General features: G+C 63.4%; 104 protein-coding genes, 1 tRNA gene and 1 pseudogene (1 of these 106 running past the window's edge). 61 read left to right on the forward strand and 45 right to left on the reverse strand.

Annotation, left to right across the window (positions count from 1 at the left end; translation table 11 throughout):
- Both ACQKPS_RS05500 and ACQKPS_RS05505 read right to left on the reverse strand, forming a co-directional pair.
- On the reverse strand, nucleotides 1–186 hold the beginning of the coding sequence (locus ACQKPS_RS05500; protein WP_254482275.1) for a monovalent cation:proton antiporter-2 (CPA2) family protein. It extends 1602 nt beyond the left edge of the window; 186 of the gene's 1788 nt are visible here — the first part of the coding sequence; its start codon is at nucleotides 184–186; its stop codon lies beyond the left edge, outside the window.
- Nucleotides 187–310: 124 nt separating this feature from the next.
- Complete coding sequence (locus tag ACQKPS_RS05505; protein WP_254482274.1) at nucleotides 311–1285, reverse strand: GlxA family transcriptional regulator; 975 nt, start codon at nucleotides 1283–1285, stop codon at nucleotides 311–313.
- A gap of 180 nt (nucleotides 1286–1465) precedes the next feature.
- Here ACQKPS_RS05505 and ACQKPS_RS05510 point away from each other — a divergent pair, with 180 nt between their 5' ends.
- Nucleotides 1466–1828, forward strand: coding sequence for a helix-turn-helix domain-containing protein (locus ACQKPS_RS05510; RefSeq protein WP_254482273.1), 363 nt, complete (start codon nucleotides 1466–1468; stop codon nucleotides 1826–1828).
- An 84-nt stretch (nucleotides 1829–1912) separates the two neighbouring features.
- Entirely contained in the window at nucleotides 1913–2539 is a 627-nt protein-coding gene (ycaC, locus tag ACQKPS_RS05515) for an isochorismate family cysteine hydrolase YcaC (RefSeq protein ID WP_254482272.1), read from the forward strand.
- A gap of 57 nt (nucleotides 2540–2596) precedes the next feature.
- Here ycaC and ACQKPS_RS05520 read toward each other — a convergent pair whose 3' ends face one another.
- A complete protein-coding gene (locus ACQKPS_RS05520; protein WP_427603088.1) occupies nucleotides 2597–7642 on the reverse strand; it encodes a trifunctional serine/threonine-protein kinase/ATP-binding protein/sensor histidine kinase in 5046 nt (1681 codons plus the stop codon).
- A gap of 239 nt (nucleotides 7643–7881) precedes the next feature.
- On the opposite strand from ACQKPS_RS05520, the gene ACQKPS_RS05525 reads away from it, so the two are divergent.
- From ACQKPS_RS05525 to ACQKPS_RS05535, 3 genes are all read left to right on the forward strand, one after another.
- The gene (locus tag ACQKPS_RS05525; protein WP_254482270.1) at nucleotides 7882–8862 is read left to right on the forward strand and encodes a response regulator; all 981 of its coding nucleotides are present in this window, start codon (nucleotides 7882–7884) and stop codon (nucleotides 8860–8862) included.
- Complete coding sequence (locus ACQKPS_RS05530) at nucleotides 8859–9224, forward strand: response regulator transcription factor (protein WP_254482269.1); 366 nt, start codon at nucleotides 8859–8861, stop codon at nucleotides 9222–9224. The genes ACQKPS_RS05525 and ACQKPS_RS05530 overlap by 4 nt, the downstream gene beginning before the upstream one ends.
- Before the next feature lie 73 nt (nucleotides 9225–9297).
- Nucleotides 9298–9726 (forward strand): DoxX family protein, encoded by a 429-nt coding sequence (locus ACQKPS_RS05535; protein WP_254482268.1) that lies wholly within the window; start codon nucleotides 9298–9300, stop codon nucleotides 9724–9726.
- A 29-nt stretch (nucleotides 9727–9755) separates the two neighbouring features.
- Here ACQKPS_RS05535 and ACQKPS_RS05540 read toward each other — a convergent pair whose 3' ends face one another.
- The gene (locus tag ACQKPS_RS05540) at nucleotides 9756–11246 is read right to left on the reverse strand and encodes a YifB family Mg chelatase-like AAA ATPase (protein WP_254482267.1); all 1491 of its coding nucleotides are present in this window, start codon (nucleotides 11244–11246) and stop codon (nucleotides 9756–9758) included.
- Between the two features lie 214 nt (nucleotides 11247–11460).
- Between ACQKPS_RS05540 and ACQKPS_RS05545 the strand changes: the two genes are divergently transcribed.
- Nucleotides 11461–13473, forward strand: coding sequence for a DUF4034 domain-containing protein (locus ACQKPS_RS05545; RefSeq protein ID WP_427603090.1), 2013 nt, complete (start codon nucleotides 11461–11463; stop codon nucleotides 13471–13473).
- 42 nt (nucleotides 13474–13515) lie between these two features.
- On the opposite strand, the gene ACQKPS_RS05550 is transcribed toward ACQKPS_RS05545, so the two are convergent.
- A complete protein-coding gene (locus tag ACQKPS_RS05550; RefSeq protein ID WP_060479960.1) occupies nucleotides 13516–13779 on the reverse strand; it encodes an accessory factor UbiK family protein in 264 nt (87 codons plus the stop codon).
- A 375-nt stretch (nucleotides 13780–14154) separates the two neighbouring features.
- On the opposite strand from ACQKPS_RS05550, the gene glnK reads away from it, so the two are divergent.
- The 3 genes from glnK to sutA all read left to right on the forward strand — a co-directional run bounded on the left by glnK (nucleotide 14155) and on the right by sutA (nucleotide 16632).
- Nucleotides 14155–14493, forward strand: coding sequence for a P-II family nitrogen regulator (gene glnK, locus ACQKPS_RS05555; protein WP_002555808.1), 339 nt, complete (start codon nucleotides 14155–14157; stop codon nucleotides 14491–14493).
- Between the two features lie 46 nt (nucleotides 14494–14539).
- Nucleotides 14540–15874 carry an ammonium transporter gene (locus ACQKPS_RS05560; protein ID WP_254482265.1) on the forward strand — a complete coding sequence of 445 codons (1335 nt, stop codon included), beginning with the start codon at nucleotides 14540–14542 and terminating at the stop codon, nucleotides 15872–15874.
- A 428-nt stretch (nucleotides 15875–16302) separates the two neighbouring features.
- The gene (gene sutA, locus ACQKPS_RS05565; RefSeq protein WP_254482264.1) at nucleotides 16303–16632 is read left to right on the forward strand and encodes a transcriptional regulator SutA; all 330 of its coding nucleotides are present in this window, start codon (nucleotides 16303–16305) and stop codon (nucleotides 16630–16632) included.
- 54 nt (nucleotides 16633–16686) lie between these two features.
- Here the strand turns inward: sutA and ACQKPS_RS05570 are convergent, their stop codons facing one another.
- From ACQKPS_RS05570 to lptM, 6 genes are read right to left on the reverse strand one after another with little or no spacing between them, the layout of a single operon-like run.
- Nucleotides 16687–17382, reverse strand: coding sequence for an HAD family hydrolase (locus ACQKPS_RS05570; protein WP_254482263.1), 696 nt, complete (start codon nucleotides 17380–17382; stop codon nucleotides 16687–16689).
- Nucleotides 17379–18278, reverse strand: coding sequence for a tyrosine recombinase XerC (xerC, locus tag ACQKPS_RS05575; RefSeq protein ID WP_099813893.1), 900 nt, complete (start codon nucleotides 18276–18278; stop codon nucleotides 17379–17381). Before xerC ends, ACQKPS_RS05570 begins: the two co-directional genes overlap by 4 nt.
- Nucleotides 18278–18982: a DUF484 family protein gene (locus tag ACQKPS_RS05580; protein ID WP_283723573.1), complete on the reverse strand. Its 705-nt coding sequence runs from the start codon at nucleotides 18980–18982 to the stop codon at nucleotides 18278–18280. The genes xerC and ACQKPS_RS05580 overlap by 1 nt, the downstream gene beginning before the upstream one ends.
- Before the next feature lie 13 nt (nucleotides 18983–18995).
- A complete protein-coding gene (gene dapF, locus ACQKPS_RS05585) occupies nucleotides 18996–19826 on the reverse strand; it encodes a diaminopimelate epimerase (RefSeq protein WP_254482261.1) in 831 nt (276 codons plus the stop codon).
- A 4-nt stretch (nucleotides 19827–19830) separates the two neighbouring features.
- Nucleotides 19831–21078, reverse strand: coding sequence for a diaminopimelate decarboxylase (gene lysA / locus ACQKPS_RS05590; protein WP_152959088.1), 1248 nt, complete (start codon nucleotides 21076–21078; stop codon nucleotides 19831–19833).
- A 9-nt stretch (nucleotides 21079–21087) separates the two neighbouring features.
- The gene (gene lptM / locus ACQKPS_RS05595) at nucleotides 21088–21291 is read right to left on the reverse strand and encodes an LPS translocon maturation chaperone LptM (RefSeq protein WP_054886459.1); all 204 of its coding nucleotides are present in this window, start codon (nucleotides 21289–21291) and stop codon (nucleotides 21088–21090) included.
- Between the two features lie 216 nt (nucleotides 21292–21507).
- Here lptM and cyaY point away from each other — a divergent pair, with 216 nt between their 5' ends.
- The 3 genes from cyaY (at nucleotide 21508) to rnk (ending at nucleotide 22597) form a co-directional block, all read left to right on the forward strand.
- On the forward strand, nucleotides 21508–21840 hold the full coding sequence (cyaY, locus tag ACQKPS_RS05600; protein WP_054886458.1) for an iron donor protein CyaY: 333 nt from the start codon (nucleotides 21508–21510) through the stop codon (nucleotides 21838–21840).
- 1 nt (nucleotide 21841) lies between these two features.
- Nucleotides 21842–22054, forward strand: coding sequence for a DUF1289 domain-containing protein (locus tag ACQKPS_RS05605; protein ID WP_054886457.1), 213 nt, complete (start codon nucleotides 21842–21844; stop codon nucleotides 22052–22054).
- Nucleotides 22055–22186: 132 nt separating this feature from the next.
- Entirely contained in the window at nucleotides 22187–22597 is a 411-nt protein-coding gene (gene rnk, locus ACQKPS_RS05610) for a nucleoside diphosphate kinase regulator (RefSeq protein WP_176509185.1), read from the forward strand.
- Nucleotides 22598–22621: 24 nt separating this feature from the next.
- Here the strand turns inward: rnk and ACQKPS_RS05615 are convergent, their stop codons facing one another.
- From ACQKPS_RS05615 to ACQKPS_RS05625, 3 genes are all read right to left on the reverse strand, one after another.
- A complete protein-coding gene (locus ACQKPS_RS05615) occupies nucleotides 22622–25486 on the reverse strand; it encodes a class I adenylate cyclase (protein ID WP_427603096.1) in 2865 nt (954 codons plus the stop codon).
- Between the two features lie 214 nt (nucleotides 25487–25700).
- Nucleotides 25701–25946 (reverse strand): TIGR02647 family protein, encoded by a 246-nt coding sequence (locus ACQKPS_RS05620; RefSeq protein ID WP_283723576.1) that lies wholly within the window; start codon nucleotides 25944–25946, stop codon nucleotides 25701–25703.
- Nucleotides 25947–26015: 69 nt separating this feature from the next.
- Complete coding sequence (locus tag ACQKPS_RS05625; RefSeq protein ID WP_099813889.1) at nucleotides 26016–26315, reverse strand: hypothetical protein; 300 nt, start codon at nucleotides 26313–26315, stop codon at nucleotides 26016–26018.
- 147 nt (nucleotides 26316–26462) lie between these two features.
- On the opposite strand from ACQKPS_RS05625, the gene ACQKPS_RS05630 reads away from it, so the two are divergent.
- The gene (locus tag ACQKPS_RS05630; protein WP_427603098.1) at nucleotides 26463–27125 is read left to right on the forward strand and encodes a glutathione S-transferase; all 663 of its coding nucleotides are present in this window, start codon (nucleotides 26463–26465) and stop codon (nucleotides 27123–27125) included.
- A gap of 33 nt (nucleotides 27126–27158) precedes the next feature.
- On the opposite strand, the gene argH is transcribed toward ACQKPS_RS05630, so the two are convergent.
- Entirely contained in the window at nucleotides 27159–28553 is a 1395-nt protein-coding gene (gene argH, locus ACQKPS_RS05635) for an argininosuccinate lyase (RefSeq protein ID WP_254482257.1), read from the reverse strand.
- Between the two features lie 309 nt (nucleotides 28554–28862).
- On the opposite strand from argH, the gene ACQKPS_RS05640 reads away from it, so the two are divergent.
- The 7 genes from ACQKPS_RS05640 to rsd all read left to right on the forward strand — a co-directional run bounded on the left by ACQKPS_RS05640 (nucleotide 28863) and on the right by rsd (nucleotide 35300).
- Nucleotides 28863–29606: a LytR/AlgR family response regulator transcription factor gene (locus ACQKPS_RS05640; RefSeq protein WP_152959095.1), complete on the forward strand. Its 744-nt coding sequence runs from the start codon at nucleotides 28863–28865 to the stop codon at nucleotides 29604–29606.
- A gap of 177 nt (nucleotides 29607–29783) precedes the next feature.
- The gene (gene hemC / locus ACQKPS_RS05645; RefSeq protein WP_427603101.1) at nucleotides 29784–30725 is read left to right on the forward strand and encodes a hydroxymethylbilane synthase; all 942 of its coding nucleotides are present in this window, start codon (nucleotides 29784–29786) and stop codon (nucleotides 30723–30725) included.
- The gene (locus tag ACQKPS_RS05650) at nucleotides 30722–31504 is read left to right on the forward strand and encodes a uroporphyrinogen-III synthase (RefSeq protein WP_427603103.1); all 783 of its coding nucleotides are present in this window, start codon (nucleotides 30722–30724) and stop codon (nucleotides 31502–31504) included. Before hemC ends, ACQKPS_RS05650 begins: the two co-directional genes overlap by 4 nt.
- Before the next feature lie 31 nt (nucleotides 31505–31535).
- On the forward strand, nucleotides 31536–32636 hold the full coding sequence (locus ACQKPS_RS05655) for a uroporphyrinogen-III C-methyltransferase (RefSeq protein ID WP_313200931.1): 1101 nt from the start codon (nucleotides 31536–31538) through the stop codon (nucleotides 32634–32636).
- Nucleotides 32633–33871 carry a heme biosynthesis HemY N-terminal domain-containing protein gene (locus ACQKPS_RS05660; RefSeq protein ID WP_254482253.1) on the forward strand — a complete coding sequence of 413 codons (1239 nt, stop codon included), beginning with the start codon at nucleotides 32633–32635 and terminating at the stop codon, nucleotides 33869–33871. The genes ACQKPS_RS05655 and ACQKPS_RS05660 overlap by 4 nt, the downstream gene beginning before the upstream one ends.
- A gap of 220 nt (nucleotides 33872–34091) precedes the next feature.
- Nucleotides 34092–34598, forward strand: coding sequence for a disulfide bond formation protein B (locus ACQKPS_RS05665; RefSeq protein ID WP_313200930.1), 507 nt, complete (start codon nucleotides 34092–34094; stop codon nucleotides 34596–34598).
- A gap of 231 nt (nucleotides 34599–34829) precedes the next feature.
- Nucleotides 34830–35300 carry a sigma D regulator gene (rsd, locus tag ACQKPS_RS05670; protein ID WP_427603106.1) on the forward strand — a complete coding sequence of 157 codons (471 nt, stop codon included), beginning with the start codon at nucleotides 34830–34832 and terminating at the stop codon, nucleotides 35298–35300.
- Nucleotides 35301–35309: 9 nt separating this feature from the next.
- On the opposite strand, the gene ACQKPS_RS05675 is transcribed toward rsd, so the two are convergent.
- Complete coding sequence (locus ACQKPS_RS05675) at nucleotides 35310–35975, reverse strand: FKBP-type peptidyl-prolyl cis-trans isomerase (RefSeq protein ID WP_254482250.1); 666 nt, start codon at nucleotides 35973–35975, stop codon at nucleotides 35310–35312.
- Nucleotides 35976–36199: 224 nt separating this feature from the next.
- Between ACQKPS_RS05675 and ACQKPS_RS05680 the strand changes: the two genes are divergently transcribed.
- Entirely contained in the window at nucleotides 36200–37273 is a 1074-nt protein-coding gene (locus ACQKPS_RS05680) for an AlgP family protein (RefSeq protein WP_427603108.1), read from the forward strand.
- Here the strand turns inward: ACQKPS_RS05680 and ACQKPS_RS05685 are convergent.
- Nucleotides 37249–37731, reverse strand: a complete 483-nt coding sequence (locus ACQKPS_RS05685) for a TIGR02444 family protein (protein WP_254482248.1) — start codon at nucleotides 37729–37731, stop codon at nucleotides 37249–37251. The two genes, ACQKPS_RS05680 and ACQKPS_RS05685, sit on opposite strands and share 25 nt — an antisense overlap.
- 50 nt (nucleotides 37732–37781) lie before the next feature.
- Between ACQKPS_RS05685 and ACQKPS_RS05690 the strand changes: the two genes are divergently transcribed.
- From ACQKPS_RS05690 to ACQKPS_RS05710, 5 genes are all read left to right on the forward strand, one after another.
- Nucleotides 37782–39692, forward strand: coding sequence for an ATP-binding cassette domain-containing protein (locus ACQKPS_RS05690; protein ID WP_283723582.1), 1911 nt, complete (start codon nucleotides 37782–37784; stop codon nucleotides 39690–39692).
- Between the two features lie 151 nt (nucleotides 39693–39843).
- Nucleotides 39844–40476: a LysE family transporter gene (locus ACQKPS_RS05695; RefSeq protein ID WP_427603111.1), complete on the forward strand. Its 633-nt coding sequence runs from the start codon at nucleotides 39844–39846 to the stop codon at nucleotides 40474–40476.
- A gap of 252 nt (nucleotides 40477–40728) precedes the next feature.
- Nucleotides 40729–41187 carry an aminoacyl-tRNA deacylase gene (locus ACQKPS_RS05700; RefSeq protein ID WP_027916942.1) on the forward strand — a complete coding sequence of 153 codons (459 nt, stop codon included), beginning with the start codon at nucleotides 40729–40731 and terminating at the stop codon, nucleotides 41185–41187.
- 56 nt (nucleotides 41188–41243) lie between these two features.
- Nucleotides 41244–41486 carry a DUF2789 domain-containing protein gene (locus ACQKPS_RS05705; RefSeq protein WP_054886437.1) on the forward strand — a complete coding sequence of 81 codons (243 nt, stop codon included), beginning with the start codon at nucleotides 41244–41246 and terminating at the stop codon, nucleotides 41484–41486.
- A gap of 68 nt (nucleotides 41487–41554) precedes the next feature.
- Nucleotides 41555–42193 (forward strand): NADH:ubiquinone oxidoreductase subunit N, encoded by a 639-nt coding sequence (locus tag ACQKPS_RS05710; RefSeq protein ID WP_254482245.1) that lies wholly within the window; start codon nucleotides 41555–41557, stop codon nucleotides 42191–42193.
- 6 nt (nucleotides 42194–42199) lie between these two features.
- Here ACQKPS_RS05710 and ACQKPS_RS05715 read toward each other — a convergent pair whose 3' ends face one another.
- From ACQKPS_RS05715 to ACQKPS_RS05725, 3 genes are all read right to left on the reverse strand, one after another.
- Complete coding sequence (locus ACQKPS_RS05715) at nucleotides 42200–42637, reverse strand: CBS domain-containing protein (protein WP_254482244.1); 438 nt, start codon at nucleotides 42635–42637, stop codon at nucleotides 42200–42202.
- A gap of 204 nt (nucleotides 42638–42841) precedes the next feature.
- A complete protein-coding gene (locus ACQKPS_RS05720) occupies nucleotides 42842–44569 on the reverse strand; it encodes a dipeptidase (RefSeq protein ID WP_427603114.1) in 1728 nt (575 codons plus the stop codon).
- A gap of 156 nt (nucleotides 44570–44725) precedes the next feature.
- Nucleotides 44726–44802 (reverse strand) — tRNA-Arg (locus tag ACQKPS_RS05725).
- 244 nt (nucleotides 44803–45046) lie between these two features.
- Here ACQKPS_RS05725 and ACQKPS_RS05730 point away from each other — a divergent pair.
- From ACQKPS_RS05730 to ACQKPS_RS05765, 8 genes are all read left to right on the forward strand, one after another.
- Nucleotides 45047–45796 (forward strand): GntR family transcriptional regulator, encoded by a 750-nt coding sequence (locus ACQKPS_RS05730; RefSeq protein WP_176509164.1) that lies wholly within the window; start codon nucleotides 45047–45049, stop codon nucleotides 45794–45796.
- Entirely contained in the window at nucleotides 45793–47517 is a 1725-nt protein-coding gene (locus ACQKPS_RS05735; RefSeq protein ID WP_254482242.1) for a fumarate reductase/succinate dehydrogenase flavoprotein subunit, read from the forward strand. Before ACQKPS_RS05730 ends, ACQKPS_RS05735 begins: the two co-directional genes overlap by 4 nt.
- Before the next feature lie 38 nt (nucleotides 47518–47555).
- A complete protein-coding gene (locus tag ACQKPS_RS05740; protein WP_008096634.1) occupies nucleotides 47556–47801 on the forward strand; it encodes a 4Fe-4S dicluster domain-containing protein in 246 nt (81 codons plus the stop codon).
- A gap of 121 nt (nucleotides 47802–47922) precedes the next feature.
- Complete coding sequence (locus ACQKPS_RS05745; RefSeq protein WP_427603117.1) at nucleotides 47923–49329, forward strand: ABC transporter substrate-binding protein; 1407 nt, start codon at nucleotides 47923–47925, stop codon at nucleotides 49327–49329.
- Between the two features lie 15 nt (nucleotides 49330–49344).
- Nucleotides 49345–50127, forward strand: coding sequence for an ABC transporter permease (locus ACQKPS_RS05750; RefSeq protein ID WP_254482240.1), 783 nt, complete (start codon nucleotides 49345–49347; stop codon nucleotides 50125–50127).
- Nucleotides 50127–50978, forward strand: coding sequence for an ABC transporter ATP-binding protein (locus ACQKPS_RS05755; RefSeq protein ID WP_283723587.1), 852 nt, complete (start codon nucleotides 50127–50129; stop codon nucleotides 50976–50978). The genes ACQKPS_RS05750 and ACQKPS_RS05755 overlap by 1 nt, the downstream gene beginning before the upstream one ends.
- Nucleotides 50975–51940, forward strand: a complete 966-nt coding sequence (locus ACQKPS_RS05760) for a HEAT repeat domain-containing protein (protein WP_427603120.1) — start codon at nucleotides 50975–50977, stop codon at nucleotides 51938–51940. Before ACQKPS_RS05755 ends, ACQKPS_RS05760 begins: the two co-directional genes overlap by 4 nt.
- On the forward strand, nucleotides 51940–52215 hold the full coding sequence (locus ACQKPS_RS05765) for a DUF971 domain-containing protein (protein WP_427603122.1): 276 nt from the start codon (nucleotides 51940–51942) through the stop codon (nucleotides 52213–52215). The genes ACQKPS_RS05760 and ACQKPS_RS05765 overlap by 1 nt, the downstream gene beginning before the upstream one ends.
- A gap of 47 nt (nucleotides 52216–52262) precedes the next feature.
- On the opposite strand, the gene ACQKPS_RS05770 is transcribed toward ACQKPS_RS05765, so the two are convergent.
- Together ACQKPS_RS05770 and ACQKPS_RS05775 are read right to left on the reverse strand one after the other, a co-directional pair.
- The gene (locus tag ACQKPS_RS05770; protein ID WP_254482236.1) at nucleotides 52263–53126 is read right to left on the reverse strand and encodes an ABC transporter ATP-binding protein; all 864 of its coding nucleotides are present in this window, start codon (nucleotides 53124–53126) and stop codon (nucleotides 52263–52265) included.
- Complete coding sequence (locus tag ACQKPS_RS05775) at nucleotides 53123–54718, reverse strand: ABC transporter permease (RefSeq protein ID WP_283723590.1); 1596 nt, start codon at nucleotides 54716–54718, stop codon at nucleotides 53123–53125. Before ACQKPS_RS05775 ends, ACQKPS_RS05770 begins: the two co-directional genes overlap by 4 nt.
- Nucleotides 54719–55015: 297 nt before the next feature.
- Between ACQKPS_RS05775 and ACQKPS_RS05780 the strand changes: the two genes are divergently transcribed.
- Nucleotides 55016–56053 (forward strand): ABC transporter substrate-binding protein, encoded by a 1038-nt coding sequence (locus ACQKPS_RS05780; RefSeq protein ID WP_254482234.1) that lies wholly within the window; start codon nucleotides 55016–55018, stop codon nucleotides 56051–56053.
- A 37-nt stretch (nucleotides 56054–56090) separates the two neighbouring features.
- Entirely contained in the window at nucleotides 56091–56996 is a 906-nt protein-coding gene (locus ACQKPS_RS05785) for a TauD/TfdA dioxygenase family protein (RefSeq protein ID WP_186601423.1), read from the forward strand.
- A gap of 133 nt (nucleotides 56997–57129) precedes the next feature.
- On the opposite strand, the gene ACQKPS_RS05790 is transcribed toward ACQKPS_RS05785, so the two are convergent.
- Nucleotides 57130–58044 carry a LysR family transcriptional regulator gene (locus ACQKPS_RS05790; protein ID WP_254482232.1) on the reverse strand — a complete coding sequence of 305 codons (915 nt, stop codon included), beginning with the start codon at nucleotides 58042–58044 and terminating at the stop codon, nucleotides 57130–57132.
- Nucleotides 58045–58237: 193 nt separating this feature from the next.
- Between ACQKPS_RS05790 and ACQKPS_RS05795 the strand changes: the two genes are divergently transcribed.
- The 9 genes and pseudogenes from ACQKPS_RS05795 (at nucleotide 58238) to ACQKPS_RS05835 (ending at nucleotide 69913) form a co-directional block, all read left to right on the forward strand.
- Nucleotides 58238–60574, forward strand: a complete 2337-nt coding sequence (locus tag ACQKPS_RS05795; RefSeq protein ID WP_427603126.1) for a TonB-dependent receptor — start codon at nucleotides 58238–58240, stop codon at nucleotides 60572–60574.
- An 18-nt stretch (nucleotides 60575–60592) separates the two neighbouring features.
- The gene (locus ACQKPS_RS05800) at nucleotides 60593–62269 is read left to right on the forward strand and encodes an aryl-sulfate sulfotransferase (protein ID WP_427603127.1); all 1677 of its coding nucleotides are present in this window, start codon (nucleotides 60593–60595) and stop codon (nucleotides 62267–62269) included.
- Nucleotides 62270–62546: 277 nt separating this feature from the next.
- Nucleotides 62547–63989 (forward strand): NADP-dependent succinate-semialdehyde dehydrogenase, encoded by a 1443-nt coding sequence (gene gabD / locus ACQKPS_RS05805; protein WP_054887247.1) that lies wholly within the window; start codon nucleotides 62547–62549, stop codon nucleotides 63987–63989.
- Between the two features lie 180 nt (nucleotides 63990–64169).
- Nucleotides 64170–65447: a 4-aminobutyrate--2-oxoglutarate transaminase gene (gene gabT, locus ACQKPS_RS05810; protein ID WP_110637883.1), complete on the forward strand. Its 1278-nt coding sequence runs from the start codon at nucleotides 64170–64172 to the stop codon at nucleotides 65445–65447.
- Nucleotides 65448–65585: 138 nt separating this feature from the next.
- Nucleotides 65586–66845 carry a response regulator gene (locus tag ACQKPS_RS05815; protein WP_254482229.1) on the forward strand — a complete coding sequence of 420 codons (1260 nt, stop codon included), beginning with the start codon at nucleotides 65586–65588 and terminating at the stop codon, nucleotides 66843–66845.
- Between the two features lie 193 nt (nucleotides 66846–67038).
- A pseudogene (locus ACQKPS_RS05820) lies at nucleotides 67039–68892 on the forward strand (DNA/RNA non-specific endonuclease); the annotation flags it as partial.
- A complete protein-coding gene (locus ACQKPS_RS05825; protein ID WP_254482214.1) occupies nucleotides 68889–69221 on the forward strand; it encodes an antitoxin YezG family protein in 333 nt (110 codons plus the stop codon). The pseudogene ACQKPS_RS05820 and the gene ACQKPS_RS05825, both read left to right, overlap by 4 nt.
- Before the next feature lie 79 nt (nucleotides 69222–69300).
- Nucleotides 69301–69774 carry a GAD-like domain-containing protein gene (locus tag ACQKPS_RS05830; RefSeq protein WP_254482212.1) on the forward strand — a complete coding sequence of 158 codons (474 nt, stop codon included), beginning with the start codon at nucleotides 69301–69303 and terminating at the stop codon, nucleotides 69772–69774.
- Between the two features lie 28 nt (nucleotides 69775–69802).
- A complete protein-coding gene (locus tag ACQKPS_RS05835; RefSeq protein ID WP_254482210.1) occupies nucleotides 69803–69913 on the forward strand; it encodes a T6SS immunity protein Tdi1 domain-containing protein in 111 nt (36 codons plus the stop codon).
- Nucleotides 69914–70035: 122 nt separating this feature from the next.
- Here the strand turns inward: ACQKPS_RS05835 and ACQKPS_RS05840 are convergent, their stop codons facing one another.
- Both ACQKPS_RS05840 and desA read right to left on the reverse strand, forming a co-directional pair.
- Entirely contained in the window at nucleotides 70036–71022 is a 987-nt protein-coding gene (locus ACQKPS_RS05840) for a GGDEF domain-containing protein (RefSeq protein ID WP_254485634.1), read from the reverse strand.
- Between the two features lie 141 nt (nucleotides 71023–71163).
- Nucleotides 71164–72348 (reverse strand): delta-9 fatty acid desaturase DesA, encoded by a 1185-nt coding sequence (gene desA, locus ACQKPS_RS05845; protein WP_254482198.1) that lies wholly within the window; start codon nucleotides 72346–72348, stop codon nucleotides 71164–71166.
- Nucleotides 72349–72496: 148 nt separating this feature from the next.
- Here desA and dibA point away from each other — a divergent pair, with 148 nt between their 5' ends.
- Entirely contained in the window at nucleotides 72497–74392 is a 1896-nt protein-coding gene (gene dibA / locus ACQKPS_RS05850; RefSeq protein ID WP_254482196.1) for a phosphodiesterase DibA, read from the forward strand.
- A 31-nt stretch (nucleotides 74393–74423) separates the two neighbouring features.
- Here the strand turns inward: dibA and ACQKPS_RS05855 are convergent, their stop codons facing one another.
- The 9 genes from ACQKPS_RS05855 to tcyJ all read right to left on the reverse strand — a co-directional run bounded on the left by ACQKPS_RS05855 (nucleotide 74424) and on the right by tcyJ (nucleotide 83290).
- On the reverse strand, nucleotides 74424–75068 hold the full coding sequence (locus ACQKPS_RS05855) for a methionine ABC transporter permease (protein ID WP_079230410.1): 645 nt from the start codon (nucleotides 75066–75068) through the stop codon (nucleotides 74424–74426).
- Entirely contained in the window at nucleotides 75058–76167 is a 1110-nt protein-coding gene (locus ACQKPS_RS05860; protein ID WP_254482188.1) for a methionine ABC transporter ATP-binding protein, read from the reverse strand. The genes ACQKPS_RS05855 and ACQKPS_RS05860 overlap by 11 nt, the downstream gene beginning before the upstream one ends.
- Before the next feature lies 1 nt (nucleotide 76168).
- Nucleotides 76169–76969, reverse strand: coding sequence for a MetQ/NlpA family ABC transporter substrate-binding protein (locus tag ACQKPS_RS05865; RefSeq protein ID WP_254482186.1), 801 nt, complete (start codon nucleotides 76967–76969; stop codon nucleotides 76169–76171).
- A complete protein-coding gene (locus ACQKPS_RS05870; protein WP_254482149.1) occupies nucleotides 76962–78353 on the reverse strand; it encodes an LLM class flavin-dependent oxidoreductase in 1392 nt (463 codons plus the stop codon). The genes ACQKPS_RS05865 and ACQKPS_RS05870 overlap by 8 nt, the downstream gene beginning before the upstream one ends.
- Nucleotides 78353–79534, reverse strand: coding sequence for an SfnB family sulfur acquisition oxidoreductase (locus ACQKPS_RS05875; protein ID WP_254482147.1), 1182 nt, complete (start codon nucleotides 79532–79534; stop codon nucleotides 78353–78355). Before ACQKPS_RS05875 ends, ACQKPS_RS05870 begins: the two co-directional genes overlap by 1 nt.
- Nucleotides 79535–79583: 49 nt before the next feature.
- Nucleotides 79584–80825, reverse strand: a complete 1242-nt coding sequence (locus ACQKPS_RS05880; protein ID WP_254482145.1) for an SfnB family sulfur acquisition oxidoreductase — start codon at nucleotides 80823–80825, stop codon at nucleotides 79584–79586.
- Nucleotides 80826–81070: 245 nt separating this feature from the next.
- The gene (gene tcyN, locus ACQKPS_RS05885; RefSeq protein ID WP_254482143.1) at nucleotides 81071–81829 is read right to left on the reverse strand and encodes an L-cystine ABC transporter ATP-binding protein TcyN; all 759 of its coding nucleotides are present in this window, start codon (nucleotides 81827–81829) and stop codon (nucleotides 81071–81073) included.
- A gap of 1 nt (nucleotide 81830) precedes the next feature.
- Complete coding sequence (gene tcyL, locus ACQKPS_RS05890; protein ID WP_060507574.1) at nucleotides 81831–82499, reverse strand: cystine ABC transporter permease; 669 nt, start codon at nucleotides 82497–82499, stop codon at nucleotides 81831–81833.
- Entirely contained in the window at nucleotides 82496–83290 is a 795-nt protein-coding gene (gene tcyJ / locus ACQKPS_RS05895) for a cystine ABC transporter substrate-binding protein (RefSeq protein WP_427603134.1), read from the reverse strand. The genes tcyL and tcyJ overlap by 4 nt, the downstream gene beginning before the upstream one ends.
- Nucleotides 83291–83564: 274 nt before the next feature.
- Between tcyJ and epsC the strand changes: the two genes are divergently transcribed.
- Nucleotides 83565–84497 carry a serine O-acetyltransferase EpsC gene (gene epsC / locus ACQKPS_RS05900; RefSeq protein ID WP_427603136.1) on the forward strand — a complete coding sequence of 311 codons (933 nt, stop codon included), beginning with the start codon at nucleotides 83565–83567 and terminating at the stop codon, nucleotides 84495–84497.
- Nucleotides 84498–84823: 326 nt separating this feature from the next.
- Nucleotides 84824–86785: a choline transporter BetT gene (betT, locus tag ACQKPS_RS05905; RefSeq protein ID WP_178075555.1), complete on the forward strand. Its 1962-nt coding sequence runs from the start codon at nucleotides 84824–84826 to the stop codon at nucleotides 86783–86785.
- Nucleotides 86786–86841: 56 nt separating this feature from the next.
- Here betT and tauD read toward each other — a convergent pair whose 3' ends face one another.
- The 4 genes from tauD to tauA are packed head-to-tail and all read right to left on the reverse strand — an operon-like array spanning nucleotide 86842 to nucleotide 90334.
- Complete coding sequence (gene tauD, locus ACQKPS_RS05910; protein WP_254482126.1) at nucleotides 86842–87675, reverse strand: taurine dioxygenase; 834 nt, start codon at nucleotides 87673–87675, stop codon at nucleotides 86842–86844.
- Between the two features lie 49 nt (nucleotides 87676–87724).
- Entirely contained in the window at nucleotides 87725–88564 is an 840-nt protein-coding gene (tauC, locus tag ACQKPS_RS05915) for a taurine ABC transporter permease TauC (RefSeq protein WP_427603138.1), read from the reverse strand.
- On the reverse strand, nucleotides 88561–89349 hold the full coding sequence (gene tauB / locus ACQKPS_RS05920; RefSeq protein ID WP_427603140.1) for a taurine ABC transporter ATP-binding subunit: 789 nt from the start codon (nucleotides 89347–89349) through the stop codon (nucleotides 88561–88563). The genes tauC and tauB overlap by 4 nt, the downstream gene beginning before the upstream one ends.
- A 13-nt stretch (nucleotides 89350–89362) precedes the next feature.
- Nucleotides 89363–90334 (reverse strand): taurine ABC transporter substrate-binding protein, encoded by a 972-nt coding sequence (gene tauA, locus ACQKPS_RS05925; RefSeq protein ID WP_427603142.1) that lies wholly within the window; start codon nucleotides 90332–90334, stop codon nucleotides 89363–89365.
- A gap of 500 nt (nucleotides 90335–90834) precedes the next feature.
- Here tauA and ACQKPS_RS05930 point away from each other — a divergent pair, with 500 nt between their 5' ends.
- The 7 genes from ACQKPS_RS05930 (at nucleotide 90835) to ACQKPS_RS05960 (ending at nucleotide 97283) form a co-directional block, all read left to right on the forward strand.
- On the forward strand, nucleotides 90835–92166 hold the full coding sequence (locus ACQKPS_RS05930) for an OprD family outer membrane porin (protein ID WP_254482090.1): 1332 nt from the start codon (nucleotides 90835–90837) through the stop codon (nucleotides 92164–92166).
- Nucleotides 92167–92329: 163 nt separating this feature from the next.
- Nucleotides 92330–92968: a peroxiredoxin gene (locus ACQKPS_RS05935; RefSeq protein ID WP_054885922.1), complete on the forward strand. Its 639-nt coding sequence runs from the start codon at nucleotides 92330–92332 to the stop codon at nucleotides 92966–92968.
- Nucleotides 92969–93252: 284 nt separating this feature from the next.
- Entirely contained in the window at nucleotides 93253–94218 is a 966-nt protein-coding gene (locus tag ACQKPS_RS05940; protein ID WP_254482081.1) for a sulfonate ABC transporter substrate-binding protein, read from the forward strand.
- Between the two features lie 60 nt (nucleotides 94219–94278).
- Nucleotides 94279–95427: an FMNH2-dependent alkanesulfonate monooxygenase gene (gene ssuD / locus ACQKPS_RS05945; protein ID WP_054885920.1), complete on the forward strand. Its 1149-nt coding sequence runs from the start codon at nucleotides 94279–94281 to the stop codon at nucleotides 95425–95427.
- Between the two features lie 10 nt (nucleotides 95428–95437).
- Complete coding sequence (gene ssuC, locus ACQKPS_RS05950; RefSeq protein WP_254482079.1) at nucleotides 95438–96235, forward strand: aliphatic sulfonate ABC transporter permease SsuC; 798 nt, start codon at nucleotides 95438–95440, stop codon at nucleotides 96233–96235.
- On the forward strand, nucleotides 96232–97044 hold the full coding sequence (ssuB, locus tag ACQKPS_RS05955; RefSeq protein WP_176509126.1) for an aliphatic sulfonates ABC transporter ATP-binding protein: 813 nt from the start codon (nucleotides 96232–96234) through the stop codon (nucleotides 97042–97044). Before ssuC ends, ssuB begins: the two co-directional genes overlap by 4 nt.
- Nucleotides 97045–97067: 23 nt before the next feature.
- Complete coding sequence (locus ACQKPS_RS05960; RefSeq protein ID WP_027595183.1) at nucleotides 97068–97283, forward strand: TOBE domain-containing protein; 216 nt, start codon at nucleotides 97068–97070, stop codon at nucleotides 97281–97283.
- A gap of 40 nt (nucleotides 97284–97323) precedes the next feature.
- Here ACQKPS_RS05960 and ACQKPS_RS05965 read toward each other — a convergent pair whose 3' ends face one another.
- The 4 genes from ACQKPS_RS05965 to ACQKPS_RS05980 form a co-directional block, all read right to left on the reverse strand.
- On the reverse strand, nucleotides 97324–97956 hold the full coding sequence (locus ACQKPS_RS05965) for a TetR/AcrR family transcriptional regulator (protein WP_254482075.1): 633 nt from the start codon (nucleotides 97954–97956) through the stop codon (nucleotides 97324–97326).
- Nucleotides 97956–99533 (reverse strand): glutamate--cysteine ligase, encoded by a 1578-nt coding sequence (gene gshA / locus ACQKPS_RS05970; RefSeq protein WP_254482067.1) that lies wholly within the window; start codon nucleotides 99531–99533, stop codon nucleotides 97956–97958. The genes ACQKPS_RS05965 and gshA overlap by 1 nt, the downstream gene beginning before the upstream one ends.
- 154 nt (nucleotides 99534–99687) lie before the next feature.
- Nucleotides 99688–100071 carry a PaaI family thioesterase gene (locus ACQKPS_RS05975; protein ID WP_176509123.1) on the reverse strand — a complete coding sequence of 128 codons (384 nt, stop codon included), beginning with the start codon at nucleotides 100069–100071 and terminating at the stop codon, nucleotides 99688–99690.
- The gene (locus tag ACQKPS_RS05980) at nucleotides 100071–102395 is read right to left on the reverse strand and encodes a Tex family protein (protein ID WP_427603147.1); all 2325 of its coding nucleotides are present in this window, start codon (nucleotides 102393–102395) and stop codon (nucleotides 100071–100073) included. The genes ACQKPS_RS05975 and ACQKPS_RS05980 overlap by 1 nt, the downstream gene beginning before the upstream one ends.
- 218 nt (nucleotides 102396–102613) lie before the next feature.
- Here ACQKPS_RS05980 and ompR point away from each other — a divergent pair, with 218 nt between their 5' ends.
- Together ompR and ACQKPS_RS05990 are read left to right on the forward strand one after the other, a co-directional pair.
- Nucleotides 102614–103354 carry a two-component system response regulator OmpR gene (gene ompR, locus ACQKPS_RS05985; protein ID WP_085273867.1) on the forward strand — a complete coding sequence of 247 codons (741 nt, stop codon included), beginning with the start codon at nucleotides 102614–102616 and terminating at the stop codon, nucleotides 103352–103354.
- 13 nt (nucleotides 103355–103367) lie between these two features.
- Nucleotides 103368–104681, forward strand: coding sequence for an ATP-binding protein (locus tag ACQKPS_RS05990; RefSeq protein WP_313200900.1), 1314 nt, complete (start codon nucleotides 103368–103370; stop codon nucleotides 104679–104681).
- Between the two features lie 65 nt (nucleotides 104682–104746).
- On the opposite strand, the gene rimK is transcribed toward ACQKPS_RS05990, so the two are convergent.
- Complete coding sequence (gene rimK / locus ACQKPS_RS05995) at nucleotides 104747–105652, reverse strand: 30S ribosomal protein S6--L-glutamate ligase (protein ID WP_015268602.1); 906 nt, start codon at nucleotides 105650–105652, stop codon at nucleotides 104747–104749.
- The gene (locus ACQKPS_RS06000; protein ID WP_054885911.1) at nucleotides 105649–106131 is read right to left on the reverse strand and encodes an ATP-dependent zinc protease family protein; all 483 of its coding nucleotides are present in this window, start codon (nucleotides 106129–106131) and stop codon (nucleotides 105649–105651) included. Before ACQKPS_RS06000 ends, rimK begins: the two co-directional genes overlap by 4 nt.
- Nucleotides 106132–106240: 109 nt before the next feature.
- On the opposite strand from ACQKPS_RS06000, the gene ACQKPS_RS06005 reads away from it, so the two are divergent.
- On the forward strand, nucleotides 106241–106642 hold the full coding sequence (locus tag ACQKPS_RS06005; protein ID WP_254482063.1) for an RNA-binding S4 domain-containing protein: 402 nt from the start codon (nucleotides 106241–106243) through the stop codon (nucleotides 106640–106642).
- A 27-nt stretch (nucleotides 106643–106669) separates the two neighbouring features.
- Here the strand turns inward: ACQKPS_RS06005 and ACQKPS_RS06010 are convergent, their stop codons facing one another.
- Nucleotides 106670–107464, reverse strand: a complete 795-nt coding sequence (locus tag ACQKPS_RS06010; RefSeq protein ID WP_427603151.1) for a phosphatase PAP2 family protein — start codon at nucleotides 107462–107464, stop codon at nucleotides 106670–106672.
- Nucleotides 107465–107584: 120 nt separating this feature from the next.
- Between ACQKPS_RS06010 and hslO the strand changes: the two genes are divergently transcribed.
- The 3 genes from hslO to ACQKPS_RS06025 all read left to right on the forward strand — a co-directional run bounded on the left by hslO (nucleotide 107585) and on the right by ACQKPS_RS06025 (nucleotide 110849).
- On the forward strand, nucleotides 107585–108484 hold the full coding sequence (gene hslO, locus ACQKPS_RS06015; RefSeq protein WP_254482059.1) for an Hsp33 family molecular chaperone HslO: 900 nt from the start codon (nucleotides 107585–107587) through the stop codon (nucleotides 108482–108484).
- 179 nt (nucleotides 108485–108663) lie between these two features.
- Nucleotides 108664–110205, forward strand: a complete 1542-nt coding sequence (locus ACQKPS_RS06020) for a phosphoenolpyruvate carboxykinase (RefSeq protein ID WP_054885907.1) — start codon at nucleotides 108664–108666, stop codon at nucleotides 110203–110205.
- Between the two features lie 203 nt (nucleotides 110206–110408).
- Nucleotides 110409–110849: an acyl-CoA thioesterase gene (locus ACQKPS_RS06025; RefSeq protein ID WP_254482041.1), complete on the forward strand. Its 441-nt coding sequence runs from the start codon at nucleotides 110409–110411 to the stop codon at nucleotides 110847–110849.
- Nucleotides 110850–110895 lie beyond the last annotated feature (46 nt).

Raw genomic sequence — 110895 nt, forward strand, 5'->3', positions numbered from 1 at the left:
TTCGGAAATGTGCGCGACGCTTTCGGTGTCGCGGATCAGGCCCAGGGCCTGTGGGCCGATGGCCACGCCGGCGAGCAGGTAACCGATCACGGCCCCCAGCTGCAGGCGCTTGGCCAGTGGGACGGCGACGACTGCGGCGAGCAAAAAGATCACCGCGGTTTGCAGAAGGCTGCCTTCGTGTGGCATTGGCTCGTACTCCATGAGCTGCCGGGGCAGCGTTTGAACAGGTTGACGGACGATTCTGGAGGTTGGTCAGGCCGAAGACAATCTGCTGCCAGGAGGAAACATTGTCCCGTATGGATTGACAGTTTCAGCTCCCGCCAAACTGAGCCCGATACTGCGCCGGCGTCATGCCGATCCGCTCGCAGAACACCTTGCGCATATGCCGGTCGCTGCCAAACCCGCATCGGGTCGCCACCACCTTCAACGGCAGATCGCCGCATTCGAGCAACTTGCGCGCCTGGTCGATCCGCGCGTTCTGCAAGTACTGCAGCGGCGTGATCCCGACCTCACGCTGAAAAGTCCGGGCAAAGTTGCGCCCGCTCATGGCCACCAGGTCCGCCATCTTCTGCACCGTGAATGGCTGATCGATGTGATCGACGATGTAAGCCTGGACCCGGGCAATCGGCGAGCCATCCCGGGGTACCGCCGCCAGCAGCGGCCCGTAAGGCGTTTGCCCGCCTTGGCGGTGACGCGCCACCAGCAGCACCTTGGCGACTTCGAGAGCCAGCGCCTTGCCGTGATCCTCGGCGACGATGGCCAGCGCCAGGTCGATACCCGCCGTGATGCCGCCGGAGGTGATCAGGTCGCGGTCCATCACGTAGATGTGCTCGGTTTCGACCCTGGCGTCGGGAAATGCCTGGGCCAGGCGCTCCACGTAATTCCAGTGGGTAGTACAGCGATAGCCGTCGAGCAACCCGGCACGCCCGAGCACGAACGCTCCGGTGCAGATCGCACCGAAGCGCCGCGCCCTGGCAACGGCGGCAGGCAGCCAGCGCTCGATCGCCGGCAACGCGACGTGGTAAGCCCCCGGCCCACCCGGTACCAGCAGCAGGTCGATACTGACTGGCAATTGCTCCAGGCGCAGGTCGGCCATTACCTTCAGGCCGCAAGACCCGCGGATGGTCCCCTGGCCTTCAGCCACGGTCACCAACCGATAATGGTGGTCTTCAGGCAGGAACCGGTTGGCAATGGCAAAGGCATCCATCGGCCCGGTCACATCCAGCATCAGCACATCATCGAACAGCACCATGGCCACGGTGCGTTGGGTGTGGTTTTCCTGCATACCTCTTTCGCCTTGAATGCTGACCGCTTGTGGCGGCATGAAGCTGAGTAAGAAACGCATCTTAAGGTATCGGCCAAAAGGCCAGGGCCAGCAGCGCACAATTAACAACAATTCAGGTTTGGCTCAGGACTTTGTCATGCCCCGGCGGCGAGACTTTCTTCATTGAACAGGAGAGTCGCCATGCACCCTGGGACGCCCCAAGCGCTTCTGCACACTCCCGGCGCGCTGACACCCGCGCGGTTGCGTCAGGCCAAGGAATTGATGTTGCACAGTTCGCTGTCGATCAGCGAGATCGCCGCCGTATGCAACCTCACCCGCAGCCATTTCTCCCGGGCCTTCAAGGTCAACACCGGCCTCTCGCCCCAGGCCTGGCGCCTGCTGGCGCGCATGGAAAAGGCCAAGCGCCTGCTTGTCACCGAGGCGCCGATCACCCACGTGAGCCTGGAGTGCGGCTTCTGCGACCAGGCCCATTTCACCCGTGCCTTCAGCCGCCTGGTCGGCCAGCCGCCCAAGGCCTGGCGCCAGGCACAGGCATTTTCTTAAGCCGGCTCTATTCGCCGGTATAAGCCCTTGGGACAAGCCCCCAGGCAAGTCCCGCTCCGTTTTCCCAACCCAAGGAGTCACCCGATGAGCCAACCTGATTACAAGCGCCTGAACAAGGACGATGCCGTGGTGCTGCTGGTCGACCACCAGACTGGCCTGATCTCGCTGGTGCAGGACTTCTCGCCCAACGAGTTCAAGAACAACGTCCTGGCCCTGGGCGACCTGGCCAAGTTCTTCGGCCTGCCGACCATTCTCACCACCAGCTTCGAGCAAGGCCCCAACGGCCCGCTGGTGCCGGAGTTGAAAGAGATGTTCCCAGACGCGCCGTACATCGCTCGCCCAGGCCAGATCAACGCCTGGGACAACCAGGACTTCGTCAAGGCGATCAAGGCCACTGGCCGCAAGCAGCTGATCATCGCGGGTGTGGTGACCGACGTGTGCGTGGCGTTCCCGACCTTGTCGGCGCTGGCTGAAGGCTTCGAAGTGTTCGTGGTGACCGATGCTTCGGGCACCTTCAACGAGACCGTGCAGCAGGCGGCGTGGGTGCGCATGACCCAGGCAGGCGCACAGATGATGAACTGGTTCTCGGTGGCCTGTGAGCTGCACCGCGACTGGCGCAACGACATCGAAGGGCTGGGCAACCTGCTGTCGCAGCGGATCCCCAACTACCGCAACCTGATGAACAGCTATGCGGCGTTGAGCGCTCGTTGATGCAAACCTGTTCCGGCCCTGTGGGAGCGGGTTCACCCGCGAAGAGGCCGGAACAGGCTAAACGTTATTCACCGGCAAGGTGAAACGAATCCGGCACCCGCCGAACTCAGACACCAACGCCTGCAACTGCCCGCCATGGGCCTGCACCACCGAACTGCAGATCGCCAAGCCCATCCCCAGCCCTGCTTGCTTGGTGGTATGGAATGCATCAAACACCCGCGCCCGCTCATCTGCGGCAATGCCGGGCCCGTTGTCATCCACGCAGATCTCTATCCCGTCCCCGGTAACGACAGACGCAATCCGCAGCACACCATCACTGCGATAGCCCGCCAGCGCCTCCAGCGCGTTGGTGATCAGGTTGAACACCAGCTGCTGCAATTGCACCGGGTCGGCCATCACGCTCACCCCAGCCTGCAATTGTGTCTGCACGTCGACCGTGTGCTTGGCAGCGTCGGCCGAGGTCAGGCGCAGCACCTCGCGAATCAGCTCGTCGATCTTGACCGCCTTGAGCTGCATCGGCGCCTGCTTGGCCAGCGAGCGCAGTGCACGGACGATGTTGGCGGCGCGCTCGCTGTCGTTGCGAATATCTTCCAGGCCAGCCATCGCCTCTTCCAGGTTGGGTTCTGGGCGCTTGAGCCAACGCAGGCTGGCCGCGGCGTTGGAGGCTATCCCCAGCAGCGGTTGGCTGATCTCGTGGGCAATGGACGCCGAAAGTTCGTTCATCACCTGCAGGTGAGCGCTGCGCGCAAGTTCGGCGCGTGATCGGCGCAGTTCTTCTTCCATTTGCGCACGCACCTGGTTGTCCTCGGCCAGGCGGGTGTACAGCTTGGCGGTCTGCAGCGACACCGCCGCCTGCGCGGCGAGGATCTCCAGCATGGCCAGGCGCTGGCTGCCGAACAGGTTGGGCACCAGGCGGTTTTCCAGGTACACCAGGCCGATCAGGACCCCCCGGATCACCAGCGGCAGGCACAACACCGAGCGGGCATTGCGCGCGTGCAGCTCTTGGCGGAACGCCTCGGGGCAATCGCTCTGGGCGTCGTTGAGTACCAGCGGTTTCTTGGTGCGCATGGTGGCGTTGATGATCGACCGTGGCGCCTGGGTCATGAACTTCTGGCAATTGTCCATGTTCACGTGCAAACCGGCATCGTCGATATAGGCGAGGGCGGCCATCTGGAACTCAGCGCCACTGACGATCAGCAGTGCACCGTGATCGGCGCCGGAATGCTGGGTGAGGTGCCCCATCAGCGTTTCGATCAGGCCCTCGAGCAGCACTTCTTCGGACAACGCCCGCGCCGCCTCGATGCCGGCCTCCAGGTCCAGCCTGGCTTGCTGGGTGGCGCGGTAGGTTTGCTGAACGGGCTGGGTGCGCAGGAACGGGTGGAGGGCCTCCAGCTGGTGCACCTTGCCGGTCGCACCCCACATATGGAAGCAATCGCGGGCGATGCGCAGGTGCAGGTTGGCGCCGGAGATCAAGCCGCTGGGGATGCAGACCTCGGCCAGCTGTTCATGGGCCAGTGCCTGCTCGTGGATGAAACCGGCAGCGCTCGCGGCGATCTGCGCCTGGTCGAAGCAGCGAATGGCCGCCAGGCCGTCGCCTTCGAGCTTGGCGATCACCCCTTCGATCAGCAGCAGCTTGTTGCGAAAGGTCACCGGGTTGAAGCAGGCCCAGCGGCTGAAGCGCTCACGCAGGGATTGCAGGACGGCCAGCTTGTCGGCAAGGCTGCCGGGGGCCTCCGGGCTGCCCAAGGCCAGGCCGCGGAACAGGTGATAGTCTGCCAGGTTGATGTGTGCAGGTGCCGCCCAGGCGTTGTCGCCTGCTGCGCTCAGGCTACGCATGGCTTGCGCGATATCACCCAGGTAGAAGGCTGACATACCGTTGAACAGGTGCTGGAAGAACAGCGTGGTGGGTGAATTGACGTGCAGGGGCGAGGCCGTGCCGGGCATTGCGCTCAGGCTGGCGACGAACCCTTGTTGGGCGTGCAGGATCTGTTCGATATCGCGGTAGCCGAAACTGCGCACAGTGGCCAGGCCCTGCAGCACTTCTTCGGCGACCTCTGGCAGGTAGCGGCCCATGAACAGTGAGTCGGAAACCAGGTGGTTGCAGGCATAGCAGGTCATCGCCTGGTCGCCGCTCAAGCGGGTCGAATCGATGGCCTCCAGCGCCGTGCGACGGGCGAACTCCATGGGAGAGGTCCAGGCGCTGACCTGATCCAGGGCCAGCAGTGCGCTGGTGAGATCAGTTTCGAAACCGTGTCGCTCGATCAGCTTGAGCGCTGCCAGGCAGCAGGCGTGGCCGTCGTGGTAGTTGCCGAAGCGATCGGCGATCATCACCCCGTACCAGGCCAGGCCGTAGGTGCTGCCCGGGGCGACACCGTGCAACAACGACAGCTCCATGAGCTTGGCCAGATGCAGGAAGCGGATATCGTCCTGCACAAAAAACGACGACGACAAGGTAGCCAGCAGGCCGATGGCAACTGCCACTTCTTCCGAGTCGGTGCGCGGTAGCGACGCCAGGCAATGACGCCCTTTCTGTTCGATCAGGGCCTCTACCTGCGCATGGCTGGCCTCCACCTGCTGTGGGGCGACACCGCGAGCCAGGCTGATGCCCAAAAGCTCGAGGCCGGCGACGGCGGTGGTGATGGCGGCCTGGTAGTCGCCGCGCAAGGTGTGCAGGCGCGCCTGCAGCTTGCATACCCGCGCCCGGTCCAGCGGCGAGCGTGCCCGCTGAAGGCACTCCAAGAGTCGCTCCTTGGCAGCGGCCATGCGCGACAGTTGCAAGTCGCACTCCGCCGCCATGCAGGCGACAGCAAAGGCATGGGTGGCGCGGCTTTGCGGCGATGCACCGTGGAGCAACAGTTGCTCGCACACCTGCAGATGAGCTGCCGATTGTTCACAAGCACCGCTGTCGCGCGAGCGCAGTGCCGCTTCACGCAAAAGCTGCAGGAACACATCGCGTTCATCCGCTGCAAACCCGCGCGGGCTGGCGCGTTGCAGCTGACTGGCGATCTCGAAGACCACCTCCTGCAAGTCGTTGTGCCAAATCTGGAGCATGGCTTGGGCAATGCGTGCATGCAGTTGAGCGCGATCACACGCGGGCGTGAGTTGATAGGCGGCCTCCATCACCCGGTCATGGGCGAAGCTCAGGCCTTTCTGGCCCGGCAGCAGGAAGCCCGCGTCAATCAAGGCTTTCAACGGTTTATCCGGTGGTGCAAGCAGCAGGTGCAGCAGGCGCTCATCGCAGCGGCTGCCTGCCGCGCTGGCGACCCGCAGCACATCGCGCTGGGGAGCCGGCAGGCGTGCCAGGCGGTGGATCATCAGCTCGGCGACGTTGTCGGCGTAACGTTGCCGGGCTACGGCTTGCAGGCACCACGACCAGCGCATGGCCTGGGTGTCGAAAGTGAACAGCCGGTCCTCAATCATGGCCCTGAGGATCTGATTGATGAAGAACGGGTTGCCGGCGGTCTTGTCGTGCACCCGTTCGGCAACCTGCAACGCCTCGTCGGGGCTGACGTGGTAGCGTTCGCTGATCAGTTCGGTGACTGCACCGACGTCCAGTGGGCGCAGGTTCAATGTGGTGGTGCGCAGCGTTGCGGGGATTGCCAGCGGCGCGCCAGCAGTGGGCGTATCGATGCGTCGGGTGAAGATCAGCAGCAGGTTGTCCGGCGCCTGGGCGAGCAACTGCGCCAGTAACTGCCGTGTGCCATTATCAGCCCATTGCAGGCCATCGAAACACAGCACCAGCGGGTGTCCGGGGTAGCTGAACACTTGCAGGAACTCAACGATTGCCCGCTGTTCTTTCTGCAAAGCCAGGCGCGTGGGCTTTTCCGGCAACTCGGGCAGTGGGCCCACGATCAGTTGCAGGTCGGGAGCCAGTTTGCCGAGCAATCGACTGTGGCCTTCGATGCGCTGCAGGATCTCGCGGCGCAGGGTGTCGAGGTCCTGGCTGTTCTTCGCCAGCAGCTGGGTGGTCAGCGAACCGAGGATCTCTACCCAGGGCGCATAGGGCACGGCCAGGTCCGGGCTGTTGCACTTGCCGACAGCCCAGTAGCCTTCGGCATGCGCTTTGAGCGTGGCCTCGACCAGGCTGGATTTGCCCAGACCAGCAGCGCCGTTGATGAACAGCACCTGGGGCTTGCTGTCGCGACGCTGAGTATCGAGCATCAGGGCGATCAGCTTCTGTTCGGCAGTGCGGCCATACAAGCGCTCGCGACTGGGCGAAACCGGGTCGGCGCAGCCGGGCTCGAAGGGGGCGATGGTTTTGCTTGCGGTCCACTGCCGTTGGCAATGGGCCAGGTCAACGGCCAGGGCCCGGGCGCTCTGGTAGCGGGCGTCGGGTTCCTTTGCCAAGGCCTTGGCCAGGATCCGGCTCAGTGGCAGCGGCACCCGGCTGTCGACCTCACAGGCCGGGCGTGGCTGAACGCCAGCGTGCAGCTGGCGCCAGTGCTGGGTATCCCGCCCGGCCAACGGCAGCTCGCCCAGCAGCAGCTGGTAGAGAATCGCGCCCAGGGCGTAGATGTCGCTGCGTCGGTCGCTGCTGCTGCCATGGGGGCAGATCTGCTCCGGCGCCAGGTAGGCCCAGTTGCCGAGCGCGTTGCCCTGTTCGCTGATCAGCTCTGGTTTGTCGGCACGAAAACAGCCCAGCCGCACCCGTTGGTTCGCCTGCAGGCAGACATGTTCGGGCTGCAACGCACCATGCAGCACATTGCGCTCGTGGGCTTGAGCCAGGGCGTTGGCGGCATTTACCGCGATATCGAAGAACAGAGGCAGCTCAACCGGGCCTTCGTGGATCAGGTCGGCGATGGAGCGGCCGGTCGGGTACACCAGCAACGGGCCTTCGGCGCAGCGGACGAACGCTGAGGGGATGACCGCCCACTGCGGGTCCAGCTGCAAGCGGTAGTCGCGCTCCAGGCGCTGGCAGGCTGCGGGGACCTCGAGCGGGGCGCGCACGGCGATCCAGGCCTGGCGAGTGACGGGGTCGTGCAAGCGGAAATAGCTGAGTTCACCGTCCTGGCCCAGCTGCGTGATGGCGCAGCGATTCAGCCAGCCGTCGTCGATCGACTGGTCGAAATCGATCGGCCTGTTGGCGAGGCGTTCATCAAGCATAAAGCACCCCCTGCTAGCGACATCCTGGCGCACGAGTATACGCAGCCGCCCGCTCAAGAATGGGCGCTGCGGGCGGCTTGGCAGGAACGGGCACGCTGTTGTCCGTTATCAATACCTGGGGGCTGGAGGGCGCTTGTATAGTGAAGAGGCCACCTATCCCTCGGGATAATTGTCTGAATGCGTGTGCTCACCTAGGCTGCCCGAGGCTGCGCAAACGCCCATGCCCGCGAGAGGAAACCATGATCCGAATAGGCAACGCCCAGGTGTCGCTCGAGCGACGAGAAGCCTTTCTCGATGGCAAGCCGATCCTGTTGGGCGGGCGGGCATTCGAGGTGCTGGCCACGCTGATCAAGGCCAAGGGCCGGGTGGTTGGCAAGGATGAGCTGTTCAGCCAGGTGTGGGCCGGCACGGTGGTCGAAGACAACAACCTGCAGGTGCAGGTTTCGCTGTTGCGCAAGGCCTTCGGTGACCGCGGGCTGATTCAGACCGTGCCGCGGCGGGGTTACCGCCTGGCTGCGCAGGTCAGCTTCGAGGTTCCTTGCCTGGCGCTGGGCCAGTCACCGTTGTGCGCTGTGGCCGATGCCGCCGAACCGCTCGACGACGCTGCGCGCGTGCCAGTGCTGGTGGTGGATGACGACCCTTCGGTACGCAAGGCACTCGGTCGCCTGCTGGGTTCGCGGGATATTCCGCACCGGTTGTTCGCCAGCGCCGAAGCGTTGTTCGACGCTCGCCTGGAAAGCCCCTGCGCCTGCCTGCTGCTGGATATGCATCTGGCCGAAACCACCGGCCTTGAGGTTCAGGCTACGTTGCGCCGGTTGGCGCTCCCTTGGCCGATCGTGTTCATGACCGGCTTCGGCACCATTCCCATGACGGTCCAGGCCATGCGCGCCGGGGCCGTCGAGTTCCTGACCAAGCCCTTCGACGAAGACCAGTTGCTGGTGCTGCTGGATTCGGTACGCGCACGCGCCGTGATCGAGGGGCGCAAATGGCAGCATGCGCGGCAGGTCGAGGAAAAGTACCAGCACCTGACCCAGCGCGAGCGCCAGGTGTTCTCGCTGGTGGTCGGCGGTTTGTCGCACAAGCAGATCGCCAGGGAAATCGGCACCAGTGAAGTGACCACCAAGGTGCACAAGAAAAACATCATGAACAAGATGCAATCCCGCTCGCTACTGGAGCTGGTAGCCATGCACAGCGTCATCGAAGCCCGGCCCGGCGCATGAGCAGGGCGGTGTGCATCGTCGATGATGATGCGTCGGTGCGCAAAAGCCTGGGTAACCTGCTGCGCTCAGCAGGGTTCGAGTGCCTGGCGTTTGCGACGGGGGAGGTGTTCCTGGCCTCGAACCTGGCGCACGAGGCAGGCTGCTTGCTGCTCGACCTGAAAATGCCGGGGATTAACGGGCTGGACGTGCAGCGGGAGCTGGTGCGGCGGGGTTCGCTTTTGCCAGTCATCTGCATGTCGGCGCATTGGGACGAGCGAGCGCTGCAGGCGGCACTTCATAATGGCGCACGGGGATGTCTGGGCAAGCCGTTTTCCGAAGAGGTATTGCTCAAGGCGGTCGAAGAGGCGTTGGCAGGTGAATGAGCACACCTGAACAATCAATCGTTGGGCAAGCGGGCGATGCTCGTTGGCTGGATCGAACCGCGAGACCTTTGCCATGCCACGCCTCAAGCCCTTCCTCGAGCCGCAATCGGCGGCCTTGACTGCCAGCGGCCTGCTGTTCATGCGGGTGATGGCTGCCGTGCTGCTGTTTTCCATCCACGGGTTGCCCAAGCTACTGGACTGGAGCGGGGAATTGCAGCGCATCGAAGATCCGTTCGGCCTGGGGGCGCCGCTGACCCTGGGCCTTGCGGTGTTTGCCGAGGTGGTGTGCCCGGTGTTGCTGGTGCTGGGCGTGGTGGCACGGCTGGCTTGCCTGCCGGTGCTGGCAGTGTTGCTGGTGGCGCTGGTGGTGGTGCATCCGGAGTGGTCGCTGGAGCAAGGGCAGTTTGCCTGGTTGCTGGTGGCGCTTTATGGCGGTTTGGCGTTGACCGGGCCTGGGTTGTATTCGGTGTCCGGATTGATCGGTCGAAACAGGTTGTCCTGATCTTGACGCGGCCAAGCAGCCCGAAAGCACTAACTGCTCCCCGGCCGGTACTGCAAGGCCTCGGCCAGATGCCCCCGGCGGATCGCCTGGCTACCTTCCAGATCCGCCAATGTACGTGCAACCTTCAACAGCCGGTGCGCCGCCCGTAAAGAAAGCGTCAGCCGCTCGCAGGCGCTTTCCAGCCAAGCCTGGTCTGCCGCTGCCAGCTGACAATGGCTGCGCAACCCGTCCAGGTCCAGAAACGCATTGGCGCAGCCTTGACGTCGCTGCTGCACTTCGCGGGCCTCGGCCACCTTGGCGGCCACGTCGGCACTGGTTTCCCCGCTTGGCTGGTGGCTGAGCGTGGTGGTCTCGCGGGCCACGGTCAGGTGCAAGTCGATGCGGTCCAGCAATGGCCCTGACAGCTTGTTGCGATACCGTGCGATCTGCTCGGTGCTGCAGCGGCAGCGCCCGGTAGGGTCACCCAGGTAGCCGCAAGGGCAAGGGTTCATGGCCGCCACCAGTTGGAAGCGCGCCGGGAAGCGCACCTTGTCGCGCGCCCGGGCAATCACGATCTCGCCCGATTCCAGCGGCTCGCGCAGCACTTCCAGTACGCGTCTTTCGAACTCCGGCAGCTCGTCGAGAAACAGCACGCCATGGTGCGCCAAGGTGATTTCGCCTGGCTGCGGCCGACTGCTCCCACCTACCAGCGCTGGGCCTGAGGCAGAATGGTGCGGGTGGCGAAACGGCCGCTGCGGCCAGCTGTTCAGCGGCGTGTGGCCACTGACCGAGCGGATCGCCGCGACCTCCAGCGCCTCATTTTCATCCAGAGGCGGCAGCAGGCCGGGGAGGCGGCTGGCGAGCAGGGTCTTGCCCGTGCCGGGTGGCCCGGTGAACAGCAAGTTATGGGCCCCGGCTGCGGCTAACAGCAGTGCCCGCTTGGCCGCGACCTGGCCCTGGACCTCACTGAGGTCCGGATAAGGCTGTTGCTCAAGGATCAGGCCATTGGCGGCAAACGGGGCGAGTGGCACCTGCCCGTTGAGGTGCGCCACCAACTCGAGCAGGTGCCCTACCGCATACACCACAAGCCCGCCGGCCAGGCTGGCTTCCTCGGCATTTTCCCGGGGCACCACCAGCGCCCGGCCGGCCTCGCGCGCCGCCAGTGCTGCTGGCAACACGCCCTGCACCGGGCGTAGCTTGCCCGACAGGGCCAGCTCGCCCAGGCATTCCAGTTCGGCCAGCGCTGGTAACGGCACCTGGCCATCGGCGGCGAGGATACCCAGGGCGATAGCCAGGTCATAACGCCCGCCATCCTTGGGCAGGTCGGCCGGGGCGAGGTTCTGGGTGATGCGCCGCTGCGGGTAATTCAGCCCGGAATTGACGATCGCGCTGCGCACACGGTCCTTGCTCTCCTTGACCGTGGTTTCGGGCAGGCCGACCAGGGTGAGATTGGGCAGGCCGTTGGCCAGGTGCGTTTCGACGCTGACCGCCGGGGCCTGCACGCCGACCTGGGCGCGGCTATGGACGATGGCGAGGGACATGGACGCTCCGTTGTCGCTGGATATAAAGCCGCTTCCTGCGGGTTGTCACAGCCTAGTGAGTATCTGCAAGGTGAGCGCAAGAGAAATGCGACTTAACGTTGCACGACTGGATCCAATACTTTGCGAAGATCCCGGCTATGGCTTAGTGTTCAAGAGCGACTGTTGTTGCCAGTGGATGGCAACGCGACCCTTAAATGGACTTAAGGTACTGCCCGTGCAAACCCTCAATCGCATCCGCCAGCAGCTCCGAGAACGGGTGCAGGCCAATGAATACGCTGAGCTTAACCGCCTTTTCGATGCGCTCGAGACGCAATGGCTGCAGGCGCCACCCGGTGAGTGCCCGGTCTACCTCGAAGCTGTGCAAGGCCACCTGCTGGATTGGGACACACAGGGCGGCAAGGCCCTGACGCAAACCCTCAATGCGTGGATCGACGCCTGCCCCAAGGCTTATCACCCGCATGTGGTGATGGGTTTTCACTGCTTCAGCCGTGCCTGCCAGATCCGTGGGCCGGTTGGCTGCCATGACGTGTCGGAAGAACGCTGGCTGGCTACTGAACAGGCCTGCGAAAAGGCTGCGGCGCACTTTCTGCGTGCCATGGCGCTTAGCGCACAACCTGTGGCGGCAGTGATCGGCATGCTGCACATCAGTTCGCGCTTGCGCGAGCCAGGCTGGCTGGTCGAACTGTTCGATGGCCAGGTAGCGCGTTATCGGCCTAGCGCGCATGCCGATGTGGAGGTGCAGGAGGCCGCTGCGCCACTGTTGGTCAAATTCGGCCTGACGCCTTTGCAGGCGCTGCCGCAGGTATTGCCTGCCAGCTTGAGCGCGCGCTTGCATGAGCGGGGCGAGAGCGCCCGGGATTACTGGCTGCGCCATGCGCTGGCTTGGTTCAGCGGCTGCTTCGAGGCGGTTGAGGCCTATGCGACTTACCTGACCCCACGTTGGGGAGGCAGCGATGAGGCGGTCGATGCACTGGCCAGCGGGCCGCTGTGCCACGGCTGGCCTGAGGCACAGCGCAATGCGATTCGTTGGTTGGCGCTGGAAGAGACATTCTGGCTGCCGCACGCCAGGCAACTGCCGCAGATCGCGATTTGGCAAACTACCTTTGCCCAATGGGCACAGCGTGAACTCCGGCCCAAGGAGCGTGCCACGCTGCTGGCCCGGCGTGGGGCACTGAGGCGCTATTCGATGCGTGACTACGCCGGGGCGATGCGCGACTTTGTCGATAGCGTCGCGCTCTGCCCTGACCATGGTTTCGTCGCGACCATTGGCGAGCCTTTCCATAGCCTGGTGTGCCTGGTGCTGTTCCACGAGGCGCAGGACGATTCGCAGGTGCTGCGCACCGTCATCGAGCGGCTGTGCGATGACCGCCGACAGGCAGCGGCCTGTGCGCTGCGGGCGGCAGGGCACCAGTTTGGACTGTGGGGCTTTGGGCAATCTGCCGAGCAGGCTCGCACGTGGTTGCGCATGGCGGTCAGGCGCCAGTGCGGGAGCGAGGGGCAGGGCTTCGATGTGCTCGAAGTGCCGCGCCTGCTCTGGGCTGCCAGCCTGCATGAGGCCGCGTATTTCCTCTATGAAACCTTTGCGGAGCTTAAACTGCCGAATGCTGCCATCGCGCTGTACGATCTGCACCGTGGCGGGCTGGACAACACGCCCGCGCATTACCTCAGTGGCAAGGCTGCGGAGCACTGGCTGCTGTGCGCAGCGGAGTCTGGTCACCTCCAGGCCAGGTTCGACCTGGCTTGCCAACGCATGAACGCCATTAAAGGGCTGGAGGACCGCAAATCAATGCTGGCGGTCAAGCGGCTGCTGCTAGACGCACTGGGCGATCCGGAAATCCACGCCAAGGCGCAGTTGCAGCTGGGCATCCTGCTCCGCCAGTACGGTGATGCGCGGGAGCGTGTCGAGGCGGTTGGTTATCTGCACGGGCTGGCGGAGTACCCTGATCCGGGGATTGCCGCACGCGCTTGCGCAGAGCTTGGGCTGGCCTGGATGCAGGGCTGCGGCACGCGCAAGCAGAGCCGCTTCGCCGCAATCGAATGGGTCGATCGTGCCGTTGCGCTGCAGTCGAGCGATCCGCTCATCGAAGAAATACAGGCCGAGATCCGTAATTCGCACAGTCGGGTGAAGACGCTGTTCACCGTGTGCGGGGCGGCGTTGTTCCGTGGAGCGCTGCATGCCAGCGAGCTACCGCCCAAGGCCGCCGGGCAGCACAGGGCTTCGGCCTGATCCGAAGCTGGGGCTGTAACGCAGCCCCAGGGCTTTGGCTTGTTACTCTTGCGCAGCCGGCGCCAGCCGGGCTTCCAGCTCAGCCACTTGTTTCTCCAGGGCTTCGAGCCGGGCGCGGGTGCGCGCCAGCACGACCATCTGGCTGTCGAATTCTTCGCGGCTGACCAGGTCCAGCTTGCTGAAGGCGCCTTGCATCAACACTTTGAACTGGCTTTCCAGTTCAGCGCGGGGCTGGGCGGTATCGCTGCTGAACAGGCGCGAGGCCTGGTCGCTCAGGGCGTCGAGAAGGGCTTTGGGCGCGAGCATGTTCGGCTGTCCACTGAAACTGAGAAATGGCCCGCAGTGTAGCACGGGCAGATCTGCATCTTGGACTGCAGGCCGCTGCACACTTTTTGAGCAGTTTGCCGGGCCTGCCTGCACCGATGTTGTGCATGATTGCCATGCTGGCGACTGGCCAATCCCGACTGACTTACATAACTCGCTGTTTTCCGCCGCTTTAACGGAACTGGCAAGGTTTCTGCAAAGACCTGAACGAGCCATGCACTGATGCAGTTCTTTGTGACCAGGCAGTGCGCACGCGGAGCCGGATGCCGACGACGCGTTACAAAGCCAACCGCTGCGCTTAGACTTGAGACGGGTTTGTTTTCCTGGGGCAAGTCCACCAAATCGGGAGAGAGTTTCATGAAGCTAGTCACAGCCATCATCAAGCCGTTCAAGCTGGACGACGTGCGCGAGTCGCTGTCGGAAATCGGCGTGCAGGGCATTACCGTCACCGAAGTCAAAGGTTTCGGCCGGCAGAAGGGCCACACCGAGCTGTATCGCGGCGCGGAGTACGTGGTCGACTTCCTGCCCAAAGTGAAGATCGACGTCGCCATCGACGACAAGGACCTTGATCGAGTGATCGAAGCCATCACCAAGGCGGCCAACACCGGCAAGATCGGTGACGGCAAGATCTTCGTGGTGAATCTGGAGCAGGCGATCCGCATCCGTACCGGCGAAACCGATACCGACGCGATCTAAGCGCCGAAAAAGCCTCACCAAACCCAACGCCCCAGGAGAAAACAACATGACTCTGCGTAAGATCGCAGGGCTAGGAGCCCTATTGTCCCTCGTAATGCCCGGGCTTGCCCTGGCAGAGGAAGCAGCTGCCCCAGCGCTGAACTCCGGCGACACCGCCTGGATGCTCACCTCGACAGCGCTGGTGCTGTTCATGACCATTCCAGGTCTGGCCCTTTTCTACGGCGGCATGGTGCGTTCCAAGAACGTGCTGTCGGTGATGATGCAGTGCTTTGCCATCACTGGCCTGATCAGCATTCTCTGGGTCATTTATGGCTACAGCATGGCCTTCGATACCACTGGTATGGAAAAGGGCGTGCTCAACTTCAATTCTTTCGTCGGCGGCTTCTCCAAGGCGTTCCTGAGCGGCGTCACGCCGGCCAACCTGACTTCGGCCACTGCACTTTTCCCTGAGGCAGTGTTCATCACGTTCCAGATGACCTTCGCCATCATTACTCCGGCACTGATCGTCGGTGCCTTTGCCGAGCGCATGAAGTTCTCGGCGATGCTGGTGTTCATGGGTATCTGGTTCACCCTGGTCTACGCCCCGATCGCGCACATGGTCTGGAGTGGTGACGGCGCGCTGCTGTGGGACTGGGGCGTGCTCGACTTCGCTGGCGGCACCGTGGTGCACATCAACGCCGGTATCGCTGGCCTGGTCTGCTGCCTGGTCATGGGCAAGCGCAAGGGCTACCCGACCACCCCGATGGCTCCGCACAACCTGGGCTACACCTTGATGGGCGCGGCCATGCTGTGGATCGGCTGGTTTGGCTTCAACGCCGGTTCCGCCGCCGCCGCCAACGGCACTGCGGGCATGGCCATGCTGGTGACGCAGATCGCCACCGCCGCTGCTGCGCTGGGCTGGATGTTCGCCGAGTGGGTGTTCCACGGCAAACCCAGTGCCCTGGGCATCGCCTCGGGTGTGGTCGCCGGCCTGGTCGCCATCACGCCGGCCGCTGGGACCGTGGGCCCTATGGGCGCACTGGTGATTGGCCTGGTCTCCGGTGTGATCTGCTACTTCTGCGCCACCACCCTCAAGCGCAAGCTGGGTTACGACGACTCCCTGGACGCCTTCGGCGTGCATGGCATCGGCGGCATCATCGGTGCCATCCTGACCGGCGTGTTCGCGGCACCGGCCCTGGGCGGCTTCGGTGCAGTCACCGATATCGGTGCCCAGGTCTGGGTTCAGGCCAAGGGCGTAATCTTCACCGTGGTCTATACCGCCATCGTCACCTACGTGATCCTTAAGGTGCTGGATGTGGTGATGGGTCTGCGGGTCAACGAAGAAGAAGAGTCGGTCGGCCTCGACCTGGCTCAGCACAACGAACGCGGCTACAACCTGTAACCGCGACGCTGGTAAAACTTGCCCGGTTCGCCGGGCATTTTTTTGCCTGTTTTTTGCCATTTCGCGCAGTGCAAACGGTTTATCACTCACGTTCGCGACGTAGGCCAAAAACTTACAAGTCTTCGGGCATTTATGGTGCTTTGCTTTTTCCACGAGCGCGCTAGAATGCGCGCCAAAGAGTGTTGGGCGAGTAGTCCCCACGCTTCTCCAGCCTTTGCTAGGCTTGCCAATAGCGTGTGGCCAGCAGGGTTCAAGGATTTGTCAGGTCTTGCCAGGAGTAGGGCCTGCTGGGTGCCGCCTCCCATCAGGAGCGCCGACCCAAGGGCAGTGGCCTAACCCACGGCCAGTTGAATTTTCACTGGTGGCTGCCGGTCTACGGCTGCACCGGTCTATAACTAACCTGCTTTTCGCAAGTCATGAGGTAGAACATGAGCGACGACGATCTGGAAAATGATGACCTCGAAGTAGGCGACGAAGACGAGGCTGATGAAGGCCTCGAAGCGGCGGCTGACGATGGCGTGGAAGATGCTGGCGATGACGACAGCAGCCCGGCACCGACTTCCAAGGGCAAATCCAAGGCCGCTGTCTCGGTAGACGAGATGCCGAGCATGGAAGCCAAGCAGAAGGAGCGTGATGCCCTGGCCAAAGCGATGGAAGAGTTCCTTTCGCGCGGTGGCAAGGTGCAGGAAGTCGAGGCCAACGTGGTCGCCGACCCGCCCAAGAAGCCGGACAACAAGTACGGCAGCCGCCCTATCTGAGTGGCTGAATGCAAAAGAGCCCGCCGTCGCTGCGGGCTTTTTTGTGCCTGTTTGTCAGCGCCAGCGCGCCAGGACGTCAGGCAGTTGGGACAGCCGCTGAATCTCCGCATCCGGCGCCCTGTCACCCGCCCAGGCCTTGCCCTGCGGATTGAACCACACCGCGCGCAAACCGGCGCGCTGGGCGCCGGCGATGTCGTCGCCTGGGTGATCGCCTATATGCACCGCTGCACTGGCCTCGGATTCGCCACGCTTGAGGGCCTCCAAGAACGGTGCCGGGTCCGGCTTGCCGATGCCCAGATCCTCCGCGCACAGGGCAAAGCGGAAGTAATCCGCCAGCCCCAGTCGGCGTATGTCGGCGTTGCCGTTGGTGACCACGCCCAAGGTGTAGTGACGGCGCAGGACTTCCAGTACCGGCTGTACCTCGGGGAACACTTCGACCTGGTGGCGGGCATGGAGGAAAACTTCAAAGCCCTCGTTGGCCAGTTCCTGCGCCTGCTTCTCGCTGTAGCCGACGTCCTCCAGGGCGTGGAACAACACCCGTCGGCGCAGGGCGCTGATGCGGTGCTTGAGGCCCGGCTCGGCTTGCACCAGGCGTTCGCGAATGGCGAACAAGTGCTCCACCGGCACGCCGCCGAGGACTGGTGCGTTGGCTTCGAGCCAGTCGCGCAGCACGACCTCGGCGCTGGCAATCACGGGCGCGGTGTCCCACAGCGTGTCGTCGAGGTCGAAGGTGATCAGCTTGATGCTCATGAGTCTGTGCCTTTGCTGCGTTTGGCCCGAGGGTGGGCGCTGTCGTACACCGCGGCCAGGTGCTGGAAGTCCAGGTGGGTGTAGATCTGCGTGGTGCTGATGTCGGCGTGGCCGAGCATTTCCTGCACCGCACGCAGGTCCTGGGACGATTCCAGCACGTGGCTGGCGAAGGAGTGGCGAAGCATGTGCGGGTGCAGGTGCTGGCCTAGCTCGCGCTCGCCGGCAGCCTTGACCCGCAGTTGGATGGCGCGTGGGCTCATGCGATTGCCCTGGCGGGTGATGAACACGGCGCTGTCACGCGGCGCGCCGATGCCACGCAGCTTGAACCAGGCCTGCAACGCCTCGCGTGCCTTGCGCCCAACCGGTAGTACGCGGGTCTTGCTGCCCTTGCCGAGTACCTGCACCAGGCCGGCAGCCAGGTCGAGCTGTTCGAGGTCAAGGTTGTTCAGTTCGGACAGGCGCAGGCCGGAGGAATAGAACAATTCGAGGATGGCCTGGTCACGGCGGGCGATAAAGTCGTCATCGACGCCGCCATCGAGCAGCTGCAGGGCTCGGTCGGTGTCCAGCACCTTGGGCAGCCGGCGTTCGCCCTTGGGCGCACTCAGGCCGTTGGCCGGGTCGTGCTGGCACAGGCCTTCGCGATTGAGGTAGCGGTAGAGGCCGCGCACCGCCGACAGCAATCGTGCCAGGCTGCGCGAGGACTGGCCGTGATGGTGCAAGCGGGCGATAAGCTGGCGCAGCTGCTGAATCTGCAGGGCGCCCCAACCGGCGATGCCCTGGCTGTTGCAATATTCGATGACCTTGTCGAGGTCGCGGCGATAAGCCAGCAGGGTGTGTTCCGACACCTGGCGCTCGTTGCGCAGGTGTGCGCAATAAGCCTCCAGCTGGCGTTCCATCAGCGCACCGGACGCAGGGTATGGGTCACGCGCGGCACCACGCGGCCCAGTACTTCGGCGATGTAGCCAAGGAACAAGGTGCCGACGCTGCTCTTGTAGTGCTGCGGGTCGCGGCTGCCGATCGCCAGCACGCCATGCAACCCTTGATATTCGAGGGCGGCAACAGCACTGGAGCCGACTTCCTGCTGCTGCTCCTTGCCGAACAGGAAGGCCAGCTCGTGCTCGCGCAGGTTGCCGCTGACCGTCTTGCCACCGCCGAGCAGACCACCGATGGCCTGCTGGGCTTCGGCATTGCTGACCCAACGGCCAACGGGCGCCGCGTTGTCGCCAAACAGGATCAGGCTGACGAAAGGCACCTGGAATTCCTGGCGCAGGCTGTCTTCGACGGCCATTACCACTTCTTCCAGGCTGCCGGCGTCGAGCAGGTCGAGGATCAGCCGACGGGTCTTGTCGAACAGCCGGTCGTTGTCCCGGGCCACGTCCATCAGTTGCGACAGGCGATGGCGCATCTCGATGTTGCGGTCGCGCAGCAGCTTGAGCTGGCGTTCCACCAGCGACACGCTGTCACCGCGCTGGTGGGGGATGCGTTGTTCGATCAACAACTCGTCGTGCTCGGCGAAGAATGTAGGGTGGGCGCGCAGGTAGGCGACCACCGCGTCGGCATCGAGCTCATCGGACTGCTGGGGTACTGGCTGATCGGTCATGGCGGTTACTCGCTTAGAGACGAACCTGTCCTTCGAAGACGCGCACGGCTGGGCCTGTCATCAACACGGGCTTGCCAGGGCCGGCCCATTCGATGTTCAGACGGCCACCTGGCAGGTCGAGGGACACCGGAGAGTCCATCCAGCCCTGGCTGATGGCGGCCACGGCTGCGGCGCAGGCGCCGGTGCCACAGGCCTGGGTCTCGCCGGCACCACGCTCCCAGACCCGCAGGTTGGCGCGATGGCGGTCGATGACCTGGAGGAAGCCGGCATTCACCCGCTGCGGGAAGCGCGGGTGGTTTTCGATTTTCGGGCCCAGCTCATGGACCGGCGCGGTGTGCACGTCATCGACGCGCAGCACGGCATGCGGGTTGCCCATGGACACGGCGGCAATCGAATACAGCTGGCCGTCTACTTCCAGCGGGTAGTTCACTGCCTGTTCATCGGCAATGAACGGGATGTCTGCCGGGACGAAGCGCGGCGGGCCCATGTCGACACACACCTGGCCGTCGTTCTGCACGTCCAGCTCGATGATGCCGCCCTTGGTTTCCACGCGGATGCGCTTCTTCGCGGTCAAACGCTTGTCCAGCACGAAGCGGGCGAAGCAGCGCGCGCCGTTGCCGCACTGCTCGACCTCGGAGCCGTCGGCGTTGAAGATCCGGTAGCGGAAGTCCACTTCCGGGTTGCTCGGCGCCTCGACGATCAGCAGCTGGTCGAAGCCGATGCCGGTGTGACGGTCACCCCATTGCTTGGCGTGCTTGGGCTGGATGTGCGCGTGCTGGCTGACCAGGTCGAGGACCATGAAGTCGTTGCCCAGCCCATGCATCTTGGTAAAGCGCAGCAGCATGGGCTCACTCCGGCAGCAGGCTTTCGCCAGCGTACAGTTCGGCGATGGTCTCGCGGCGGCGGACTTCGAAAGCCTGGTCGCCGTCGACCAGGATTTCCGCACAACGGCCACGGGTGTTGTAGTTCGAGCTCATGACGAAACCATAGGCGCCCGCCGACTGTACGGCCAGCAGGTCACCTTCGGCCAAGTTCAGCACGCGGTCCTTGGCGAGGAAGTCGCCGGTTTCGCAGATCGGGCCGACCAGGTCATAGGCACGGCCTTCGCCGGCACGCGGGGTGACCGCGCTGACGCCCATCCAGGCCTGGTACAGGGCCGGGCGGATCAGGTCGTTCATCGCCGCGTCGATGATGGCGAAGTCCTTGTGTTCGGTATGCTTGAGGTATTCCACGCGGGTCAGCAGGGCACCGGCGTTGGCCACGATGTAGCGGCCTGGCTCGAACACCAGGGCCAGGTCACGGGTGCCCACGCGTTCACGGATGGCCTTGATGTAGTCGGCCACCAGCGGCGGCTCTTCGTCGCGATAGCGCACGCCAACGCCGCCGCCCAGGTCCAGGTGGCGCAGGTGGATGCCACATTCGGCCAGGCGGTCGACCAGGGCCAGCAGGCGGTCGAGGGCATCGAGGAACGGGTCGACGGTGGTCAGCTGCGAGCCGATGTGGCAGTCGACACCCACCACGTCCAGGTTGGGCAGCTGCGCGGCACGCACGTAGATGGCTTCGGCGTCGGCGATGGCGATGCCGAACTTGTTTTCCTTGAGGCCGGTGGAAATGTACGGGTGAGTGCCGGCATCGACGTCCGGGTTCACGCGCAGCGAGATCGGGGCAACCTTGCCCATCTCGGCGGCTACCACTTGCAGGCGTTCGAGTTCGTCGGTGGACTCGACGTTGAAGCAGTGCACGCCGACTTCCAGGGCGCGGCGCATGTCTTCGCGGGTCTTGCCGACGCCGGAGAACACCACGCGATCGGCGCGCCCGCCAGCGGCCAGCACGCGCTCGAGTTCACCGCCGGAAACGATGTCGAAACCCGCCCCCAGGCGCGCCAGGACGTTCAGCACGCCAAGGTTGGAGTTGGCCTTGACGGCGAAGCAGACCAGGTGATCGGTGCCTTGCAGGGCATCGGTGTAGCTGCGGTACTGGGCTTCGATGTGGGCGCGCGAGTACACGTAGGTCGGGGTGCCGAAGCGTTCGGCGATGGCCGACAGGGCCACGCCCTCCGCGAACAGTTCACCGTCGCGGTAGTTGAAAGCGTTCATCTGAATTCCTTACTGCTCTGGCGTCTGCTCGGGCTGGATTGGCTGCTCTTCCTGCGGCTGGACCGCTGGAGCATGCTGGTGCTGGTGCGACTTTTTCGGGCCTTTGCCGTCCTTGCCGTCTTCTGGCAGGTACAGAGGGCCCTTCTGACCGCAGGCCGAAACGAGGCAGGCAACCGCGACCAGCGCCGCGAGCGAGGAAATCAGGCGCTTCATGGGTGAAATCCTTTGAAATATGCAGTATTGCGCCCGAGTATACCGAGCGACCGGCGGATTGCCTATGCAAGAGCCGGTCCGTCGGGCGGGCTATGCTTAGGGACCTTCGCCGCCGGTAAGGGGCCGGTGCCGAGCACGGCTAAACCTTTGCATTCATGGCCCGGCGCCCGTATCTTGCCGGCTTGCCCGTAAAGCAGCCAATTCGAGGTTCCTGCAATGAGTTTGAGCGAAGCGCGTTTCCATGATCTGGTCGACGCGACCCAACAGGCCCTGGAAGACCTGTTCGACGAGAGCGGCCTGGACCTGGACATGGAAAATTCTGGCGGCGTGCTGACCGTCAAGTTCGAAGGCGGCGCCCAGCTGATCTTCAGTCGCCAGGAGCCGCTGCGCCAGCTGTGGCTGGCCGACCGTTCCGGCGGCTTCCACTTCGACTACGACGAAGAAAGCGGCAAGTGGGTGTGCGAGAAGAGCGAAGAGCTGCTGAACGAAATGCTCGAGCGTATCGTCTGGGAGCGGGCCGGCGAGAAGCTGGACTTCGACGAGATCTGACATGACCAGCCAGGCGCGGCCACCCAAGCCGCTGTACAGCAACGTCAGCCCGGCAGTGCCGTCGCCCTGCATCAGCGTCTGCCGGCTGGATGAGCAGCGGGTGTGCACCGGCTGCCACCGTCATGTCGAGCACATTCGCGAATGGCGCTCGGCTGACGACGAGCGGCGCCGGCAGATCTGCCGCGAAGCCGAGGCCCTGCGCGCACGGGCTTGAGTATTTGCCCGGCTGTGGTAGTGTCGGGTTTTGCGTCGGTGACGCCAAAGCATTCACAAACCCCGCCCTTGGGCGGGGTTTTGCTTTATCTGCCCGCAGCAAACCGCCTGTTCAAAGGAGTCTGACTGGATCATGAGCACCAAGCCTTCCCTCATCCTCACCCGATTGGACGTACAACGTCTCGAGCGCCTGATCGACAGCCTCGACGAAAATACGCCGGGTGTGCTCGCCTTGCAGGAGGAGCTGGACCGTGCCGCTCAGGTGGTCGGCCATGAGGAAGTGCCCGCCGGCGTGGTGACCATGAACTCGCGGGTGCATTGCCGTGAGCAAGCCAGTGGCAAGGACTATCATCTGACCCTGGTGTACCCGAAAGATGCCGGTGGAGAAGGCACGGTTTCTATTCTCGCGCCGATTGGTTGTGCGCTGCTGGGCTTGTCGGTGGGCGAGCAGATCGACTGGCCGGCGCCGGGGGGCAAGACCCTGAAACTGAAGTTGCTGGAAGTCGAATACCAGCCTGAAGCGGCTGGCGATTTCGACCTCTGAGATCCTTGGGGTCGCTTTGCGACCCTAAGGCTCCAGAGTAGCCTGCAACTTCGCCAATCCGTCATTCAGCGCCTGCTCCAGCTCACGCTTGTAGCGTAGGTACAGGCAGGTCGACCCCTGCTCATCCTCGAGCAGCTCGGACAGGTCCAGGTCGGTGATGTAGCAGCGGTAGTGCCCGGCACTACGCCGCTGGCCAAGGATCTGCCGGGCGACCACTTCATAAAGTTGGTCACCATGCTCCAGCTCGGAAAACTCCTGCTGGTCGCAATACAGCGTTACATGCCGTTCATCCCCCGCACCGGCCTGCAGAATGGCCTGAACCTCGTAATAAGGGTGGTCAACGCCGGCGCTGGGCGCCGGACGTGGCTCGATGCTGCGCGCCTTGCCTGGGCCAGAGGGCAACAGCTGGGCATAGTAGATAGCCAGTGATGCCTGTTGCAGAGGGTCGAGCGGGAGGCGGGCATCGTGGCGCACCACCACCGAACGCAGGAAACGCTGTAACGGCAGCAGCAGGTGGCTTTCGTCAAACAATGGCAGGCGCTGTTGCCACAGGGCGTTGTACTCGTCCAGCACGTACAGGTCGGCCCAGCCATCGAGCAGGCGGTAGAACACCTGAATGCAATTGCGCCGACCCTGTTCCAGTAGCAGCGGCAGGTCGCAGTCCTGCAGCGCATTGCCATCCAGGTGCAACGGGCTGTAGCGGCTGCGCACTTCGCCCAGGTGATCGAGCACGGCATCATGCCCCGCCAGGGTCGCCAAGCTGACTTGGCCGGGCACCAGCTCAAGCACGTGGGTGTACTGCGCCACTTGCAGCAGGTAGCGGTGATTCAGGCCCTGGTCGAGCAACAATTGCACCGTGTCGAAGATCTCCTCGACCCGCTGAGCGATGGCCTGGGCGCGGTTGTGGCAGAAACAGCGCACCCGCACCTGCGGGCGGTGGCTGCGCTGGCCAAGGCTGTTGAGGAAGTCTCGCAGGCAGCGCAGTAGCGCGTGATCACCGTCGTAGCGCTGTACCAGCACTTCGTTCCAGCTGTTGAGCGTGACCTGGTCGAGGGTCAGCACCAGGTTCTCGCGCACACCGGCATAGCTCAGCGAGTCGGTGCGCTCGGTGGTCATCAGGATGTTCAGGTCGCGGTGATGGCGCAGCGGATCGACGCCGACGTTGACCAGCAGCAGGATCTCGTCCGCCACGCTTGGCTGCAGCAGGCGTTCTTCGCTGACGCTGGCCAGCGGCAGCGCAATACGCTGCTGCAGGCTGCCCAGCAGGTTGAACAGCTCGAATTCGCTGAGGTCGCTGTCGCCGGGGTGCAGCGCCAGGCGTGTGCTGTTGTCGATGACGCCATTGCGGTGGGCCCAGGTCAGCAGCTCGAGCAATTCACGGCAGCGCTTGATCGGGCTGAAATGCTCCCATTCGTATACGCCCAGATTGCCGTTGTACAGGCCCCAGTGATGACTGCCAGGCTCCTTGCGGTTCGGTGACTGGACCAGCGTCAAGGTATCTTCGGCAATGTCCGGGGCAATGCCCGGGTTGATCACTTCGATCTTGCCGGCGCGGCGCTCGAAGGCGGCGTACAGGCGCCGGCCCAGGATATTCAGGTCACGCTGGTCGGCGCGGCTGGTGGCACCCTGGTTTTGCGCGAACTGGCCGAGAAAACGATAGCTATGGTTGAGCTCCGCCACCAGCTCACGGCGTTCGAGGGCGACCTGGCGCACCTTCCATTGGCTGCGGCTGTCGAGCATGACCAGCTGGCGCTCGTCCCAGCCCCACTCATCGGTAAGGCGCTGCAACAGTTGGCGCTGCCAGCCGTTGTTACGGCTGCGGTCCAGGCCACTCAGCTTCTTGTTGACCTTGAGGTAAAGGCTGCGCCTGACCAGCTCGAGCCGAGCGGTTTCACCGCGTTGCTGCAGATAGCGCTCGATGCGCCGGTACACCATCACATAGGGGTCGAGTTCGTCGAGGTTCAGATGATTGGCGAACACCGCCTGCTTGTAGTCCAGGCACAGGCAGCGCACGGTGGGGTGCTCGCTGGCATAAACTTCGGTCAGCAGCAGCTTGAGCAGTGACTTGTAGGGTGAATCGATGCCCTTGAACAACTGCCAAAGCCCGGCGCCGAGGTACTCGCCCGGCGGAATATGGGCGAGGTTGCCGAGGTCCAGGGCGTCCTGATTGCGGATGAAGCGCTTGGACAGCAGGGTCTCGGTATAGGCCTGATAGTTGTGCTCTTCATAGACCGGCACCAGCCACCACAGCGGCGTGCGCCCGGCCAGCCAGATGGCCGTGCGATAGAACTCGTCGAGCAGCAGGAAATGTTGCGTGGTGCCGCAGTCGTCGGAGCTCAGCTGGCTGTCGCGCTGGCCCTGGGAGAAGTTTTGCGGGTCGATCAGGAAGAAGTGCGCCTCGGCACCCTGGCTGGCCGCCCAGGCCTCCAGCTGCTGGCACTTGCGGCGCAGCTCCTCGCGCTCGGCCTCGCTCAGGCCAGGGGCATGGCAAACCCACAGGTCCATGTCGCTCTGCTCGGCCTGGGCCAGCGTACCGAGACTGCCCATCAGGAACAGGCCGTGGATCGGGCGTGGCGGGTTGCCATGACGGGTTTTGTAGGCGAACGAGCGAGCCAGGCGCTGGGCATCGGCAACCTGCTCGGCATCTGGCTCGAACCCCGCTACCCCGGCCGGTGTGGCGCCGGATACGTAACCGGGCAGCAGCGGGTGGTTGACGTGGAACAGCAGCGGCAGCAGCGTCAGAACCAGCTGCTGGCGGCTCGACAGGCCCTCCATTGCGCGTTCGAGCCGGCACTGGTTGATGTGCAGAAAGCGCGCACGCAATGTCGCCAGCACCTTGCGGTCGATGCCTTCGTCCAGGTCAGGGCGGATTTCGTGGGGGTGGTTCATTGCACACTCAGGGCGGGCCAGGAAAGCTGTGGCGAGTTTAGCCTGAGTGGAGCAGTCGGATAAGCGGAATATGGATTTTTGGCGCCATTTTTCTATCGCATCTCGGCGCAGTCTGTGTAGGAGCGAGTTCACTCGCGAACAAGGGCGCAGCCCTTGCCATGCACCGCGGTGCTTGCTTCGCGGGTAAACCCGCTCCCACAGGGCCGGTGCAGGTTCAGGCGGGCTGTGGGGCTTTGAGGACATTCAGCAACAGTTGCACGCTCTCCACCGCATCATGCCCCAGGCTGGTCAGGTAACCGCCATCGGGTTGATCGGTCAGTTGCTTGGCATGCAGGCGCTTGGCCGCAGCGACCAGGGCGGGGGAGGCATTGGCGTGAATCTTGATGCCTTCCTGGTTGCTGTCCAGGTTGAACAGGGCGAGCACTTCCAGTTCGGCGATCAGTTCGGGGGTAAAGGACATGGCGACTCCTGACTTCCAGACAAGGATGGCGGCACCGCCAGCGGTGCCTGATCCAAGAGTGTAGTCGGGTTATTCGTCGTCGCTTTGACCCATCTCCGGTGGCAGCTCGGGCAGGGCACGCAGGGCGGTCTCATACCACTCGCCGTTGAATGCGCGGTCTTCCTGGAGCATGTTGTCGATTTCAAAGGCCAGAACGTGGGCCATGAGGTTGAGGATGTCTTCGCGCTCATAGCCGACCAGGGTCAGCTTGTTGAAAGTGGCCTTGGCCGCTGGCGGCTCGCCGCTTTCGATCTGGTTCTCGATGGCTTCGGTCAGCGTCGCTTCGGCGAAGGCTTCGTCGTCATTGTCGATTTCGTCGTGTTCGCTCATGGCGCTACTCCTGGGGTGGGATGCACAGTTTGCCACGCCTGCGTTGGCAATGCCTGGTCATCGACAGGGCGCATGACGCTGGTCAGGCTTGCGCGGACGGTTTATAAGAGCCGGGCCATCCCCACACGGCCTGGAGGCTGTAACCCGATGCTCAAGCTTTACGGATTCTCGGTCAGCAACTACTACAACATGGTCAAGCTGGCCCTGCTGGAGAAAGGCCTGCCTTTCGAGGAAGTCACCTTCTATGGCGGGCAGGCGCCGCATGCGCTGGCAGTCAGCCCGCGGGGCAAGGTGCCGGTGCTGGAAACCGAACACGGCCTGCTCAGCGAAACCAGCGTAATCCTCGACTATATCGAGCAGACCCAAGGTGGCAAGGCGCTGCTGCCCAGCGACCCGTTCGGCCAGGCCAAGGTGCGCGAACTGGTGAAGGAAATCGAACTGTACATCGAGTTGCCGGCGCGTACCTGCTACGCCGAGTCGTTCTTCGGCATGCCGGTGGAGCCGCTGATCAAGGAGCGCGCGCGTGCCGACTTGCTGGCGGGGTTTGCCACGCTCAAGCGCAATGGCCGTTTCGCGCCTTATGTGGCCGGTGAGCAGCTGACCCTGGCCGACCTGATGTTCTTCTTCTCGGTGGACCTGGCGTGCGCGGTGGGCAAGAAAGTGCTGGGCATCGACTTCCTGGCGGACTTCCCGCAGGCGAAGGCGTTGCTGCAACTGCTGGGCGAGAACCCGCACATGGCGCGGATCGTGGCGGACAAGGAGGCCTCGATGCCGGCCTTCATGGAGATGATTCGCAGCGGCAAGCGCTGAAGGCTGGGGCTGCAGGGCAGCCCCATACTCTATTTAACGCGAAGCCAGCAGGGCCTTGCCGCGAGCCACGGCAGCACGCACCTGGGCTGGCGCGGTGCCGCCGATGTGGTTGCGGGCATTTACCGACCCTTCGAGGGTCAGCACGGCAAATACGTCCTGCTCGATCTGGTCGCTGAACTGGCGCAGTTCGTCCAGGCTCATCTCGGCCAGGTCCTTGCCGGTGTCGACGCCATACTTCACAGCGTGGCCGACGATCTCGTGGCAATCACGGAACGGCAGGCCGCGGCGGACCAGATAGTCGGCCAAGTCGGTCGCGGTGGAGAAGCCGCGCAGAGCCGCTTCGCGCATGATGGCGTGCTTGGGCTTGATCGCCGGGATCATGTCGGCGAAGGCGCGCAGCGAGTCGCGCAGGGTGTCGGCAGCGTCGAACAGCGGCTCTTTGTCCTCCTGGTTGTCCTTGTTGTAGGCCAGCGGCTGGCCTTTCATCAGGGTCAGCAGGCCGGTCAGGGCGCCGAATACACGGCCACTCTTGCCGCGCACCAGCTCCGGTACGTCCGGGTTCTTCTTCTGCGGCATGATCGAGCTGCCGGTGCAGAAGCGATCAGGCAGGTCGATGAACTGGAACTGGGCGCTGGTCCACAGCACCAGCTCTTCGGAGAAGCGCGACAGGTGCATCATCGCAACGCTGGCGGCGGCACAGAATTCGATGGCGAAGTCACGGTCCGAGACGCCGTCCAGCGAGTTGCCGGCCACGGCTTCGAAACCCAGCAGCTTGCAGGTCAGCTCACGGTCGATAGGGTAGGTGGTGCCGGCCAGTGCGGCACTGCCCAGCGGCATGCGGTTGGCGCGCTTGCGGCAGTCGACCAGGCGTTCGTAGTCGCGGCTGAGCATTTCGAACCAGGCCAGCAGGTGGTGACCGAAGGTGACCGGCTGGGCAGTCTGCAGGTGGGTGAAGCCAGGCATGATGGTTTCGGCTTCACGCTCGGCCTGCTCCAGCAGTCCCTGCTGCAGGCGGGTGATCTCGGCGAGGATCAGGTCGATCTCGTCACGCAGCCACAGGCGGATGTCGGTGGCCACCTGGTCGTTGCGGCTACGACCGGTATGCAGCTTCTTGCCGGTGATGCCGATACGGTCGGTCAGGCGTGCTTCGATGTTCATGTGCACGTCTTCGAGGTCGACACGCCAGTCGAAGTTGCCTGCCTCGATTTCGCCCTGGATGGTTTTCAGGCCATCGATGATGGTGTCGCGCTCGGCATCGCTGAGAACGCCGACCTGTGCCAGCATGGTGGCGTGGGCGATCGAACCCATGATGTCGTGGCGGTACAGGCGCTTGTCGAAGTCGACCGAGGCGGTGAAACGGGCGACGAAGGCGTCGACGGGCTCACTGAAGCGGCCGCCCCAGGACTGATTGGTCTTGTCGGTGCTCATGGATTCACTCTATGCAGGCGTGAACGAAAAAGTGGCGCCGATAATAGCAGGGTTGGGCCCGACACCGCAGGACATCGGTCGACAGAAACCGGTGGCAAATATCGGTAAAGGTGGGCGATGACGATATTCACCGATTGAACGGCAGTGTTCCACGGACCGTCTACAGTTGGACAGAGGACTGGCAGCTATTCTGCTGGCTCAGTGAATCTTTGGCCTTCGTATCGGTCTAGAGCGTGACCGCAGCGTCGCTCGACCTGCTCTTGTCTACGCTATACCTGTGCGAGACTCACTCAGGAATCCAGAGCAATTATGAATGTCCTGATCGTTGATGACGAACCCCAAGCCCGTGAACGCCTCACACGGCTATTCGCTGAACTGGAGGGTTACACCGTGCTGGAGCCCAGCGCCACCAACGGCGAGGAGGCCCTGACACTGATCGAAAGCCTCAAGCCGGATGTGGTCTTGCTGGACATCGGCATGCCAGGCCTGGATGGCTTGCAGGTCGCTGCGCGCCTGTGTGAACGCGAGGCGCCACCGTCCGTGGTGTTCTGTACCGGTGACGATGAATACGGTGCCGAGGCGTTCAAGGACAGCACCCTCAGCCATGTGACCAAGCCAATCCAGCCTCAGGCCCTGCGCGATGCCTTGCGCAAGGCCGAGAAGCCCAACCGTGCCCAGCTGGCGGCGTTGACCCGGCCGGGCAGCGAAGGCGGAGGCCCGCGCAGCCATATCAGTGCGCGTACGCGCAAAGGTATCGAGCTGATTCCATTGCCCCAGGTGATCTATTTCATCGCTGACCACAAGTACGTGACCTTGCGCCACGAAGCCGGTGAGGTGCTGCTCGACGAGCCGCTCAAGGCGTTGGAGGATGAATTCGGCGAGCGCTTCGTGCGTATCCACCGCAATGCGCTGGTCGCCCGCGAACGCATCGAACGCCTGCAACGCACGCCATTGGGGCATTTCCAGCTGTTCCTCAAGGGCCTTGACGGGGACGCCCTGACTGTCAGCCGCCGGCATGTGGCGGGCGTGCGCAAGATGATGCAGACACTCTAGGGCTGAGCCTGCACGGCAACGGCTGCGCCCTTGTTCGCGGCCAAAGCCGGTCCACAGGTATGGCGCCGCCTGTAGCAGCGGCTTTGGCCGCGAACGGCGCTGACGCTGACCCACATCTGCTAGCGATGCCGGTGATGCTGTTATCATCAGCGGCATTTCTCTGGATCGGGGCGTTTCATGTCCACTCGCGAAATCCGCATTGCCACCCGTAAAAGTGCCTTGGCCTTGTGGCAGGCCGAATACGTCAAAGCCCGCCTTGAGCAGGCGCACCCCGGTCTGCGGGTGACCTTGGTGCCCATGGTCAGCCGCGGTGACAAGTTGCTTGATGCACCGCTGGCGAAAATCGGCGGCAAGGGGCTGTTCGTCAAAGAACTGGAAACAGCGCTGCTGGACAACGAAGCCGACATCGCCGTGCATTCGATGAAGGATGTGCCCATGGACTTCCCTGATGGCCTGGGCCTGTTCTGCATCTGCGAGCGTGAAGACCCGCGTGATGCATTCGTCTCCATTACCTTCGCCAGCCTCGACGCCCTGCCGGCCGGCAGCATCGTCGGCACCTCCAGCCTGCGCCGCCAGGCCCAGCTGCTGGCCCGTCGGCCAGACCTGAAAATCCACTTCCTGCGCGGCAACGTCAACACGCGCCTGGCCAAGCTCGACGCCGGCGAATACGACGCCATCATCCTCGCGGCAGCAGGCCTGATCCGCCTGGGCTTCGAGGACCGTATCACCGATACCATCAGCGTCGACGACAGCCTGCCAGCCGGTGGCCAGGGCGCGGTAGGCATCGAGTGCCGCAGCGCCGACACCGAGATCCATGCCCTGCTGGCGCCACTGCACCATGCCGATACCGCCGACCGCGTGGTCGCCGAGCGTGCCTTGAACAAGCGCCTCAACGGTGGCTGTCAGGTGCCGATCGCCTGCTATGCGGTGCTCGAAGGCGATCAGTTGTGGCTGCGCGGCCTGGTGGGCCAGCCAAGTGGCGGTACCCTGCTGGTGGCGGATGCCCGTGCGCCGCGAGCGGCTGCCGAGGCCTTGGGCGTGCAAGTCGCCGAGGCCCTGCTGGGCCAGGGTGCCGAAGCCATTCTCAAGGAAGTTTACGGCGAGGCCGGGCATCCGTGAGCCCCTGGCGCCTGCTGCTGACCCGCCCTGAAGAGGACTGCGCGGCGCTGGCGCAGAGCCTGGCTGATGCCGGTGTGGCCAGCAGCTGCCTGCCGTTGCTGGCCATCGAGCCCGTCGCTCTGGCTGACGAGCAGCGTCGGCAGCTGGCCGGGCTGGCGCAGTACCAGGCGTTCATCGTGGTCAGCAAGCCGGCGGCCCGGCTGCTGCTTGGGCAACTGCAGGACGCTGGACTGCAAGCACCCCCCGCAGGCTGGTTTACCGTGGGTGAAGCGACGGCAGCAGTGTTGCAGTGCGCAGGCCTTCAAGTGACATTCCCCAAGCAAGGCGACGACAGCGAGGCCTTGCTCGCACTCCCGGGCCTGCGCCAGGCTATTGCGGCGCCCGAGGCGCGCGTGCTGATCGTTCGTGGTGTCGGAGGTCGCGAACTGCTGGCCGAGCGTCTTGCAGAGCAAGGTGCTAGTGTCGAATATCTGGAACTGTATCGTCGCTGCCTGCCGGCGTACCCGGCGGGCACGCTGATGCGCCGCATAGAAGCGGAACGCCTCAATGGCCTGGTGGTCAGCAGTGGGCAGGGTCTTGAACATTTGCAGCAGATGGCTGGCGCCGACTGGCCGCAGGTAGCCAGGCTGCCCTTGTTCGTGCCCAGCCCGCGGGTCGCTGAGCAGGCCCGGGCCGCCGGGGCCCAACAGGTTGTGGATTGCCGTGGCGCGAGTGCCACGGCCTTGCTGGCAGCCGTGCAGCGCAGTGCTGTACCTGCCTCTCAAGGCGCTTCGCACTAGCGCGAGGTGCCCCCATGCAAAGGATGGATACGTGAGCGAAACTGTCTTGCCCAACAATGATCAGCCGTCGGCGCAAGCGTCGGCGCAACCCGTCACCGACAAGCCTGTAAAGCGCTCTGGCAGTGGTCTGGCCGTGCTGGCGCTGTTGCTGGGTGCGGCCGGGGTCGCAGTCGGGGGTTGGGGTGTCTGGCAGGTGCGGCAGCTGCAGGGCAGTGAGGTGAGTCAGGGTCAGCACCTTGAAGCCCTCAACCAGCGCGCCGCGGCACTGCAGCAGCGTGAGCAGCAGATCAGTGCACAACTGGCCAGCCTGCCGGCCGCCAGTGAGCTGGAAGACCGTCGCCGCCTGGTGGCGCAATTGCAAGGCGACCAGCAGCGTCTGAGCCAGCGTCTGGAAACCGTACTCGGCGAAAGCCGCAAGGAGTGGCGCCTGGCCGAGGCCGAGCACCTGCTGCGCCTGGCTACCCTGCGCTTGTCGGCGCTGCAGGACATCACCAGCGCCAAGGCCCTGGTCGAAGGGGCCGACGAAATCCTCCGTGAACAGAGCGACCCTGGCGCTTTTGCCGCCCGCGAGCAATTGGCGCGCAGCCTGGCCACGCTCAACAGTACCCAGCAGCCGGACCGCACCGGTCTGTTCCTCAAACTCGCCGCCCAGCGCGAGCTGGTGCAGCAGCTCAGCGCCCAGTCTCCTGAATTTGCCAGCAACGCCGATGCGCTCGGTGCGCTGACGGCCGACGGTGATGGGGCCAGCCGCCTGTCGCAGTGGTGGGCAGAAATCTCCAAGTACTTCCAGATCGACTTCAACGCCGACGACAATGTGCGGCCGTTGCTGGCTGGCCAGCAGCTGAACCAGTTGCGCCTGGCCCTGAGCCTGACCATCGAGCAGGCGCAGTGGGCTGCGCTCAATGGCGAGGCCAAGGTCTATAACCAGGCACTGGATGATGCTCGTAGCGTACTGCTGGCCAACTTCAATGCCGACAACCCGCAAAGCAAGGCGATGCTCGACAGCCTCAACGCCTTGGCTGAGCAGCCCGTCTCGGTAGTGACCCCGGACCTGAGCGAAAGCCTGGCGGCGGTGCAGGCGTACATTCAACGCCGCCATCTGCCAGCCGAGGCTGAAGGGGGCAAGCCATGAAGCGGGTCTACTTGCTGGCCGTACTGGCGATCGTGGTCGCCGCAGCGCTGGGCATCGCGGTGGCCAAGCACAGTGGTTACGTGCTGATCGCCTACGGCGGTTTCCGTTACCAGTCCGGATTGTGGGCGGCGCTCGCGGCATTGGCTGCGGTGGTCGTCTTGCTGTTGCTGCTGCGTTATCTGGTCAGCCTGGTATTGACTTCCACTGGCGTGGTCAATCCATGGTCGCGGCGTAACCGCAGCCGGCGCGTGCGGATCGCCATCGAACAGGGCCAACTGGACTTGGCCGAGGGCCGCTGGGCCAGTGCCCAGCGCCATCTGCATCGTGCTGCCGAGGCAGAGCGCCAGCCGTTGCTGTATTACCTCGGTGCCGCCCGCGCCGCCAACGAACTGGGGCGCAAGGAGGACAGCGACAACCTGCTGGAGCGTGCGCTGGAGCGCCAGCCCCAGGCTGAGCTGGCGATTGCCCTGACCCATGCGCAACTGCAGATGGACCGCGGCGAGCGAGATGCTGCGCTGGAGACCCTGCTCGCCATGCAGGAGCGTCACCCGCATAACACCCAGGTCCTGCGCCTGTTGCAACGCCTGCATCTGGAGCGGGGCGACTGGTCGGCGCTGATCCGCCTGCTGCCGGACCTGCGCAAGAGCAAGGTGTTGCCGGCCGATGAGCTGGCCGCGCTGGAGAAACGCGCCTGGGGCCAAAACCTTGGCCTGGCGAGCACCCGAGGTGAGGATCCGCAGAGCGCCCGTCAGGCCCTTGAGCGCGCCTGGCAGCAGTTGACTGCGGCCCAGCGCCAAGAGCCGCAACTGGTATTGGCCTATGCCGAACAGCTACGCCAGGTGGGTGCCCAGGGCGAAGCCGAGCAGGTGCTGCGCACCGCACTCAAGCGCGAGTACGAAAGCCATCTGGCGCGCCTGTATGGCCTGGTACGGGGTGATGACCCGGCGCGTCAGCTACAGGCCGCCGAAGGCTGGCTGAAGGCCCACCCGGACGATCCGAGCCTGCTGCTCACCCTGGGCCGCCTGAGCCTGCAGAACCGCCTGTGGGGCAAGGCGCGCGACTATCTCGAAAGCAGCCTGCGGATGGAGCGTAATCCGGAAGCCTGCGCCGAGCTTGCGCGCCTGCTCGCCAGCCTGGGCGAAACCGAACGCAGCAATCAGCTGTTCGAGGAAGGCCTTGGCCTGCTTGATGAGCGCCTTCTGGCCTTGCCGTTGCCAGAAGCTGTACGCGCCTGAGCCCTCCATGAGCCCGCGCAACGGCGCGGGCTCATGGGTCGGGTGACCTGTTCTGCGTTACAAGTTGGATCTGCAACTTCTTCTTAGGAATTTTCCTACAGCTTGTATGGACTCTTCCCTTCCAATACAGCGACTTGTCACTCCAGTAGTGCCTTGAAACAAGCCCGGCCTTTCCTCTACCGTTCCAAGCCACTTCAACTTTCCCGGGACCTTTCTTCCCATGCCGATGGCCAGTCTGCGCACGCTTTTCATTCCGGCATGCCTTGCTTCGCTGGCAGTGCTGGGCGCTTCGTTTTATCTCGAAAGTGTCCTTGGGCTGGTGCCTTGCCCGCTGTGCTTCAGCCAGCGGCTGTTGTTGGGGGTCTATGCGCTGGTCTGTCTTAGCGCGGCGCTGCATGCACCCGGTATTACCGGGGTTCGGCTTTATGCACGAACGGCAATGCTGAGCGCGGCCAGCGGCGCGTTGCTCGCGGCGCGGCATGTGTGGTTGCAGGGGGCAGGTGATGCAAGCCACCTGTGCCCGTTGCCGCTCGGGCGCATGTTCGAGCTGTCCTGGCGAGACGCTGTGCGGCAACTGCTGCTCGGCGGTCCCGATTGCCGCTCGCTGACCTGGAGCTTCCTCGACCTGACCCTGCCGGAATGGAGCCTGCTGGCGTTTCTGCTGCTGGCGGCGCTGCCCTTGAGCTGCCTGCTGGCGTATCGTTTCCGCTCACTTGGCAATCCTTGACCTGGCGCATGCCGGTGGCCAATAGCGGACCAATGGTGGCGTATCGGGGTATTAAACACTTGTATGAACTTTGTCCGCTGCGTACCTTGATGCCAAGCACGCGCGGGAATAATCTCCCAGCACGCATACCTAAAACACAACTGCTCGATGCCGTCCTGCTGATGTCACCTTTGTGCTGCACGGTCGTGGTGCGAGGTGCAGCGGCATCTACCCAGAAGGGAAGAGATCGCCATGCTCGATAGTTGTCAGAACGCCCAGGAACGCTGGGGCGGGGTTCACAAGCTGATCGACCGTTGGCTCGCGGAGCGAGAGGAGCTGGTCCAGGCGTTCCGTACCTTGCGGGTCGCCAAGCCGGCGTTTGCCGACAAAGAAAAGAACCGCGACTTCTGCGCGGTGCTGGTCGACTATGTGTCAGCCTGGCACTTCGAAGTGAGTGAGCAGCTGGTCACCGAGGCCAAGGCGTTCGGGGATGAGAAGGCGCTGAAACTGGCCGAAGAGATCAACCCGCGAATCAACGACATTACCCAGATCGCACTGGCCTTCAACGATCATTGCGAGAAGGGTGAGTGCAAGGACACGGCGCGCTTCGCCGAGAAGCTCGGCAAGTTGGGCAGCCTGTTGCACGAACGCTTCGAGCTGGAAGACTGCCTGATCGAAGTGCTGCATAACGCGCACAAGGAAGAGGGTGCGGTCGAAGCCTGAAAGTCGGCGTCAGTCGCCGACCGCCAGCAACTCGATTTCGAATACCAGCGGGGTGTAGGGCGCGATCAGGTCACCTGCGCCCTCGGCACCGTAAGCCCGTGCCGAGGGGATCACCAGGCGCCAGGTCGAACCGGCTTTCATGTGTGGCAGGGCCACCTGCCAGCCGTCGATCACCGAGTCCAGGCTGAACCACTGCGGCTGCTGGTTCTGGTCGAACACCGAACCATCCGGCAGCCTGCCGACATAGCGCACCTGCACCTTGCCGCCGGCTGAGGGTTGCGCACCATTACCCGCTTTCAGTTCACTGTACAGCACGCCTTCGGGTAGTTCGTGCACACCGGCACGAGCCCGTTCGTTGGCCATGAAGCGTGTTTCCACGGCCTGGAGTTTGGTCACCTCGGCTTGTTCGGCGGCGGCACCGGCCTGTTCCTCATGCTGCTGGAGGATGGTCTCCATCCGTGCCTTGTCGAGTTTCAAAGGCTGGCCCTGATAGGACTGGCGCAGGCCTTCTACCAGCGCATCCAGTTGCAGGCCGGGCATTTCCTGACGCAGGCGCTCCCCCAGGCTGGCGCCGAGGCTGTAGGCCAGATCATGATCGGTGACAGGGGCGGTATCGTTGGCGGCGAGGGCGAATGGCGCCATCAGGCACAGGCCAAAAGCAAGATAACGCGGCATGGGTAACTCCAGCTCGATGAGCAAGGAAGTATGCCAGCGTTGTTGCCTCAACATGTGTAAATATCAGCAACGTTTTGTTAAGCAACTACACTTGCACGGAGCTGCAAGATAACAACTTTGCCCAGGCATGCAACGCGGCACCCTCAATACTGTCAACATGCCCTAGCGGCGGTAGCAGCAGAAGCATAGTATGAGCCGCAATCTCGTCAGCCAGGAGGTAAACCATGTCGGCTAAAAAGAAGCCAGTAAGTACGCCGTTACACCTGCTCCAGCAACTTTCGGGCAGCCTGCTCGAACACTTGGAAGAGGCCTGCTCGCAAGCGCTGGCTGATGCGGAGAAATTGCTGGCCAAGTTGGAAAAGCAGCGCGGCAAAGCTCAGGAAAAACTGCATAACGGTCGCCTGAAGTTGCAGGATGCGGCGAAGGCAGGCAAAGCCAAGGCGCAGAACAAGGCGCAAAAGGTGATTGGCGAACTTGAAGAACTGCTCGATTCGCTCAAGGAACGCCAGACCCAGACCCGTACTTACATTCAACACCTCAAGCGTGACGCCCAGGAAAGTCTGAAACTGGCTCAAGGTGTCGGCAAGGTACGCGAGGCTGCAAGCAAGGCACTCGACCAGCGTGCAGTAGCTGCCAAGACTGCGAAACCGGCTGCTGCCAAAGCACCGGCCCGCAGCACCGCCAAGCCAGCGGTCGCCAAGTCCCCGACCAAACCAGCCGCTGCCAAGGCTCCAGCCCGTGCTGCTGCCAAGGCAGCCGCCGCCAAGGCACCTGCACGCGCTGCCAATGCCAAGCCGGTTGCCAGCAAGGCCCCAGCCAAAACCGCTGCCGCCAAACCGGCTGCCAAAGCTGCTGCTGCCAAAACTCCAGCCAAGCCAGCGGCCGCCAAGCCTGCAGCAGCCAAAGCGCCGGCCAGAACCGCGTCCGCCAAGCCAGCCGCCAAACCCGTCGCTGCAAAGTCCACTGCTGCCAAGCCAGCCGCTAAAGCTGCTGCCGCCAAGGCTCCAGCCAAGCCTGCGGCAGCCAAACCTGCAGCAGCCAAAGCGGCCACCAAGCCAGCAGCACCCAAAGCGGCCGCCAAACCCGCAGCCGCCGCCAAACCAGCGGCAGCCAAAGCACCGGCCAAGCCCGCAGCCAAACCTGCAGCGAAGGCCCCGGCAAAACCCGTTGCAGCCAAACCTGCAGAAGCCAAACCGGCTGCACCCGCTGCCAGTGCGCCAGCGACCAACTCGGCCGCTCCCGCTCCCGCCTCGGCATCCACCAACACTCCAGCTCAGGCGCCGTCTTCGGCTTCCTGAAGCGCTGCCGCCACGACGCGCAAGCTAACCAGCGCGTCGTGGCCGCGTGCCTGGGCCGGTGCCAGCCGGTCAAGCCAATCGTCCATGGGCTCTAGCGAGCCTGTGGGCCATTGTTGCGCACAGGCTTGCAGCCTTTGCAGCAACTGTTTCTCCGCTTCCAGCTCCAGCCCCTTCAGCTGCTCACGCAACGCCGCCAGGTGCGCATCGTGCTGTGCAGGCGAACGCCATTGCTGGCGCAGGCGACGTAACGGCGCTACCACATCGTGTTGCCATGGCCCGGCAATCGCACGCAGGGCCTGAGCGCGTTCTTCGCTGCAGGGCACTGCACGCGCCTGCAACCAGGTTGCACACAGCAGCAGGCAGACGTCGCCCCCCATCGCCTGAACATTCAGGCAAGCCGTTTCGACTCCCGGGCGGGCATACAGCGCCAAGGCGTGACTCCACAGGTCGGTGTACATGATTCCACTCACGCTGCGGGCCGAGGAAGCTGGTAGACTCCGCGACCACTATGATCAGACTATCCAACCTCACTTTACAGCGTGGTCCGCAGCGCTTGCTAGAAGGCGCCGAGATGACCCTGCACGCCGGTCACAAGGCCGGCCTGATCGGCGCCAACGGCGCCGGAAAATCCAGCCTGTTCGCCCTGCTGCGCGGCGAACTGTCGCCCGATGCCGGCGATTGCCAGCTGCCCGGCGACTGGCGCATTGCCCACATGCGCCAGGAGGTCGATACCCTCGACCGCCTGGCCGTGGACTATGTGCTCGACGGTGACGCCCGCCTGCGCAAGGTCCAGGCCGAACTGGCCGTTGCCGAGCAGGCCCATGACGGCACTGCCCTGGCGCGCCTGCACAGTGAGCTGGAAGTTGCCGACGGCTACACCGCCGATGCCCGCGCTCGTAAATTGCTGGCGGGCCTGGGCTTCACCAACGAGCAGATGGACCGCCGCGTCGGTGACTTCTCCGGTGGCTGGCGGATGCGCCTGAACCTGGCCCAGGCGCTGATGTGCCCGTCTGACCTGCTGCTGCTCGACGAACCCACCAACCACCTCGATCTCGACGCGATCCTGTGGCTGGAAGACTGGCTCAAGGGTTACCCGGGCACGCTGTTGCTGATTTCCCACGACCGCGATTTCCTCGATGCCGTGGTCGACCATGTGCTGCATGTCGAGCAGCGCAAGCTCAACCTGTACAAGGGTGGTTACACCGCCTTCGAGCGCACCCGTGCCGAGCGCCTGGCCCAGCAGCAGCAGGCCTACGAGAAGCAGCAGGCGCAGCGCGCGCACATGGAGAAGTACATCGCCCGCTTCAAGGCCCAGGCCACCAAGGCCCGCCAGGCACAGAGCCGGATCAAGGCCCTGGAGCGCATGGAAGAGCTGTCGGCGGCGCATGTCGATTCGCCGTTCGACTTCGTCTTCCGCGAATCGCAGAAAATCTCCAGCCCGCTGCTGAGCCTGTCTGAAGGCCGCCTGGGCTATGGCGACAAGGCGATCCTCGACAAGGTCAAGCTGCAGCTGGTGCCCGGTGCACGCATCGGTCTGCTCGGCCCCAACGGCGCCGGCAAGTCCACCCTGATCAAGAACCTCGCGGGTGAACTCGAGCCGCTGTCGGGGCGCCTGGTACGTGGCGAGAACCTCGCCGTCGGCTACTTCGCCCAGCACCAGCTCGACTCGCTGGACGACAAGGCCAGCCCGCTTCTGCATCTGCAGCGCATCGCACCCACCGAGCGCGAGCAGACCCTGCGCGACTTCCTGGGTGGCTTCGACTTCCACGGCGACCGCGTCGACGAGCCGGTGGTGAATTTCTCCGGTGGTGAGAAGGCCCGCCTGGCCCTGGCGCTGATAGCCTGGGAGCGGCCGAACCTGCTGCTGCTCGACGAGCCGACCAACCACCTCGACCTGGAAATGCGCCTGGCGCTGACCATGGCCCTGCAGGAGTTTGCCGGTGCCGTGGTGGTGGTTTCCCACGACCGTCACCTGCTCAAGAGCACCACCGACGATTTCCTGCTGGTGGCAGATGGCAAGGTCGAGACCTTCGATGGCGATCTCGACGACTACAGCCGTTGGCTGGTCGAGTACCGCCAGCGCAGTGCGCCGGCCAGCAGTGCCCCGGTCAACCCGGACAAGACCGACAAGAAGGCCCAGCGCCAGGCCGCGGCAGCCTTGCGCCAGCAGTTGGCACCGCACAAGAAGGCGGCCGACAAGCTGGAGGCCGAGCTCAACCAGGTGCATGCGCAACTGGCCGAGATCGAGACTGCGTTGGGTGACGGTGGGGTTTACGAGGCGGCGCGCAAGGATGAGTTGCGCGATCTGCTGGCACGGCAGAGCAAGTTGAAGCAGCGTGAAGGCGAGCTTGAGGAAGCCTGGATGGAGGCTTTGGAAACGCTGGAGAGCATGCAGGCTGAGCTGGAAGCGCTTTCCTGAAAGGTCTCTATCGCCTGGGCTGGCCTCTTCGCGGATGAATCCGCTCCTACAGGGGCCAGTGCAGGCGATAGCTGCCTGCAGAATTTGCTGGTTATTTTTTCGCCTGAACCTTAGCTTAACGTTTTGCAACAATTGTTGAGCGAGGTGTGAAATGTCGATGGAAGTGTGGCTGGGCTTCTTTGCCGCCTGCTGGGTGATCAGCCTGTCGCCGGGTGCCGGGGCGATTGCCTCGATGTCCAGCGGACTACAGTACGGTTTCTGGCGTGGTTACTGGAACGCCCTGGGCCTGCAACTGGGCCTGGTCATGCAGATCGCCATCATTGCCGCCGGCGTCGGCGCCATCCTCGCCGCATCCGCCACCGCGTTCCAGCTCATCAAGTGGTTCGGCGTCGGCTACCTGGTCTACCTCGCCTACAAGCAATGGCGCGCCCTGCCCATGGACATGACCGACGAATCCGCCGTGCGCCCGATCGGCAAGCCGCTGAGCCTGGTATTTCGCGGCTTCCTGGTCAACGTCAGCAACCCCAAGGCACTGGTGTTCATGCTGGCCGTGCTGCCGCAGTTCATCAACCCTCACGCGCCGTTGCTGCCGCAATACATCGCGATCACCGTGACCATGGTCAGCGTCGACATGCTGGTGATGGCGGGGTACACCGGGCTGGCTTCGCGCGTGTTGCGGCTGCTGCGCACGCCCAAGCAGCAAAAGCGCCTGAACCGTACCTTTGCCGGGCTGTTCATCGGCGCGGCGACTTTCCTCGCCACCCTGCGCCGGGCGCCAATCTGATCGAATCCCGGGGCTGCCCTGCGGCCCCGGTCATTTCTGCTTGTCCACCAGCCCCTTGAGCAAGTCGACCGGCAACGGAAAGACAACACTCCGCCCAGTGCGGAACCTGGGTTCATGAACTCGAACAACAGGCCGTACACCCCGCCTTATCACCTGTCGTCACCTCGTTGACCTCTCTGCTTCAAGTTTAGCCATGCCGGCAGGCCCAAAGGCCTAAAATTGAAAGGTGGGGGGCGAAACCGGAGGTGCATCATGCGTATGGCCAAGACCCTGCAGCAGCGCCTGGACCAGGCCAACTGCGACTACGACATCATTCCCCACCCACATTCGGCCACCAGCCTGGAGTCGGCGCGCACGGCGGGCGTACCTGCCGAGCGGGTAGCCAAGTCGGTCATGCTCGACGACCGCCATGGCAACTACATCATGGCCGTGCTGCCAGCCAATCGGCACATGGACATGAGCAAGGTGCGCATGTCTGGCGCCTGGCAACTGACCCGCGAAAGCGCCTTGCCGATGCTGTTCGGCGACTGCGAAAGGGGCGCCATCCCGGCAATGGGTGACGCCTATCAGATAAAGATGCTGCTTGATTCGAGTCTTACCCGCCAGGGCGATGTCTACCTGGAGGCGGGTGACCACGATCACCTGATCCACATGAGCATGGAGCAGTACCTGAAACTGGTACCGCAAGCCGAAGTACGAGAACTGTGCTGATGACAACCAACCCATGCCGGGCCCATTGCTGGCGGGCCCGGTGCTAAGGAGGCAACATGGAAAAACCGAACCACCACTTCTCGGAAATCTTCAAGCAACTGGGCCTGCCTGATGACCCAGTCGAGATCGAACGCTTCATCACCACGCACTCGCCGTTGGATGACGGCGTGAAACTGGTAGACGCGCCTTTCTGGACGGAAGGGCAGCGGGCGTTTCTCAAGGAAAGCTATACGGCGGACGCTGACTGGATACCTATGATCGACCAGTTGAACGAGGCCCTTCATCCAAAGAAAAAATAAGTGCCGAGCGGCACCTGACGAGTGATCGGCCGTTGCTATGCTCAGGAAAAACAACAGGGGATAGCGTGATGAAAGATCCCTACGCACCAGGTTTCTGGTGCTCCGTGACGATCCTGGGCACCCTGACGGCCGGCTACTTCTACGGCATCCGCCACACCCAGCAGATGAACCAGGCCATACAGTTTCTCTACGCCGCCGCCGCCGTCACTGGCGCGGTGGCGTTGCTTGCCCTGACCTGGATTGCCTGGCAGCAGTTACGCTTGAACAAGCGTGAAGTGATTCAAGGGCGAACGTTGCTCACCATCTGGGACACCAAGGTTGCACTGCGCCGCGTCGAGACGGTGTTCGACCGCTATTTCTGGGGCAGCTACTGGCATTCCGGGCGCACCTTCGAGGAGGTGATGGGCGAGCTCAAGGGGACCCCGCTGGAGCAAAGCCTGGATGCATTGAAGCGCCAGTGCCGGGCGCTCGATCGGGAAATCCACGACCATCATCACCACTGGCTGGCCAATGCCCGCGACCTGTCCAGCGTGGCCACGGCCATGGCCCGCGAGCGGTATCAACTGGATCTGTGCGAGCCGTCGAGCCACGGCCATGGCAATACCGCGGTGCTCAACCGTGACCTGGAAGTGCTGGTATACACTTGGTCGGCGCGGCTGCGCAGCTTCGACCATCAACTGGACGAACTGGAGCGCGCCTACCACTGAGGCCGGCTATTCGCCGCGAATGTAGCCTTCCAGTTGCTTGATCAGGCCGGCCTGCTCGGCGATGGTTTCCTTCACCAGGTCACCGATCGACAGCAGCCCGAGCAGCTTGCCGTCCTCGACGACTGGCAGGTGGCGCAGATGGCGGTCGGTCATCTGTTGCATGCAGTAGTCCAGGCTCTTCTTTGGGTCCACGGTGATTACCGGCGCGCTCATGATCTCGCGCACCGGCGTGGCGGCTGAGGAGCGGCCCTTGAGTACCAGCTTGCGGGCATAGTCCCGTTCACTGACGATGCCCACTACCCGGTCGTTTTCGACGACAGGCAAGGCACCGACGTTTTTCTCCGCCAGCAGTTTCAGGGCGTCGAGCACCGAGTCATCCGGGCCGATGGTGTACACGGTCTGGTGCTGGGTCTTGGTCTTGAGGATTTGGTCGACGGTCTTCATGCGGGCCTCTGCAGGGAAAAATACGAGCTCCTTAGGTAAATAAAGCATCCGCGACGACAGCCTGCACGGCAATGCAGGAAACGGCATCGAGTCGATTGAAAAACGTCATGGGTACTTCCTGTACCGGCCTCTTCGCGGCTAAAGCCGCTCCTACAGGTGGGCGCGAACATCCTGTGGGGCCGCGAAGAGGCCAGTACAGCTGACTCAGAGCTTCGGCATCTGCCCAATCCGCGCGACCATTTCACTCACCACCTGCAGGTCGAGCATGAACTGTTCCACGGTCTTGAACTCGTTGTCGTTGTGCCCGGTGTACTTCACATCCGGCATGGCCAGACCGAACTGCACGCCGTTGGGCAGGTCATGCACCGAAGTGGCGCCGGCCGAGGTGCCGAATTCGTGTTTCATGCCCAGGTTTTCGCTGGCCACATCGAGCAACGCCTTGACCCATTCGCCCTCGGGGTTGCGGAACATCGGCTCGTCGAGGCTGTAGTCGAAGGCCACCGAAGTGTGGCTCTGGCGGGTCCATTTGCCCAGTTTGTCGGCCAGCTGGTCCTTGATCACGGCCAGTGGCTTGCCTTTGGGGATGCGCAGGTTCACGGCCAGCTTGAGGCCCTTGTCGTCCACGCCGACGAAGGTCAGCGAGGTGGTCAGCGGGCCCATGAATGCGTCCTCGAAGCCAATCCCCAGTTTCTTGCCCAGGTAGTCCAGGCCCCAGTTGTCGGCGGCGTAGCGGGCGGCATCGGTGAACTGGTTGTGCTTGAGCGGCACCTGCGGGCCCAGGCCATTGAGGAAGTCGAGCATGCGCGCCACCGGGTTGACGCCGGACTCTGGCTCCGAGGAGTGGGCAGACACACCGGTAACGGTGAGCAGCACGTTCTTGCCGTCGACCTTGGCGGTGATGCTGAAGTCATTGCCATGACGCTTCACATAGTCGGCCCCGGCCCTCTCCAGGTGCTTGGCAAGTTCCGCCGGGTTGTCGGCAACCAGGGTCGCCACCGACGTGGTCGGAATCTGGTTGGTCGCCAGGCCGCCGGTCAGGTTGACGATTTCTGCACCTTTGCCTGTGGCCGGGCGTTTGCTGAAGCGGGCCATGACCGTGCCGTAGCCTTTTTCGGCAATCACCACCGGATAACCGCCATCGAGGGCCAGATTGTAATCGGGGGTAGGGTTGCGCTCGAAGTAGTAGGGGATGGCATCGCCACTGGTTTCTTCGGTGGTGTCGATCAACAGCTTGAACTGCCGGGCCAGTGGCAGGTTTTCGTCCTTGGCCACTTTCAGCGCATACAGCGCAACGATGATGCCGTTCTTGTCATCTTCGGTGCCACGGCCGTACATGCGGTCACCGACGAGGGTGACCTTGAACGGGTCGAGGCGGGTGCCGTCGGCAAGCTTCCAGTTGTCCGGGTTGACCGGCACTACGTCAGCGTGGGCGTGGATGCCCACCACTTCCTTGCCTTCGCCCAGCGAGATCTCGTAGACGCGGTTGTCGACATTGCGGAAGGCCAGGCCGAAGCTCTCGGCCAATGCCTTGATTTTGTCGGCGATCTTCAGGAACTCGGGGTTTTCGTGCTGCGGCACGCCGTCGACGCTGAACGTGGGGATGGCGACCAGCTCGCGCAGGTTTTCTGTAGCGGCCTTGGCGTATTTGATGCGGGTATACAGGCCAAGCAGGCGGTTGATCTCGTTCTGCTGCTCGGCTGCAAGCGGCTTGCCGGCCAGGTAGGCGTCGAGGGTGGCAGCGAGGTTGTCGGCCTTGGCCAGGTCGCTGCCCTGGAGCTTACCGAGGAATTGCTTGAAGTCGGCCGGGTTGCTGCCGTCGAAAGCTTTGACGATGGCGGCAGACTGTTGCTGGGAGAGGTTGGCCTGGGCCGGTTGGGTGAACAGGCCAATGCTGGCCAGCATCAGAGCGGTGGAGAGTTTTTTCAGGTGCATGAGCACGCATTCCTTCGCGAATCATTGTCATGGGATACCCGTCGGGACGGGAAGGGACCCACGCTAACATCAATGACCCATGGCACGGGAGTGCCAGAAACGCGACATGTCGCACAAATGAAAAAGCCCCGGGCATGATCCCAGGGCTTTCTGATATGGCGCACTCGGCGGGATTCGAACCCACGACCCCTGCCTTCGGAGGGCAGTACTCTATCCAGCTGAGCTACGAGTGCAACGCGCACGCATGATACCTATCTGACTCGGCGGCGTCCATCGCCTTGATCTATGGCTGTTTTCTCGCTTGGTCCTTTAGGGCTAAAGCCGCTCTTACAGGTTCTTTAGCCGCGATAGGGCCGGTACAGGCCGCCACAAATCCATCTATCCATATGCAATTTCAGTATTTCCTCAGCGGTTCTTATGTCCTCTATCCTCTGGTCACAACTTGTTATAACAAGTAATCGATCAGCGAAGAGAATCATGGCCGAACTGCTCCCCCTGTCCCCGGTACCGCTCTATACCCAGCTCAAGGAACTGCTGCGCGAGCGCATCCTCGACGGTACTTATCCACCGCACAGTCGCATGCCCTCGGAAAGCGAGCTGGGCAAGGCTTTCGAGGTCAGCCGTATCACCGTGCGCCAGGCGTTGGGTGACCTGCAGAAAGAAGGGTTGATCTTCAAGATCCACGGCAAAGGCACCTTCGTCGCCAAGCCCAAGGCGTTCCAGAACGTCAGCACCCTGCAGGGCCTGGGCGAGTCGATGACGCAAATGGGCTACGAGGTGATCAACCGCCTGCGCAGTTTCCGTCACGTGCCGGCCAATGCGCTGGTCGCCGCGCGGCTGCAGGTCGAGGAAGGCAGCCTGGTCACCGAGATTCGCCGGGTGCGGTTGATCAACCGCGAGCCGGTTTCGCTGGAGCTGACCTGGCTGCCCAAGGCCGTTGGCGAAAAGCTGGAAAAGGCCGACCTGGTCACCCGCGACATCTTCCTGCTGTTGGAAAACGACTGCGGCATTGCGCTGGGCCACGCCGACCTGGCCATTGACGCGGTATTGGCAGACAGCGACCTGACCCAGGCGCTGGAAGTGGAAGAAGGCGCGCCGATCATGCGTATCGAGCGCCTGACCCACGCCGCCGACGGCACGCCGCTGGACTTCGAACACCTGTATTACCGCGGCGATGCCTTCCAGTACCGCCTGCGCATCGACCGTCAGAAGGGGAGCAAGGCATGAGCATCGAGACCCAGGACTACGACATCATCGTCATCGGTGGCGGCACCGCCGGGCCGATGGCGGCGATCAAGGCCAAGGAGCACGACAAGCAGCTGCGCGTGCTGCTGCTGGACAAGGCCAACGTCAAGCGCAGCGGCGCCATCAGCATGGGCATGGACGGCCTGAACAACGCCATCATTCCCGGCCATGCCACGCCCGAGCAGTACACCAAGGAAATCACCGTGGCCAACGACGGCATCGTCAACCAGGCCGCCGTGCATGCCTATGCCACCCACAGCTTCGAAACCATCGAGCAACTCGACCGCTGGGGTGTGAAGTTCGAGAAGGACGAAACTGGCGACTACGCGGTGAAGAAGGTCCACCACATGGGCGCCTATGTGCTGCCCATGCCTGAAGGACACGACATCAAGAAAGTGCTCTATCGCCAGCTCAAGCGCGCCCGGGTCGAGATCAGTAACCGCATGGTTTGCACCCGTGTGCTGCTCGACGCCGAAGGCGCGGCTGCCGGTGTCATGGGTTTTGATTGCCGCACCGGCGAGTTTCGCGTGGTACGGGCCAAGGCGGTGATCCTTGCCTGTGGCGCAGCCGGGCGCCTGGGCCTGCCATCTTCGGGTTACCTGATGGGCACCTACGAGAACCCGACCAATGCCGGCGACGGCTATGCCATGGCCTATCACGCTGGCGCCGAGCTGGCCAACCTCGAGTGTTTCCAGATCAACCCGCTGATCAAGGACTACAACGGCCCCGCCTGCGCCTACGTCACCGGCCCCCTGGGTGGCTACACCGCCAACAGCAAGGGCGAACGCTTCATCGAGTGCGATTACTGGAGCGGGCAGATGATGTGGGAGTTCCACCAGGAACTCGAAGGCGGCAACGGCCCGGTATTCCTCAAGCTCGACCACCTGGCCGAGGAAACCATCCAGAACATCGAAGAGATCCTGCACAGCAACGAGCGCCCCAGCCGCGGCCAGTTCCACGCCGGGCGTGGCACCGACTACCGCCAGCACATGGTCGAGATGCATATCTCCGAGATCGGCTTCTGCTCGGGGCATTCGGCCTCAGGGGTGTGGGTCAACGAGAAGGCCGAGACCAGCGTCAAGGGCCTGTATGCGGCCGGTGACATGGCGGCGGTGCCGCATAACTACATGCTCGGCGCGTTCACCTACGGCTGGTTTGCCGGCGTCAACGCCGCGCAGTACGTGGCCGGGCGGGAGCTGGCTGAGGTTGATGCCGGGCAGGTCGAGCGCGAACGCGCACGGGTGTTCGCGCCACTGCACCGTGAGCATGGCCTGCCGCCGGCGCAGGTCGAGTACAAGCTGCGGCGCATGGTGAACGATTACCTGCAGCCGCCAAAGGTGACCAAGAAGATGGAAATCGGCCTGGCGCGCTTCGCCGAAATCGAACGTGATCTCGAACAGATGAAAGCCAGCAACCCGCATGAGCTGATGCGGGCGATGGAAGTCTCGGTGATCCGCGACTGTGCCGAGATGGCGGCGCGGGCCTCGCTGTTCCGTGAGGAAAGCCGCTGGGGCCTTTACCACCACCGCGTGGACTTCCCCGAGCGCAACGATGGTGAATGGTTCTGCCATTGCCATCTGAAAAAGGGCGAAGACGGTGAAATGACCAGCTTCAAGAAAGCCGTCGAGCCGTACCTGATTGCGCTGGATGCCCAGGAACAGACTGCCTATGACCGGCTGCGGGTGAAAGCCGACGCTGCCTGAATGAAACAGAGGGCCGAAGGCCCCAAGGACCCCGTGAAATGGCCTACCAGCCCCAGGAAATCTTCTTTCGCAGCAGCGCCCCGGTCACCATCGACGAAGACAAGTGCATCGCCGAAAAGGGCTGCACCGTCTGTGTCGAGGTCTGCCCCATGGACCTGCTGGCGATCAACCCGGCCACGCAAAAGGCTTACATGGCATTCGACGAGTGCTGGTACTGCATGCCTTGCGAGAAAGACTGCCCCACCGGTGCGGTCAAGGTCGACATCCCGTACCTGCTGCGCTGACTCATCTGCGCCATCCGGGGAGCCACCGGACGCGCCCTCCTGCAATGCCCCTCGTTTCCCACCCCCAAGCCGGGCGGCGGAGACGATTCCAGCACTCAAAACGATTCGAGGGGAAACATCCATGCGCCTTGTAGCAACCGTGGCCGGCCTCGCGCTGGCGCTCACCGGCCTGAACGCCAGCGCCGAAACCATCCGCATCGCCATCGGCACCCAGGACACCACCATCAACTGTGCCACTGGCGGCCTGCTGATTCGCGAACTGGGCCTGCTCGACAAGTACCTGCCGCACGATGGCAAGTACAAGGACGCCCACTACCAGGTTGAGTGGAAGAACTTCACCAGCGGTGCACCGCTGACCAACGAGATGGTCGCCGGCAAGCTCGACTTCGGCGCCATGGCCGATTTCCCCGGTTCGTTCAACGGCGTCGCGCACCTGGATGCCGGCAAGCGCAGCCTGTTCATCAGTGTGCTGTCGGGCAGTGTGCATGGCAGCGGCAACGGCATCGTCGTGCCGGCGGCATCCAAGGTGCAATCGCTGGCAGAGCTCAAGGGCAAGACCATCTCCGTGCCGTTTGCCTCCACCGCCCACGGCATGTTGCTGCGCGCCATCGCAGCCCAGGGCTGGGACCCGCAGAACGACGTGCGGATCATCGCCCAGGCGCCGGAGATCGCCGGTTCCGCCCTGCGCAGCAACCGCATCGAAGCTCACGCCGACTTCGTGCCGTTCGCCGAGCTGTTCCCCAACCGCGGCTTTGCCCGCAAGATCTTCGATGGTGCCCAGGCCAACGCGCCGACATTCCATGGCGCCCTGGTCGATGCCGACTATGCGAAAAAGTACCCGGAAGTGGTCACCGCCTACCTGCGCGCCAGCCTCGAAGCGGACCGCCTGATCGCGGCCGAACCGGAAAAGTACAGCGAGCTGATCGAAAAGGTCACCGGCATCGAGGCCGAGGTCAATTACCTGTTCCACGGCCCGCTTGGCCTGCAGACCCGAGACCTGACCTGGAAGCCTGAATACCGCCAGGCAGTGGCGACCTCGATCGACACGCTCAAGCTGCTGAAGAAGACCGACCGCGGCCTCGACACCGACCAGTTCATCGACGACCAGTACATCCGCGCAGCCTTCAAGCAGGACGGCCTGGATTACGACAAGGCGCTGAAGAACTACGCGCCGCTGCCACTCAAGGCCAACGACGCGCTCACGGGCAAGCCGATCACCGACTTCAGCCGCCTGGCGCAGATCTGGGTGCGCGGTGAAGCCAAGGTTCGCCACTACGCCTCGCCGGAAGCCGCCCTCGGCGCGCTGGCTCAGCTGGAACAGGACGGCAAGGACATCCGCGCCATCTACGCCCAGGCTGCCGACAGCGGCATCAAGCTGTTGGCCAACCAGGCCTGGTTCGTGCGCAATGCCAAGGGCGAACTGGCCGCCTTCCTGCTCAAGGACCAGGCCGAGCAGTACGCCAAGGCCCATGGCGGCGAAGCGCTGGACTTCGTCAGTGCCAACCAGAAGCTGGTCGCCCAGCGCTGACCGGGAGGCATCGAGATGACCCGCGACCTCAAGCGCTGGCCCGTGCGCCTGGTTTCGCTGCTGGCCTGCCTGTTGTTCTGGCAGGCGGCGGCCAGCGTCAAGCTGGACCTTGGCCTGCTGACCTTCACCTATGTCCCCACGCCGCAGGCGGTGCTGAGTGCGGCTTGGCAGTTGCTGATCTCCAGCACCCTGCTGGCGCACCTGGGCAGCAGCCTGTCGCGGGTGTTTGCCGGTTATGCCGCCGCTGCGCTGCTGGGTGTGAGCCTGGGGCTGCTGATCGGCCGCTCGAAATGGGCAGAGGACACCTTGCTGCCGCCGCTCGAAGTGCTGCGGCCAATTCCGGCGGTGGCGTGGATCCCGCTGGCAATCCTGATGTTCCCGTCGTCGGAGCTGTCGATGGTGTTCATCACCTTCACCGGCGCGCTGTTTCCGATCCTGCTCAACACCGTGCATGGCGCGGAGGCCGTCGACCCGCGCCTGGTGGCTTCGGCGCGCAGCCTCGGTGCCGGGCGTTGGGCGATCCTGCGCGAGGTGGTATTGCCTGGCGCGTTGCCGAGCATCGTCACCGGCCTTGCCATCGGCATGGGCACCTCGTGGTTCTGCCTGGTCACTGCCGAGATGATCGCCGGTCAGTTCGGCATCGGCTATTACACCTGGGAGTCGTATACCCTGCAGAACTACCCGGACATCATCGTCGGCATGCTGCTGATCGGCGTACTGGGCATGGGCAGTAGCTCGCTGGTCAAGCACCTGGGTGCACTGGCCACGCCTTGGTACCGCACACGGAGGGCTGCCTGATGAACACCTATCAACAGGCGCCGGGGCGGATCGAGGGGCAGGGCCTGTCGATCCGCCTGGGGCAGGGCGGTGAGGCCTTCGAGGCGGTTCAGCGCCTCGACTTCGCTGTGGAGCCAGGGGAGTTCGTCTGCATCCTCGGGCCTTCCGGCTGCGGGAAGTCGACGTTGCTCGGTGCCCTGGCCGGGCATCTGGTGCCCAGCAGCGGCCAGCTGAGCGTGGATGGCCAAGCCATCATCGGGCCCTCGCCGCAGCGCGGCATGGTATTCCAGCACCATACCTTGCTGCCATGGCGCAGCGTGCTCGACAACGTCGCCTTCGGCTTGAAGATGCAAGGCCTGGGCAAGTCCGAACGCCGGCAGCAGGCATACGACATGCTGCAGCTGGTGGGCCTGGCGGACTTCGCCCAGCGCTGGCCCAGCCAGTTGTCCGGCGGCATGCAGCAGCGTGCCGAGATCGCCCGAGTGCTGATCAACCGCCCGCGGCTGCTGCTGATGGACGAGCCATTCGGCGCGCTGGACGCGCAAACCCGGTCGCGCATGCAGGAACTGCTGCTGGATATCTGGGCGCGCATTCGCACCACCGTGGTGTTCGTCACCCACGATATCGACGAAGCCTTGTTCCTGGCCGATCGGCTGCTGGTGATGAGCCCACGCCCCGGTCGCTTCATCGAGGACCTGCGCCTGGACTTTGCACGCCCGCGCCGCGCCGGCCTGCTGACCAGCCCCGAATTCACTCACCTGAAACGCCATTGCCTGGCCTTGTTGCGCCATGAAGAAGGCCGCGAACTGCCGCGCCTGACGCCGCTCGGCCTGCCGGCCACTGAACACCCACCGTTGAGGATTGCGCTATGACGGAACGAAGCACCGACAACCCCGAGATTCTAGACCTGCTGCCACGCCTCGAAGCCGACGACGCGGGTGTGCGACGCATTGCCTTGATCGAGCTGGCCGACCTGGAAGACCCCGATGCCTTGCCGTGGCTGACCGATGCGCTGCTGGTCGACGGTGCCGACGAAGTGCGTGCCGAGGCGGCGCAGCTGCTGGAAGCCTGGGAAGAACCGGAAGTGGTACAGGCACTGTGCGCGGCGTTGGCCGATGGCGCCGAAGCGGTTCGCCTGGCTGCCGCGCAGAGCCTCAGCGAGTTGAAGACCCCGGAAGCCGGGCAACTGATTTTGCCGTGGGCCACCCATGCCGATGCCTTTGTCCGCGCCAGTGCCTTGCGCGCCCTGCGCGAGCTGCGCCTGGAAGACGCTGCCAAGCCTGCGTTGCGGGCACTGGAGGACCAGGATGCGCTGGTGCGCCGCGAAGCGGTGGGGATTCTCGGTTGGCTCAAGCACGAGCCCGCGCTGCCTGCCTTGGCGAGACTGGCCGAGCATGAGCCCGACACCGAGGTACGTCGCGCAGCGATTGGCGCTTTGGGGCTTGCCCGTGACCTCGTCGTGTTGCCGGCGCTGGTGGGCGCCTTGCGCGATCCCGCCTGGCAAGTACGCGAAGAAGCCGCGACGACGTTGGGCAAGGTCGGCCATGCCCAGGCGGGCCCGGCACTGGTAGCGGCGCTGGACGATGGCTTCTGGCAAGTGCGCTTGCGCGCTGCCCGCTCACTGGGCCGCCTGCGTCACACCGAGGCGCTGGATACCTTGGCCGCCCTGCTGGGCCATGCCATCGCCAACCTGCGCAAGGAGGCCGCGCTGGCGCTCGGCGAACTGGGCCAGGCCCGCGCCCTGCCGGCATTGCAGGCGGCTGAGTCGGACAGCGATCCAGAAGTGCGCAAGGCCGTACGCATTGCCTTGGCGCAGCTGCGCGGGGCTGCGTGATGAACAGCCCCAGCGCAATCCGCAATCAACGCGAGGCGGGGCTGCTGAGCGTGCAGTGGACGGACGCCGAGCAGGTCATCAGCCACGCACGCTTGCGCGGTGCCTGCCCGTGCTCGCAATGCCGTGCCGCACGCCTGCGCGGCGCCATTGGCGTGGTGCAGGACGATGTGCGCGTGGTGCGCATCGAGCCGCAGGGTTACGGTGTGCAACTGGTGTTCAGTGATGGTCATGAACGCGGCATTTATCCCTGGGCGTACCTGCATGCCCTGCGCTAGGCGGGTGATGTCCAGGCCGAGCGCTGCTTGCTCGCAGCGCACCGCACCTACAGGGCAATCAGTTCGGGACGCAACCCTTCCACCCGGCGCGCTGGCGGCGGCAGGTAGCCCCCGTCACCCGTGATCTGATGCAGAACCTGCTCGCGCAATGCATGCAGGGCCACACCGGTACGCAGGCGCGGGTGTGGCAGGTCGATTTCCACCACCGACTTGATCCGCCCAGGGCGCGGCTCCAGCACCACCACCCGGTCGGCAAGGTAGGTGGCTTCCTCGGCATCGTGGGTCACCAGCAAGGTGGTGATGCCGGCGCGTTCGCGGATGGCCAGCAATTCGTCCTGCAGCTGCTGACGGGTCAGCGCGTCGAGCGCGCCGAACGGTTCGTCGAGCAACAGGATGCGCGGGCTGGCCACCAGGCCGCGGGCAATCGCCACGCGCTGGGCCATGCCACCCGACAGCTGGTGCGGGTAGGCCGACTCGAAACCCACCAGGCCCACCAGTTGCACGAATTCGTGCACACGGCGGGCCCGCTCGCCCTGGGTCAGGTGTTCGTTGACCAGGCCCAGGCCGATGTTCTGCTCTACCGTCAACCACGGGAACAGGCGATGTTCCTGGAACACGATGCCGCGCTCGCCGCCGATGCCGCTGACCGCTTGGCCATCGATGCGGATGCTGCCGCTGTAGTCGGTGTCCAGCCCGACCAGCAGGCGCAACAGGGTCGACTTGCCGCAGCCCGAGGCGCCGACGATGGCGATGAACTCGCCTTCGTTGATGGCCAGGTTGAAGTTGCGGATGGCCTCGAACGGCTGGCCATCGACGCTGAAGACCTTGCCGACGCCTTCGAAGCTGACCAGCGGCGGCGTGGTGTCGGCCTGATTGGCCGCGTGCAGGTGTGAAGCATTGAAGGCGTTCATGCGGTTCTCCAGCGCGTGGCGCGCGATTCGAGGCGTTGGCCGAGGGTGCCGAGCAGGGCGCCGACCAGGCCGATCAGGACCATCGCGGCCATCACCTGGTCCATGCGGAACAATTGCTGCGCGCCGATCATCAGGCTGGCGATGCCACCGTCCGAGGGCATGAAGTACTCGGCACCGATGGTGCCCAGCCAGGCGTAGATCAAGGACAGGCGCAAGCCGGCGAATATCGCCGGGGCGGCGCCGGGCAGCACCAGCAGGCGCAGGCGCTGCCACAGGTTCAGGCGCAGTGTGCGGGCCGCTTCGCCCAGTTGTGGCGAGAGGCTGGCGATGCCGCGCTGGGTGGCGATCAACAGCGGGAAGAATGCCGCCAGGCCGACGAACACGTGCTTGGCCCCTTCGCCGAGGCCGAACCAGGCCGTGAGCAAGGGTACCCAGGCAAACAGCGCCACTTGCCGCAGGGCCGACAGGCTTGGCCCGAACAGGCGTTCGGCCTTGGGCGACAGCCCCAGCAGCAACCCGCTCAGCAAGCCCGCGCCGCCACCCAGGAGCAGGCCGGTCAGGGTGCGCTGCAGGCTCAGCAGCATGGCTTCAGGCAGCGAGCCGTCGGCCAGGCCGCTGAACAGGGCGCGCAGCACATCCAGCGGGGAAGCGAGGATGTTCGGGTCGATCCAGCCCAGGCTGTTGCTCGCCTGCCACAGCGCGAGCAATGCCGCTGGCAGCAGCAGGCTTTGCCAACCCCGTGGAATGGGCCCGCGCTGTTGTTCGCCGGTGGCTGGTTGAGGCCAGAACAGCAGGCGCCTTTCCAGTGTCGAGAAGCCGCGCTCCAGCAGTGCGCCGACCAGGCCGATCACCAGGATGCACAACAGCACCAGATCGAGCATGAACAGCTGCCTGCCCCAGACCATCAGGTAGCCGATGCCCTCGCTGGAGGCCAGCAGCTCCACGGCGAGCAACGAGGTCCAGCCGGTCGCCAGGGCCAGACGCACCCCAGTGAGAAAGGCCGGCAGGGCCGCTGGCAGCAACAGGCGCAGGAACAACAAGTGACGCGGCAGGCGCAGCGCGGCGGCGGCTTCGCGCAGCTTCGGCTGGGCGTCGCGCACGCCGACCAGCGTGTGCAGGGTGACCGGCACCACGACGGCTTTCACCAACACCACCAGCTTGAGCAGTTCGCCGATACCGAAGAACAACATGAACAGCGGGATCCAGGCCAGGGTAGGGATTTGCGCCAAGGCCACGAAGGTTGGCAGTACCCAGGTCTGCGCATGGCGGGAGGTGCCCAGCCATGTGCCGAGCAGCAAGCCACAGCCGACACCCGTCAACAGCCCCCAGAACAGCCGCTGCAGACTTATCCACAAGTGCCCCCAAAGCTCACCGGAGCCAAACTCCAGCGCGCTTTGCCACACCAGCGAAGGCGCCGGCAGGATCTGCTCGCTCATCCAGTGTTGCCGGCTCGCCACTACCCACAGCAGCGCAATCAACACCGGCACTGCCCATGGCAAGACGCGGCCTTTGTGGGAGCGGCCTTGCGTCGCGATTGGGTCGCGCAGCGGCCCCCGAAGCCAGCCCCGCCCTCTGCTCAGAACTCCATTCATCGGCCATCTCTCGAAGCGTTCCAATGTTATTCACTTATGGAATTAAAAAATCACACAAGCAATACTCAAGAGATAAGAGCATGCAAACCATGCATGCGGAACCCCCTCGACGTTGCGTTTTCCTCATATTTTCCATGCGTTTCCCGCAAGCCACCCCGCGCCCCGCATGAATGCTCATTTATGTCTTTCAGTTACTAAAAAATGAAGTTTTGATCTTTGTAGGTTCTAACAAGACCTGCCTAGCTTCTGGCCAACGCGCCGGCCATCGCCGGTGGCAGCCTGCCAAGGAGCCTTGCCATGAAAACCCCGCTTCGCCACCTGATCACCGCACTCGGCCTGGCCTTTACCCTGGGCGCCCACGCAGCCGAGCCGGCCAGGCCGGAAAGCATCCGCATCGCGGTGCCCGACCTCAGCGCCGGCAGCAAGCACAGTGCGGGCGGTGTGGTCGACGTACTGCGCGACCAGCAACTGCTGGAAAAGGAATTTGCCAAAGACGGCATCCGCATCGACTGGCACTTCTTCAAGGGCGCTGGCCCCGTGGTCAACGAAGCCTTGGCCAATGGCCAGGCCGACTTCGCCTACCTGGGCGACCTGGCGGCGATCGTCGGCAAGGCCAACGGCCTGGACACCCGCGTGCTGTCAGCCGGGGTGCGTGGGGTGAAGAGCTATCTTGGCGTGGTGCCGGGGTCCGGCATCAAGACCCTGCACGACCTCAAGGGCAAGCGCGTGGCGGTGTTCCGCGGCACCGCCAACCAGTTGTCGTTCGCCAGCGCGCTGGCCAGCCAGGGGTTGTCCGAGCGCGACCTGAAAGTGATCAACCTCGACTTCAATGCCGCCAACGCTGCGCTGGCTGCAAAACAGATCGATGCCACCTGGGGGCTTTCCAACCTGTTGTCGCTGCGTGAGCGCGGGCTGGTCGAGCTGCCCGTCAACTCCCGCGACCTGGCAGGCGCCGGCAGCACCCAGGCGGTGCTGCTTGGCACGGGCGATTTCATTCGCAAATACCCCGAGCTGGTGCAGCGCCTGGTCAACGCCCAGGAGCAGGCCAGCAACTGGCTGCGCGACGAGCATAACCGCGAGGCTTACGTCGAGCTGGTCGCGAGCAACGCCAACTGGCCACGCAGCATCCTCAGCGATGACCTGGCCAACGAAGACCTGGCCCATTACTTCGATCCTCGCCTGGACGCCGATTTCATTGCCCAGTTGCAGCAGGGCGTCGACCTGGCCGCCCGCGAGCGCCTGATCCGCCGTGGCTTCCAGGTTTCAGAGTGGGTCGAACCGCGTTTCCTCGATGCCGCACTGCAATCCCAACAGGCCGTGCAGGCCGCCCGCTGAACCCCAAAAACCGACCATGACCGCAAGGACCACGACCATGAGCAATGCCGCACTAGCCTCTGCGCCACACGCCCTCGAACTCGACATCCAACCGGTTGCCGGCCGCATCGGCGCCGAAATCCGTGGGGTGAAGCTGTCCGCCGACCTCGATGCCGCTACCGTCGATGCCATCCAGGCTGCGCTGGTGAAGCACAAGGTGATTTTCTTCCGTGGCCAGACCCACCTGGACGACCAGGCCCAGGAAGGCTTCGCCAAGCTGCTCGGCGAGCCGGTCGCCCACCCCACCGTGCCAGTGGTGGACGGCACCAGCTACCTGTTGCAACTGGACGGCGCCGAAGGCCAGCGGGCCAACTCCTGGCACACCGACGTGACCTTCGTCGAGGCCTACCCCAAGGCCTCGATCCTGCGCAGCGTGGTGGCGCCGGCTTCCGGCGGCGACACCGTCTGGGCCAACACGGCCGCGGCCTATCAGGAGTTGCCAGAGCCGCTGCGTGAGCTGGCGGACAAGCTGTGGGCGGTGCACAGCAACGAATATGACTATGCGAGCGTCAAGCCTGATGTCGACCCGGCGAAGCTTGAGCGTTATCGCAAGGTATTCACCTCGACCGTCTACGAGACCGAGCACCCGGTGGTGCGGGTGCACCCCATCAGTGGTGAACGGGCGTTGCAACTGGGCCATTTCGTCAAGCGCATCAAAGGTTATTCACTGGCTGACTCGCAGCACCTGTTTGCGCTGTTGCAGGGGCATGTGACGCGGCTGGAGAACACCGTGCGCTGGCGCTGGCAGGCGGGCGATGTGGCGATCTGGGATAACCGCGCCACGCAGCATTATGCGGTGGATGATTACGGCACCCAGCCGCGCGTGGTGCGGCGGGTGACATTGGCCGGTGAAGTGCCGGTGGGGGTAGATGGACAGTTGAGCCGGACAACCCGCAAGGGGTAGGTCTGTAGAGGAACCCTGTGGGAGCGGGCATGTCGAGGCGTCGAACCGCCGCGAAGCAGGCGCCGCGATTGATGGCACCGGCTCTGCCGGTGTTCGCGGGCTCGCCCGCTCCCACAGAGACCGATGTCAGCCCTTAGATTTCGCTATCACAGGCGATCAACTGCCTGACCAACCCCTGAGCCAGCGGCGACAAGCCATACCCCACCCGGCTCACTATCCCATAGCGGGTGTAAAACGCCTCTTCCTGCTCCGGTAACAGGTCCACCAGTTTCAACGCCACCAGTCCCCCCTCCCTGTGGTAGGGCCGCAAGTTGGCATTGCAGGCAATGCCAATGGTGTCCGATTGCAGCACCACGTTCAGCAGCGCGTACCCATGCTCGCATTCCACCGTTGGCAGAAAGTCCTGGCGGCCGCTCAGGTCGCTGAGGATCTTGCGGATGTTCGGCGGCCGGAAAGTGGTGGCTAGCGGGTAACCGAATACGTCCCGCGCGCGCACTTCATTCTGCTCGGTCAGCGGGTGCCCGGCCCGGCAGCAAAAGTGCCAGCGCTGCGGTGCCAGCTTGTGCACGCGGTAATCCGGGTCGGACTCGAACTGACGCGTATCGGCAACGAAGAATTCGATCTCCTCGGCGATCAGCTTGCGGTTCAGCGCCTGCCAGTTATCCACATGGAAGCAGGTGCGCGCTGCCGGGTACTCGGCCACGAAGCGCGCCACTGCCTTTGGCACCAGGCCGCCAGCCGGTGCCGGGCCGGAGCCGAAGCGCACCACGCCGGTGGTGGCGCCGTTGAACTGGTGGATCTCGTTGACCAGGTTATGCGCGCCATGCACCAGCCGCCGCGAATGCTCCAGCACCAGCAAGCCCTGTCGCGTGGGTGAAAGCTCCTTGCTGGCACGGTCGACCAGACGACAGCCGATGTTGTGCTCCAGGGTCTGGATGCTGCGGCTGAAGGCCGATTGCGACAGATTCACCGCAGCCGCCGCGGCGACGAAACTGCGGTGCTCGACAAGGGCGATGAAGTGGCGGAGCTGGCGTAGGTCGATATGCATTTTCTACATGGAAACTTTCGGTCGAATGCAATTGATGAAGAGGGTCAGCACCCTTATAAAGGGAGTCACTTATTCCACAAAATATGATTTACAAATATTTATATCTCTTAAAAGAATATAAGCCCAACTGACCGCGATTCGGTTCCGCCAACGGAAATGCTCGCCCAGGGCCGCAGCCTCAAGGAGCATTTGCATGTCCGGACTTTCCCGTTGGCCTGCGCGCGCGTCGCGCTTCACCTTGCAACCCTTGGCCGCCGGCGTGTTGCTGGCAGCATCCAACGGCAGCTTTGCCGAAGAACCCGTCAGCAGCACGCCGGCCGTGGAGCAGGAAGCCAAGCTTGGCACCGTCACGGTCAATGCCCGCCGCCGCGAGGAAACCGCGCAGAGCGTGCCTACGCCCATCAGCGTGCTCAGCAGCGAAACCCTGGAAACCCAGCGCATCTACCGTGTGCAGGATCTGCAACAGCTGGTGCCCAGTACCAACGTCGCCTATGTGCATGCTCGCCAGTCGAGCATCTCGATTCGTGGCCTGGGCAACAACCCGGCCAGCGATGGCCTGGAAGGCAGCGTTGGTATCTATCTGGACAACGTCTACCTCGGCCGCCCGGGCATGGCGGTGTTCGACCTGCTCGATGTCGAGCAGCTGGAAGTCCTGCGCGGCCCGCAGGGCACGCTGTTCGGCAAGAACACCACGGCGGGGGTGCTGAACATCACCACCCGCAAACCGACCTTCCACTCGGAAGGCAGCATCCAGCAATCGATTGGCGAGGACGGCTACCTGCAGACCCAGGGCAGTTACTCCGGGCCGATCACCGAGACGCTGGCCGGGCGCATCAGTGCCTACCACACCGAAGACGATGGCTATGTGAAGAACATCCACAACGGCGACGACCTCAACGGTGGCAAACGCCAGGGCTTTCGTACCCAGTTGCTGTTCAAGCCGAGCGAAACCTTCAACCTGCGCTGGATCGGTGAGTACAACGAAGAAGATTCCAACAACGGCATCCTCAGCCTGTACAGCACCGGGCCGACCATCAATGGCGTCAACCGCTACGAAAGCCTGGCCGCCCAGGCAGGCGCGACGCTGGTATCGGGCAAGGACCGCAAGGTCAACTTCGACTCCGACCAACAAGTGACGGTGTTCCAGGGCGGTACCTCGGTCGAGGCCAACTGGACCCTGCCCAACGATTTCACCCTGACATCGATCAGCGCCTACCGCTGGTGGGACTTCACCCCGCGTAATGACGACGGCCTCGATGTGCCGGTGTTCTACAGCGCCGGGGTGTCGGTACGCGACAAGCAGTACTCCCAGGAAATCCGCCTGGCGTCGCCCACCGGTGGCGTCTTCGACTATGTGCTCGGCGCGTACTACTTCAAGCAGGACCTGGACAACAAGTCCTTCACCTATTACGGCCCTCAGGCGGACATCTGGAACATCACCCCGGCCGGCGCGCTGGCCAACGTCAATACCATCGGCAATGGGCATATCGATACCGACAGCTACGCGCTGTTCGCCCAGGGCACCTGGCACCTTACCGATCGCCTGGACTTCACCGCCGGCATTCGCGGCACCTACGAGGAAAAGAGCGCCTGGGTCACCCGCGATGCGCCAACCGGTGGTGCTGCCGTAACCGGTGCGGCCGCCGCTGCGCGCCAGGGCAGGGTGGGGGCGTACGATTCGGGCGACCTCAGCCAGTACAGCTTCAGCCCTTCCGGGCTGCTGGGGCTGAGCTACCGCTTCAACGAGCAATTGCTCGGCTACGCCACCCTGACCCACGGCGAGAAGTCTGGTGGCGTCAACCTCACCGTCGGCGCCGCGCCACGCCTGGGCACCGATTCGCTGCTGGTCGGCACCGAGCGGGCCAACAACGCCGAGTTGGGCCTCAAGAGCACGCTGTTCGATAACCGCCTGCAGCTCAACACCAACCTGTTCTGGACCGAGGTGCATGGCTACCAGGCCAACGTCTACGACCAGATCAACCGCGTGCAGTACCTGGCCAACGCAGGCAGCGTGCGCTCGCGAGGCCTGGAATTCGAAGCCACGGCGTTGCCGATCAAAGGCCTGACGGTGAACTTCAACGGTTCGTGGAACGACGTGCGCTACCTCAAGTACGACGACGCACCGTGCCCGCCGGAAGTGAGCCTGGCCAATGCCACGGCCACCTGCGACCTGTCCGGCCATCAAGTGGTTGGCGCTTCCAAGTACATCGCCAACCTCAACGGCGAATACAAGTGGCAGGCCAGCCAGCATGTCGAGCCGTACGTCACTGCCAGCTATGCGTTCCGCTCGCGGGCGGTGGGCACCATCGACGATTCCGACTTTGGCCAGATCCCCAGCTATGCGCTGGTCAACCTCTCCGCCGGTGTGCGCCTGGACCAGGGCGACGGCGTGGTAGACCTGTCGCTGTGGGTGAAGAACGCCGGCGACAAGACCTATTTCACCAGCCTGTGGAACTCCGCCAACGGCGGGTATGCCGGCGTGCTCGGTACCCCGCGCACCTTCGGCGCCACTGCCCGTTACGACTTCTGAGTAAAAAGGAGCTTTGCCATGAACGCCAAGACTGAAACCCCAGCACTGCCCGAAGGCGCCTGCCTCACTGCCAAGGTCCCCGAGCGCACCGACGCGCTGCTCGGCGATGTGGTGGTCAACCCGTACCGCCTGGCGCCGCTGACCGCGATCATCCGCGACGGTGGGCGCAGCCTGAGCGCCGCCCATGTACGGGTGCGCGGCAAGGGCGAGCGCGGTGTGGACATTGCCTACGAGGTATCCGAGCGCTCGCTGTGGACCTATGGCGGCATCCCGGTATTCGGCCTGTACCCGGACCACGTCAACCAGGTGGAAGTGACCTACAAGCTCGACGGCGAGCGCATCCGCGAGCAGTACCAGATCTACGCACCGGCCGTGCGCCTGCCGGTGGTCGCGAAGCAGACGGCGGCGTTGCCGGAAGTGGAACCGGTCAAGGTGGCGCCAGGTTTCGAGCAGCGCCTGTACCTGTTCAACCACTTGCAAGGCGACATCCCCGGTGGCCGTGCCTTCAAGTGGAACGGCCTGGGCGGCGCCGCGGAATGGGACCAGGTCGGCAACAACTGGATCTCCGACAGCAACGGTGACGTGCGCTGGTACCTGGACATTGAGCAGATCCACGACTCCAACCGCCGCGACGGCCTGGGCGGGACCATGGGCTTCCAGCAGACCCGCGACGGCAAGCTGATCTGGGGGCAAGGCCAGACTTACTCCAAGTTCGACCTGCTGGGCCGGCGTATCTGGCAGCGCAACCTGCCGGACAAGTTCGCCGACTTCTCCCACGAGATCCGCGAGACGGCCAACGGTACCTACCTGCTGCGGGTCGGCACCAGCGATTACCGTCGCCCGGACGGCAAGCGGGTGCGTTCGATCCGAGACCACATCATCGAGGTCAACGAGGCCGGCGACGTGCTGGACTTCTGGGACCTGAACCAGATCCTCGACCCCTATCGCGGCGACTTGCTGGAAACCCTGGGCAAGGCGGCGATCCAGTTGCCGGAAGGTGTGCACAAGCAGGATGACCGCCTGGCCAACGAACTGGCCGAAGGCGACTTGCCGTTCGGTGATACCCCAGGGGTGGGCACCGGGCGCAACTGGGCCCATGTCAATGCCATCGACTACGACGCCGATGCCGACAGCATCATCGTTTCAGCTCGCCATCAGGGTGTGGTGAAGATCGGCCGTGACAAGCAGGTGAAGTGGATTCTCGCTTCCCCCCAAGGTTGGCCGCAGCGCCTGCGCGAGAAGGTACTGACGCCCGTCGAGAGCGAAGGCTTCGACTGGTCCTGGACCCAGCACACCGCCTGGCTTACCGGCAAAGGCACGCTGACCGTGTTCGACAACGGCTGGGGGCGCGACTTTGCACCCACCAAGCTCAGCGGTAACTACAGCCGGGCGGTGGAGTACAGGATCGATGAAGCCAAGGGCACGGTCGAGCAGGTGTGGGAATACGGCAAGGAGCGTGGCGACGAGTGGTACAGCCCGGTGACTTCGGTGGTGGCCTATCGGCCAGAGACCGATACCCAGTTCATCTATTCGGCTTCGGTCAACTTCCTCACGCCCGAGAAGCTGACCACCACGGTGCTCAACGAGGTACGCCGTGGGACCCAGGAGGTGCTGGTGGAGCTCAAGGTGCACAGCCGCCAGCCGGGGTCCGTTGGTTACCGGGCGCTGGTGATCGACCTGGCCAAGGCGTTCTGATTCATTCCCTTCGGGAGGGCCGTCGGTCCTCCCATCACATTTCCTTCAGCCCATTCGTCTAACCTGTACCGGCCCTTTCGCGGGCACGCCCGCGAACAGGCCAGTTGCCTCCGTGCAGAATCATGAAATTTTGCCGGGGTGTTCAACCATTCGTTCTTTTTTTCGAACAGCCTATTGTCCAACACCCCAGCACCCGCTTAGGATTCGTTTGAGATTTCAAACGCTCGATGCCCTGCCTTGGGCGCTTTTCACACAATCAACAATTCGGGAAGCCGACATGCAGCTCAAAGACGCTCAGTTGTTCCGCCAGCAAGCCTTCATCAACGGTGAGTGGCTGGATGCGGACAGCGGCCAGACCATCAATGTGACCAACCCGGCCACTGGTGAAGTCATCGGTACCGTGCCGAAGATGGGCACCGCGGAAACCCGCCGCGCCATCGAAGCCGCCGACAAGGCCCTGCCGGCCTGGCGTGCACTGACCGCCAAGGAGCGTTCGGCCAAGCTGCGTCGCTGGTTCGAACTGATGATCGAGAACCAGGACGACCTGGCTCGCCTGATGACCACCGAACAAGGCAAGCCGCTGGCCGAAGCCAAGGGCGAAATCGCCTACGCTGCCTCGTTCATCGAGTGGTTCGCCGAAGAAGCCAAGCGCGTCTACGGTGACACCATCCCGGGCCACCAGCCAGACAAGCGCCTGATCGTCATCAAGCAGCCGATCGGCGTTACCGCGGCCATCACCCCGTGGAACTTCCCGGCCGCCATGATCACCCGTAAAGCCGGCCCGGCCCTGGCCGCTGGCTGCACCATGGTGCTCAAGCCTGCTTCGCAGACCCCGTACTCCGCCCTGGCCCTGGTCGAGCTGGCCAACCGTGCCGGCATCCCGGCTGGCGTGCTGAGCGTCGTTACCGGCAGCGCTGGCGAAGTCGGCGGCGAGCTGACCGGCAACTCCCTGGTACGCAAGCTGTCCTTCACCGGCTCGACCGAAATCGGTCGCCAGCTGATGGAAGAATGCGCCAAGGACATCAAGAAGGTTTCCCTGGAGCTGGGCGGCAACGCTCCGTTCATCGTGTTCGACGACGCCGACCTGGACAAGGCGGTCGAGGGCGCGATCATCTCCAAGTACCGCAACAACGGCCAGACCTGCGTCTGCGCCAACCGTATCTACGTGCAGGATGGCGTCTACGACGCGTTCGCCCAGAAGCTGGCCGCTGCTGTCGCCAAGCTGAAGATCGGTAACGGCCTGGAAGAAGGCACCACCACTGGCCCGCTGATCGACGGCAAGGCTGTCGCCAAGGTCCAGGAACACATCGAAGACGCCGTAGGCAAAGGCGCCAAGGTGCTGTCCGGTGGCAAGCTGATCGAAGGCAACTTCTTCGAGCCGACCATTCTGGTCGACGTGCCGAACACCGCTGCTGTCGCCAAGGAAGAGACCTTCGGCCCACTGGCGCCGCTGTTCCGCTTCAAAGACGAAGCCGAAGTGATCGCCATGTCCAACGACACCGAGTTCGGCCTGGCCTCGTACTTCTACGCCCGTGACATGAGCCGCGTGTTCCGTGTCGCCGAGGCCCTGGAATACGGCATGGTCGGTATCAACACCGGCCTGATCTCCAACGAAGTCGCGCCATTCGGCGGCATCAAGGCTTCGGGCCTGGGCCGCGAAGGTTCCAAATACGGTATCGAGGACTACCTCGAAATCAAATACCTGTGCATCAGCGTCTGATCGCCCGGTAGAAGGTTTTACCTCTGCCAGCGGGGCGCGAGAGCGACGTCTCGCTGGCCTTTTTGACATCGCAGTACCTGGTGGGCAGGGCGTTTACGGCAGTCGATCAACGAATACTGTTCGCGAACACACCCGGCCACCCCCGAATAAAAGCGCTGCTATCGGCGCAATGAGGGCTTTATGAGCAAGACCAACGAATCCTTGATGCAACGTCGTGTAGCCGCCGTCCCACGTGGCGTCGGCCAGATCCACCCGATCTTCGTGGAATCCGCGAAGAACTCGACGGTGATCGACGTTGAAGGCCGCGAACTGATCGACTTCGCCGGCGGCATCGCAGTACTGAACACCGGCCACCTCCACCCGAAAGTGGTTGCCGCTGTGCAAGAGCAGCTGACCAAGGTCAGCCACACCTGCTTCCAGGTGCTGGCCTACGAGCCTTACGTCGAGCTGTGCGAAAAGATCAACAAGCTGGTGCCAGGCGACTTCGACAAGAAGACCCTGCTGGTTTCCACTGGCTCCGAAGCCGTTGAAAACGCCGTCAAGATCGCCCGTGCTGCCACTGGCCGCGCTGGTGTGATCGCCTTCACCGGCGGCTACCACGGCCGTACCATGATGACCCTGGGCCTGACCGGCAAGGTCGTGCCGTACTCCGCTGGCATGGGCCTGATGCCAGGCGGCATCTTCCGCGCCCTGTTCCCGAGCGAACTGCACGGTGTCAGCGTTGACGACGCCATTGCTTCGGTCGAGCGCATCTTCAAGAACGATGCCGAGCCGCGCGACATCGCCGCGATCATCCTCGAGCCAGTCCAAGGCGAAGGCGGCTTCCTGCCAGCGCCGAAAGAGCTGATGAAGCGCCTGCGCGAGCTGTGCGACAAGCACGGCATCCTGCTGATCGCCGACGAAGTACAGACCGGCGCTGGCCGTACCGGCACCTTCTTCGCCATGGAACAGATGGGCGTCGCGCCTGACCTGACCACCTTCGCCAAGTCCATCGCTGGCGGCTTCCCGCTGGCCGGTGTGTGCGGCAAGGCCGAAATCATGGACGCCATCGCTCCGGGCGGCCTGGGCGGCACCTACGCCGGTTCGCCGATTGCCTGCGCCGCGGCCCTGGCCGTTATCCAGGTGTTCGAGGAAGAGAAACTGCTGGACCGCAGCAAGGCTGTTGGTGAGCGCCTGACCGCTGGCCTGCGCCAGATCCAGGAGAAGCACCCGATCATCGGCGACGTCCGCGGTCTGGGTTCGATGATCGCTGTGGAAGTCTTCGAAAAAGGCACCCACACCCCGAACGCTGCTGCGGTTGCCCAGGTTGTAGCCAAGGCGCGTGACAAGGGTCTGATCCTGCTGTCCTGCGGCACCTACGGCAACGTCCTGCGTATCCTGGTTCCGCTGACCGCCGAAGACGCGCTGCTGGACAAAGGCCTGGCCATCATCGAAGAGTGCTTCGCTGAACTCGCCTGATGTGATGCGCTTCATGAAAAAACCCGCCTAGGCGGGTTTTTTTTGTGCCCAGAAAAGCCGGGTCAGGCTATGGTGGTGGAAGGGATTCGCCTTGGAAGCTGCGAAGGACTGTGTGTCAGGGATATTCAGGAGTTGGCCATGAGTGCTGCAGACCCCACCCCACCTTGCGTATTGATCGCCGAGGGCGATCCTTGGGTACGGGATATGCTGAGCGAAATGCTGCTCAGCGTGCGTTGTGATGCCCGCTTGCAGGTCTGCGCCGACGGCTCGCAAGCGCTGACGGCGCTGGCCAGCAAACCTGACCTGATCATCGCAGCCCGTGAGTTGGCAGGCTGCGATGGCCTCGATCTGCTGCGCAACGTGCGCGCCAAAGGTCCCGAGCTGCCTTTCATTCTCATGAGCAACCGCAGCGATAGCGCCAGTGTGCGCGAAGCGCTACCGCTGCACCCCACGGCTTACCTGAGCAAGCCGCTGAACCTGGACAAGCTGCGTAAAAGCCTGGAAGAGTTGCTGCTGGCCGTAGGCGAGCGGATCACCTGCCCGGTGCCGCCGTTGCAGCCTGGCGCCAACCTGTCGGCCTACCTTGAACAACGCCGCGCCACCGCCGATGGCGGGCCGCTGTTCACCGATGTGCAGGTAGCGATCAAGCGTGCGCTCAACCCGCAGGGCCTGAACCTCAAGGTGCTCGAAGAGGAAGTGCGCGACGACCCGCAGATCACGGCAGTGCTCATCGCCGCCGCCAACAGTGCCAGCCTGCACCGTGACGCACCGGTGCAGACGCTGATGCAGGCGCTGAACAAGCTCGGCAGCACCCAGAGCATGAACCTCATTCTCGGCCTCACCCTCAAGCGCAGTGCGCGGCTGAGCGACCCGCTGCTGACCCAACATGCCACGCATTACTGGAACCTGTCGCTGCACACGGCCGAATACGCCCGCACGCTGGCGCGTATGCTCGAACTGGATCAGGAGCGCTGCTATTGCGCCGGCCTGCTGCATTGCCTGGGCGACCTGGCGGTGCTGCGTTGCCTGCAGGAGTGGCGCCTGGCCGGCGGCGAGCTGGACGAAGACCGGGTGCAGCTGTCGCTCAATGAGTTCGGCGCAGCGTTCGGCTCGGCGCTGCGTACCCGCTGGCGCTTGCCGCTGAGCCTGCGTGAGCTGATCGCGGCGATCTACCAGCTGGGTGGCGGGGTGTATTCGCGGGAAATCCTGGCCCTGAACCTGGCCGGGCAACTGGCGCGCCTGCCGGCGGATCAGGGGCTGGAGAAGATTGCCAACAGCAAGACGGCGCGTTTGCTGAAGGTGTCCCTGCCCGAACTGAGCCGCTTGCGCAAGGTGGAGAACCCTGAACCAAAGGCCGAGCCAGCACCGCAGCCCGCGCCCGACACCCCCGAACCTTGAGGGCGAATGCAACCGCCGCAGCCACCACCCGACAACGGGTTAAGATCCGGCAATCGCGACAAAACACGACGTTCTCTGTGGGATTTCCATTGCAATTAGCGATATTCCACTAATTTTCGTCGCCTCAACTGCAACTTTTCCTGTCGCGGCACGTCACATCGCGCGATCAGTGCATTCGCACTGACCGGCCCACAAGCTCAACCGCGATGTCTCCAGCGACCGCGACAGCAGCAACGCGCTCAAGCCGATCTTCGACGAAGAGCAGATCCGCGCCGGGTTCGAGATCGTCAATGCCTTTGCCAACGAGGCCGGCACGTTGCTGGCGAACAAGGCCAAGGAGGTCGATGCCAAGCGCAAGGCGGCCGACGAGGCAGACGCGAAAGCCAAGACAACTGCCGATTACGAGGCCGCCCAGGCGCTGCGCGATGAAGCTCAGCGTCTACGCGGCCAAGCCGATGGTATCGCCGGCAACTGGGGCTCGGGTGGCACCTACCGGCAGATCACCACGGCCCTGGTGGCGGCCGCCAGCGGCAATATCAGCGCGGGTAACGGCGCCTTCCTGCAGGGCCTGGTGGTCAACTATGTGCAGCAGCAAGGCGCGGGCTACATCGGCGATCTGGTGGCCAACGGCACGCTCGATGAAGGCTCGCCGCTGCATGCCGCCCTCCACGGCATCGTCGCCTGCGCCGGCGCTGCGGCCAGCAGCCAGAGCTGTGGCAGCGGGGCCGCAGGTGCAGCCGCGTCGAGCTTGCTGACCGGGCTGTTCTCCGAGGCCAGCCCGACCGAGAGCGAAAGCCAGCGAGAGGCCAAGCGCAACCTGATCGTCAGCCTGGTTACCGGCCTTGCGGCCACCACCGGGCTGGACGCCGCGACCGCGACCGGGGCGGCTGCGGGGGCTGTGGATAACAACTGGTTGGCCACGCAGCAGTTTGTGCAGGCGAAGAAGGAGGTAGAAGAAGCTGACGGCGTACTTGCCAAGATGCAGGTGATAGCCAAGTGGGGGTTCATCAGCAAAAGGCAGGACTTGCTGACCCAGACAGGCATTGGTGCAGGGCTTGTGGAGTCTGGTTTCGATGATGTCCAAGGGTTCGTCCAGTTGTTCCTTCACCCTGTAGACACTGTCAAAGCTATCGGCAAGTTGATCGACGATCCGCAAGTGCTCGCAGGGTATCCGGCTGAAGTACGCCAGCAGCTTCAGGAAAAGCTTGCCAGGATCGAAACGGCGCTCATCGAAGGTGGAGACGATAACGCCATGCAACTGGGACGTGACCTTGGTGAGCTTGTATGGGACGTCGGTGGGCTGGTTACAGGCGTAGGAGGAGTCGCTAAAGGCGGTGTCAAGTTGGCCAAGGCAGGTGTGAAACTTGGCACTGACAAGCTTGAACAGATGGCCGAAAGGCAAACGCTGAAGAACCTGGAATGGGCCGCCAAGGACGGTCCATATAGCGCCAGTCAACCTGCCGGATACGGTTCTCAGACTGTCACGCTCAACGGCCAGACGGTGAAGAACCCAGGTGACTTCTCATCGATGCTGCCTGAGTCTGCAGTTAAACCGCCGCTGCGCGTTGTTGAGATGGAGTCGGGGAGTAAGGGTGATTGGGCCAAGGGGCTGAACAAGCCTGAGCCGAATACCGTGTACAAGGTGGACGGGGACAAGGTTTATCGCACTGATGAACTGGGCCGAGTGGACAAGGTGGAGTCCACCCTCACACTCAACACCAAGGACCGCAACAAATATCAGCAATGCAAGGCAGGCAAATGTGGAGTCGAGGGCGATGAAGGTGGGCACCTCATCGCAAGTATTTTCAACGGCCCAGGCGAAAGCCTCAACATTTTGCCCATGAATGGCAATCTGAACAAAGGCGCTTGGAAGGTGATGGAGAATGAATGGGCCAGTGCGTTGAAGAAAGGTGATTCTGTGAGTGTTAAAATCGAGCCCAACTACACAGGCTCGTCCGTGAGGCCCGACAGCTTCACGGTGGACTATCAGATAGGGCGAGGGCGCCCCGTTCAGGAAATCTTCATCAATGCTCCGGGGGGCATATGACTAGTGACAACGAAATCTATCAAAGCATAGGCGAAATTTTGCTGGCCATTGCACCGGAGCATGCGACGGTCGTGTATCTGGATGCACAGGTGTCTCCTGAAGGGGACCATGGGAAGATGCTGTTCGACTACGACATCGAAGGTGGCGACACGCAGTGGTTCACGCCTGAAAGTGGGCGTGTCAGCAGAGACCTTCTACTGCAGTTGGTAAAGCTCAGAGCGTTTTTTGCGCAGAACAATTTGTTCGAGCAAGGCAAGCCTTGGAGAGGGTGCCGGATCAAGCTGGATCTACGGACGGCTAAATTCAGTGCTGACTTCAGATATGACTGAGGTGTATGGCCAGTTGCTGGTGTGGTAAATGCTTGAAGGATGTGAGTGTAAAGCTGGAGCGGCTCAGAGGAAGAGCAACGTGAGAGACGAGTTTTTTCAGCAATTTATCGAGGTTTTCGGAGAGGCGTGTACACGTAAAGCCGCTCCACATTCACGTGTCGAAAAATATCGCTCTAAACTGCCCGAAGCGCTTTTGAGGTATTGGCAGGAAGAGGGCTGGGCCTCTTACGCCCATGGTCTTTTCTGGACCGTGGACCCGGACGCTTACAAAGAAGCGCTCGACAGGATGCTCCAAGGCACTGAGTTTGCTGAGACTGATAACTATCACGTGATCGCCAGGAGTGCGTTTGGTTCTTTGTATGCGTGGGGCGAACGCTATCAGCGCACTATCACTGTCTCCAGTTTGGCGGGCGGAGTCGTCGCGCTAAAAAATCAGTTGAGAAAACGTGATCCGAACCCTGACACGGCTGTGGGTGTTCTGTTCGGTACGGCCATTCCTCAGTATTTCGATTTCAAGGACCGTGCGGGAGTGCCCTTGTTCAGCGGGCATTGAGCAAGCTTGGGGCAATCAACAAAACCAAATGTACGCTTTTGAGCCAGCATTGTGCATTGGCGGACGTGCCGATCTTGAGCATTTGGTGAAGGTCGACATGGATGTCCACTTGATGATTCTGGACCAGCTCCGGCGTTGATGGGGTAGGGCCTGTGGGATTGGGCGCTGCTTGCGCAGCGCATCGCGAGCCCGCTCCCACAGGGGCGAGCTAGATTTCAGAAATTGAGCAAGACAGTTGCTACCACATCTGCTTCGAGCCAATCACCCACGCACAATCCGGTTCTTACCCTGCCGCTTGGCCTGATACATCGCCGCATCAGCCCGCGCAAACAAGCTATCCAGCACCTCATCCTCATCCGTCAACCCGGTCAGCCCCTGGCTCACCGTCACGTTGTACGTCTCATCCCCATGGCTGAACCCCAGCCGCTGGATCTCACGCTGCAACCGCTCGGCAATCTGCTCCGCCACCTGGGCGTTGCAGCCCGGGAACACCGCGGCGAATTCTTCGCCACCAATCCGCCCGAACAGATCGCCCCGGCGTAGCACGGCCTTGCCGCTGTCGGCGATGCGCTGCAGCACCTGGTCGCCTTCCTGGTGGCCGTAGCTGTCGTTGATACGTTTGAAGTCATCAATGTCCAGTAGCAGGAAGGCCAGTGGCGTGCCGTCTTCACGGGCGCTGTCGAAGGCCTGTTGGGCGCACTCGAAGAAGTGCCGGCGGTTGCTGCTCTGGGTCAGTACATCGGTGGTGGCCAGGCGCTGCAGTTCGCCTTCGAGCTGCTTCTTTTCGGTGATGTCTTCGGCGATGCCGACGATGATCACCCGTTCGCCGTCGCCCTGCTGGTTGATGTAGCACTTGTCGCTGAGCCAGCGCACCTGGCCGCTGGCGTTGAGGATGCGGTACTCGCGGTCTTCCACTGCGCCTTTGAGCAGCACCTGGGCCAGGCTGCGCTCGGCGAACTCCAGGTCGTCGGGGTAGATGCTGTCGCGCCATTCGTTGTAGTCGGCCAGCACCAGGCTGGCCGGGCGACCGAAGATGCGCTCGTAGGCGGGGCTGACGTAGAGCACCTGGCGGGTTTCCCAGTCGAAGGCCCAGAGTACGGCGTTGACGCTGTCGAGCAGCGAGCTGTAGAGCTGTTCGCGCTCGCTCAGGCGGGCGACCTCGCCCTGGGCATGGAACAGGGCCAGCAAGGTTTGTGCAGCTTCGGGAGGCGGTGTACCTGAAAATGATGAGGGAGGGTTCTTGGCCATGAGCACGGAGCAGTTCTCATTGATGAGGCGCGCGGCCACTAACCGGCCCGCCACGCGGGCGATGTGCCGGGTTTGAGTGGATTTTCAGGAGGGAAGTTCCAGCAGGCACGCCCCGTTGCGGGGCGTGCCGATCAGCGGCTATCAGGCGCCGGTGGGGCGCAGGGAGTAGGTTTTGAGCTGTGCCGCGAAGTCGCGCAGGGCATGGATGCCGCTGGCCTCGGCCTCGTGTACCCAGTCCTTCATGGCTGCGAGCATATCGTGGCCGTTGGCACTGGTGCGAGCCCAGATCTGTTGCAGGGCCAGGCGTTTCTCGTAGATGGTTTTCAGTGCCTGGCTGTGGTCAAGCATGCGTTCGATGCGCACGTGGTGGCGGTCTTCCAGCAGGCTGGTTTCACGCGAGAGCAGGCGTTTGGCACGGCGGAAGCGGTGGCGCACCGAGGCATCGACCTTGGCCAGCTCCTGCTTGACCAGCGGGCCGATCACCAGCTTGCGGTACTGGGCCATGATCTGGAAACGGTTGTTGAGGATGGCCATGGCGGTGTCCATGTCCAGGCTGGCCTTGCCCTCGACGCGGTGGGCGATGGGTGCGACACGCTGCACCTTGGCCAGGCGCAGCAGGCAGAACAGGCGGATCCACGCCCAGCCCATGTCGAACTCCCAGCGCTTGACCGAAAGCTTGGCCGAGTTGGGGTAGGTGTGGTGGTTGTTGTGCAGTTCTTCGCCACCGATGACGATGCCCCACGGCACCAGGTTGGTGGCGGCGTCGCGGCATTCGAAGTTGCGGTAGCCCACCGCGTGGCCCAGGCCATTGACCACGCCGGCGGCCCAGAACGGAATCCACATCATCTGCACTGCCCAGATGGTGATGCCGATGGTGCCGAACAACAGCAGGTCGATGACCGCCATCAGCACGATGCCGCCGAGCTTGTAGCGCGAGTAGAGGTTGCGCTCGATCCAGTCCTCAGGGCAGTTCTTGCCGTAGACGCGCAAGGTTTCGGGGTTGCGTGCCTCTTCGCGGTAGAGTTCGGCGCCTTTGCGCAGTACCGTGCCCAGGCCCTTGTACACCGGGCTGTGCGGGTCGTCCGGGGTTTCGCACTTGGCGTGGTGCTTGCGGTGCACGGCCGTCCATTCGCGGGTGTTCTGCGCCGTGGTCAGCCACAGCCAGAAACGGAAGAAGTGCTTGAGCGCGCCGTTGAGCTCCAGGGCACGGTGGGCGGAGTAGCGATGCAGGTAGATGGTGACGCTGACGATGGTCACGTGGGTCATCAGCAGGGTAACGCCAACCAGTTGCCAGGCCGACAAGTCGAGCAGACCGTTGTACCACATAGGTGTAGAAGCCCTCGGGAATGCAGGGAGAAAGGTCTGATTATCCCTTGGCAGGGAAATAAAACCAGTCACGCTTTCAGATAGGAAGTCACGGCATGTTTCAGCCTTTATAATGCCCCATCCTTTTTTATGGGCTTTCCCCCCCGACATGTCTGTTTCCGTTCGCGACGCCTTGCGCATGGCCGCGCTGTATGTGGTGCTCTCGTTCCTCTGGCTGGTGCTGGCCGAGGTGGTCCTGCGCAGTATGTCTGACGACCCGCTGGCGTTGACCGTGGGCCGGCAGATCAACGTGGTGGTGTGGGTGCTGGTCAGTGCCCTGCTGATCTTTGTGTCCCGCGCCCGCCTGCTCAATTTCATCGGTATCGGCGCGCGCCTGCGCAGCGAGGACCGCGAACGTCTGCGCATGGCTGCGGCGGTATTCGACAGTACCCTGGAGGGTGTGCTGGTCACTGACCGCCAAGGCCTCATCGTGCACGTCAACCGCGCCTTCATGCGCATCACCGGCTACCAACAGGACGAAGTGCTGGGCCATCGCCCCAGCAAGTTCAAGTCGGGCCGCCACGGCGTTCCGTTCTATCAGCAGATCTATGCCGCCCTGGCCGAAAAGGGTGAGTGGAGCGGGGAGATCTGGAACCGCCGCAAAAGCGGTGAAATCTATCCGCAGTGGCAGACGATTTGCGCCATCCGTGACGACAGCGGCGAGCTGAGCCATTACGTGGCGGTGTTCAGCGACATCAGTGCGATCAAGCATTCCGAACAGGAACTGGCCTACCTGGCCCACCATGACCCGCTCACCGGGTTGCCCAACCGCCTGCTGTTCAACGACCGCGCCGAGCAGGCGCTGGCTGCGGCGCAGGCCAACAAGCGCGGCTGTGCCTTGCTGTTGCTCGACCTGGATCACTTTCAGAGCATCAACGACGGCCTTGGCCATACCATTGGCGACCAGTTGCTGAAGCTGGTTGGCGAGCGCCTGCGTGAGGCCGTTGGCAGCAACGTGACTCTGGCGCGCCTGGGCGGTGACGAGTTCGGTGTGCTGGCCGAGAACTGCCAGCAGGTTGGCCAGGCCGGCAAGCTGGCACAGGGCATTATCGAACGCATGCGTGAGCCCTTCGAATTCGACGATCACCGGCTGTTCATAAGTGCCAGCGTGGGCATCAGCCTGTTCCCCACCGACGCCCTGAGCGCCGAGCAGTTGTTGCGCAATGCCGATTCGGCGCTGTTCAAGGCCAAGGGTAATGGCCGCGCCTGCTATGCGCTGTATACCGAAGAGCTGACCGCCCACGCCCAGCACCGGGTGGAAACCGCAAGCGAGTTGCGCCGGGCGCTGGCCAATGATGAGCTGCGGGTGTTCTACCAACCGGTGCATGACCTGTTTACCGCACAGATGGTCGGTGTCGAGGCATTGGTCCGTTGGCAGCACCCGCAGCGTGGGTTGGTTCCGCCAAGCGATTTCATCCCCATCGCCGAACGCACCGGCCTGATTGCCGAGATCGATGCCTGGGTGTTGCGCGAAGCCTGCCGGCAGATGGTGCGGTGGCAGCAGGATGGGCGGACGTTGGCGTTCGTTGCCGTCAACATCTCCAGCCGCTTGTTCGGCCAGCGTGAGTTGTACCGGCAGGTGGCCGATGTACTGCATCAAACCGGGCTGGACCCGGCGTTACTGGAACTGGAAGTGACCGAGAGTGCGGTCATGGAAGACCCGGAAGTGGCGCTGGAGCAGTTGCACCGCCTGCGTGAGCTGGGGTTGAACCTGGCCATCGATGACTTCGGCACGGGGTATTCGTCGCTGCTGCGGCTCAAGCGCCTGCCGGTGCAGAAGCTGAAGATCGACCAAGGCTTCGTGGCCGGCTTGCCGCTGGATGATGACGACATCGCCATCGTCCGGGTGATCGTCGCACTGGCGCGGAGCATGGGCATGCAGGTGCATGCCGAGGGCATTGAACAGGCGGAGCAGGCGCGGTTTCTGCTTGAGCAGCAGTGCCAGCTGGGCCAGGGGTACTGGTTCGGGAGGCCGGTGCCGGCTGCGGATCTGCACTGGGGCTGAAAATGCGGGGGCCGCTTTGCGGCCCCATGCTTCAACGCTTGTTCAAGCCTTTCGCCAACCGGTCCCCACCCAGCTGGATCAGCGCCACCAAGGCCACCAGCATGGCGATCACGGTCAGCATGATCTGGCTGTCGAAGCGCTGATACCCATAGCGATAGGCAATATCCCCCAGCCCACCCGCGCCAATCGCCCCGGCCATGGCTGACGAGTTGATCAGCGTCACCAGGGTGATGGTGAACCCACCGACGATCCCCGGCAGCGCCTCGGGCAGCAGGACGTGCCAGACGATGTGCCAACGCCGGCAGCCCATGGCCTGCGCTGCCTCCACCAGGCCATGGTCGACTTCGCGCAGGCTGACCTCGGCAATCCGTGCGAAGAACGGCGTCGCGGCAATGGTCAGTGGCACCACGGCAGCCCACACGCCATAGGTGGTACCCACCACCAGCCGGGTGAAGGGAATCAGCGCGACCATCAGGATCAGGAACGGGATCGAGCGGAACAGATTGACGAAGGCACCCAGTACCCGGTTCAGCAGCGGTGCCTCGAAGATGCCGCCCTTGTCGCTGGTGACCAGCAGCACCGCCATCGGCACCCCCACCAGCAGCGCGACCAGCGAGGACACGCCGACCATCAGCAACGTGTCGAGCAAGCCTTCAAGCAAGCGATCAAACCACATGGCCCAGTACCTCCACGTCTTCGGCCCAGCGGCGGGCGCGTGCGAGCAATTGATGGGTGTCATGCGGCGAGCCCTGAATCGACAGGATAAGCTGCCCGAGCGCATGCTCGCCGATGGTCTCCACACCGCCCTGCAGCAGGCGCACGCGTCCGCCCAGTTCGCTGAACAGCTCGGACAATGCCGGCTCGCCCAGCAGGGTGAGCTTGAGCACCACTGCGCTGTCATGGCCCGCTGGGCTGGCGCGCAGTTTTGCCTGCAAAGCCGCGGGCAGTTTGGTCTGCAACGGGGCGAGCAGGGTCCGGGTGACTTCATGGTGGGGGTTGCCGAACACGCGCCAGACCTCGCCCTGTTCGACGATCGCGCCACGCTCCAGCACCACCACGCGGTGACATATGTCACGGATCACTGCCATTTCGTGGGTGATCAGCACCACGGTCAGGCCCAGGCGCTGGTTGATGTCGCGCAGCAGTTCGAGGATCGACGCCGTGGTCTCCGGGTCCAGCGCCGAGGTGGCTTCGTCGCACAGCAGGATCTCGGGGTCATGCACCAGCGCCCGGGCGATGCCGACGCGCTGCTTCTGCCCGCCAGACAGCTGCGCCGGATAGACGTGATGCTTTTCCTGCAAGCCAACCATCTCCAGCAGTTCGCGGACCTTGCGCTGGCGCTCGGCCTTGGCCACGCCCGCCACCTTCAGAGGCAGCTCGACGTTCTGCCACACGGTCTTGGCCGACATCAGGTTGAAGTGCTGGAAGATCATGCCGATGCGCCGGCGCAGCGCCACCAGGCGCTCTTCGTCGAACGGCGCAATGTCTACCTGATCGATCAGCACGCGGCCTTGGCTCGGCTGTTCGAGGCGGTTGATGGTGCGCAGCAGCGATGACTTGCCCGCGCCACTGCGGCCGATGATGCCGAAGATCTCACCGCGGCGGATGTTCAGGTCGATGCCCTGCAGTGCCGGCTGTTGCTGGCCCGGGTAGGTTTTGCCAAGGCCGATGAAGCGGACGTGGGCTTCGTTGACCTCCGGGCGCAGGGCCTGCTCCCTGGCCGTTGGCGGCGATGGTTGTGCGGTGGGCGCCCTGAGCGCGTTGGCCTGGCTCATGTCAGCCTTCCCAACCGGCCTGGTACAGGTTGCCATGGGCCTTGTTCAACGCTGCACGCACGGCAGGCGAGTGTTGGTAGATGTCGACGAACTTTGCCAGGCGCGGGTCGTCCTTGCTTTGCGGGCGGATGACGAACTGGATCACGTATTCCTTGTTTTCCAGCCCGTCGAACAGCAGCGCAGAGGTGGCATCGAAGCTGTTGGCCAGGCGGATGTAGGCCGGGTAGCCCTGCACCAGGTCGGCGTCGTCATAGGCGCGCACCAGTTGCACGGCTTCGACCTGGAGGATCTTGAGCTTCTTCGGGTTGGCGACGATGTCATCTTCGGTGGCTTTGTAGCCGACACCCGGCTTGAGCGTGATCAAGCCGGCCTTGGCCAGCAGCTGCAGGCCACGGCCGCTGTTGATCGGGTCGTTGGCGATGGCCACGCTGGCGCCTTCGGGCAGTTCGGCGAAGCTCTTGTACTTCTTCGAGTACAGGCCGACGTTATTGATGATCCCCGGGGCGTAGGGCACCAGGTTGAAACCGGCTGCAGCCTTGGCATTCTCCAGGAAGGGGATGTGCTGGAAGTAGTTCACGTCGATGTCGCCGCTGTTAAGGCTGACATTTGGCGCGATCCAGTCGCTGAACTCGATCAGCTTCACTTCCAGGCCTTGCTTGTGGGCTTCTTCCACCGCCGCTTCCAGGGGAATGGCAAAGGCCGCGGTGGTGCCGATCTTCAGCGGCTCGGCGGCGAACGCGCTGGCGGACAGGCCGAGGGTGATGGCGATGGCCGCGACGGGCCGGAACAGTTTCTCAAGCATGGTGCAGGGCTCCAGTCGGGGCAGGGGTTGGGGTGTTGCGGTAAGTGGAACCGGGGTGGTCGGCGGGCAGGTGCGGGTGGTCGCTGGCGAACAGCTTCTCGCGCAGGGTGCCGTCGGTGTAGGCGGTCTTGTAGCGGCCACGTTGCTGCAGTTGCGGGACCACCAGGTCGATGAAGTCCTCGTAGCTTTCCGGGGTGACGGTACGGGTCAGGTTGAAGCCGTCCAGGCCGGTTTCGTCGATCCAGGCGATCAGCTGTTCGGCTACCTGATCGGGTGCGCCGACCAAGGTGACATAGCGCCCGCCGAGGGCGTGCTGCTCCAGCAGGCGGCGGCGGGTCCAGGCGTTTTCCTGCAATTGGCGAGTGGCTGACTGGATGGCGTTGCCCTTGCTGGCGCCGATCGGCTCGTCCAGTCCGTAGGCGGCAAAGTCGATGCCGGTCGAGGCGGCGAAGTGCGCCACGCCGGCTTCGGCGCTGGCATGCTGCAGGTACTCGGCATATTTGGCCTGGGCCTGCTGCTCGGTGGGCGCGACGATCACCGTGATGCCCATGAACACCTTTACCGCCTGTGGATCGCGGCCGGCCGCCTGGGCGGCCGCGCGTACCTTGTCGACCTGGGCGCGGGTAGCGGCCTTGTCCTGGCCGCTGATGAACACGCACTCGGCATGGTTGCCGGCAAAGGCCAGGCCGCGCGGCGAGCTGCCTGCCTGGAACAGTACCGGCGTGCGCTGTGGCGAGGGTTCGCACAGGTGGTAGCCCTCGACCTTGTAGAACTCGCCCTGGTGGCGCACCTTGCGCACCTTGCCCGGCTCGGCGTAGACCCGGCGCTCGCGGTCGTTGACCACGGCGTCGTCGGCCCAGCTGCCTTCCAGCAGCTTGTACAGCACCTGCAGGTATTCATCGGCCTGGTCGTAGCGCCGGTCGTGCTCGGGCTGTTGCTCCAGGCCCATGGCGCGGGCGGCGCTGTCGAGGTAACCGGTGACGATGTTCCAGCCGACCCGGCCATTGCTCAGGTGGTCGAGGGTAGAGAGGCGTCGGGCGAACAGGTACGGCGCCTCGTAGGTGAGGTTGGCGGTGAGGCCGAACCCTAGGTGTCGAGTGACGGCAGCCATGGCCGAGACCAGCAGCAGCGGGTCGTTGACCGGCAGCTGGATCGACTCCTTCAGGGTGACGTCCACGGAATTGCCGTAGATGTCGTAGGTGCCGACGATGTCGGCGATGAACAGCCCGTCGAACAGCCCACGCTCCAGCAGGCGCGCCAGGTCGGTCCAGTATTCCAGGGTCTTGTACTGGGTCGAGGTGTCCCTTGGGTGGGTCCACAGGCCGTGGTTGATGTGCCCGATGCAGTTCATGTTGAAGGCATTGAGCAGGATCTGCTTGGGCATCAGATGGTCCCCCGGCGTGGAGGGTTTGTGTTGTTCAGGTAGTAGTTGCCGATGGCGTGGTACTTCCAGCGCACCGGGTCGTGCAGGGTGTGCACGCGGGCGTTGCGCCAGTGGCGGTCGAGGTTGTGTTCGGCCAGGGTGGCCTGGCTGCCGGCCAGTTCGAACAGCGTGGTGCCGGCGGCAAGGGACACTTCCGTGCTGATGGCCCGTGCTTCGGCAACGGCGATGGAGGCCGCGGCCACCGTGTCGGCAGTGCTGTCGGCCTGGGCGCGGTCGAGAATCTCGCCAGCACGTTCGAGCAAGGCTTCAGCGGCATGCAGGCGGATTACCAGCTGGCCGAAGCTTTTCAGCGTCAGTGGGTCGTCGCTGGCTTTGTCTAGACCGGAGTCGACCCATGGCCGGCTGCGCGTGCGCACGAAGTGCAGCGCGTCCTCCAGCGCGGCGCGGGCGATACCGGTATCGATGGCAGCGTGGAGAATCTGCGCCAGCGGGCCGACCGGCGTCGGGCGCTCGAAAGCACTCTGGAACGGCACCACGTCGTTGGCATCGACCCAGACGTTGTCGAAGGTCACCGAGCCGCTGCCAGTGGTGCGTTGGCCGAAACCGCTCCAGTCGTCAATCACCTGCAGGCCCTGGCTGTCGGCGGGGACGAAGGCCAGCTGCTGGCGGCCTTGGTCGTCGATCACCGAGGTCGGGATCCGTTGCGCATAGAGCGCCCCGGTGGCGTAGAACTTGCGGCCGTTTATGCGGTAACCGGCGCCGTCGTGGGTCAGGCGAGTGGTGCGGTCGTGGGCGGTTTTCGTACCCAGTTCGGCCAGGGCATTACCGAAACGGCGGCCGGCCAGTACTTCGGCGTACAGGCGCTGCTGCTGCTCGGGTCTGCCATTAACCCGCAGCACTTCGAGGGCATAGAAGTGGTTCTGCGGAATCTGGCCAAGGGATGCGTCAGCCTGGGCGATGCGGGCGATGACCTGGGCCAGGGTGACGTTGGACACGCCTGCGCCGCCGAAGCTTTTCGGGACGCTGATGGCCCACAGGCCGGAACGGGTGAACAGTTCCAGTTCGGCGTGGGGCAGGCGGCGTTCGCGGTCGCGCAGGGCGCTGTCCCGTTTGAGTTGCTGGGCGACTTGCTCGGCGACAGCCAGGGCCTGGCTGTCGCTGGTAATTACGGATGTTGTCATGCTGTTCTCCGGGGCCATGGGGCTGCAACGCAACCCCTGGGCCCGCCAGTCAGATCCAGGAATGCCGGGCGGGCAGGGTGCCGTTGAGGTGGTAAGCGCCCACTGCGTGGTACTTCCAGCGCACCGGGTCGTGGAGGGTGTGCACCCGGGCATTGCGCCAGTGCCGGTCGAGGTTGAACTCGGCCAGGGTGGCGCGGCTGCCAGCCAGCTCGAACAGTTTCTCGCTGGCCTGCAGCGAGATCTCCGTGGTCAGTACCTTGGCCTCGGCCACGGCAATCGATGCCCGCGCTGCGGCAGCAGCATCGATCGGCCCGGCATTGACCTCGTCGAGCACCCGCGCGGCCTTGCGCAGCAGCGCCTCGGCAGCATGCAGTTCAAGTTTCAGGCGGCCGATGTCGGCAATCACGTAGGGGTCATCGCTGGCGCGCTCGACCTTGGCCTCGATCCACGGCCGGGATTTTTCGCGCACGAAGGTGATGGCGTCGTCGATGGCTGCCTCGGCGATACCGGCATCGATGGCGGCCTGAATCAGCTGCGAGGCCGCACCCTGGATGTTGGGGATATCGCGCTGGCGCCAGTTGTCGATGACCAGTTCGGCATCGACCGGAACCTGATCGAGCAGCACGGTACCGCTGGCGGTGGTGCGCTGGCCGAAGCCGGACCAGTCGTCGACGATGCGCAGCCCCGGGCTGCCACGGCGGACGAACGCCAGGCGCTGGCGGCCTTCGTCGTCCAGAGCCTTGACCGCCACCCAGTGGGCGAACAGCGCGCCGGTGGAGTAGAACTTCTCACCGCTGATGCGATAGCCGTCACCGCTGCGGGTGATCCTCGCCTTGAGCGTCAGGGTGTCCTTGGTGCCGCGCTCGGGGCCGGCGTTGCCGATGCGCCAGCCGTCTAGCACGCTGCGGAAGATCAGCGCCTGCTGGGCCTCGGTAGCGGTCAGGCGCAGCAGTTGCAGCATGCCGAACTGGTTCTGCGGGATCTGCCCCAGGGCCGGGTCGGCGGCGCTGATCAGGCGGAACACCTCGGCGACGGTTTCGAACGAGACGTCGGGGCCGCCATAGGCCTTGGGCACGCTGATGCTGCCCAGGCCGCTGCGGGTGAACTGTTCGATTTCTGCCCATGGCAGCTTGCGTTGCTGGTCGCGGCGGGCGGCCTGCTCGCGGGCGGTCTCGGCGAGCTCACGGGCGGCTTGCAGGGCTTCGGCGTCGTTACGCAGTACCTTGGCCGGCAGCAGCAGGGGCGAGCTGTCGAGATCGCTGTGGAATGGGATATTTGGCTGGGTGGTCATCAGAACCGAACCTCACAAAGTGGATGCGTCGCTTCAGCTGATGGCGACAGACTTTTGCTGGTCCGGTGGTCCGGTTCATATACCCTAAAGGCTTATCAAAGGTTTATGAGCTAACTCTTTGGAATATGTATAGAAGAGGGAAATTGTATTGGACGTGCCGGCCTCTTCGCGGGGCAAGCCCGCTCCTACAAAGGAATCGCAGTCCCTGTAGGAGCGGGCTTGCCCAGCGAAAGGGCCGGTGAGGTTTACTCGGAGGCAGCAGTCCCGAGGAACTTGCGCAGGAACTGCCGGGTGCGCTCTTCCTTCGGGCTGGCAAACAGCGCCTTGGCCTCGCCCTGTTCCACGATCACGCCCTTGTCGAAGAAGATCACCCGGTTCGCCACATCCCTGGCAAAGCTCATCTCGTGGGTGACGATGATCATCGTGCGCTTCTCCTCGGCCAGGCCGCGGATGGTCGCCAGCACCTCGCCGACCAGTTCCGGGTCGAGGGCCGAGGTGGGCTCGTCGAACAGGATCACTTCAGGCTCCATGGCCAGCGCACGGGCAATGGCCACGCGCTGCTGCTGGCCACCGGAAAGGCGCCTTGGATAGGCGTCTTCCTTGCCCGCCAGGCCGACCTTGGCCAGCAACCGTCGTCCCAGGTCGATGGCCTGTTGGCGAGAGGTCTTCTTGACGATCACCGGGCCTTCGATGACGTTCTCCAGCGCAGTGCGGTGGGGGAACAGGTTGAAGTTCTGGAACACGAAGCCAGCTTGCTGGCGCAGGCGGCGGATCGCACTCTGCTGGCCGCCGAGCGGGCGGTTGGCATCGATGCTGATGTCGCCGATCTGGATCTGCCCGGCATCCGGGGTTTCCAGCAGGTTGAGGCAACGCAGGAAGGTGGTCTTGCCCGAGCCGCTGGGGCCGATGATGGCCACCACTTCACCGGGTTGCACGGTCAGGTCGATGCCGTTGAGCACGGTCTGGCCCTTGAACTGCTTGGTCAGGCCTTTGGCGACGATCATTTCATTGCTCCTGGTCGTGCTGGTTGACCCGCGCTTCCATGCGGTTCTGGAAGTGCGCGAGGATGCTGCAGAGGATCCAGTAGATCACTGCAACGGCCAGGTACATGGTGAATACTTCGAAGGTGCGCGCGGTAATCAGCTGGGCCTGGCGGAACAGCTCGGGCACCTGGATGGTCGCGGCCAGCGCGGTGTCCTTGACCAGCGAGATGAAGCTGTTGCCCAGTGGTGGCAGCGCGGTGCGCAGTGCCTGGGGCAGGATCGCCCGGCGCATGGCCTGGGTGCGGGTCATGCCGATGCTGGCCGCGGCTTCCCACTGGCCACGGTCGATCGAGGAGATCGCCGCACGCAGGATTTCGCAGATGTAAGCCGCCATGTTCAGTGACAGGCCGATCAGCGAGGCCGGGATAGGGTCGAGCTCGATGCCGATCTGCGGCATGCCGAAGTAGATCACGAACAGCTGCACCAGCAGCGGCGTGCCACGGAAAAACGACACGTAGATGCGTGCCAGCCAGTTCAGCGGCAAGATCTTCGACAGCCGCATCAGCGCCAGGGCAAAGCCCAGCACCAGGCCGAAGAACATGCCGCCCACACTGAGCAGCACCGTGTAACCCGCGCCCTTCAGCAAGAAGGGCGTGGAGTCGGCGACGAGTTGCAGGCTTTCAGCGATCATTTGGTGACATCGGCACCGAAGTATTTCTCGGACAGATTGGCCAGCGTGCCGTCGGCCTTGAGCTTGTCGATGGCCTTGTTGATCGCCTCCAGCAGCTCAGGCTCGCCCTTGCGCAGCGCTACGCCGCTTTCCAGGCGCGAGAAGGCGTCGCCAGCCAGTTGGGTGTCTTTGGCCTTCTGGGCGTACTCCAGCGCTGCCAGGCGGTCGATCAGGATGGCGTCGATGCGGCCGTTGCGCAGGTCGGCGAACTTGCTCGGGTCGTCTTCATAGGTGCGCACGTCTGCCTTTGGCACGTCCTGCTTCACCCATTGCTCGTAGTTGGTACCCAGGCCGACACCGACTTTCTTGCCGGCCAGGTCCTGCGCGCTCTTGATGTTCAGCTGCTCGGCCTTCTTCTTCAGGATCAGCGCCTGAATGCCGGAGATGGTGTAAGGCTCGGAGAAGTCGTATTTCTTCTTGCGCTCCTCGGAGATGGTCACCTGGTTGACCACCACGTCCAGGCGCTTGGACTCCAGCGCGGCGAGGATGCCGTCCCACTTGGTCGGCTGGATCTTGGCCTTGACCCCCAGCTCCTTGGCCAGCAGTTCGGACAGCTCGACCTCGAAGCCGGTCAGCTTGCCGTTTTCATCCTGGAAGCTGAACGGTGGGTAGGTACCCTCAAGGCCGACGTTGATCACGCCTTTGTCCTTGATGGTCTTCAGCTGCTCGCCGGCGAAGGCATGGCTGAGCAGGCCGGCACCCAGCAGGATGGCCAGGCTGGCGTTGAGAAGCGGTTTGGCAAATTTCGACATGGCATGGCCCCGCGCTTGTTGTGGAAGTAGTGGGTGGCGACTATAGAGTTGGCTTTATAGGTCAGGAAATAATAAAAACTTATTTTGTTATATCCATTTTTGATCTGTGCCGGGTTTTGGCTGCTTTGAGGGTAGGCCAGGATGCAGGCACCGTCATCGCGGCTTATGCCTGACTTAGCGCAGGATGGAATAAAGCGTTGTTTTTTCCAAGAGGCGGATTGCCGTAGAGTGGATTGCATAACGACAGATTGGCCACCCTGGGCAGGAGAACACCGTGAGCGAACAACCATCATCTGGGCACTGGCAACTGCAGAGCATCGTCAGTGGCTTGCGCGGCGCCCGCGAACAATGGCGTAGCCGCAACGGCCGCAGCAGCGGCGAGCAGGGCGGGCGCGAGCTGCCGTCGCGCGAGGCCATGCGGCAGATCCTGGAACAGCTGTGCGGGGCGCTGTTCCCGATGCGCCTGGGCCCGGTCGACCTGCGCGAAGAGAGCGAGGATTTCTACGTTGGCCATACCCTCGACGCGGCGCTGACCGCGTTGCTGGCCCAGGCGCGGCTGGAACTGCGTTACGCCGCCCGCCAGAGCAAGACGGAACTGGAGGGCGTCGATGCCCAGGCCCTGCGCCTGATCCAGGATTTCGCGGCGGCCCTGCCGGGGCTGCGCGTGCTGCTCGATACCGATGTGCTGGCGGCTTATCACGGCGACCCGGCCGCGCGCAGTGTGGACGAGGTACTGCTGTGCTATCCGGGGATCCTGGCGATCATCCATCACCGTCTGGCCCACCACCTTTACCAGGCCGGTTTGCCGCTGCTGGCGCGGATCAGTTCGGAGCTGGCGCATTCGGCCACGGGCATCGACATTCACCCCGGTGCGCAGATCGGCCAGAGCTTCTTCATCGACCATGGTACCGGTGTGGTGATTGGCGAGACCGCGATCATAGGTGAGCGGGTGCGTATCTATCAGGCCGTGACCCTGGGCGCCAAGCGCTTCCCGAGCGATGAATCGGGGACGCTGCACAAGGGGCTGGCTCGCCATCCGATCGTCGAGGACGACGTGGTGATCTATGCCGGGGCGACGATCCTGGGGCGGATTACCATCGGCAAGGGCTCGACCATTGGCGGCAACGTGTGGCTGACGCGCAGCGTGCCGGCCGAAAGCAACATCACCCAAGCCAACCTGCAGCTGGATTGCCAGGACAAGAATTGAGTTTTGCTTAGCCTGTGCCGGCCCTTTCGCGGCTGAAGCCGCTCCTACAGAGATAGCGTAACGCCTAGTGTGGTGCGGTCCCTGTCGGAGCGGGTTTACCCGCGAAGAGGCCATTGCAGGAGGGCACCAATCGGCGCCCCGGTTCGCTTTGAAAGCCGATCCATGTTTAACTTGAACGCTTGTTCAATGAAAAACGCTGGTCCGCTGCCGGTGTTCAACAGGAGGATTCCTTTGCTGAACCCGTTCATTCCGAACCTCACGTCGATCGACGAGGTGCCTGTCTCATGAGTGCACCGTCCCCATCCCTTGCCTCCGGCAAGATCCGCATGAACCCGCCGGTGTTCTACTTCGCGGCAACATTCATTCTCCTCTTCGGGCTGGTGGTCATAGCCTTCCCGCAGGCGGCCGGCGAGTGGTTGCTGGCGGCGCAGAACTGGGCGGCCAACACGGTCGGCTGGTACTACATGCTGGCCATGACCCTGTACCTGGTGTTCGTGGTGGTCACCGCCTTGTCTGGCTACGGCAAGATCAAGCTCGGTGCCGACCATGACGAACCCGAGTTCAGTTACCTGTCCTGGGCCGGCATGCTGTTCGCCGCCGGTATCAGCATCACGCTGTTCTTCTTCTGTGTCTCCGAACCGCTGACCCACATGCTGACCCCGCCCCAGGGCGAAGGCGGCACGGCCGAGGCAGGGCGCCAGGCGATGGAAATCCTGTTCCTGCACTGGGGCCTGCATGGCTGGGGTGTGTTTGCCTTCGTCGGCATGGCGCTGGCCTACTTCGCCTACCGGCACAACCTGCCGCTGGCCTTGCGTTCGGCGCTGTATCCGTTGATCGGCAAGCGCATCAACGGCCCGATCGGCTATGCCGTGGATGGTTTCGGCATCATCGCCACGGTATTCGGCCTGGGCGCAGACATGGGTTTTGGTGTGCTGCACCTGAACGCCGGCCTCGACTACCTGTTCGGCATCAGCCATAGCCAATGGGTGCAGGTGATCCTGATCGCGCTGATGATGGGCGCGGCAGTGGCGGTCGCGGTGGCGGGGGTGGAAAAGGGCGTGCGGGTGATGAGCGACATCAACCTGTTCCTGGCCTGCGCGCTGCTGCTGTTCGTGCTGTTCGCCGGGCCTACCCAGCATCTGTTCAATACCCTGATCCAGAACCTGGGCGATTACCTCGGCGCCTTGCCGCGCAAGAGCTTCGATGTGTATGCCTACGGTGAGCAACGTGACTGGCTGGGTGGCTGGACGGTGTTCTACTGGGCCTGGTGGATTGCCTGGGCACCGTTCGTGGGCTTGTTCATTGCGCGCATCTCGCGTGGCCGCACCATCCGTGAATTCGTCTTCGGCGTGTTGCTGATTCCGCTGGGCTTCACCCTGGCGTGGATGTCGATCTTCGGCAACAGCGCGCTGGACCAAGTGATCAACCATGGCATGACCGCGCTCGGCCAGTCGGCATTGGACAACCCGTCGATGAGCCTGTACCTGCTCCTGGAAACCTACCCGTGGAGCAAGGTAGTCATCGCCGTGACGGTGTTCATCAGTTTCGTGTTCTTCGTCACCTCGGCCGATTCCGGCACGGTGGTGCTGTCGACCCTGTCCGCCAAGGGCGGCGGTGCTGACGAAGACGGGCCGAACTGGCTGCGTATCTTCTGGGGCGCGATGACGGCGCTGATCACCAGCGGCCTGCTGTTCGCCGGCAGCATCGATTCGCTGAAGTCGGCAGTGGTGCTGACCTCACTGCCGTTCTCGCTGATCCTGCTGTGCATGATGTGGGGGCTGCACAAGGCCTTCTACCTGGAGGGCCAGCGGCAGATCGCGCAGATGCATTCGCTGGCACCCTTCGCCCAGTCACGCCGTGGCCGCGGTGGCTGGCGCCAACGCCTGAGCCAGGCCGTGCACTTCCCGTCGCGGGACGAGGTGTATCGCTTCATGGACGACGTGGTGCGCCCGGCGATTGCCGATGTGCGTGAGGTGTTCGAGCAGAAGGGCCTGGTGCTGGTGACCCAGGACGACCCGAGCCATGACAACGTCAGCCTGAAGGTAGGCCATGGCGAAGAGCAGCCGTTCATCTATCAGGTGCAGATGCGTGGCTACTTCACACCGTCGTTCGCGTTGGGTGGGCTGGGCACGCAGGAGTTGAAGAACCGCCGTTACTACCGGGCCGAAGTGCACCTGAGCGAAGGCAGCCAGAACTACGACCTGGTGGGCTACAGCAAGGAGCAGATCATCAACGACATCCTCGACCAGTACGAACGGCACATGCAGTTCTTGCATCTGGTCAGGTAATAACCTGTACCGGCCTCTTCGCGGGTTCACCCGCGAAGAGGCCGGTACAGGAAATCTCAGAAAGGCGCATCCCCAAGGATGGTCGCCCGGTGCATCACCCGCCGATTGGGCCGGTAATCATCCACCGCAAAATGCTGGGTCACCCGGTTGTCCCAGAACGCCACGTCATTTTCCTGCCAACGCCAGCGGATGCTGAACTCCGGCCGCGTCGCATGGGCGAACAGCAGTTTGAGCAGCGCCTCGCTCTCCAGCTCGCTCAGCTCATTGATGCGTGTGGTGAAGCCTTCATTGACGAACAATGCCTTGCGACCGCTTACCGGATGCGTGCGCACCACCGGGTGCGACAGCGGCGGGTTGTTGCGCCGGGTCGCCTCCCAGCGCGCCAGGTCGTCGGCCGTGGTGCCAAAGCGCTCCAGGGGGAACGACTTGGTGAAGTCATGGGTGGCAGTCAGGCCATCGAGCATTTCGCGCAGCGGCGCCGACAAGGCATCGAACGCCGCAATACCGCTGGCCCACAAGGTGTCGCCGCCATAGGCCGGCAGCTGTTTGGCGCTGAGTACCGCGCCCAGCGCCGGGGTCGGCAGGAAGGTCACGTCGGTGTGCCACACGGCGTTGTCACGCACGTCGGTGACGGCCGTGTCGAGGATCAGCACCTGCGGCGTCTCTGGCACATTGGGGTAGATCGGGTGGATATGCAGGTCGCCGAAGCGGGCGGCGAAACGTGCCTGTTGCTCCGGGTTGAGTGGCTGGTCGCGGAAGAACAGCACCTGATGCTCGAGCAGCGCCTGCTCGATGGCATCGCGTTGTTCGGCGCTGATGTCGCGGCTGATGTCCACGCCGCTGATCTGTGCGCCGAGCGCCGGGCTGAGGGGGGTAATGGTCAGGCTCATGTCGGTCTCTTCAATCGGGCGCCAGGGTGCTGGCGTGGTCAACAGGAATTCAGTGGCTTTGCCCGTGCCAGGGCACCAGCTTGCGTTGCAGGGCGCGCAGGCCCATCTCCAGGGCGAAGGCGATCAGGGCAATCAGCAGGATGCCCAGCACCACCACGTCGGTGACCAGGAACTGCGCCGCCGACTGCACCATGAAACCCAGGCCGCTGGTGGCGGCGATCAGCTCAGCGGCGACCAGGGTCGACCAGCCAACCCCTAAACCGATGCGGATCCCGGTCAGGATGTCGGGCAGGGCGCTGGGCAGGATCACGTGGCGGATCAGCTGCGCCCGGCTCGCGCCCAGCGACTGCGCCGCCCGCAGCTTGGCCGGGTCGACGGTACGCACCCCAGTGGCGGTGGCGATGGCGATCGGGGCGAAGATCGCCAGGTAGATCAGCAGCACCTTGGACAGCTCACCGATGCCGCACCAGATGACGATCAGCGGCAGGTAGGCCAGCGGCGGGATTGGCCGGTAGAACTCGATCAGCGGGTCGAGGATGCCACGGGCCACACGGTTGTAGCCGATGGCGATGCCGACCGGGATGGCGGTCAGGGTCGCGGCGGCCAGGGCCAGGCCGATACGGCCCAGGCTGGCGCCCAGGTGCTGCCACAGGCTGGCGTCCATATAGCCTTGGGTTAGCAGGGTCCAGGCCTTGGCCAGGATGTCGCCAGGCGAGGGCAGGAACAGCGGCTCGATCCAGCCGGCGGCCGTCACCAGCCACCAGGCGAGCAGCAGGCTGACCAGGGTCAGGGTGCTGATCCAGCGGGTGGACAATGGGCGGCGGGCTTGGGGGGCGGGCCGGGTTTGAGTGTCGCGTTTGCCGGCGACCGGCAGATCCAGGCTGCTCATGCACGCTCCTGCAGGCTTTGGCGTTGGGAGAACACGCGGGCCAGGACATGCTCGCGGGTTTCGATGAAGCGTGGGTCGGACTTGATCGCCCGGGCCGACTCGCCAGTCGCGTAGCGCTGGCCGAAGTCCAGTTGCAGGCGCTCGACCACGCGGCCGGGGTTGGGCGCCAGCAGCACCAGTTCGCTGGCCAGGAACACCGCTTCCTCAATGTCATGGGTGATCAGGAACACCGGTTTGGCGGTGCGCTGCCAGACTTGCAGCAGCAGTTCCTGCATCTGTTCGCGAGTGAAGGCGTCGAGGGCGCCGAACGGTTCGTCCATCAGCAGTACCCGCGGGTCGGCGGCCAGCGCCCGGGCCAGGCCCACGCGCTGTTTCTGGCCACCGGACAGCTGCCAGATGCGCCGTTTGCCGAAGCCGTCGAGGTCGACCAACGCCAGCATCTCGCGGGCCTTGGCCTCACGCTGGGCGCGCGGCACACCGGCCAGTTCCAGGCCGAAAGCGACGTTGCCCAGCACGTTCTGCCATGGCAGCAGGGCATCATCCTGGAACACCACGCCACGCTCGGCCCCGGGGCCTTGCACGGGCACGCCGTCGAGGCTGATGCGCCCGCCGCTCGGGGCAACGAAGCCGGCGATCAGGTTGAGCAGCGAGGTCTTGCCACTGCCGGATGGCCCCAGGGCCACCAGCAACTGGCGTGGCCCGAGGCTCAGGTTGATGTCGGCCAGCACCGGGGCGGTGGTGCCGGGGTACTGTGCGCTGATGCGCTCCAGTTCGAGCAAGGCCATGGCAGGCTCCGGATCAGTTTGGAAGGAATTTGTCGCTGACGTACGGCGAGTAATCCGGCAGCACGGCTTCGACTTTGCCTTGTTGCTTGAGGAAGGTGGCGGTATCGGTCAGTGCCTTGGTGGTCGGCGCGCCCAGGGCGCTGGCCTGGTCAGCGGCCAATGGGTAGACGTTGCCTTGCAGCAGCACCGGAATGTCGCTGGGCTTGGCACCGGACAGCTTGGCCAGCTTGTCGATGTTGCCCTTGTCGGCCAGCCAGGCTTTCGGGTCCTTGCGATAGTCGGCGTAGGCGTCGAGGGTGACCTTGGCGAACGCCTTGACCACGTCAGGGTGCTTGTCGGCAAAGTCTTTGCGCACGATCCAGGCATCGAATGTCGGTGCGCCTTTTTCGGCCAGTTCGCCCGAGGTGATCAGCACCTTGCCGTTTTCCTTGGCCACACCGAGTGCCGGGTCCCAGACGTAGGTCGCGTCGATGTCGCCGCGCTTCCAGGCCGCGATGATTGCCGGTGGCGCAAGGTTGAGGATCTGCACCTTGGACGGGTCGATGTTCCAGTTTTTCAGCGCGGCCAGCAGGCTGTAATGGCCGGTGGAAACGAACGGTACGGCGACTTTCTTGCCGATCAGGTCTTGTGGGGTCTTGATGCTGTCACGGGCGACCAGGGCTTCGCCGGCACCGATCTGGGTGGCGATGAGGAAGGTCTCGACCGGTAGCTTGCGGGTGGCGGCGGCAGCCAGAGGGCTTGAGCCGAGGTAGCCGATCTGGACGTCGCCACTGGCCACGGCGGTGATCACGTCCGCGCCGTTATCGAATTTGCGCCAGTCGATGCTGGCCTTGCTGGCTTTTTCATAATTGCCATCAACCTGGGCTACTTTGGCCGGGTCGACGGTGGTCTGGTAGGCAACGGTCAGGTCGGCGGCCTGGGCCAACCAGCTGGTGCTGGCGAGGGTCAGGGCGGCGAACAGGCGCAGCGGAGCGTGCGGGATCATGGTGAACCTCTCGTCAGGCAATGCTTGTAGTGGATGGCGAGAAGACTAGATGATCTAAGAAATCAAAAATAAATAACTTTTTAGAATTAGCTTAGGAGCCAAACGCTTTAACGCTGGCCACGGCTGGAAAAGGAGGCTGGCGAAACACTGATCCGCTGCTAACCTTTTTTTCCTTCGTAAGGCTGTGGAACCGGCTGCTGGTCGGCAAACGTTTGCAAATAACCTAAAGGTATGATTGACGTCGCCGATACAACTTTTCGCAGTAAAGGTTCCTACGATATTCCTTAAAAATCTTACAAATTCATAAAACGGTCATTTTGGATTTATAGGATTGTCATTATCCTGTAGCGCAGGGGGCGTCTTAGACCAAAGTCGAGAAATGTTTAGAAACGATTGACTAAATGGTCACGCTTTGGGGCTAATCGCCCATCCACGGTTGAGCAGGGCAACAGATCCTGCCGCCAGAGATACACAAGAATTAGAACGTAGAGGAGCAAAACATGTACAAGTCCAGCCTGGCTCTGGCCGTGGCAGTGGGGGTTTTCGCCCAAGCAGCAGGTGCCGCCGGTTTCGTCGAAGACAGCAAGCTGTCGCTCAGTTCGCGTACCATGTACTTCAACAACGACAACCGTGATGGCGGCGCTGACAACCGTGAGTCGGGTCAGGGCTTCAAGCTCGACTACATCTCCGGCTTCACGCCAGGCACCGTTGGTTTCGGTGTAGACGCCCAGGCCCTGTGGGGTATTCACCTGGATGGCGGCAAAGGCCACCACCCTGACGTCGGCACTTTCTTCCCAAGTGATAGCGACGGTTCGGCCGTAGACCAGTGGGCACGCTTCGGCGCCAACGCCAAGGCCCGCTTCTCGAAGACCGAGGTTCACTTCGGTAGCGCCCTGGCGCCAAACCTGCCGATCCTGGTTTCCAACGATGGTCGTCTGCTGCCACAGACCTTCGAAGGTGGCACCATCCAGTCGAAAGAGATCGATAACCTGACTGTCAACGCCGGCCAGCTGACCCACGCCATGGGCCGTGCTTCGAGCAACCGCACCGGCCTGTCGGTTGCCGGCGCTACTGCCGACAGCAACAAGTTCCGCTTCGGCGGCCTGGACTACAAACTCACTCCAGACCTGACCCTGCAGTACTACTACTCGAACCTGGAAGACTTCTACAAGCAGCACTTCCTGGGCGCGACTCACGTCTTCAAGATCGCTGACGACCAGTCGTTCAAGACCGACCTGCGCTACTTCGACAGCAGCAGCGACGGCAACAACGGTCACGGCGGCGGCTACAACTTCAACAACAACGGCGGCTACGCCAAGAACACTGGCAAGATCGACAACAAGACCTGGTCTGCCATGTTCACCTACACCCTCGGTGGCCACGCGCTCATGCTGGGTCGTCAGCAAGTCAGCGACGACGGCGGTTTCGTCTGGCTGAACCAGGGTAACGTGGTCGATGGCAACAACCGTCCTGAAGGTGCCGGTGGCTCCAGCTTCTACCTGTTCACCGACAGCATGATCAACCAGTTCGCCCGTGCTGGTGAGAACACCAACTTCGGCCAGTACTCCTACGACTTCGCCTCGCTGGGCGTTCCGGGCCTGAAGGCTTCGATTTCCTACCTGCGCGGTGACGACATTCGTTACAAGAGCGGCCACGGCACCTATAACGAGTGGGAACGTGACGCACGCGTCGACTACACCATTCAGCAAGGCACCCTCAAAGGCCTGGGCTTCAGCCTGCGCCAAGGCGTCTACCGTGGCGGTAGCAACGAAGCCAGCGCCGACCAGGATCAGGCTCGCTTCATCGTGAACTACACTTACAGCTTCCTGTAAGCCGTAGCCACACAGAAAGCCTCGCCTGGTGCGAGGCTTTTTTATGGCCGCGCGTTCGTATGCTCAAAGGTTATAAATAAATCATTATTTATTCTTTTTATTTCTCATCGAATGCAGGCACATTGAACCCACACGACAGAACACAGCACAGGAGCCGCACCCCATGAGCCTCAAACTCGGCGACATCGCCCCGGACTTCGAACAGGAATCCAGTGAAGGCAAGATCCGCTTCCATGAATGGCTGGGCAACAGCTGGGGTGTGCTGTTCTCTCACCCGGCGGACTTCACGCCGGTGTGCACCACCGAGCTGGGCCTGACCGCCAAGCTCAAGGACGACTTCGCCAAGCGCGGCGTGAAGGCCATCGCCCTGTCGGTCGACCCGGTCGAGTCGCACCACAAGTGGATCGAGGATATCAACGAGACCCAGAACACCGTGGTCAATTTCCCGATCATCGCCGACGCCGACCGCAAGGTCTCCGACTTGTACGACCTGATTCACCCCAACGCCAGCGACACCCTCACCGTGCGCTCGCTGTTCGTCATCGACCCGAACAAGAAGGTGCGCCTGACCATTACCTATCCGGCCAGTACCGGGCGCAACTTCAACGAGATCCTGCGGGTGATCGACTCGCTGCAGCTCACCGACAACCACAAGGTCGCTACACCAGGTAACTGGCAGGACGGCGACGAGGTGGTGATCGTGCCTTCGCTGAAGGACGAAGACGAAATCAAGCAGCGCTTCCCGAAAGGTTATCGGGCGGTGAAACCCTATCTGCGGCTGACCCCGCAACCTAACCGTTGATGAATTCCTCGTTGCATTGCTCTTAGCCATAGCAGGGATTTTCGGGCCGTTTCGACGGCCCTTTTTTATGGCTGCGATAAACGCCATGCCGATAGGTACCAATGGAATAAACAAATGAAAAAATATGATTTCTAGATATATGAACAGGCTGGTAATGTCACACCAACAGAACATCTGGCAACGCCGACACCACTGACCGGCCGAGCCATTCGCTCCACCACCTTACTCGCCCGTCAACGAGGCAAGCAGGTGCAACCCGAACCCCAATCGCACAGGAGAGCGCCATGCGCACAGTCTTCTTGCGTCGTGGTCTGGTCGCCCTGTTTGCGGCGGCTGTGTCCTTCGGCGCCATCACCCAAGCCCAGGCCGAGAGCCTGCGTATCGGTTATCAGAAATACGGCACCCTGGTGTTGCTCAAGGCCAAGGGCACGCTGGAGAAGCGCCTGGCCGAGCAGGGCGTGCAAGTGCAGTGGACCGAGTTCCCCGGTGGCCCGCAACTGCTCGAAGGGCTGAACGTCGGTTCCATCGATTTCGGTGTCACCGGCGAGACGCCGCCGGTATTCGCCCAGGCCGCTGGCGCCGATCTGCTCTACGTGGCCTACGAGCCGCCCGCGCCGCACAGCGAAGCCATCCTCGTGCCGAAAGGCTCGCCGATCCAGTCGGTGAAGGAGCTCAAAGGCAAGAAAGTCGCCCTCAACAAAGGCTCCAACGTTCACTATCTGTTGGTCCGTGCCCTGCAGGATGCTGGCCTCAATTACAGCGACATCCAGCCCGTCTACCTGCCGCCTGCCGATGCCCGCGCCGCTTTCGAACGCGGCAGCGTCGATGCCTGGGTGATCTGGGACCCCTACCAGGCTGCCGCCGAGCAGCAATTGCAGGCCCGCACCCTGCGTGACGGCAAGGGCCTAGTCGACAACCACCAGTTCTACCTGGCTACCCGCAACTACGCCACGCAGCACCCGGCGGTGATCAGCACCCTGATCGACGAGGTACGCGCGGTGGGTCAATGGTCCCAGGCCAACCCGCAGGAAGTCACCGATCAGGTCGCGCCACTGCTTGGCCTGCCCGCCGATATCACCCTGACCTCGGTTAAACGCCAGGGCTACGGTGCCCAGCCGCTCACCCCGCAAGTGGTGGCTGCACAACAGAAGATCGCCGACACCTTCCAGGCGCTCAAGCTGATTCCCAAGCCGCTGAGCATCAAGGACGTTATCTGGACACCCCCGGCCAAGGTCGCCACCGCGCCTTGATTGATCCGCCTGCGCCGGGGCGCCGCCCTGGCCTACGCCACCCTTGAGGAGACAACTCCAATGAGCCTTAACATTTTCTGGTTCCTCCCTACCCACGGTGACGGCAAGTACCTGGGCACCTCCGACGGCGCCCGCGCGGTCGATCACGGCTACCTGCAACAGATCGCCCAAGCCGCCGACCGCCTCGGTTTTGGAGGGGTGCTGATCCCTACCGGGCGGTCCTGCGAGGACTCCTGGCTGGTGGCAGCGTCGCTGATTCCGGTGACCCAGCGCCTGAAGTTCCTCGTGGCCCTGCGCCCGGGCATCATTTCGCCAACCGTGGCCGCCCGCCAGGCCGCTACCCTCGATCGGCTTTCCAACGGCCGTGCGCTGTTCAATCTGGTGACCGGTGGCGACCCGGATGAACTGGCCGGCGATGGCCTGCACCTGAACCACCAGGAGCGCTACGAAGCCTCGGTCGAGTTCACCCGCATCTGGCGCAAGGTGCTGGAAGGCGAAACCGTCGACTACGACGGCAAGCACATCCAGGTGAAGGGCGCCAAACTGCTCTATCCGCCGATTCAGCAGCCGCGCCCGCCGCTGTACTTCGGTGGCTCTTCGGAGGCCGCCCAGGACCTCGCCGCCGAGCAGGTCGAGCTGTACCTGACCTGGGGCGAGCCGCCAAGCGCGGTAGCGGAGAAAATCGCCCAGGTGCGTGAAAAGGCCGCTGCGCAGGGCCGCGAAGTCCGCTTTGGCATCCGCTTGCATGTGATCGTGCGTGAAACCAACGAAGAAGCCTGGGCTGCCGCAGACAAGCTGATCTCGCACCTGGACGACGACACCATCGCCCGTGCCCAGGCCTCGCTGGCCCGTTTCGACTCGGTCGGCCAGCAGCGCATGGCGGCCTTGCACAAGGGCAACCGTGACAATCTGGAGGTCAGCCCCAACCTCTGGGCCGGTGTCGGCTTGGTGCGTGGCGGTGCCGGTACCGCGCTGGTCGGCGATGGCCCGACCGTGGCAGCACGGGTCAAGGAATACGCCGAGCTGGGCATCGATACCTTCATCTTCTCCGGTTACCCACACCTGGAAGAGTCGTATCGGGTTGCCGAACTGCTGTTCCCGCACCTCGATGTGCAACGCCCGGAACAGGCCAAGGCGGGTGGTTACGTGAGCCCGTTCGGTGAAATGGTCGCCAACGACATCTTGCCCAAGTCCGTCGCGCAGAGCTGAGGGCCGGGCCATGAGTCGTAAAACTTCCACCACTCTGAGCCAGCGCCTGGCCCCGTGGGCACTGCCGGTGCTGCTTCTGGCGGCCTGGCAGCTGGCGGTCAGCGCCGGCTGGCTGTCGACCCGTATCCTGCCTGCGCCGAGCGCGGTGGTCAGTGCGGGTGTCGAGCTGGTGCGCAGCGGTGAAATCTGGACCCACCTGGCCATCAGCGGCTGGCGGGCCGGGCTGGGCTTCGTGATTGGCGGCAGCATCGGCCTGGTGCTGGGCTTCATCACCGGCCTGTCGAACTGGGGCGAACGCCTGCTCGACAGCTCGGTGCAGATGATCCGCAACGTGCCGCACCTGGCGCTGATCCCCCTGGTGATCCTGTGGTTCGGTATCGATGAGTCGGCGAAGATCTTCCTGGTCGCGCTGGGCACACTGTTCCCGATCTACCTGAACACCTACCACGGCATCCGCAATGTCGACCCGGCACTGGTGGAGATGGCACGCAGCTACGGCTTGTCCGGCTTCGGCCTGTTCCGTCAGGTGATCCTGCCCGGTGCACTGCCATCGATCCTGGTCGGTGTGCGCTTCGCCCTGGGCTTCATGTGGCTGACGCTGATCGTCGCCGAGACCATCTCGGCCAACTCCGGCATCGGTTACCTGGCCATGAATGCGCGTGAATTCCTGCAGACCGACGTCGTGGTGCTGGCCATCGTCCTGTACGCCGTGCTCGGCAAGCTCGCCGACCTTGCTGCCCGCGGCCTGGAGCGGGTGTGGCTGCGCTGGCACCCGGCCTACCAGGTGGCGAAGAAGGAGGGCGCATGACCGTGCTCAAAGAACAGCCTCCACGCCTGCTGCGTGGTATCCCGCTGGCCGCCAACGGCCTGCGCAAGGCCTTCGGCCAGCGGGAAGTGTTGAAAGGTATCGACCTGCATATCCCGGCCGGGCAGTTCGTGGCCATCGTCGGTCGCAGCGGTTGCGGCAAGAGCACCTTGCTGCGCTTGTTGGCCGGGCTCGACCAGCCGACTTCCGGACAGTTGCTGGCCGGAGCCGCTCCGCTGAGCGAAGCCCGCGAGGAAACCCGGCTGATGTTCCAGGAGGCGCGCCTGCTGCCCTGGAAGAAGGTGATCGACAACGTTGGCCTGGGGCTCAGCGGCAACTGGCGCCAGCGCGCCCTGGATGCGCTGGAGGCGGTCGGCCTGGCTGATCGCGCCAACGAATGGCCGGCGGCGTTGTCCGGTGGCCAGAAGCAGCGTGTGGCCCTGGCCCGGGCCCTGATCCACCAACCGCGCCTGCTGCTGCTGGATGAGCCGCTGGGCGCGCTGGATGCACTGACCCGCATCGAGATGCAGCAACTGATCGAACGCCTGTGGCGTCAGCACGGCTTTACCGTGCTGCTGGTGACCCACGACGTCAATGAGGCGGTAGCTGTCGCGGATCGGGTAATCCTGATCGAAGACGGCGAAGTCGGCCTCGACCTTACCGTTGACCTGGCCAGGCCAAGGGCGCGTGGTTCGCACCGCCTGGCCGCGCTGGAAAGCGAAGTGCTCAACCGTGTTCTGTCGGTCCCGGGTACTCCGCCCGAACCGGACCCTGTAGCCCCTTTGCCCACGCAACTGCGTTGGGCGCACTGAAGCCAAAGAGAAGGAATCAAGCCATGACCATCAAAGCGATCAACGTCCGTAACCAGTTCAAAGGCACCGTGAAAGAAATCCTCGAAGGCCCGGTACTCTCTGAAATCGACGTGCAGACTGCCTCGGGCGTCGTCACCTCGGTGATCACCACCCGCTCCGTGCGCGAGCTGGAGCTGCAGGTGGGCAGCGAAGTGATTGCCTTTGTGAAGTCGACTGAAGTGTCCATCGCCAAGCTGTGATGCAGCGCGTGACTGGGGCTGCACAGCGGCCCCAATATATTCAATTGGTACGCTTGGCCAGAAACGGCGGCAGATAAAGCCCCAGATACGCCTCGAATACCCGCTTGCCCTCTTCGGCCATGCGCGGGGTGATTGCCTCATGCAGCTGCACCGACCGCGCATACACCCGGTCGCTCAGCTCCATCGCCAGGGCGAACACATCCACATCTGTCGGCATCACCGGCAGGTGGAAGTGCTGGTCGAACAGCTTTTGCATCAGCTCGCCCAGTTCCATGTCGTGCTGCCGGTCGGCTTGCACCACTTCGCTGAGCCCATGCTGGGCCAAAATCAATTGCCGGGCTGCCGCATCCTCGTTGTAGATGTCGAGCATGCGCTGTTCGATCAATCGCGACAGCTCATGCCAGGTGGCAAACGCGCTGCTGTCGATCGGCGCACTCAATGCCTCGCGAAAGGCCCGGTGCACATCGGCGGTCAGCGCCTCCAGCAACGCCGGGACGCTGGCGAAGAAGTGATACACCGACGACGGTGGAATCTGCGCCCGCTCGGCCACGCTGTAGATCGACAGCGCCGCCACCCCTTGTTCAGCCAGCAACTCGCGCGCGGCTGCCAGGATCGCTTCGATCCTGGCCTGGCTGCTGGCGCGTGGCTTGCGCTGGACGGTGCTGCGGTTCATCAGTTGCTGATTGCCAGGATGCTGGCCTGGTAGGCGCCGACGAACAGGTCGAAATCGCCGACTTCCTCCTGCTCCAGCTCCGACTGCCTGGCCAGCGACTCGTGAGCCAACGTCTCGAAGGCCTGTTGCTGCTCGACTGACAGTGGCTGCTCGCGGAAGGTCTGTGCGTGCAGGCGGCTCTGGCGCAGGGAGAATTCGATGAAGGTTTCGTCGTGCTCGGTCATGCGCGCCAGCACCTGGGCCGACGGGGTCAGCGAGGCGTCATCGACCTTGGCCTGCTGGGCGGCCAGGGCCTTGGCGTGTTCGTCGCCACCTTGGGCACGGTCGAGCAGCTCCGCCAGCTGGCCGATGCGGCTGATCAGTTCGGTGGCCCATTCGCGCAGGGCGACAGGCTGGCCGTTGCGATGCAGTTCCAGGCCCGGACGACGGCCTTCCTTGACCACGCTGAGGAAGTTGCTGGTGCACTGACCACACTCACCGTTGTCCAGTTGCGGGCTTTCTGCAAGGGCGCAGAACAGCAGGAACGCGTCGAGGAAGCGCGCTTCGGTCAGGTCGATGCCTACCGGCAGGAAGGGGTTGATGTCCAGGCAGCGCACTTCGACATATTGCACGCCGCGCGAGGTCAGGGCCTGGATCGGCCGCTCGCCGGTGTAGGTGACGCGTTTCGGGCGGATGTTCGAGTAGTACTCGTTCTCGATCTGCAGGATGTTGGTATTCAGTTGCACCCATTCGCCATCGACGTGCGTACCGACCTCGACATAGGGCGGGTAGGGCGTGCCCACGGCCTTGCGCAGGCTGTCGGTGTAGCTGGCAAGGTTGTTGTAGCAGGGTGTGAGGCCGGCCTGGGCGTTGCTCTGGTAGCCCAGGTCGCTCATGCGCAGGCTGGTGGCATAAGGCAGGTACAGGGTTTCGGCGTCCAGTTCTTCGAGCTGGTGCGGGCGCCCGCGCAGGAAGCCCTTGTCCAGTGCTGGCGAGGCGCCGAACAGGTACATCAGCAGCCAACTGTAGCGGCGGAAGTTGCGGATCAGCGCAATGTACGCCGAGGACTGGTAGTCGCGATCGCTCTCCTCACCGCCTTCGGCATCGCGCAGCAGCGGCCACAGCGCTTCAGGCAGCGAGAAATTGTAATGAATACCGGCGATGCACTGCATGGTGCGGCCGTAGCGCAGGGCCAGGCCCTTGCGGTAGACGTGCTTGAGCTTACCGATGTTCGAAGTGCCGTACTCGGCGATCGGTATGTCCTCCTCGGCCGGCAACGTGCAAGGCATCGACGGACTCCACAAATACTCGTCGCGAAGCTTGCTGTAGACGAAACGGTGGGTCTGTTCGAGGCTTTCGAGCACCTCGGCCGGGTCGGCCAGCGCCGGCGTGATGAACTCCAGCAGCGACTCGGAATAGTCGGTGGTGATCTGCTCGTTGGTCAGCGCCGAGCCCAGTGCCTCGGGATGCGGGGTCTGGGCCAGGCGACCTTCGTCGGTCACGCGCAGGCATTCGCGCTCAATACCGTGCAGGCACTGCTTGAGCAGGGGGAGATTGGCGCCGAGCAGGCTCAGGCGGCGGTTGAGGAGGTCGCTCAAGATGTATTCCTTCACGCGTCAGTCGCCCCAATATGGGGGTAGAGCTGACGGTCTACAAGGGTAGGAAGAAAGGAACTGGCGTTGTCGCCTGGTTTACGCGGTTCCGGCAGTGCCAGCGCACTGCCGAAAAATACCGCAGATAGCCCTTGGTGAGCTAGAGAACCGCGAAGGTTCCTTGCGCTTTTGCTACCAGTTTGTCGCCTTGAACTACGTCGGCGTCGACCACCAGGGTACGGCGCCCGGCGTGCAGCACACGGGCAGTGCACAGCACTTCACCGTCGCTGACGGCGCGCAGGTAGTTGATCTTGCATTCGATGGTCACGCTCTGCTGGTCGAAACCGTGACTCGCCGAGCAGGCCAGGCCCATGGCGATGTCCACCAGGCTGAAGATCGCCCCGCCGTGCAGCTTCTGGCCACGGTTGCGCAGGTGTGGCTCGAGCGCCAGGGCCACCTCGGCAACGCCTGTATCCAGGCGTTGCACGCGGCAGCCAAGGAGCTGGCTGTAAGCGCTTTGGACCACTTCCTTGGGAATGTCCATCACTTCTTCTTCAGTTGCTTGGCGTTGGCGAACAGGGCAGCCATGGCATTGTTGGCCGGGGCTGCGGTGGCGGTTTCACGCTGGCGTGGCGCCTGCTGCTGGCGGTTGCCGCCATTGCCCCGGTTGCCACCACGGTTGCCGTCGACTTTCTCGCCCGGGGTGTCGCTCATGCGCATCGACAGGCCGACGCGCTTGCGCGGGATGTCGACTTCCATGACCTTGACCTTGACCACGTCACCGGCCTTGACCGCTTCACGCGGGTCCTTGACGAACTTCTCCGACAGCGCCGAGATATGCACAAGGCCGTCCTGGTGCACGCCGATGTCGACGAAGGCACCGAAGTTGGTGACGTTGGTCACCACGCCTTCGAGGATCATGCCCGGCTCCAGGTCCTTGAGGTCCTCGACGCCGTCCTGGAAGGTGGCGGTCTTGAACTCCGGGCGCGGGTCGCGGCCTGGTTTGTCCAGTTCCTGCAGGATGTCGGTGACGGTCGGCAGGCCGAAAGTCTCGTCGGTGAACTGCTTGGGGTCCAGGCGCTTGAGGAAGGCGCTGTCGCCAATCAGCGAGCGGATATCGCGGTCGGTGCCGGCGGCGATGCGCTGCACCAACGGGTAGGCCTCGGGGTGCACGGCGGAAGCGTCGAGCGGGTTGTCGCCGTTCATCACGCGCAGGAAGCCTGCGGCCTGTTCGAAGGTCTTCTCGCCCAGGCGGCTGACCTTTTTCAGTGCCGCTCGGGTGGCGAATGGGCCGTTGGCGTCGCGGTGGGCGACGATGTTCTGGGCCAGGGTCGCGTTCAGGCCCGAAATCCGGGTGAGCAGCGCGACCGAAGCGGTGTTGACGTCGACCCCCACGGCGTTCACGCAGTCCTCGACCACGGCGTCCAGGCCACGGGCCAGCTTGATTTGCGACACGTCGTGCTGGTACTGGCCGACACCGATGGATTTCGGGTCGATCTTGACCAGCTCGGCCAGCGGGTCCTGCAGGCGGCGGGCGATTGACACGGCGCCACGGATCGACACGTCCAGGTCCGGGAATTCGCGGGCGGCCAGTTCAGACGCCGAATACACCGAAGCACCTGCCTCGGAGACCATGACCTTGGTAATTTTCAGGGCGGGGTATTTCTTGACCAGCTCGGCCACCAGCTTGTCGCTCTCGCGGCTGGCGGTGCCGTTGCCGATGGCGATCAGCTCCACCGAGTGCTTCGCGCACAGCGCGGCCATGATGGAAATGGTGCGGTCCCAGTCGTTCTTCGGTGCATGCGGGTAGACCGTGGTGTGGTCCAGCAGCTTGCCGGTGGCATCGACCACGGCGATCTTGCAGCCGGTGCGCAGGCCCGGGTCGAAGCCCAGGGTGGCGCGCGGGCCGGCCGGGGCGGCCAACAGCAGGTCGTGCAGGTTGTGGGCGAAGACGTTGATCGCCTCGCTCTCGGCATTGTCGCGCAGCTCGCCGAACAGGTCGGTTTCCAGGTGAGTGTAGAGCTTGACCTTCCAGGTCCAGCGGACCACTTCAGCCAACCATTTGTCGGCCGGGCGGCCGCGGTTTTCGATGCCGACGTGGTTGCCGATCATCAGTTCGCACGGGTGCAGGGTCCCGGGCAATTCTTCGCCGACCTTGAGCGAGGCGCTCAGCACGCCTTCGTTGCGCCCGCGGAAAATCGCCAGGGCGCGGTGCGAAGGGGCCGTGCGCAGCAGCTCGTCATGGGCGAAGTAGTCGCGGAACTTCGCGCCGTCTTCTTCCTTGCCCGCCACCACGCGGGCGCTGAGCACCGCTTCCTGCTTGAGGAAATTGCGCAGCTTGTCGAGCAGGGCAGCGTCTTCGGCGAAGCGCTCCATGAGGATGTACTTGGCGCCTTCCAGCGCGGCCTTCACATCGGCCACGCCTCTTTCGGCGTCGACGAAGCGCGCGGCTTCGCTTTCCGGCGCCAGGCCGGGGTCGTTGAACAGGCCGTCGGCCAGTTCGCCGAGGCCGGCTTCCAGGGCGATCTGGCCCTTGGTGCGGCGCTTCTGCTTGTACGGCAGGTAGAGGTCTTCGAGACGCGTCTTGGTATCGGCCAGCTTGATCTCGCGGGCCAGTTCCGGCGTCAGCTTGCCCTGTTCCTCGATGCTGGACAGGATGCTGGCACGGCGCTCGTCGAGCTCGCGCAAATAGCGCAGGCGTTCTTCCAGATGGCGCAACTGGGTGTCGTCGAGGCTACCGGTCACTTCCTTGCGGTAACGGGCGATGAAAGGCACGGTCGAGCCTTCGTCCAACAGGCCCACGGCCGCCTCGACCTGCTGGGGGCGTACGCCCAGTTCCTCGGCGATACGGCTGTTGATGCTGTCCATGTAAACCACCTGACATTTTGTGAATACGGGGGTCGCCGGTGGGCCTTGAGCCCGGTGGCGCTGGATGAAAGCCGCGCATTATACCCATCGCAAACGGCTTGCGGTGATGGCGCCCGGCCAGCCGGAACTGGCGCCCGGGGAAAAATCTGCTAACAATGCTCACGCAACGTGCAGCAGTGGCTACGCCATAATGCGCGGCGATATCAGAGGAGTTATTCATGACCGGCACCGCAAACACCGCTGAAGGTGACAAGATTCTCATCGTCGACGACGACCCGGGGCTCAGCAGCCTGCTGGAACGTTTCTTCACCAGCAAGGGCTACCGCGCCCGTGCGGTGCCCAACACCGAACAGATGGACCGCCTGCTGGCGCGCGAGGTGTTCAACCTGGTGGTGCTCGATTTGATGCTGCCAGGCGAAGACGGCCTGTCCGCCTGCAAGCGCCTGCGCCAGTCGAACAACCAGATCCCGATCATCATGCTCACCGCCAAAGGTGACGAGCTCAGCCGCATCAAAGGCCTGGAACTGGGCGCAGACGACTACCTGGGCAAGCCGTTCAACCCGGACGAGCTGATGGCGCGGGTCAAGGCCGTGCTGCGCCGCCAGGCACCGAGCGTGCCGGGTGCCCCGGGCAGCGAGGACGAGTCGGTCACCTTCGGCGACTACGAGCTGTCGCTGGCTACCCGCGAGCTCAAGCGTGGCGACGAAGTGCACATGCTCACCACCGGCGAATTCGCCGTGCTCAAGGCGCTGGTGATGCATGCGCGCGAGCCGCTGACCCGCGACAAGCTGATGAACCTTGCCCGTGGCCGCGAGTGGGATGCCCTCGAGCGGTCCATCGACGTGCAGATCTCGCGCCTGCGCCGCATGATCGAGCCGGACCCGTCCAAGCCACGCTACATCCAGACGGTCTGGGGCGTCGGCTATGTGTTCGTGCCAGACGGAAACGCTGGCAAATGATGCTTTGCCGTCGATGAAAACGCCGCTCTGGTTCCCGCAAAGCTTCTTTGCCCGCACCCTGTGGCTGGTGTTGATCGTTGTCCTGTTCTCCAAGGCACTGACGCTCGTCTACCTGCTGATGAACGAGGACGTACTGGTTGATCGGCAGTACAGCCACGGCGTGGCGCTGACCCTTCGCGCCTATTGGGCGGCGGATGAAGAAAACCGCGACAAGATCGCCGAAGCCGCCGGGCTGATCCGGGTTACCGGTTCCGGTGTGCCGGAGGGTGAACAGCACTGGCCTTACAGCGAGATCTACCAGCGGCAGATGCAGGCCGAGTTGGGCGAAGATACCGAAGTGCGCCTGCGCATCCATGCTCCGCCCGCCTTGTGGGTGAACGCACCAAGCCTGGGCCCGGGCTGGCTGAAGGTACCGTTGTACCCGCATCCGCTGCGTGGGCAGAAGATCTGGAACGTGCTGGGCTGGTTCCTGGCCATTGGCCTGTTGTCCACTGCCTCGGCGTGGATCTTCGTGCGTCAGCTCAACCAGCCGTTGAAGCGTCTGGTGTTCGCCGCCCGGCAGTTGGGTCAGGGGCGCAGCGTGCGTCTGCCGATCAGCGACACCCCCAGCGAGATGACCGAGGTGTACCGGGCCTTCAACCAGATGGCTGAAGATGTCGAACAGGCGGGTCGTGAGCGGGAGCTGATGTTGGCCGGGGTTTCACATGACTTGCGTACGCCGCTCACGCGCCTGCGCCTGTCTTTGTCGTTGTTGGACAGTGACAACGAGTTGAGTGACGACATGGTCCGCGATATCGAGGACATGGACGCGATTCTGGATCAGTTCCTCGCGTTCATCCGCGATGGTCGGGACGAGCCGGTGGAGGAGGTCGACCTGGCCGACCTGGTGCGCGAGGTGGTGGCGCCCTATAACCAGCCGGAAGAGCGCGTGCGCCTGTGCCTGGAGCCTATTCCGCCGTTCCCGCTGCGCCGGGTTTCGCTCAAGCGCATGCTCGGCAACCTGATCGGCAATGCGTTGCATCACGCTGGCAAGGGCGTCGAGGTGGCGGCCTATGTGTCGGGCGACGAGAGCGCACCGTATGTGGTGCTCAGCGTGCTGGACCGGGGGACCGGGATCGACGAATCCGAACTGGAAACCATCTTCAACCCGTTCATTCGCGGGGACCGTGCCCGCGGCGGCAAGGGGACCGGGCTGGGCTTGGCGATCGTCAAGCGGATCGCGGCGCAGCACGGTGGCAATGTCGAGTTGCGCAACCGCTCTGGTGGCGGTATCGAAGCGCGTGTGCGGCTGCCGTTGGGGCTGTTGTTGCCGCGCAATGCCGTGTGAGGTTCTCCCGCCTCTTCGCGGCTAAAGCCGCTCCTGCAGCCGCGAAGAGGCCGGGGCAGGCCGAATCAGCCTTTACCCTTGGTACGGGTCTGGTTCGGCCCGCCATTCTTTTCAAGGTGCTCGATGATCATCCCGGCCACATTCTTGCCGGTGGTCACTTCGATCCCTTCCAGCCCAGGCGACGAGTTCACTTCCATCACCAGTGGCCCATGGTTAGAGCGCAGGATATCCACCCCCGCCACGCTCAGCCCCATCACCTTGGCAGCACGAATGGCGGTCATACGCTCTTCGGGGGTGATCTTGATCAGGCTGGCCACCCCGCCGCGGTGCAGGTTGGAGCGGAACTCCCCCGGCTTGGCCTGGCGCTTCATCGAGGCGATCACCTTGTCGCCCACCACGAAGCAGCGGATGTCCGCACCACCGGCCTCCTTGATGTACTCCTGGACCATGATGTTCTGCTTCAGCCCCATGAATGCCTCAATCACCGACTCGGCTGCCTTGGTGGTCTCGCACAGCACTACGCCGATGCCTTGGGTGCCTTCCAGCACCTTGATCACCAGCGGTGCGCCATTGACCATCTGGATCAGGTCAGGGATGTCATCCGGCGAGTGGGCGAAACCGGTGATCGGCAGGCCGATACCCCGGCGCGACAGCAGCTGCAGCGAGCGCAGCTTGTCACGCGAGCGGGCGATGGCCACCGATTCGTTCAACGGGTATACGCCCATCATCTCGAACTGGCGCAGCACCGCGCAGCCGTAGAAGGTCACTGAGGCACCGATGCGCGGGATGACTGCATCGAAGCCTTCCAGCGGTTTGCCGCGGTAGTGGATCTGCGGCTTGTGGCTGGCGATGTTCATGTAGGCCCGCAGGGTGTCGATCACCACCATTTCATGGCCCCGCTGGGTACCGGCTTCGACGAGACGGCGGGTGGAATACAGACGCGGATTGCGCGACAGCACAGCGATCTTCATGCAGCACCTGTGACAGGGGAGAGGGTGGCCGGATAGGCCGGTTTGTCTTGTACATATTTCAGGCCGGGGTTGACCACCAGCTGGCCATGTATGAGCGCCTTGGAGCCCAGCAGCAGGCGATAGCGCATGTTCTTGCGGCAGGCCAGGGTAAATTCGACTTCCCAGACCGCATCGCCCAGTGCCAGCGTAGTGCGGATCACGTAACGGGTCTGAGCCTGGCCGTTGGAGCTCTTGATGGTCTTCATGGTGACCAGCGGAGCTTCACAGCGGCGGTGACGCAGTTGCACCACCGACCCGAGGTGGGCGGTAAAGCGTACCCAGCGCTGGCCGTCACGCTCGAATGGCTCGACCTCGGTGGCATGCAGGCTGGAGGTGCTGGCACCGGTGTCGATCTTCGCCCGCAGGCCTGCCACGCCAAGGTCGGGCAGGGCCACCCACTCGCGCAGGCCGATGACTGTCAGATGGTCAAATTTCTTCACGAAGCACACCCTGCGGATAAGGTGGTGAACTGTAAGCACGGCGGGGACTTTTTGCATCCGTCAGTTACGGTAGTACAGTTCGATGAAAGACAGAATTCGAGGAAACGAGATGGCACAAAAAGCCGAGGATGACGACAAGGTCCGCTTGGACAAGTGGCTGTGGGCGGCACGCTTCTACAAGACCCGTGCGCTGGCCAAGGCGGCCATCGAGAGCGGTAAGGTGCACTGCCGGGGTGAGCGTTGCAAACCGGGCAAGGAGCCGCGGATAGGCGATGAGTTCGTGCTGCGTACCGGGTTCGACGAGCGCACTGTTGTGGTCAAGGCGTTGTCGGTGGTGCGGCGTGGGGCGCCAGAAGCGCAGACGTTGTATGAAGAGACCGAGGACAGCGTGCGCCGCCGTGAGCAGGCGGCCGAGATGCGCAAGGCGGGGGCGATGGGGGTTACTTCGGATGGCCGCCCGAACAAGAAGCAGCGGCGGCAGATTCACCAGCTGCACGGGAGTTTCGAATAGCTGGGGCTGCAAGGCAGCCCCAGTGGCTTAGCGGATTACCGCCAATCGCCCGACCAACGGTAGCTTCCCGGCAATGGCAAACAGCGGAGCGGTCCAGCGCAGCAGCAAGGCGCTGCCCTTGGCTGCCAACGGCGTATGGCAGCTCCAGCCCAGCGCCAGCACTGCCATCAACAGGCCGCCGATGTAGTCGTCCTGTCCCCAGTGCGCTCCGGCCACCAGCCGCGGCATCATGAACAGGAGCGCCAGGCCCCAGACCACCAGATGCTGCACGAGCCGGCGGCTGAACAGGCTCAAGAACAGGGCCCAGATCAGCAGCACCGAGGCATGGTCGCCTGGGAAACTGTTGCTTGAACGGTCTTTCAGTTCCCAGGCTTTTTCCAGGTTCGGGTAGTAGTTGCTGAGGTGTACCACGTTGTCGAACACCATCGATGGGCTGTCATGTTGCCAACCCATTGCATCCACCCACTTGGAAAACAGCGCGCGAATCACCACTAACAGGAGCAGCGTGACCAGAAAGCCAAAGAAGGCTTCGCGAACCTGGCTGGCCTTGAACACCCAGTTGCCGCGGATCAGTACGGCCAAAAGGATCAGGCCGACGACGATGTCGAAGGGGCGCAGGCTGCCCACGGTCCAGATGTAGCGCCAGGCAGTGTGGTCAGCCAGTGGCGCGTTCAGGCTATGGAATAGCCACTCGTCGAAAGTCAGGCACAGGATCTGGCCAACAGGCCATAACCAGAAACACAGTAGAGCGATGGGAAGCAGCGTACAGGCTGCCAATGGCCCCCAGGACCACCTCGCTTGGAACAGTGGTCGATTGTCCATAAAATACCTCTATTGCCAACGGGAATCAGAACGCCTTGTGAGCGTTCTACCACGGGATTGCGCAATAGTTCGAAATCCCGTGTAACCATTTTGTCATCATTTTTCAGATAGCCAAAACCTATGAGCGATTTGCCTGATACCGATTTCACCCAACGTTTCATCTTCGACGAGCGCGATGTGCGCGGCGAGTGGGTGTCTCTCGATGACAGCTACGCCGCGGTGCTGGCGCGTCATGATTACCCGCAGCCGGTGCAGGCACTGCTTGGCGAACTGATGGCCGCCACCGCCTTGCTGGTGGGCGCGCTGAAGTTCGACGGCTTGCTGATCCTGCAGGCGCGCTCCGAAGGGCCGATCCCGCTGCTGATGGTCGAATGCTCGGGCGAGCGCGACATCCGCGGCATGGCCCGTTACGAAGCGGAGCAGATCCCGGCCGACGCTACCCTGGAGCAGTTGATGCCCGGCGGCCACCTGACCCTGACCATCGACCCGGTCAAAGGCCAGCGCTACCAGGGCACCGTCGACCTGGACGGTGCCAACCTGTCGGAATGCTTCACCAACTACTTCGTGCAGTCGCAGCAGCTCAACACCCGCTTCTGGCTCAATGCCGAAGGCGGCAAAGCCCGTGGCCTGCTGCTGCAGCAGCTGCCACGCGATCGCCAGCCGGACGATGAGGAACGTGAAGACAGCTGGCAGCATGTGATTGCCCTGGCCAAGACGCTCAAGCCCGAAGAATGGTCGGAAGACAACGAAACCCTGCTGCACCGTCTTTACCACGAGGACGCGGTACGCCTGTTCGACATCCAGCCGCTGCGCTTCAAATGCAGTTGCTCGCGCGAACGTTCCGGCAATGCGCTGGTCAGTTTGGGCGAACAGGATGCCAAGGCGCTGGTCGAGGAGTGCGGCGGTACGGTAGAGATCGATTGCCAGTTCTGTAACCAGCGCTATTTCTTCGATGCCAGCGATGTTGCGCAACTGTTTGCCGGTGGCGGCACGGAAGCGGCGTCAGAAACTCGCCACTGAAACGTTTAATTTCAGGGAAATCTCCTGTCGAATTGCGCAAAAGAGCGGTTCTGACAGGAGGGGCCTACTTTTTTTGGGCGTTTCTGGCATAATCCGGCCACTTTTTTCGCTGTAGTAGTTTTTTCGAGACAACTACAAAACGTTTGGAGCACTCGGCCTCGGGCCGGATGGGGTATCTCATGACGCAAGCCAACAACACCGTGTACACCGACCTGAGCGTCGATGAGCTGGTTAAAGAAGCGCTGTCCCGCGGTGAAGGCGTGCTGGCCGATACTGGCGCACTGGTAGTCGAAACGGGCCACCGTACTGGTCGCTCGCCGGCTGACCGTTTCATCGTCGAAGAACCTTCCACCCAGGCCGCCATCGCCTGGGGCCCGATCAACCGCAAGTTCCCGGCCGACAAGTTCGATGCCCTGTGGGACCGCGTCGAGGCGTTCAACAACGCCCAGGATCACTTCGTTTCCTACGTTCACGTAGGCGCTGCTGCCGAGCACTACCTGCCGGTCAAGATGACCACCCAGACTGCCTGGCAGAACCTGTTCGGTCGTTGCCTGTTCATCAATCCGGAGCAGTTCAACCCGGCTGGTCGCGACCAGTGGCAGATCCTCAACGTCGCCAACTTCGTTTGCGAACCTGAGCGTGACGGTACCAACTCCGACGGTTGCGTGATCATCAACTTCGCCCAGAAGAAAGTGCTGATCGCTGGCATGCGCTACGCCGGTGAAATGAAGAAAGCCATGTTCTCGGTGCAGAACTTCCTGCTGCCGGCCGCTGACGTGCTGCCGATGCACTGCGCTGCCAACATTGGCGAAGAGGGTGATGTGACCCTGTTCTTCGGCCTGTCCGGCACCGGCAAGACCACCCTGTCGGCCGATGAAAGCCGTTACCTGATCGGTGACGACGAGCACGGTTGGGGCGAAGGCGTTGTCTTCAACATGGAAGGCGGCTGCTACGCCAAGTGCATCGACCTGTCCGAGAAGAACGAGCCGGTCATCTGGAAAGCCATCAAGCATGGCGCCGTGCTGGAAAACGTCGTGCTCGACGCCAACAAGCACGCCGACTACGCTGACGTCAGCCTGACCCAGAACAGCCGCGCCGCCTACCCGCTGGAGCACGTCGCCAAGCGCGCCGAAGCCAACCTGGGTGGCGAGCCGAACGCAGTCATCTTCCTGACCTGCGACCTGACCGGTGTTCTGCCTCCGGTTTCGATCCTGAACAACGAGCAGGCGGCCTACCACTTCCTGTCCGGCTACACCGCGCTGGTCGGTTCCACCGAAATGGGTTCGGGCGGCGGCATCAAGTCGACCTTCTCCACCTGCTTCGGCGCGCCGTTCTTCCCGCGCCCGGCGGGTGAGTACGCCGAGCTGCTGATCAAGCGTATCAACGCTTTCGGCTCCAAGGTCTACCTGGTCAACACTGGCTGGACCGGTGGTGGCTACGGCGTTGGCAAGCGCTTCAGCATCCCGACCACCCGTGGCGTGATCGCCGCTATCCAGAGCGGTGCGCTGGTCGGCGCCGAAACCGAGCACCTGGACATCATCAACCTGGACGTGCCGAAGGCCGTGCCGGGTGTTGAAACCGAGCTGCTCAACCCACGCAATACCTGGGCTGACAAAGCTGCCTACGACGAGGCCGCCAAAGGCCTGGCCAAGCTGTTCATCGAGAACTTCAAGAAATTCGAAGTTTCCGATGCAATCAAGGCTGCTGGTCCAAAGCTGTAAGCTGAGCCCCAGCCGTAACGAGAAAGCCGCCCTCCGGGGCGGCTTTTTTGTTCCCCGGTAATCTTGCGGCTAGGGACGCTCCTACAGGTCGCTCGCAATCCCTGTGGGAGCGGCTTTAGCCGCGAAGAAGCCAGCGGAAACAACACAACAGCGGAATTTCTGTTTCACTGTCAGCATCCACAGCCAAGATACGAGCCTGCCAGATGACCGAATCCCCCAACCGCACGGCCTTCTCCCACTTCCACCCAATCCTCACCCGCCCTCAGGACAACGACGTCAACGGCCACATCGCCGGCGCTACCGTGCATGGCTTCTTCGAAACCGCGATTCAGGCCTTCCTTGTCGAACAGGCCGACCTGGACCTGCGCGATGGCGAGTTGGCGGCCTTCGTGGTGAGTTCTGCGGCAGACTTCTTCGCCTTGCCGGGCTTCCCGGATGTGCTGGAGGTAGGTCTTGGGGTGGCGCGGCTGGCAGGCAGTACGGTGGAGTACCGCCTGGCGCTCTATCGCCCGGGGGAAACCGATGCGTGCGCGGCGGGGACGGTTGTTCAGGTATTCATCGAGCGCGCCAGCGGCCGACCGGTGCCGCTGCCCGAAGCGTTGCAGGTAATCCTGGCCGGCCTGCAACTCGATTCGCAGGCATGAAAAAGCCCTGCCGGTGAGGGCAGGGCTCTTTTTGCCTGCGGGCTGA

It is taken from the genome of Pseudomonas sp. NPDC086566 (assembly GCF_050280885.1).
Lineage (GTDB): Bacteria > Pseudomonadota > Gammaproteobacteria > Pseudomonadales > Pseudomonadaceae > Aquipseudomonas > Aquipseudomonas vlassakiae.

What these genes read in the sequence shown, in the direction of transcription:
- ACQKPS_RS05675 (WP_254482250.1), bottom strand. Translation starts at nt 35,975, where the DNA reads ATGCCGCGTTATCTTGCTTTTGGCCTGTGCCTGATGGCGCCATTCGCC.
- ssuC (WP_254482079.1), top strand. Translation starts at nt 95,438, where the DNA reads ATGAGTCGTAAAACTTCCACCACTCTGAGCCAGCGCCTGGCCCCGTGG.
- ACQKPS_RS06020 (WP_054885907.1), top strand. Translation starts at nt 108,664, where the DNA reads ATGACGCAAGCCAACAACACCGTGTACACCGACCTGAGCGTCGATGAG.
- ACQKPS_RS05510 (WP_254482273.1), top strand. Translation starts at nt 1,466, where the DNA reads ATGCACCCTGGGACGCCCCAAGCGCTTCTGCACACTCCCGGCGCGCTG.
- ACQKPS_RS05605 (WP_054886457.1), top strand. Translation starts at nt 21,842, where the DNA reads ATGACCAGCCAGGCGCGGCCACCCAAGCCGCTGTACAGCAACGTCAGC.
- betT (WP_178075555.1), top strand. Translation starts at nt 84,824, where the DNA reads ATGAACCCGCCGGTGTTCTACTTCGCGGCAACATTCATTCTCCTCTTC.
- ACQKPS_RS05765 (WP_427603122.1), top strand. Translation starts at nt 51,940, where the DNA reads ATGAACAGCCCCAGCGCAATCCGCAATCAACGCGAGGCGGGGCTGCTG.
- tcyN (WP_254482143.1), bottom strand. Translation starts at nt 81,829, where the DNA reads ATGATCGTCGCCAAAGGCCTGACCAAGCAGTTCAAGGGCCAGACCGTG.
- ACQKPS_RS05660 (WP_254482253.1), top strand. Translation starts at nt 32,633, where the DNA reads ATGAAGCGGGTCTACTTGCTGGCCGTACTGGCGATCGTGGTCGCCGCA.
- ACQKPS_RS05735 (WP_254482242.1), top strand. Translation starts at nt 45,793, where the DNA reads ATGAGCATCGAGACCCAGGACTACGACATCATCGTCATCGGTGGCGGC.
- ACQKPS_RS05750 (WP_254482240.1), top strand. Translation starts at nt 49,345, where the DNA reads ATGACCCGCGACCTCAAGCGCTGGCCCGTGCGCCTGGTTTCGCTGCTG.
- tcyJ (WP_427603134.1), bottom strand. Translation starts at nt 83,290, where the DNA reads ATGTCGAAATTTGCCAAACCGCTTCTCAACGCCAGCCTGGCCATCCTG.
- ACQKPS_RS05520 (WP_427603088.1), bottom strand. Translation starts at nt 7,642, where the DNA reads ATGCTTGATGAACGCCTCGCCAACAGGCCGATCGATTTCGACCAGTCG.
- ACQKPS_RS05790 (WP_254482232.1), bottom strand. Translation starts at nt 58,044, where the DNA reads ATGCATATCGACCTACGCCAGCTCCGCCACTTCATCGCCCTTGTCGAG.
- sutA (WP_254482264.1), top strand. Translation starts at nt 16,303, where the DNA reads ATGAGCGACGACGATCTGGAAAATGATGACCTCGAAGTAGGCGACGAA.
- ACQKPS_RS05525 (WP_254482270.1), top strand. Translation starts at nt 7,882, where the DNA reads ATGATCCGAATAGGCAACGCCCAGGTGTCGCTCGAGCGACGAGAAGCC.
- ACQKPS_RS05705 (WP_054886437.1), top strand. Translation starts at nt 41,244, where the DNA reads ATGGAAAAACCGAACCACCACTTCTCGGAAATCTTCAAGCAACTGGGC.
- ACQKPS_RS05800 (WP_427603127.1), top strand. Translation starts at nt 60,593, where the DNA reads ATGAACGCCAAGACTGAAACCCCAGCACTGCCCGAAGGCGCCTGCCTC.
- ssuB (WP_176509126.1), top strand. Translation starts at nt 96,232, where the DNA reads ATGACCGTGCTCAAAGAACAGCCTCCACGCCTGCTGCGTGGTATCCCG.
- rsd (WP_427603106.1), top strand. Translation starts at nt 34,830, where the DNA reads ATGCTCGATAGTTGTCAGAACGCCCAGGAACGCTGGGGCGGGGTTCAC.
- ACQKPS_RS05715 (WP_254482244.1), bottom strand. Translation starts at nt 42,637, where the DNA reads ATGAAGACCGTCGACCAAATCCTCAAGACCAAGACCCAGCACCAGACC.
- ACQKPS_RS05720 (WP_427603114.1), bottom strand. Translation starts at nt 44,569, where the DNA reads ATGCACCTGAAAAAACTCTCCACCGCTCTGATGCTGGCCAGCATTGGC.
- hemC (WP_427603101.1), top strand. Translation starts at nt 29,784, where the DNA reads ATGTCCACTCGCGAAATCCGCATTGCCACCCGTAAAAGTGCCTTGGCC.
- xerC (WP_099813893.1), bottom strand. Translation starts at nt 18,278, where the DNA reads ATGGAACGCCAGCTGGAGGCTTATTGCGCACACCTGCGCAACGAGCGC.
- ACQKPS_RS05930 (WP_254482090.1), top strand. Translation starts at nt 90,835, where the DNA reads ATGTACAAGTCCAGCCTGGCTCTGGCCGTGGCAGTGGGGGTTTTCGCC.
- ACQKPS_RS05880 (WP_254482145.1), bottom strand. Translation starts at nt 80,825, where the DNA reads ATGACCACCCAGCCAAATATCCCATTCCACAGCGATCTCGACAGCTCG.
- ACQKPS_RS05695 (WP_427603111.1), top strand. Translation starts at nt 39,844, where the DNA reads ATGTCGATGGAAGTGTGGCTGGGCTTCTTTGCCGCCTGCTGGGTGATC.
- ycaC (WP_254482272.1), top strand. Translation starts at nt 1,913, where the DNA reads ATGAGCCAACCTGATTACAAGCGCCTGAACAAGGACGATGCCGTGGTG.
- ACQKPS_RS05615 (WP_427603096.1), bottom strand. Translation starts at nt 25,486, where the DNA reads ATGAACCACCCCCACGAAATCCGCCCTGACCTGGACGAAGGCATCGAC.
- tauA (WP_427603142.1), bottom strand. Translation starts at nt 90,334, where the DNA reads ATGATCCCGCACGCTCCGCTGCGCCTGTTCGCCGCCCTGACCCTCGCC.
- dibA (WP_254482196.1), top strand. Translation starts at nt 72,497, where the DNA reads ATGTCTGTTTCCGTTCGCGACGCCTTGCGCATGGCCGCGCTGTATGTG.
- rimK (WP_015268602.1), bottom strand. Translation starts at nt 105,652, where the DNA reads ATGAAGATCGCTGTGCTGTCGCGCAATCCGCGTCTGTATTCCACCCGC.
- ACQKPS_RS05775 (WP_283723590.1), bottom strand. Translation starts at nt 54,718, where the DNA reads ATGAATGGAGTTCTGAGCAGAGGGCGGGGCTGGCTTCGGGGGCCGCTG.
- ACQKPS_RS05795 (WP_427603126.1), top strand. Translation starts at nt 58,238, where the DNA reads ATGTCCGGACTTTCCCGTTGGCCTGCGCGCGCGTCGCGCTTCACCTTG.
- ACQKPS_RS05700 (WP_027916942.1), top strand. Translation starts at nt 40,729, where the DNA reads ATGCGTATGGCCAAGACCCTGCAGCAGCGCCTGGACCAGGCCAACTGC.
- ACQKPS_RS05770 (WP_254482236.1), bottom strand. Translation starts at nt 53,126, where the DNA reads ATGAACGCCTTCAATGCTTCACACCTGCACGCGGCCAATCAGGCCGAC.
- ACQKPS_RS05825 (WP_254482214.1), top strand. Translation starts at nt 68,889, where the DNA reads ATGACTAGTGACAACGAAATCTATCAAAGCATAGGCGAAATTTTGCTG.
- rnk (WP_176509185.1), top strand. Translation starts at nt 22,187, where the DNA reads ATGAGCACCAAGCCTTCCCTCATCCTCACCCGATTGGACGTACAACGT.
- ACQKPS_RS05685 (WP_254482248.1), bottom strand. Translation starts at nt 37,731, where the DNA reads ATGTACACCGACCTGTGGAGTCACGCCTTGGCGCTGTATGCCCGCCCG.
- ACQKPS_RS05730 (WP_176509164.1), top strand. Translation starts at nt 45,047, where the DNA reads ATGGCCGAACTGCTCCCCCTGTCCCCGGTACCGCTCTATACCCAGCTC.
- ACQKPS_RS05580 (WP_283723573.1), bottom strand. Translation starts at nt 18,982, where the DNA reads ATGACCGATCAGCCAGTACCCCAGCAGTCCGATGAGCTCGATGCCGAC.
- glnK (WP_002555808.1), top strand. Translation starts at nt 14,155, where the DNA reads ATGAAGCTAGTCACAGCCATCATCAAGCCGTTCAAGCTGGACGACGTG.
- ACQKPS_RS05960 (WP_027595183.1), top strand. Translation starts at nt 97,068, where the DNA reads ATGACCATCAAAGCGATCAACGTCCGTAACCAGTTCAAAGGCACCGTG.
- ACQKPS_RS05975 (WP_176509123.1), bottom strand. Translation starts at nt 100,071, where the DNA reads ATGGACATTCCCAAGGAAGTGGTCCAAAGCGCTTACAGCCAGCTCCTT.
- dapF (WP_254482261.1), bottom strand. Translation starts at nt 19,826, where the DNA reads ATGCTGCTGCGCTTTACCAAGATGCATGGGCTGGGCAACGACTTCATG.
- tcyL (WP_060507574.1), bottom strand. Translation starts at nt 82,499, where the DNA reads ATGATCGCTGAAAGCCTGCAACTCGTCGCCGACTCCACGCCCTTCTTG.
- ACQKPS_RS05865 (WP_254482186.1), bottom strand. Translation starts at nt 76,969, where the DNA reads ATGCTTGAGAAACTGTTCCGGCCCGTCGCGGCCATCGCCATCACCCTC.
- ACQKPS_RS05785 (WP_186601423.1), top strand. Translation starts at nt 56,091, where the DNA reads ATGAGCAATGCCGCACTAGCCTCTGCGCCACACGCCCTCGAACTCGAC.
- ssuD (WP_054885920.1), top strand. Translation starts at nt 94,279, where the DNA reads ATGAGCCTTAACATTTTCTGGTTCCTCCCTACCCACGGTGACGGCAAG.
- ACQKPS_RS05665 (WP_313200930.1), top strand. Translation starts at nt 34,092, where the DNA reads ATGCCGATGGCCAGTCTGCGCACGCTTTTCATTCCGGCATGCCTTGCT.
- ACQKPS_RS05530 (WP_254482269.1), top strand. Translation starts at nt 8,859, where the DNA reads ATGAGCAGGGCGGTGTGCATCGTCGATGATGATGCGTCGGTGCGCAAA.
- ACQKPS_RS05990 (WP_313200900.1), top strand. Translation starts at nt 103,368, where the DNA reads ATGAAAACGCCGCTCTGGTTCCCGCAAAGCTTCTTTGCCCGCACCCTG.
- gabD (WP_054887247.1), top strand. Translation starts at nt 62,547, where the DNA reads ATGCAGCTCAAAGACGCTCAGTTGTTCCGCCAGCAAGCCTTCATCAAC.
- ACQKPS_RS06005 (WP_254482063.1), top strand. Translation starts at nt 106,241, where the DNA reads ATGGCACAAAAAGCCGAGGATGACGACAAGGTCCGCTTGGACAAGTGG.
- ACQKPS_RS05505 (WP_254482274.1), bottom strand. Translation starts at nt 1,285, where the DNA reads ATGCAGGAAAACCACACCCAACGCACCGTGGCCATGGTGCTGTTCGAT.
- hslO (WP_254482059.1), top strand. Translation starts at nt 107,585, where the DNA reads ATGAGCGATTTGCCTGATACCGATTTCACCCAACGTTTCATCTTCGAC.
- ACQKPS_RS05840 (WP_254485634.1), bottom strand. Translation starts at nt 71,022, where the DNA reads ATGGCCAAGAACCCTCCCTCATCATTTTCAGGTACACCGCCTCCCGAA.
- ACQKPS_RS05875 (WP_254482147.1), bottom strand. Translation starts at nt 79,534, where the DNA reads ATGACAACATCCGTAATTACCAGCGACAGCCAGGCCCTGGCTGTCGCC.
- desA (WP_254482198.1), bottom strand. Translation starts at nt 72,348, where the DNA reads ATGTGGTACAACGGTCTGCTCGACTTGTCGGCCTGGCAACTGGTTGGC.
- ACQKPS_RS06025 (WP_254482041.1), top strand. Translation starts at nt 110,409, where the DNA reads ATGACCGAATCCCCCAACCGCACGGCCTTCTCCCACTTCCACCCAATC.
- ACQKPS_RS05560 (WP_254482265.1), top strand. Translation starts at nt 14,540, where the DNA reads ATGACTCTGCGTAAGATCGCAGGGCTAGGAGCCCTATTGTCCCTCGTA.
- tauD (WP_254482126.1), bottom strand. Translation starts at nt 87,675, where the DNA reads ATGAGCCTGACCATTACCCCCCTCAGCCCGGCGCTCGGCGCACAGATC.
- ACQKPS_RS05640 (WP_152959095.1), top strand. Translation starts at nt 28,863, where the DNA reads ATGAATGTCCTGATCGTTGATGACGAACCCCAAGCCCGTGAACGCCTC.
- ACQKPS_RS05690 (WP_283723582.1), top strand. Translation starts at nt 37,782, where the DNA reads ATGATCAGACTATCCAACCTCACTTTACAGCGTGGTCCGCAGCGCTTG.
- ACQKPS_RS05710 (WP_254482245.1), top strand. Translation starts at nt 41,555, where the DNA reads ATGAAAGATCCCTACGCACCAGGTTTCTGGTGCTCCGTGACGATCCTG.
- cyaY (WP_054886458.1), top strand. Translation starts at nt 21,508, where the DNA reads ATGAGTTTGAGCGAAGCGCGTTTCCATGATCTGGTCGACGCGACCCAA.
- ACQKPS_RS05965 (WP_254482075.1), bottom strand. Translation starts at nt 97,956, where the DNA reads ATGAACCGCAGCACCGTCCAGCGCAAGCCACGCGCCAGCAGCCAGGCC.
- gabT (WP_110637883.1), top strand. Translation starts at nt 64,170, where the DNA reads ATGAGCAAGACCAACGAATCCTTGATGCAACGTCGTGTAGCCGCCGTC.
- ACQKPS_RS05535 (WP_254482268.1), top strand. Translation starts at nt 9,298, where the DNA reads ATGCCACGCCTCAAGCCCTTCCTCGAGCCGCAATCGGCGGCCTTGACT.
- ACQKPS_RS05860 (WP_254482188.1), bottom strand. Translation starts at nt 76,167, where the DNA reads ATGAGCCAGGCCAACGCGCTCAGGGCGCCCACCGCACAACCATCGCCG.
- tauB (WP_427603140.1), bottom strand. Translation starts at nt 89,349, where the DNA reads ATGGCCTTGCTCGAACTGGAGCGCATCAGCGCACAGTACCCCGGCACC.
- ACQKPS_RS05815 (WP_254482229.1), top strand. Translation starts at nt 65,586, where the DNA reads ATGAGTGCTGCAGACCCCACCCCACCTTGCGTATTGATCGCCGAGGGC.
- ACQKPS_RS05980 (WP_427603147.1), bottom strand. Translation starts at nt 102,395, where the DNA reads ATGGACAGCATCAACAGCCGTATCGCCGAGGAACTGGGCGTACGCCCC.
- ACQKPS_RS05745 (WP_427603117.1), top strand. Translation starts at nt 47,923, where the DNA reads ATGCGCCTTGTAGCAACCGTGGCCGGCCTCGCGCTGGCGCTCACCGGC.
- ACQKPS_RS05780 (WP_254482234.1), top strand. Translation starts at nt 55,016, where the DNA reads ATGAAAACCCCGCTTCGCCACCTGATCACCGCACTCGGCCTGGCCTTT.
- ACQKPS_RS06010 (WP_427603151.1), bottom strand. Translation starts at nt 107,464, where the DNA reads ATGGACAATCGACCACTGTTCCAAGCGAGGTGGTCCTGGGGGCCATTG.
- ACQKPS_RS05540 (WP_254482267.1), bottom strand. Translation starts at nt 11,246, where the DNA reads ATGTCCCTCGCCATCGTCCATAGCCGCGCCCAGGTCGGCGTGCAGGCC.
- ACQKPS_RS05835 (WP_254482210.1), top strand. Translation starts at nt 69,803, where the DNA reads ATGTACGCTTTTGAGCCAGCATTGTGCATTGGCGGACGTGCCGATCTT.
- argH (WP_254482257.1), bottom strand. Translation starts at nt 28,553, where the DNA reads ATGAGCACCGACAAGACCAATCAGTCCTGGGGCGGCCGCTTCAGTGAG.
- ACQKPS_RS05755 (WP_283723587.1), top strand. Translation starts at nt 50,127, where the DNA reads ATGAACACCTATCAACAGGCGCCGGGGCGGATCGAGGGGCAGGGCCTG.
- ACQKPS_RS05740 (WP_008096634.1), top strand. Translation starts at nt 47,556, where the DNA reads ATGGCCTACCAGCCCCAGGAAATCTTCTTTCGCAGCAGCGCCCCGGTC.
- ACQKPS_RS05630 (WP_427603098.1), top strand. Translation starts at nt 26,463, where the DNA reads ATGCTCAAGCTTTACGGATTCTCGGTCAGCAACTACTACAACATGGTC.
- ACQKPS_RS05940 (WP_254482081.1), top strand. Translation starts at nt 93,253, where the DNA reads ATGCGCACAGTCTTCTTGCGTCGTGGTCTGGTCGCCCTGTTTGCGGCG.
- ACQKPS_RS05680 (WP_427603108.1), top strand. Translation starts at nt 36,200, where the DNA reads ATGTCGGCTAAAAAGAAGCCAGTAAGTACGCCGTTACACCTGCTCCAG.
- lptM (WP_054886459.1), bottom strand. Translation starts at nt 21,291, where the DNA reads ATGAAGCGCCTGATTTCCTCGCTCGCGGCGCTGGTCGCGGTTGCCTGC.
- ACQKPS_RS05620 (WP_283723576.1), bottom strand. Translation starts at nt 25,946, where the DNA reads ATGTCCTTTACCCCCGAACTGATCGCCGAACTGGAAGTGCTCGCCCTG.
- ACQKPS_RS05855 (WP_079230410.1), bottom strand. Translation starts at nt 75,068, where the DNA reads ATGTGGTTTGATCGCTTGCTTGAAGGCTTGCTCGACACGTTGCTGATG.
- tauC (WP_427603138.1), bottom strand. Translation starts at nt 88,564, where the DNA reads ATGAGCAGCCTGGATCTGCCGGTCGCCGGCAAACGCGACACTCAAACC.
- ACQKPS_RS05625 (WP_099813889.1), bottom strand. Translation starts at nt 26,315, where the DNA reads ATGAGCGAACACGACGAAATCGACAATGACGACGAAGCCTTCGCCGAA.
- ACQKPS_RS05870 (WP_254482149.1), bottom strand. Translation starts at nt 78,353, where the DNA reads ATGCCCAAGCAGATCCTGCTCAATGCCTTCAACATGAACTGCATCGGG.
- ACQKPS_RS05935 (WP_054885922.1), top strand. Translation starts at nt 92,330, where the DNA reads ATGAGCCTCAAACTCGGCGACATCGCCCCGGACTTCGAACAGGAATCC.
- ACQKPS_RS05760 (WP_427603120.1), top strand. Translation starts at nt 50,975, where the DNA reads ATGACGGAACGAAGCACCGACAACCCCGAGATTCTAGACCTGCTGCCA.
- ompR (WP_085273867.1), top strand. Translation starts at nt 102,614, where the DNA reads ATGACCGGCACCGCAAACACCGCTGAAGGTGACAAGATTCTCATCGTC.
- ACQKPS_RS05550 (WP_060479960.1), bottom strand. Translation starts at nt 13,779, where the DNA reads ATGCTCGCGCCCAAAGCCCTTCTCGACGCCCTGAGCGACCAGGCCTCG.
- ACQKPS_RS05570 (WP_254482263.1), bottom strand. Translation starts at nt 17,382, where the DNA reads ATGAGCATCAAGCTGATCACCTTCGACCTCGACGACACGCTGTGGGAC.
- lysA (WP_152959088.1), bottom strand. Translation starts at nt 21,078, where the DNA reads ATGAACGCTTTCAACTACCGCGACGGTGAACTGTTCGCGGAGGGCGTG.